Raw genomic sequence first — 108,119 nt, forward strand, 5'->3', positions numbered from 1 at the left:
AGGACCGAATTCATTCGGGAAGGCTATATGTCAGGCGTTACATAAGTTGCGGATGTACAAACCCCTTCGCGAACAAGTTCGCTCCTACCGTCCATGCGCCAAGCTCGGTAGGACCGAATTCATTCGGGAAGGCTATATGTCAGGCGTTACATAAGTTGCGGATGTACAAACCCCTTCGCGAACAAGTTCGCTCCTACCGTCCATGCGCGAACCTCGGTAGGACCGAATTCATCGGGAAGGCTGTCTGTCAGGCGATACATAAGCTGCGGATATACCGCCCCCTCGCGAACAAGTTCGCTCCTACCAGTGCAACTGCCCATTGATATCGTGCACGCCTGCAACATCATTCCCTCCAGCCACAAAAAAGCCCCCCTTGCGAACAAGGAGGGCTTTCTCAGTACCAGCGATTACTCACCGCGGTAGATACAACCACTGGTGCACGTTTCGTGAATACGTATAGCAGACAGCTCCGGCAACAGCGGCTTGAGCTCAGCAAAGATCCATTTGGCGAGGTTCTCGCTGGTTGGGTTTTCAAGCCCGGGTATGTCATTCAAATAGTGGTGGTCGAGGCGTTCATAAAGCGGCTTGAAGATCGCCTTGATTTCAGAGAAATCGCGGATCCAGCCGATGTGCGGATCGACTTCACCTTCCAGATGGATAGCGATGCGGAAGGAGTGCCCATGCAGCCGTCCGCATTTATGACCTTCGGGCACGTGAGGCAGGAAGTGGGCCGACTCGAACGTAAACTCTTTAAAAATTTCCAAAATGTTCAACTCTAAAAATGGCGATCGTCGCAGCGACGCATGCAGGCCAAGAGTTTATCAGCATTGGTTTGGGCTTTGCGCTAAAACGCGGTAGTTCATCCGCACTGATGGCACCTAGCCAGATAGATTCAGGTTGAATTAAGTTGGGACGTTTATTCTAAATGCATAGGAATAAACATTCTCGATGGAGCCTGATAGTGAAAACCCTGACTGCGCTTTTGGCTTCTGCCCTTCTGGTATTTACCAGCGGTGCAGTCAGCGCTCGCGACATTTCCCCTGACGAAGCTGCTACATTGCGCGCCGCTGGCAGCATTAAAAGCGCGGAGCAGCTTAACGCAGTAGCGTTGGCCAGGCACCCTGGCGCGACCATCAATGACACCGAGCTTGATGAAAAATACGGCAAGCATGTTTATGAGGTTGAGCTTACCGACCCTCGAGGTATCCACTGGGACGTAGATATCGATGCCGCGACCGGGAAGGTGCTCAAAAATCATCAGGACCGATAATGAAGTTACCTAAGCGTCGTGGCACTCTTGTTTGCCTTGTGCTGGTCTGCATCTCTGTGCAAGCGAGGGACCTGGATCAGGATGAAGCGCTGAGCTTGCGTCAGAAGGGCACTATTCTTCCGCTTGAGCAGTTGATGGATTTGGCCATGGCCCGTCATCCGGGCGCCAAGTTATTAGAGGCGGAACTTGAAGAGAAGCATGGCGTGTACGTTTATGAGTTTGAGATTCTGACCTCGGAAGGGGTCGTCCGCGAGCTGAAATATGACGCTCGGGACAGTCGACTATTGAAGGATGAGGAAGACTGATGCGCCTGTTACTGGTAGAAGACCATGTCCCGCTGGCTGATGAGCTGCTTTCTGGTCTGGGCAGACAGGGCTATGCCGTTGACTGGCTTGCGGACGGGCGTGATGCGGTGCACCAAGGCGTAACCGAGCCCTATGATTTGATTATTCTCGACCTTGGCTTGCCAGGGCTTCCAGGTCTGGAAGTGCTCGAACAATGGCGTACCGCAGGTCTGGCAACGCCGGTTCTGGTACTCACGGCGCGAGGCTCCTGGTCTGAACGTATAGAAGGGCTGAAGGCCGGTGCTGACGATTACCTGACCAAGCCTTTTCATCCCGAAGAGCTGCAGCTGCGTATTCAGGCGTTGTTGCGCCGCTCCAAAGGACTGGCCAATCAGCCTCGTCTTGAATCCGCTGGTTTGCACCTGGACGAAGGGCGTCAATGCGTTAATCAAGGCGGAGTAGACATTCAGCTGACCTCCGCTGAATTCAGATTGCTGCGTTACTTCATGCTGCACCCCGAGCAGATCCTTTCAAAAAGCCATTTGGCTGAGCACCTTTATGACGGTGAAAACGAGCGTGATTCCAACGTCATTGAAGTGCATGTGAATCACCTCAGACGCAAGCTGGGTAAAGCCGTGGTCGAAACCCGGCGCGGTCAGGGCTATCGTTTTGGCGGGGAGCCTGCTGCTTGAAGTCTATTCAACGTCGCTTGAGCATCGGGCTCATCAGCGTGATGGTTCTAGTGTGCGTTGTGTTGGCTCAAACCAGCTTGTGGCTGTTTGAGTTAGGTTTGCAGCGTTATCTGGAAGCCGGATTGCGCAACGAAAGCGAAAGCCTGCTGGTTGCCTTGGTGCGCGGCCAGAATGGCGTGCAACTGGATGAGCATCGACTGTCGCCTGCCTATCAGCGGCCTTATTCCGGGCACTATTTTCGAATTGATTTTCCGGAGGGCCACTGGCGCTCCAGATCGTTATGGGATCTGGAAATTCCCGATCCAGGTTCGAGTGGGTTACATGCGAGCTACGAGTTAGGTCAGACAGGCCAGTCCTTGCTACTGCACAAGGCCGATTACCGGAAATTCGGTCAGGACCTGTCAATTACCGTTGCCCAGGACTACACACCGGTCAGGGCGAGCTTTCTTCGGGTACAACAAATTGGCCTCGGGCTGGGACTTGCCGCTCTCCTGCTGATTCTGGCTCTGCAGCGGGTAACGGTGCGTCGTGCCTTGCGTCCACTGGATCGGGCCCGTGAACAGCTTGTTCAGCTCCAGCAAGGCAAGCGTTCCCAACTGGATGAAGAGGTACCCGTAGAACTCGAACCTCTTGTGTCGCAAATCAACCATTTGCTGGAGCATACCGAAGACAGCCTGAGACGCTCGCGCAACGCGCTCGGCAACCTGGGTCATGCATTGAAAACGCCACTGGCAGTCCTGTTCAGCGCCATTGCCAGCCCCAAATTCGATGCCCATCCCGCCCTGCGTAATATTCTGCGTGAGCAACTGGAACAGATTCAGCAACGCCTGGCGCGTGAGCTGAATCGTGCGCGGCTATCCGGCGATGCGTTGCCCGGTGCGCATTTTGATTGTGATGCCGAATTGAGCGGACTGTTCGCCACCTTGCGCATGATCCATGGCGAGCACTTAAACCTTGAGATGCACGTCAAGCCAGGTCTGTCTCTACCTTGGGATCGTGAGGATATTCTGGAACTGCTGGGCAACTTGCTGGACAACGCCTGCAAATGGGCGGACAGCGAAGTATTGCTGACGATTAGTAGGGAGGAAGCGAGCTTCAGTATTGTGATCGAAGACGACGGTCCCGGTATCCCTGAAGCCATGCGCGAGGAAGTCTTCAGCCGTGGTGCGCGTCTGGATGAGCAAATCACCGGTCATGGACTGGGCCTCGGTATCGTGCGCGATATCGTTCAGGTGTGGGGCGGCCATCTGCAACTTGAAGCCAGCCACTCAGGTGGGCTTCGAGTACGGATTGACCTGCCTGATCGTTCAGCGATCGATTGACTTGCTCAGTAAGCCATTAGGCACGTCATTAACCTGGCAACTATCGCTCAATATTCCTGCGTTCAATACGGGCTTTACTTACGAGCACTTCAGAAGCCTCTCAACTTTTCAGCCAGATTGCCGATACAGGCCCAAGATCAAAATTTAAAAACAACAAATTGATGCTTGGGGTCCTATGCGCATTAGCCTGAAAGCCAAAGTACTTTCACTGGCGATCCTGCCAGTGCTGATATTCGCGTTGATCATCAGCGTGACGACGATTGTAATGCTGCGCGAGCAGGCAAAGCAGGAAGTCAGCCAAACCCGCGAACGGCTGCTGAATGAAGCCAAGGCTACGCTGCAAAATTATGTCGCCATCGGTATGACAGCTATCAAACCGATCTACGACGCCGCGTCGGCTGGCGATGAGACCGCAAGGGCACAGGCTATAAAACTGCTTTCCGGCATTTCCTATGGCAAGGACGGCTACTTCTTCGGCTACGATTCGCAATCAATACGCTTGTTCAAGGCAAACAGTCCTGATGGCGTAGGGAAGAGCTTCAAAGAAGCACGCGACCCCAACGGCGTCTATGTCAACAATGAACTGGTGGCTGTAGCCAAAGCGGGTACGCACTATCTGCTGTACTCCTCACCGCTGCCTGGCAAAACCGAGCTGCTGCCCAAGCTGGGCTACACCGAATATTTGCCAAAATGGGACATGGCGATCGGTTCATCCGTCAATCTTGATGGTATCGACGCTCAGGTTGCATTGGTCGAGCGGGACGTTGAAGCACGTCTGCAGGAAATGCTGCTGAGCATCGTCGGGGTTGCCTTACTTGTTCTTGTCATTATCAGCATTGTCGGTGTCGTGCTCGCAGGCACCCTGCTGCGCCCACTGCGCCTGATGAAAAACAACCTCGATGACATCGCCGCAGGCGAGGGGGACCTGACTCGCCGTTTGGCAGTTACCAGTCAGGATGAGTTGGGTGACCTGGCCAGTTCCTTTAACCGTTTTGTCGACAAGATCCATAGTCTTGTCAGTCAGATATCCGGCATGACCGGACAATTGACCGGTCTGGTAGGCGAAGTGTCGAGCCAGGCACAGCGCTCAGAGCAAGCCATGGAGCGTCAGCGCCAAGAGACTGATCAGGTTGCCACCGCAATCAACGAGATGTCCGCTGCGGCTCAGGAAGTGGCGAAGAGTGCCCAGGGTGCCTCGGTTGCTGCACAGAAGACCGACGAAGAGGGGCAGTCGGCCAAACGCGTCGTCGATGGCAGCATCAAATTGATTCACGCGCTGGTTGAAGATATTCGAAACAGTGGCTCGTCTCTGGATAGCCTCCAGAAAGATGTGTCTTCGATTGTGAGCGTACTCGGGGTGATTCGCTCTATCGCTGAGCAGACCAACCTGCTGGCCCTCAACGCCGCTATCGAAGCAGCGCGTGCGGGGGAGGCGGGTCGCGGTTTCGCGGTGGTGGCCGATGAGGTGCGTGCGCTGGCCAGTCGTACCCAGCAGAGCACTCAGGAAATCCAGGGCATGATCGATCGCTTGCAGAAAGGCACGCAGACGGCTGTTGACGCCATGCGTCGCTCCAGCGAAGCCGGTGATGGTACCTCCGTGCAGGCCAATCAGGCGGGGTCTTCGCTGGATGCCATTGGCGAGCTGATCACTACCATCAACACCATGAACGCGCAAATCGCCAGCGCCGCTGAAGAGCAAACGGCAGTTGCCGAGGAAATCAACCGCAGCGTGCATCAGATTGCTTCTGCCGTTGACACCGTGGCAGACGAAACCCGGCAAAGCGCGCAGACCTCCCGCAGCCTGAATGACCTTGGTCAGCGACTTGGTGCATTGGTTGGGCAGTTTCGCGTTTAACCCGCGTGAGATGCGTACCTTTCCACGTTTGACCTGTAGGAGCTCACCGAGGTTACGAGGCCAGCGATGGCGGAGTGTCAGGCACGCCGCTATCGCTGCCTCGCGTTGCTCGTGAGCTCCTACAGAGACCGCACTCGCGCATGACAGCGCGATGTTAGCGACACTGTGCGATCTCCTGCAAACCCTGCGGCCAGAAGCATTCTCTGCTGTAATACCCTTTCCAGAGCCTTCATCTGCCCGACCGCAGAATGATCGCACTCGTCCGTCGATTGGCTGACTAAGGATCAGGTCAAGCGAGTTGCTTGCCTACTGACATGGAAAGGACATGAACGAAACCACGCTGCAATACAAAACCCTGATCATGCTGTTGGTGCTGGTGACCATCGCGTTCATATGGATTCTGTTGCCGTTCTACGGCGCGGTTTTCTGGGCGGTGATCCTCGGCATCATCTTCGCCCCGGTCCAGCGTCGCTTGCTGCTGCGCTTTGGCTGGACACGTAATCTGACGTCGCTCTGTACCCTGGTAATCTGTCTGGTCATCGCGATTTTGCCGGTTATCGTGATCAGTGCCTTGCTGGTTCAGGAAGGTGCCACGCTTTACAAGAACGTCGAAAGCGGACAGCTCGATATCGCCAGCTATCTGGCCGAGTTCAAAGGCTTGTTGCCGCATTACGTTCAGGGCTGGCTGGATCGACTGGGCATGGGCGATCTCGATGGTCTGCGCGACAAGATCGCCAAAGGCGCGATGCAGGGCAGTCAGTACCTGGCAACGCAGGCATTCAGCTTTGGTCAGGGCACCTTCGACTTCGTCGTGGGCTTTTTCATCATGTTGTACCTGCTGTTTTTCTTCCTGCGCGACGGCCAGGAACTGGTGCGCAAGATGCGTATCGCAGTGCCTCTGGCTGAACCCCAGAAACGTCGCCTGCAACTGAAGTTCACTCGCGTCGTACGCGCCACGGTCAAGGGCAACATTGTGGTCGCGATTACCCAGGGTGCACTCGGAGGCTTTATCTTCTGGTGTCTCGACATTCCCAGCGCTCTGCTCTGGGCGGTCATCATGGCGTTTCTGTCGCTGCTGCCAGCCGTGGGCGCAGGGATCGTCTGGGCGCCAGTGGCAGTTTATTTCCTGTTAAGCGGCATGATCTGGCAGGGCGTAGTACTCGCGCTGTTCGGCGTGTTCGTGATCGGACTGGTCGACAACGTGCTGCGACCTATTCTGGTCGGCAAAGATACCAAGATGCCCGATTACCTGATTCTGATCTCTACCCTGGGCGGGATGTCTGTGTTCGGCCTCAACGGTTTCGTGATCGGGCCGATGGTCGCAGCGTTATTCATGTCCACCTGGGGCTTGTTTGTCAGCGCCAAGAAGACGGTACGTTTGCCTGGGTAAACTTCCAGGCGAAAAAAAACCTGCTCAATCGAGCAGGTTTTTTTATGCGTCCCGTTATGCCTGATCCTTGAGAGATCAGCCCATCAGACCCGCATGCTTGACCAGTTCCAGCAGCGGCTGCGGATAGACACCCAGTACGAAGGTCAGAATGGCGATCGCCAGCAGCATCACGCCACCGGTACGTTGCGCCCAGTTGAAGGCCGCATCGTGGCGTGGCAGCTTGGAGTCCACCAGATACAGCGTGACCATCACGCGCAGGTAGTAGAAGATGCCGATAGCGCTACCGATGATCAGCGCACCGAGCAACCACCACAGCTTCGACTCAACGCCTGTTGCGATGATGTAGAACTTGCCGATGAAGCCAGCCGTCAGCGGGATGCCCGCCAGGGACAGCATCATCAGGGTCATTACCGCTGTCAGGTATGGACGACGCCAGAACAGACCGCGGTATTCGAACATCGCATCGGTATCACGGCCGCTGTACGGCGACGACATCATGGTGATCACACCGAAGCTGCCCAGGCTGGTCAGTACATAAGTGACCAGATACACGCCGATAGCCTCAACCGCCATGCCTTTGCTCGCCACCAGGGCAATCATCAGATAGCCGAAGTGGGCGATGGACGAGTAACCCAGCAAACGCTTCAAGTTGTTCTGCATCAGTGCCAGCAGGTTGCCGACGATGATCGACGCCACGGCGATGACCGCCAGTACGTCATGCAGTACACCGCTGTTGGCCGCGGGGGAGATCTGGAACAGACGCACCAGCACTGCGAACACAGCAACCTTGCTGGCAGTGGCCAGGAAAGCCGCTACCGGGGCAGGCGCGCCCTCGTAGACGTCCGGAGTCCACAGGTGGAAAGGCACCAGCGACAGCTTGAACGCCAGACCTACCAGCATCATGCCCAGACCCAGGCTGGCGATCGGGCTTGGCAGACCGCTTGCAGCCAGCGCCTTACCAATGCCTTCAAAGCCCAGCGTGCCAGCTTCGGCATACAGCAGCGCCATGCCGAACAGCAGGAACGCCGAACCGGCTGCCGAGAGAACCATGTATTTGATACCGGCTTCCAGCGAGCGCTTGTTGAAGAATGCATAAGCGACCAGACCGTAGACCGGCACCGACAACAGCTCCAGACCGATAAACAGGCCTGCCAGGTGTTGCGCGCTGACCAGTACCAGACCGCCAGCAGCGGCGAGCAGGATCAGCAGGTAAAGCTCTTCACGATTTCCAGGATAGCCAGCTTTGCCATCGCCGAGATAGGCGTGAGCCATGGTCACACAGGCCAGAGTCGAGGCGAGGATCAGCGCCATGTACAGGCAGGCGAAGCTGTCGATCTGCAGCAGGGGCGTCACTACCAGCGGAGCGACTTTCAATGCCGGGTAGATCGAGAGCAGGGCAAGGTTAAGCCCCCCCACGCTGAGCAGGAAGGTTTGCGAGTGATTGCGGCGCCATGCGATCGCCAGCATCACCACAACAATGGTAAGGCTGGTAATCAGCAGTGGGGCAAGCGCAATAAAGTGTTGAGTCGTCAGGTCCATAGCGCTCTTACCGGGCCGAAGCGAGTTGAGTGAAGGCAGTGCCGAGCCATTGCTGCACGCCGTGCATGGTCGCTGCAGACGTATCGAGGAATGGCTGCGGGTAAACCCCGACCAGTACCAGCAATACGGCCAGACCGAGCACCATGATCATTTCCCGCCCGTCCATGCCCTTGAGAGGCTCGTCGGATTTCGCCGGGCCGAAGTAGGCGCGGTGGATCATGATCAGCGAGTAGACAGAGCCAAACACCAGACCGGACGTGGCAATTGCGGTGATCCATGGCGCACTGACAAAGCTGCCCAGCAGGATCAGGAACTCACCCACAAAGTTACCGGTACCCGGCAGACCCAGAGAGGCCGCCGCGAAGAACAGGCTGATCGCTGGCAGGTAGGCGATGCGCGACCACAAACCACCCATTTCACGCATGTCACGCGTATGCAGCCGCTCGTACAGCTGACCGCTGAGGATAAACAGTGCGGCAGCCGACAGACCGTGAGCAAGCATCTGAATCACAACGCCTTGCAGCGCTTGCTGGCTGCCGGAATAGATCCCGATCAGCACGAAGCCCATGTGCGAGACGCTGGAGAACGCGATCAAACGCTTGATGTCGGTCTGTGCGAATGCCAGGAAAGCGCCGTAGAAAATGCCGATCAGGCCCAGAATCATCGCGATAGGCGCGAACTCTGCAGACGCGTTCGGGAACAGCGGCAGTGCAAAACGCAGCAGGCCATAAGCTGCAGTTTTCAACAGGATACCGGCCAGGTCGACCGAACCCGCTGTTGGTGCCTGGGCGTGAGCATCCGGCAGCCAGGAGTGGAAGGGCACCACTGGCAGCTTCACCGCGAAGGCAATGAAGAAGCCCAGCATCAGGATGTATTCGGTGCCCGGTGCCAGTTGGGTCTTCAGCAGTGTGGCGTAATCGAACGTGATTACTCCGGTCTGGTTGAAGTTGACCAGGACCAGACCGAGGATCGCCACCAACATGATCAGGCCGCTGGCCTGAGTGAAGATGAAGAACTTGGTCGCGGCGTAGATTCGTGTCTTCTTGCCGTCCGCCGAGCTGTGACCCCAGAGCGCGATGAGGAAATACATCGGCACCAGCATCATTTCCCAGAAGAAGAAGAACATGAACAGGTCGATGGCCAGGAACACGCCAATCACGCCACCGAGGATCCACATCAGGTTGAGGTGGAAGAAACCAACGTTACGCTGGATCTCTTTCCACGAACACAACACCGACAGCACACCGAGCAGGCCGGTCAGCAGGATCATCAGCAACGAAAGACCATCAAGGGCCAAGTGGACGCTGATGCCGAAGCGAGCGATCCACAAGTGCTTGAATTCGATAGCCCAGGTTGGGTCGACGCCGGGCGCTGGTGCGTAACTGTAGTTGCCAGTACTCCACAACCAGAGGCCCAGGGCCAGTTCGAGGGACATGGTCAGCAGCGCGATCCAGCGCGGCAGGGTAGGGCCGAAGCGCTCACCTTGCCAGCACAGCAGGCCACCGATAAAGGGGATCAGGATTAGCCAAGGCAGAATCATGACGGGCTCAATTCCTTTCGCAAATTCGCAAGGTTCATGTCAGACCGCAACCACGACGACGGCGCCGAGTACCAGTACGGCACCTACAGCGATCGAAGCGGCATACCAGCGCAGTTGACCGGTTTCGGTACGGGTCATGCTGCCATGACCTGCCTTGACCAGACGTGGGATCAAACCAATGGTGTGGTCCAGTGGGTCGCTACGCAGCAACTGGCAGATAGCCAGATACGGCTTGACGAACAGCTTGTCGTACACCCAATCGAAGCCCCATGCCGCGAACCACCAGGCCGACAGGAAACGGCCCGGTGCGCTGTTGGCGATGGAAGTGACCAAGCGGCGCTTGCCCAGGAACAGCAACGCTGCGAGCAGGATACCGGCGAGAGCGATAGCACCCGAGGCGATTTCCAGGCTGTGCTTGGCATCGCCACCGGCATGGCCGACGCTTTGCGGCAGCACACCCGCCAACGGTGGGGTGATCAGCGCGCCGATGAAAGTCGACAGCACGATCAGCACACTCAATGGCAACCAGTGGGCAATACCGTGACCTGCGTGCGCTTCCGTTTTCGCTTCACCGTGGAAGGTGATGAAGATCAGGCGGAAGGTGTACAGGGAAGTCATGAATGCGCCGACCAGACCTGCATACAGCAGACCGTTGTTGCCGCTGGCGAAAGCCTCCCAGAGAATTTCGTCTTTGGAGTAGAAACCCGCCGTCAGCAATGGCAAGGCCGCAAGGGCCGAGCCGCCGACGATGAAGCTGGCGTAGGCCAGAGGCAGTTTCTTCCACAGGCCGCCCATCTTGAAGATGTTCTGCTCGTGGTGGCAGGCAACGATCACCGCACCGGAGGCGAGGAACAGCAGCGCCTTGAAGAAGGCGTGAGTCATCAGGTGGAAGATCGCGCCTTCCCAGGCACCGACGCCCAGCGCCAGGAACATGTAGCCGATCTGGCTCATGGTCGAGTAGGCGAGGATACGTTTGATGTCGGTCTGTACCAGTGCTGCGAAACCTGCCAGAACCAGTGTCACGCCGCCGACGATACCTACCAGATGCAGAATGTCCGGAGCCAGAGCAAACAGACCGTGAGTCCGGGCGATCAGGTAAACACCTGCGGTCACCATGGTTGCGGCATGGATCAGTGCCGAAACCGGCGTCGGGCCAGCCATTGCGTCTGCCAGCCAGGTTTGCAGCGGCAGTTGCGCGGATTTACCGACAGCACCACCGAGCAGCAGCAGAGTGGCCAGCACGATCCAGAAGTCGCCTACCTTGAAGTGCTCAGGCGCACGCACCAGCAATTCCTGGATATTCAGCGTACCCAGTTGTTGGAACAGGATGAACAGGCCGATGGCCATGAACACGTCGCCGATACGGGTCACGATGAAGGCTTTGAGTGCCGCGTTACCGTTGTTGCGGTTGCTGTAGTAGAAACCGATCAACAAGTAACTGCACAGGCCTACACCTTCCCAACCGAAGTACAGGAACAACAGGTTATCGCCGAGCACCAGGAACAGCATGCTGGCGATAAACAGGTTGGTGTACGCGAAGAAACGCGAGTAACCGGCTTCGCCACGCATGTACCAGGAAGCGAACAGATGGATCAGGAAGCCGACGCCAACCACGACACCCAGCATCGTCACGGACAGGCCGTCCAGATACAGGGCGAAGTTGGGCTCGAAACCGTCCACGGCCATCCAGCGCCACAACACCTGGGTGTAGTGACCGCCTTCAGGCGGCGCAACGTTGAATTGCCAGATGACCCAGGCGGTGACAATGGCTGACAGGCCTATAGAGCCGACGCCAATCAGTGCCGCGAGGTTTTCCGAGATACGCCCACGAGAGAACGACAGCAGCAGAAAACCGATCAGGGGAAATACGAAAGTCAGAAAGAGTAGGTTCATCCGCGCATCTCGCTGGCAGCGTCGATATCGAGAGTGTGGAAGCGGCGATACAGCTGCATCAGGATCGCCAGGCCAATGCTGGCCTCGGCCGCCGCGAGGGTGATCACCAGGATGAACATGACCTGTCCATCCGGCTGAGCCCAGCGGCTACCGGCAACGACGAACGCCAGAGCCGATGCGTTCATCATGATCTCCAGGCTCATCAACACAAAAAGAATGTTACGGCGCACTATCAGACCGACCAGGCCGAGAACGAACAGGACCCCGGCAACCGCCAGACCGTGCTCCAGAGGGATAGCATTCATTGGCTTGGCTCCTTCGCTTCGTTGCGGCCCAAATGGAATGCCGTTACTGCAGCAGCCAGCAGAAGCATCGAGGCCAGTTCGACGATCAGCAGGTAGGGCCCGAACAGGCTGATGCCGACTGCCTTGGCGTCGACGGTGGTGTGACCGATAGCGGCGCCTGTCTGGTTGGCGAACAGCACGTACAGCAACTCAGCCAGCAGCAGCGCGCCCAGAATCACCGGACCGACCCAGATACCGGGTGTGAGCCAGGTGCGTTCCTGCTGAACCGAGGCAGGGCCCAGGTTGAGCATCATCACCACAAAAACGAACAGGACCATGATCGCGCCCGCATAAGCGATGACTTCCAGAACCCCGGCGAACGGAGCGCCAAGGCTGAAAAAAGTCATCGCCACGGCGATCAGCGAAATGATCAGGTAGAGCAGGGCATGCACCGGGTTCGTGTTGGTGATCACCCGCAGGGTGGACACTACAGCGATGCCGGATGCGAAATAGAAAGCGAATTCCATCTTTACTTCCTTAAGGCAGCAAGCTCTTGACGTTGATCGGTTCGGCTTCGTTCTGTGCAGAGCCCTTGGGCTTGCCAGCGACGGCCATACCGGCGACGCGATAGAAGTTGTAGTCAGGGTTCTTGCCGGGGCCGGAGATCAGCAGATCTTCTTTCTCGTAAACCAGATCCTGACGCTTGAACTCGGCCATTTCGAAATCCGGTGTCAGCTGGATCGCCGTGGTCGGGCAGGCTTCTTCGCACAGGCCGCAGAAAATGCAACGCGAGAAGTTGATGCGGAAGAACTCTGGGTACCAACGGCCGTCATCGGTTTCGGCTTTCTGCAGCGAGATGCAACCAACCGGGCAGGCCACGGCGCACAGGTTGCAGGCTACGCAGCGTTCTTCACCATCAGGGTCGCGGGTCAGTACGATACGACCGCGATAGCGCGGCGGCAGGTACACCGCTTCTTCCGGGTATTGCAGGGTGTCGCGTTTGCGGAAGCCGTGACCGAATACCATCACCAGGCTTCGCAACTGGGTACCAGTACCCTTAACGATGTCGCCAATATATTTGAACATGGGTCAAATCCTCACTGAACCGAGCCGGCTGGTGTGTTCAACAGCACAACCGCAGCAGTCACCAGCAAATTGATCAGGGTCAGCGGCAGACAGAATTTCCAGCTGAAATCCATGACCTGGTCATAGCGTGGGCGCGGAATGGATGCACGCAGCAGGATGAACAGCATGATGAAAAATGCAGTCTTGATGGCGAACCAGAAGAACGACAGCGAAGGCAGGATATCGAACGGACCGTGCCAGCCACCGAAGAACAATGTCACCAGCAGCGCCGAGATCAGAATGATGCCGATGTATTCGCCAACGAAGAACATGCCCCACTTCATGCCTGCATATTCAATGTGGTAACCGTCAGCCAGTTCCTGTTCTGCTTCCGGCTGGTCGAACGGGTGACGGTGAGTCACGGCGACGCCGGCAATGAAGAACGTACAGAAGCCAAAGAACTGCGGAATGATGAACCACAGGTTTTGCGCCTGATACTCCACGATGTCGCGCATGTTGAACGAGCCAACCTGCACCACGATGCCCATCAGAGCCAGGCCCATGAACACTTCATAGGACACGGTTTGTGCCGAGGCACGCAGTGCGCCGAGCAAGGCGAACTTGTTGTTACTCGACCAACCGGCAAACAGAACGGCGTAAACCGACAGCCCGGCCATGGCGAAGAAGAACAGCAGACCGATGTTCAGGTCCGCCACGCCCCAGCTTGGGGTGATCGGGATAATCGAGAACGCGATCAGCAAGGCGCTCATGGCAACTACCGGGGCCAGGGTGAAGATCACCTTGTCGGCAAACGGCGGGGTCCAGTCTTCCTTGAAGAACATTTTCAGCATGTCGGCAGCAATCTGGAACATGCCGAACGGGCCGACGCGGTTCGGACCGTAACGGTCCTGCCACCAGCCCAGCAGACGACGTTCCACAAAGCTCAGCAGTGCGCCGCAGACCACAACGGCCAGCAGCACAACGATGGCCTTGACGACCGCAATGATCGCGTCGATCACATCAGGGGTGAACCAACTCATTGCGCTGCCTCCTGCAGACCGTCAACGGACTTGCCGAAAATCGCCGGCGGAATACCGGCCAGACCGGCAGGCAATGCCACGAGACCCGCGCCCAGCTCTTCGTTGATTCGCAGCGGCAGACGCAGGGTCTGACCGGCAACGTTCAAGGAAAGCAGCGCACCTTCGTTGACGCCCAGGCGATCAGCTTCCGACTTGGCCAGAGCCACATACGGAGCAGGAATACGTTCTTGAACCGGAGCGGCTTTCGACGAGTTTTCTTCGCTGCCGAACAGGTGATAGAACGGCACCACTTGCCAGGTACCTTGAGCCGGGGAGAAGGCGCGAGGTGCGCTGGTGAACCAGCCCAGGTTATCGCCCTGGGTTTCGATCAGGCGGGTACCCGGATCACCGGCACGCAAGTGACCGCCGACTTCGTCCTGGAACTTGTTCCAGGCTTGTGGCGAGTTCCAGCCCGGTGACCAGGCAAATGGTACTTGCTGACGTGGTTCAACCGAACCCGAGTAACCTTCCATGGAGAAGGAGAACGCGGTGTCGTTGTCTTGCGAAGTACGCGGTTCGTGCACGCTGATGTTGGCGCGCATAGCCGTACGGCCGCTATAACGCAGCGGTTCGCGAGCCAGTTTCAGGCCTTTGATACGGAACGCAGCCGATGGCGCAGCGTTGACGATGGCGGCCAGTTGCGGATTGCTTGCAGCGCAGGCAGCCGTCACGTGGTCCAGCAACGTCCAGTCCACCGGTTTGTTCAGCAGGGTGGCGCGCAGGGCGTGCAGCCAGCGCCAGCCTTCGTGAACCAGAATGCTGGCGTCCAGATAAGTCGGGTCGAACACCTGGAAGAAGCGCTGAGCACGGCCTTCCTGACTGACCAACGTACCGTCGCCTTCAGCAAAGCTGGCAGCAGGCAGCACCAGATGAGCACGATCACCGGTCGGGGTTTTCTGATGATCAGCCACGATCACGACTTTCGCCGCGCTCAGGGCTGCATCGACCTTGGCAGCATCGGTGCGGGTGTACAGATCGTTTTCCAGCACGACAATGGCATCGGCCTTGCCGTCGATTACTGCTTGCAGCGCGGCATCGACAGAGTCGCCACCCAGCAGGGCCAGGCCGAGGCTATTGGCTTCCGGCACGATCAGGCTGATTGAGCCTGCCTTGTCGCGCAGCTTCAGCGCTTTGGCAATGTTGGCCGCGGCTTCGATCAGCGCTTTGGAACCCAGCGAAGTACCGGCGATGATCAATGGGCGCTTGGCGGCCAGCAGGGCGTCGGCAATGCGCTGTGCCAATTCCAGAGCTTCAGGCTCAAGGCCTTCAACGGCTGGCGCACTGGCATCCAGCGCGTGAGCGACGGCGAAACCGATACGCGCCAGATCGTCCGGTGCTGCGTGGACGCATTCTTCGGCAACATCATCCAGTTTGGTTTCGGCCAGGCTGGCGATGAACAGTGGGTTCAGCTCATGCTGACCGATGTTCTTCACTGCCGCGTCGAGCCATGGCTGGACTTTCATCGCCGCGGCCATGTCCTCGGCTTTGCCTTTCACCGCTTGGCGCAGACCCAGAGCCAGACGAGCAGCGGTCTGGGTCAGGTCTTCACCAAGGACGAAAATAGCGTCGTGGTCTTCGATGTCACGCAGGGTAGGGATCGGCAGCGGGCTGTCTTTCAACACCTGAGCGACCAGACGAATACGCTCAAGCTCTGAGGCTTCGATACCTGAATAGAAGTGCTCGGCACCTACCAGCTCGCGCAGGGCGTAGTTGCTTTCCAGGCTGGCACGCGGCGAACCGATACCGACGATGTTGCGACCGCGCAGCAGATCAGCAGCGTTATCCAGTGCCTGATCCAGGCTCAGTTTGCTGCCATCGGCCAGATGCGGCTGACGTGGACGGTCTTCGCGGTTGGTGTAGCCATAACCGAAACGGCCACGGTCGCACAGGAAATACTGGTTCACCGAACCGTTGTAGCGGTTCTCGATGCGACGGATTTCACCGTAGCGCTCGCCCGGGCTGATGTTGCAACCGCTGGAGCAGCCATGGCAGATGCTTGGCGAGAACTGCATGTCCCACTTACGGTTGTAGCGCTCGGAGTGAGTCTTGTCGGTGAACACACCGGTCGGGCAGACCTCGGTGAGGTTGCCGGAGAACTCGCTTTCCAGAACGCCGTCTTCAACGCGACCGAAATACACGTTGTCGTGAGCGCCGAATACACCGAGGTCAGTGCCGCCTGCGTAATCTTTGTAGAAACGCACGCAACGGTAGCAGGCGATGCAGCGGTTCATCTCGTGAGCGATGAACGGGCCGAGTTCCTGGTTCTGGTGGGTGCGTTTAGTGAAGCGATAACGGCGCTCGTTGTGGCCAGTCATCACGGTCATGTCTTGCAGGTGGCAGTGACCGCCTTCCTCACAGACCGGGCAGTCGTGGGGGTGGTTGGTCATCAGCCATTCGACGACACTGGCCCGGAAGGCCTTGGATTCGTCATCTTCGATGGAAATCCAGGTGTTATCGGTGGCTGGAGTCATGCAGGACATGACGATACGACCACGGGTGTCGTTCTCGTCCGTGTACTGCTTGACCGCACATTGGCGACAGGCGCCAACGCTGCCAAGGGCGGGATGCCAGCAGAAATACGGGATGTCGAGGCCTAGCGACAGACATGCCTGTAACAGGTTGTCTGCCCCATCGACTTCGAGCGCTTTGCCGTCTACGTGGATAGTGGCCATGGTTCAAAGGTCTTCGTTGGCCCGGTGTCAGCGGGCGTGGCTAATGGAATCTTGTTATTCGCACGACTCTAAACAGCCTTCACGGCGTCATCGTGCGATGAACCGGGGGATGTCCCCCGGCCTTGCAAACGGTTACGCGCCGACGATGATCGGTCTTGCCAGAGGGGGAACGGCTGCGCTGGTGGGCGCGATACCGGCCTCGAACTCCGGGCGGAAATATTTGATCGCACTGCCCAGCGGCTCCACGGCACCCGGTGCGTGAGCGCAGAAGGTCTTGCCCGGGCCAAGGAAGCCAACGAGTCCCAGCAGGGTTTCGATATCACCCGCCTGGCCGACACCTTTTTCCAGGGCGCGCAGAATCTTCACGCTCCATGGCAAACCGTCACGGCAAGGGGTGCAGAAACCGCAGGATTCCTGAGCGAAGAACTCTTCCATGTTGCGCAGCAGCGAGACCATGTTGACCTTGTCGTCAACGGCCATGGCCAGACCGGTACCCATCCGGGTGCCGACCTTGGCGATGCCACCGGCATACATTTGCGCTTCCAGGTGTTCTGGCAGCAGGAAGCCAGTACCGGCGCCGCCTGGCTGCCAGCACTTGAGCTTGTAACCGTCGCGCATGCCGCCTGCGTAGTCTTCGAACAACTCACGGGCCTGCACGCCGAAAGGCAGTTCCCACAGGCCAGGGTTTTTCACCTTGCCGGAGAACCCCATCAGCTTGGTGCCGTGGTCTTCGCTGCCTTCGCGGGCGATGGACTTGTACCAGTCATTACCGTTGCCAACGATGGCCGGTACGTTGCACAGCGTTTCGACGTTGTTCACGCACGTCGGCTTGCCCCACACGCCAACGGCGGCAGGGAAGGGCGGCTTGGAGCGCGGGTTGGCGCGACGGCCTTCCAGGGAGTTGATCAGTGCGGTTTCTTCACCGCAGATGTAACGCCCGGCGCCGGTGTGCACAAACAGCTCGAAATCAAAGCCGGTGCCCAGAATGTTCTTGCCCAGCAGACCGGCTGCTTTGGCTTCTGCCACGGCACGATTGAGGTGCTTGGCCGCAGTGACGTATTCGCCGCGCAGGAAGATATAGCCGCGATAGGCTTTCAGGGCGCGAGCACTGATCAGCATGCCTTCCACCAACAGATGCGGCAGCTGTTCCATCAACATCCGGTCTTTCCAGGTGTTGGGCTCCATTTCATCCGCGTTGCACAGCAGGTAGCGGATGTTCATGGATTCGTCTTTGGGCATCAGGCCCCACTTAACGCCAGTGGGGAAGCCCGCGCCGCCGCGACCTTTAAGGCCGGAGTCTTTGACGGACTGGACAATATCGTCAGGCGATTGCTGGGTGAGCGCCTTGCGCGCCGCCGCATAACCGTCTTTGGCCTGATATTCGTCGAGCCAGACCGGCTCGCCATCGTCACGCAGACGCCAGGTCAGCGGATGGGTTTCTGCCGTGCGCGCAATGCGGTTGGCAGGGCCGAAGGAAGTGATGGTCATGGGTAACCCTCCAGCATCTTGGCCACGGTGCCGGGTTGCACGTCGCCAAAGGTGTCATCGTCGACCATCACGGCCGGGGCTTTGTCGCAGTTGCCCAGGCAGCAGACCGGCAGCAGGGTGAAGCGGCCGTCGGCCGTGGTCTGGCCCGGGGCGATGCCCAGCGAGCTCTGGATTTCTTCGACCACTGATTCATGGCCGGCAATAAAGCAGACCATGCTGTTGCAGACACGGATGATGTGTCGGCCAACCGGCTGGCGGAAGATCTGGCTGTAGAACGTCGCCACACCTTCAACGTCGCTGGCAGGGATGCCAATAAGTTCGCCGATGGCGTAGATCGCGCCGTCCGGCACCCAGCCGCGTTCCTTCTGAACGATCTTCAGGGCTTCGATGGACGCCGCGCGCGGGTCCTCGTAGTGATGCAGCTCGTGCTCGATGGCCGAGCGCTCGGTTTCGCTCAGGGCGAAACGGTCTGTCTGGATAAGCGTGCTGTTCATGCTCATGCTTAGCGGTCCACGTCGGCCATAACGAAATCGATACTACCCAGGTACGCGATCAAGTCCGCGACCATGCTGCCTTTGATCACCGAAGGGATCTGTTGCAGATGCGGGAAACTTGGGGTGCGGATCCGGGTACGGTAGCTCATGGTGCCGCCGTCGCTCGTCAGGTAGTAACTGTTGATGCCCTTGGTCGCTTCAATCATCTGGAAGGATTCGTTGGCTGGCATGACCGGGCCCCACGAAACTTGCAGGAAGTGCGTGATCAAGGTCTCGATGTGCTGCAGCGTGCGCTCTTTCGGCGGCGGCGTGGTCAGCGGGTGATCCGCCTTGTACGGGCCTTCCGGCATGTTGCGCATGCACTGGTCGATGATCTTGATGCTCTGGCGCATTTCTTCGACGCGAACCATGCAGCGGTCGTAGGCATCACCATTGGCCGCCAGCGGCACTTCAAACTCGAAGTTCTCGTAGCCGGAGTAAGGACGCGCTTTACGCAGGTCGAAATCGCAACCGGTGGAACGCAGGCCTGCACCGGTGACACCCCATTCGAGGGCCTCTTTGGTGTTATAGGCAGCGACACCAATGGTCCGGCCTTTGAGGATGCTGTTTTGCAGAGCCGCTTTGGTGTATTCGTCGAGACGCTTCGGCAGCCAGTCAACGAAATCCTTGACCAGTTTTTCCCAACCGCGTGGCAGGTCGTGGGCAACGCCACCGATGCGATACCAGGCCGGGTGCAGACGGAAACCGGTGATGGCTTCGATCACCGTGTAGGCTTTCTGCCGGTCGGTGAAGGTGAAGAACACCGGAGTCATGGCGCCCACGTCCTGAATGTAAGTACCCAGGAACAGCAAGTGGCTGGTGATCCGGAAGAACTCGGCCATCATGATTCGGATGGTGTCGACTTTCTCAGGCACCTTGATGCCAGCCAGTTTCTCGACTGAGAGCACGTACGGCAGGTTGTTCATCACGCCGCCCAGATAATCGATCCGGTCGGTGTACGGAATGAAGCTGTGCCACGACTGACGCTCGGCCATTTTCTCGGCACCACGGTGGTGGTAGCCAATGTCCGGAACGCAATCGACGATTTCTTCACCGTCCAGCTGCAGGATGATACGGAACGCACCGTGAGCCGAAGGGTGGTTCGGGCCCAGGTTGAGGAACATGTAGTCCTCGTTCGTGCCGGAGCGCTTCATGCCCCAGTCTTCCGGATTGAAGCGCGCGGCTTCTTCTTCAAGCTGCTGCTTGGCCAGCGTCAGGCTGAACGGATCGAATTCGGTGGCGCGCGCCGGGAAGTCCTTGCGCAGCGGGTGACCTTCCCAGGTCGGCGGCATCATGATGCGGCTCAGGTGCGGGTGACCTGGGAAGTCGATACCGAACATGTCCCAGACTTCACGCTCGTACCAGTTGGCGTTGGGCCAGATGCGGGTTACGGTCGGCAGGCTTAGATCACTTTCGGACAGCGCTACCTTGATCATCACGTCGCTGTTACGTTCGATCGACAGCAAGTGGTAGAACACGCTGAAGTCAGCACCCGGCAAGCCATGGCGCTTGGTACGCAGACGCTCGTCCACGCCATGCAGGTCGTACAGCATGACGTAAGGTTTGGGCAGCTGACGCAGGAAGGTCAGCACCTCGATCAGGCGCGCACGCTCGACCCACAGCACAGGCATGCCAGTGCGGGTCGATTGGGCGGTGAACGCCTCGGCGCCAAAACGGTTGTTCAATTCTACGACGACGTCTTGGTCGTCTGCCTTGTAAGGCGGGATGTACAGAGCACTGCCTGTAGTCATGGTTTTTTATCGCTTTCGGTCAACGTAAAGAATGAAGCCAGCTATTCGTTCTTTAAAAGGAACAGTTCTGGATCAGACTTCGTCGGGGCTGCGCAGATTGGTGACTGCAATTCGCTGTTCGCGGCGCTGTTCCTTTTGCGACGGCATCTCGGCGCGATATACGCCTTGGTCACCGACGACCCAGGAAAGAGGGCGACGCTCCTGGCCGATGGATTCCTGCAACAGCATCAAGCCTTGCAGAAATGCTTCGGGGCGGGGCGGGCAGCCGGGCACATAGACATCCACAGGAAGGAACTTGTCCACGCCCTGAACCACGGAATAAATGTCGTACATACCACCGGAGTTGGCGCACGAACCCATGGAAATAACCCATTTAGGTTCGAGCATTTGCTCGTAGAGACGCTGAATGATCGGCGCCATCTTGATGAAGCAAGTACCGGCAATAACCATGAAATCCGCCTGACGCGGCGATGCCCGGATAACCTCGGCGCCGAAGCGGGCGATGTCGTGGGGCGCCGTGAAGGCGGTTGTCATTTCCACATAGCAGCACGACAAGCCGAAGTTGTACGGCCACAGGGAGTTTTTACGCCCCCAGTTGACCGCGCCACTCAGCACGTCTTCCAGCTTGCCCATGTAGATGTTTTTGTGGACTTGATCTTCTAGCGGGTCGGAAACAGTTTCCCGTTTGCCGATTGGATACTCGTCATTTGGAGCATCCGGGTCGATCCTGGTGAGATTGTATTGCATCGCCAAAGCCTCATTGTTTTAGCTTCGCTTGCCGATTACGGCGACCTTCAGGAGCCCAATCCAGCGCTCCAACCCGCCATAGGTAGACAAGACCTGCCAACAGAATTGCTATGAAAACGAGTGCTTCGACGAATCCGGTCCAGCCGCTTTCGCGGACGGACACAGACCAGGCAAAGAGATATAGGGCTTCAATGTCGAAGATCACGAAGAGCATCGCGACCAGATAGAATTTTGCCGAAAGGCGGAGGCGGGCGCTGCCGGTGGGCAGCATGCCGGATTCAAACGGTTCGTTTTTGCTGCGGCCCCAGGCTTTGCTACCCAAGAGGCTGGAAACACCGAGCATGAAGGCGCACAGGCCGACTACACCCAAAAGGAAAATGGCGAAGCCCCAGTTGTGGGCAATCAAACCTGTCGATTCGGACATGCTGGCATTCCTTGACAGAGATCAATGGTCTCTGAGCTTGAAAATAGTATATGCAGCGACGATATGTCGCAGCGAAATCAATTTCGATGATTTTATGTGCAAAAACAGGGCAAGTAAATTTTCTATATCAAATTAATTTGTGCAATTAATCACTTACAGCCCTGAGTTGAGGGTTTGGAGCAGGCGGGGCGGGGGTTGGCGGGGTTTAAGCTAATTATGTTTCGTTCTAAAAAGTTACGGAAGAAGGACTGTTTTCTAAATGATAATAAGTATCATTTGTTGTTGGGCGAGGTTAATAGCTTTAAATGTGAGGTAGTTGCTGCTTTAGGCGGTTTTCTGATAATTCTCTATTGACCTTATCGTCGGAATGCCGCCCAGACCAAGCACCGCTCCCACAGGGGATCAAGTTTTTCCTGTGGGAGCGGTGCTTGCCCGCGATAAGGGCGCCGCACATTTCAATCAGTGAAACTGCTCTTCCTCTGTCGAACCCGTCAGTGCCGTTACCGAAGACACGCCCCCCTGAATCACGGTAGTCACGTCATCGAAATAGCCGGTGCCCACTTCCTGCTGGTGCGCAACAAAGGTGTAACCCTTGGCGGCATCGGCGAATTCCTGCTCCTGCAGTTTCACGTAGGCGGTCATGTCGTTGCGGGCGTAGTCGTGCGCCAGGTTGAACATGCTGTGCCACATGTTGTGAATACCCGCCAAGGTAATGAACTGGTGCTTGTAACCCATAGCCGAAAGCTCGCGCTGGAATTTGGCAATGGTCGCGTCGTCCAGATTCTTCTTCCAGTTGAAGGACGGTGAGCAGTTGTAGGAGAGCAACTGATCCGGGTACTCCTTCTTGATCGCCTCGGCAAAACGACGGGCTTCGTCCAGATCCGGCTTGGCGGTTTCACACCAGATCAGATCGGCATAAGGCGCGTAGGCCAGGCCACGAGCGATGGCCTGATCCAGCCCGGCGCGTACCTTGTAGAAGCCTTCGTGCGTTCGGGTGCCGGTTACGAAAGGTTTGTCATACGGATCGCAGTCAGACGTCAGCAGGTCAGCAGCGTTTGCGTCGGTACGCGCCAGAATAATCGTCGGTACACCGGCAACGTCCGCCGCCAGGCGAGCGGCCACCAATTTTTGTACGGCTTCCTGGGTGGGTACCAGAACCTTGCCGCCCATGTGGCCGCATTTCTTGACCGATGCCAGTTGGTCTTCGAAGTGCACGCCCGCGGCACCCGCTTCGATCATGCTCTTCATCAGTTCGTAAGCGTTGAGTACGCCGCCAAACCCGGCTTCGGCATCCGCTACGATGGGCGCGAAGTAATCGATGTATCCTTCATCGCCCGGACCTTTCCCTGCTTTCCACTGAATCTGGTCGGCACGGCGGAAGGAGTTATTGATGCGCTTGACTACGGTCGGCACCGAGTCCACTGGGTACAGCGATTGATCGGGGTACATCGATTCGGCCGAATTATTGTCGGCGGCTACCTGCCAACCAGACAGATAAATCGCCTGAATACCGGCCTTGACCTGTTGTACCGCCTGACCGCCAGTAAGAGCGCCCATGCAGTTAACGAAGTCCTTGTCAGGACGGAAGGAAGGCTTGGCACCTTGGGTGACCAGATTCCAGAGCTTCTCTGCGCCATTCCTGGCGAACGTGTGTTCAGGTTGAACCGAGCCACGCAGGCGGACGACGTCAGCGGCGGAATACGTACGGGTCACATTTTTCCAGCGCGGATTTTCAGCCCAGTCTTTCTCGAGAGCTGCTATTTGTTGTTCGCGTGTCAGTGCCATGAGCGAAACCCCTTTCACATAGGTTTTGTTGGAATGTCCTGCTCCGCCAAAACGCCCCGGATATCGAAGGCACATGGATGGCTGCTCGCTGATCAGATGTCTGACTATGAGCCTGATTTGCGCGGTGGCGGCGGGAAGAGGTCGTTCGAGGCGGGAAAGGCGAGTTCAGGGCGTAGCTGTGGCGTGCAGTCGGACATCTGGGACGCCCGATTTCGTCACTCAGCAGCTTTGTCGATGGACCGTAATACGCTTCCGTCCCTCAGGACAACTTCGTTCCAGTCGCAACCTCGTCAAACTGCCTTGTGGGCGATACAGACACGAATCGGCTCGTAGGATTTGAGCGCGACCCGAAGGCTCTCTTCAGGGCCTCTGATTAGCGGGAGCGAGGCAATCATGCCTCGCCATTTTTGACCCGTCAAACGTTTTGTAGTGCTTTTTTGTTATCACTACATATTTGCTCCGGTGCGACTGGTCAGTCAGTAAAAGGCCCTGTAGTGCCCGATTTTGCGGGAGCCTTCTCACTCAAGGGTTTGCACCATGACGCGCAATGTCATGTCCTCTCGACCCTGGGTTGAATACTGCTGCGTATTGCCTTGGCGGTCAGCAACTGACTGATCGCTCACGCCCGCCAGAGTGATCCATTCACCGAGGCGGCCGCTGACCTGGCTGTCGGTACTTTGCACCTTGAAGGTGTCGGACCGTTCCTGGCTGACGCGATCCCGATTGGTGCTGATGTTCAGGTGCACGATGTCGCCGGTCACGCTGGCTGTAACGTAGAAGCCCTGAGTCACGTTGCGATATTCGGTGTTGCTCTGGGCATAGCCGTAATTGTCGGTCCGTGACGTTGTAACGGGCACGCTCTGACCCACCTGAATCAACGCTGGCGTGCCTTCGCTGGCTTGCACCTGTTGCACGCCACCCTCGCGGCTGGCAGTGCCATAGTTGATGACGCGGTTCTGATTGATGCCATTGCTGCTACGTGAAGCGCTATCGCTGGTGTCGACGCTGATCAGCAAGCGTTTGGCGGCGACATCAAGTTGTGAGAGCAACGCGCGCAGTTCTTCGATTTTGCGCGGCTCGGCATTGACGATCAGCTGGTTGTTATAAGCGCTGACCGTACCGTCCGGGCCGAGGAAGGATTTGGCCACTGGCAGCAGGTCATCGCTGGTCCGGTAGTTGAGGGGAACCACTTCGGTAGCGGCCATGACACCGACACTACATATCAGCAGCAGCGAGGTAAGCAGGGGGCGCAGGAACATAAATCCAATCTCCTGGAACGTCTAAAAGACCTGAGTTTGCCAGTTTGTCGGCCTGTGGACGCGCAAGTTGAATCTTCAAACGCAAAACGCCCTGCCGACCTTTACCAGCATAGACAGCTGGCGCAGGCGGGCAGGGCGTCAATTCAGGTCTTTCAGCCTGAGTGGCGGGTCATATTCACGTGAGGCAGTCCTGCCTCAAGAAACTCTTCACTGACGACGGTAAAGCCGAAGCGTTCGTAAAACTCCACGGCTTGTACCTGACCACTGAGTTTTTGTTGCCTCAGATCACGTCGCTCGGCTTCGTTGATGACGGCGCTGAGCAGCGCTTCACCGACGTTCATGCCGCGCCAGTCCTTGAGCACTGACAGCCGACCTATTTCACCGTCCGGCAACAGGCGGGCTGTGCCAATGGCAAAGTCACCCTCCAGTGCCAGAAAGTGAATAGCGTCGATGTCTTCAGCATCCCATTCCAGCTCCGGCGGCACCGACTGCTCAGCAACAAACACAGCATCGCGTACACGGCGGATGTCAGCGTTGTCTTTGTGCCAGTCGGCAACACGCACGTTGGTTCTATTCATCGGCAAACCCCAGGCTTCCTTGTTTTACCAGCTCACAGAGCAGGTTGCGTCCTTCTTCATCGGCCAACCATTGGCCGAGGTTGTCACTGTGCAGGGCATCGGCAGCGCAGATCATTTTCAGCAGTTCCCGCAGGCTGCCCGGCAGCAGACGGCTTTGACCACTGGCGAACAGTAGCAGGTCGTCATCAACTTCGGACCACGCCAGACGTGCGCTTGGGTTGCGAATGAGAACTGCGCCCTGTTCGAGACTGCTCAGCAGGTCTTCTTCTTCCAGCTCCGGACCTGTTACCAGTTCCGGGTAGCGTGGTTCTGTCATGAACTGGCCGAACCAGGTCAGCAGCAGGCGCTCGTCGCCCATGTGTTCAGCCAGCAAGGCTTTCAGGCGGTCGAGCGCGTCGTGCTGGATCTGATGAGGATCGTTGGCCGGTTGGGCATCTGCATCCGTGTAGCGCTCTTCATCAGGCGTGAACTGGCTGAGGAAGTCGGTGAAGTGGGTCAGCACTTCGGCAGCGCTCGGGGCGCGGAAGCCGACCGAGTACGTCAGGCAGTCATCAACGGCGACGCCGCAGTGGGCGAGGCGCGGCGGCAGGTAAAGCATGTCGCCCGGTTCCAGCGTCCACTCTTCAGTCATCTGGAAGTCAGACAGGATTCGCAGGTCGGCGTGTTGCAGCAGCGGGCTATCGGAGTCGCACATCTGGCCGATCTGCCAGTGACGCTTGCCGTGGCCCTGTAGCAGGAACACGTCGTAGTTGTCGAAATGCGGGCCGACACCGCCACCCGGTGCGGCGAAGCTGACCATGACGTCATCGATGCGCCAGCTTGGCAGGAAGCGGAAGTTTTCCAGCAGTTCGCTGACTTCCGGCACGAACTGGTCAACCGCCTGAACCAGCAGCGTCCAGTCTTTTTCCGGCAGCTTGCTGAACTCGTCTTCCGCGAACGGGCCGCGACGCAGCTCCCATGGGCGCTCGCCGTTCTCGATGACCAGTCGCGATTCGACCTCTTCTTCCAGGGCCAGGCCAGCCAGCTCGTCAGGATCGATCGGGCTCTGAAAGCCCGGCAGGGCCTGACGGATCAGGAGTGGCTTTTTCTGCCAGTAGTCACGCAGGAAAACGCGCGCGCTGATGCCGCCCAGAAGTTGAAGAGGAATATCAGGATTCATGTGTAACCTATTGAAAGTTTGTCTTTTCGGGACTGCAATAAAAACGCCCGGCACTGCCGGGCGTGTGCACTGATGTGATGCGGGTCAGATGCGCTTGGCTTGGGCTACCGCATTACCGATGTAATTGGCCGGAGTGAGTTTATTCAACTCGGCCTTGGCCTCGGCAGGCATGTCCAGCGTATCGATGAACGTCTGCAGGGCTTCAGGGCTGATGCCCTTGCCGCGTGTCAGTTCTTTCAGCTTCTCATACGGGTTTTCGATGTTGTAGCGACGCATGACGGTCTGAATCGGCTCAGCCAGGACTTCCCAGCAAGCGTCCAGATCAGCGGCGATTTTCTGCTCGTTGAGCTCCAGCTTGCTGATGCCCTTGAGGGTGGCTTCGTAAGCGATAACGCTGTGGGCGAAGCCGACGCCCAGGTTGCGCAGCACGGTGGAGTCGGTCAGGTCGCGCTGCCAGCGGGAGATAGGCAGCTTGCTCGCCAGGTGCTGGAACAGTGCGTTGGCGATACCCAGGTTGCCTTCGGAGTTTTCGAAGTCGATCGGGTTGACCTTGTGCGGCATGGTCGACGAACCGATTTCGCCAGCAATCGTGCGCTGTTTGAAGTAACCCAGAGAGATGTAGCCCCAGATATCGCGGTCAAAGTCGATCAGGATGGTGTTGAAGCGCGCAATGGCGTCGAACAGCTCGGCAATGTAGTCGTGCGGTTCGATCTGCGTGGTGTAAGGGTTGAAGCCCAGACCCAGCTCGTCTTCGATGAAGGCGCGTGCGTTGGCTTCCCAGTCGATGGACGGGTAAGCCGAGATGTGTGCGTTGTAGTTGCCGACTGCACCGTTGATCTTGCCCAGCAGCGGTACCGCAGCGATCTGGGCGATCTGACGCTCCAGACGGTACACAACGTTGGCCAGTTCTTTACCCAGAGTGGTCGGGGAGGCTGGTTGACCGTGGGTGCGCGACAGCATTGGAACGTCAGCGAAGCGGATGGCCAACTCGCGGATTGAGTCAGCGATCTTGCGCATCAGGGGCAGCATCACGTTGTCGCGGCCTTCGCGCAGCATCAGGGCGTGGGACAGGTTGTTGATGTCCTCGCTGGTGCAGGCGAAGTGAATGAACTCACTCACCTTGTCCAGTTCAGGCAGCTTGGCAGCCTGTTCCTTGAGCAGGTATTCCACGGCCTTGACGTCGTGGTTGGTGGTGCGCTCGATTTCTTTCACGCGCTCTGCGTGGGTGATCGAGAAGTCTTCCGCCAAGGTGTTGAGGATGGCGTTGGCTTCAGCTGAAAACGCTGGGACTTCAGTGATTTCAGGGTGTGCGGCCAGACGCTGGAGCCAGCGCACTTCAACCATGACGCGAAAACGGATCAGACCGTACTCGCTGAAAATTGGGCGCAAGGCCTCGGTTTTACCGGCGTAGCGGCCGTCAACAGGGGAAACCGCAGTGAGCGAAGAAAGCTGCATAGGGTGCTCTCGGACAGTCAGGCAACGAAAAGGGGCGCGTATCATACATGAAAACCAGGCTGGATCGGGTCGGCCTGACCAGCGTATGTCACGCGATGTTTGTCAGCAGTTTCTGCAAATGCGTGGCGAATCAGCCATGCATCAATGGGTACAGTTCTTTCAATAACTTGCGACGGCTTACGACCAGTTGCCAGCGATGGCCGCCATTTTGTCGCCACAGGCGAGCAGAGCGAATACCTGCCAACAGCAGGGCGCGGATTTTCGAGGCATTGCTCGGCTGTTGCAGGTTGCGCATGTCGCCATGCACCTGAATGCGCTGGCGCAGGGTACTCAGGGTGTCCTGATACAAAGCGCCACAGGCCGCGATAACGTTTTCGTGGGCGATGCCGAAGTGTTCAACCTGAGACTGGATTTGCGGCAGGCGGTTGCCTACGGTTTGCAGCATGTCGTCGCGCTTGGCCAGTTGTCTTTCCAGGCCCAGCATCGACAGGGCGTAACGCAGAGGTTCGCGCTGCAGCGTCGACGGATCGCGTTCCAGTGCGCTGGCGAGGGCGCGGTAGCCTTCGCGCAGGTTCAGGTCGTCGCCACCGTAAACGTCCAGCGTGTCTTTGGGATCCTGCACCAGCAGGCTGCCGAGCATGCAGCCCAGAACTGCTTCGCTGCTCTGACCGGTCTTTGCTATGCGGTCTACCAGTACGGCGGCCTGAAATACGCCAGCCAGTGCGACCAATTGCTCCTGAATCGGGGTCATCAACGCTTGTCCTTGCTGTGCCAGGCTTCGGCGATTTCAATCACGCCGCCGCCCAAGCAGATTTCGCCGTCATAAAACACCACGGACTGGCCCGGTGTAACGGCGCGTTGCGGTTCGTCGAAGGTGGCGCGATAGCCGTCGGCGGTCTGCTCCAGCGTGCAAAGCTGATCGCTTTGGCGGTAGCGCACTTTAGCAGTCAGGCGACGCGGCGTGCTCAGGGCGATCGGGTTGACCCAGTAGATCTGCGAAGCCACGAGGGCCCGGGAGAACAGCCAGGGGTGATCGTTGCCCTGACCCACGATCAGCTCGTTGTTCTCAAGGTCCTTGACCAGCACGTACCACGGGTCATCGCTGGCGTCTTTCAGACCGCCAATGCCCAGGCCCTGGCGCTGGCCGATGGTGTGGTACATCAAGCCGCTGTGGCGACCGATTACTTCACCCTCGGTGGTCTTGATCTCGCCGGGTTGAGCGGGCAGGTACTGGCGAAGGAAATCTGTGAAACGACGTTCGCCAATGAAGCAGATGCCGGTTGAGTCTTTCTTTTTTGCCGTCGCCAGACCGTGTTTCTCAGCGATGGCACGTACTTCTGGCTTTTCCAGTTCGCCGACAGGGAACAGGGTCCGGGCGATCTGGTCGCCACCGACGGCATGCAGGAAGTAGCTCTGGTCTTTGTTCGGGTCCAGACCCTTGAGCAATTCGGTGCGGCCATCGATATCCCGGCGGCGCACGTAGTGGCCGGTGGCAATCAGGTCAGCGCCAAGCATCAGGGCGTAATCGAGGAACGCCTTGAACTTGATTTCGCGGTTACACAGAATGTCCGGGTTCGGCGTGCGACCGGCCTTGTATTCGGCCAGGAAGTGCTCGAACACGTTGTCCCAGTATTCAGCAGCGAAGTTGGCGGTATGCAGTTTGATGCCGATCTTGTCGCACACGGCCTGGGCGTCGGCCAGGTCTTCACGGGCGGTGCAGTATTCCGTTCCATCGTCTTCTTCCCAGTTCTTCATGAACAGGCCTTCCACCTGATAGCCCTGCTCCATGAGCAGAACGGCAGAAACCGAAGAGTCTACGCCGCCGGACATGCCGACGATGACGCGCTTCTGTGCAGTATCGGAAAGGGTCGAATCAGGCATAGGAATTCAATGGGTAGCTTCGAAAAGGACGCGATTCTAACAGGCCCGGCGGCGGGAGTCTCACGCCTTGTCGCGTAGCAGGTCGAGACTGAAGTGTTCGCCGTTCAGGTAATCGTCCACACAACGCAGCACCAGCTCGCTGCGCCAGCGCTCCTGTTGGGCCACCAGTTCATCCCGGGTCAGCCACAGCGGGCCGATGATGCCGTCGTCCAGTTGATACTCTGGATTGTGGCGCAGCGGTTTAGCGGCAAAGCAGATGCGCTGATAGGTCACACCGTTGCTCGGCGCGGTATACAGATAAATGCCGATGACGCTGGTCAGTTCGACGTCCCAGCCGGTTTCTTCGAGGGTTTCGCGTACCGCGGCGCGCTGCAGGGATTCGTCTGGATCAAGATGCCCGGCAGGCTGGTTGAGTACTGCCTTGCCGCCCTTGAGTTCTTCTACAAAAAGGAATTTGCCTTGATCTTCGACGATCGTGGCGACGGTGACGTGGGCTTGCCAGTTCATGGGGTGGTTGCTCCTCGGGTGGTGGAGTTGTAATGCTTTCCTGTAGGAGTGAGCTTGCTCGCGATAGCGTTCTGTCAGGCAATGAATGCTTTGAATGACAGAACGCTATCGCGAGCAAGCTCACTCCTACAGAAAATCGGGTGTCGCGCAAACACAAACCCCGGCACAAGGCCGGGGTTTGTGTGCAGCAAAAACCTTAGTTCAGCGAAGCAATCGCTGCGTTCAGGGTTGCGCTTGGGCGCATGACTTTGCTGGTCAGCTCAGGGTTCGGGTAGTAGTAACCGCCGATTTCCGCTGGCTTGCCTTGTACAGCGTTCAGTTCGGCAACGATTTTTTCTTCGTTGTCGGCCAGGGTTTTCGCCACTGGGCTGAACTGTGCCTTGAGGGCTGCGTCATCATTCTGGGCAGCCAGGGCTTGAGCCCAGAACAGCGCCAGGTAGAAGTGGCTGCCGCGGTTGTCGATGTTGCCGACTTTGCGCGAAGGCGACTTGTTGCGGTCCAGGAACTCACCGGTTGCCTGATCCAGAGTCTTCGACAGAACCAGGGCTTTCGGGTTGTTGTAGGTATTGCCCAGGTGCTCCAGGGAAGCGGCCAGAGCCAGGAACTCACCCAGGGAATCCCAACGCAGGAAGTTTTCTTCAACCAGTTGCTGAACGTGCTTCGGAGCCGAACCACCCGCGCCGGTTTCGAACAGACCACCGCCGTTCATCAGCGGCACGATGGACAGCATCTTGGCGCTTGTGCCCAGTTCCATGATCGGGAACAGGTCAGTCAGGTAGTCGCGCAGTACGTTACCGGTGACCGAAATGGTGTCCTTGCCAGCGCGTGTGCGCTCCAGGGTGAACGCCATGGCTTCTACCGGCGACATCACACGGATATCCAGACCTGCAGTGTCGTGATCGGCCAGATACTTCTGGACTTTCTTGATCATCTCGGCGTCGTGAGCACGAGCCGGGTCCAGCCAGAACACGGCAGGGGTGTCGCTGGCGCGAGCGCGGTTGACGGCCAGTTTGACCCAGTCCTGGATCGGCGCGTCCTTGACCTGGCACATGCGCCAGATATCGCCTTCTTCGACGTTCTGTTCCATCAGCACCTTACCGCTGCTGTCCGATACACGGACAACGCCAGCACTGGCGATCTGGAAGGTCTTGTCGTGGGAGCCGTACTCTTCAGCTTTTTGCGCCATCAGGCCAACGTTTGGCACGCTGCCCATGGTGGTCGGATCGAAAGCGCCGTTTTTCTTGCAGTCGTCGATCACGGCCTGGTAGATGGTTGCGTAGCAACGATCCGGGATCACGGCCTTGGTGTCCTGCAGTTCGCCAGCAGCGTTCCACATTTTGCCCGAGTCACGGATCATGGCCGGCATCGATGCGTCGACGATCACGTCGCTTGGCACGTGCAGGTTGGTGATGCCTTTGTCCGAGTTGACCATTGCCAGTGGGGCGCGTGAGGCGTACACGGCCTGGATGTCAGCCTTGATTTCAGCCTGTTTGTCGGCAGGCAGGGCGCTGATACGGTCGTACAGATCGCCGATACCGTTGTTCAGGTTGAAGCCGGCCTGCTTGAGTGCATCGGCGTGCTTGGTCAGCGCGTCCTTGTAGTACTCGGCGACGATCTGGCCGAACATGATCGGGTCGGAGACCTTCATCATGGTGGCTTTCAAGTGAACCGACAGCAGCACGCCTTTTGCCTTGGCATCTTCGATAGCCGATGCGATGAAGCTGCGCAGGGCTTTGGTGCTCATGACCGAAGAATCGATGATCTCGCCTTCTTTCACGGCGGTCTTTTCTTTCAGAACGGTGGCTGTGCCGTCTTGAGCGATCAATTCGATTTTGACGTTATCGGCAGCGCCGATCAGAACGGCCTTTTCACTGCCGTAGAAGTCGCCATTGCTCATGTGGGCAATGTGGGATTTCGAGTCTGCAGCCCAGGCGCCCATTTTATGTGGGTGCTTGCGAGCGTAGTTCTTGACCGACAACGGTGCGCGGCGGTCCGAGTTGCCTTCACGCAGAACCGGGTTCACGGCGCTGCCTTTGGTCTTGTCGTAGCGTGCACGGACGTCTTTTTCCGCGTCTGTGCTCGGCGACTCAGGGTAGTCAGGGATCTTGAAGCCCAGGTCTTGCAGTTCTTTGATGGTCGCCTTGAGTTGAGGGACCGAGGCGCTGATGTTTGGCAGCTTGATGATGTTGGCTTCTGGTGTGGTAGCCAGCTTGCCCAGCTCGGCGAGGTGGTCGCCGATTTGCTGATCAGCGCTCAGGGATTCAGGGAAGCTGGAAAGAATGCGGCCCGCCAGAGAGATGTCTCGCGTTTCAACGTCGATATCAGAGGAGGCAGTGAAGGCTTCGATGATAGGAAGAAGCGAGTAGGTGGCGAGTGCTGGAGCTTCGTCGGTAAAGGTGTAGATGATCTTCGAACGGTTGGACATTTCGTATGAACTCTCTGTTTTGCTGAGCATGCACAAAATCTCGATGCGCGCAGGGTATGCACTTTGCTCGCAGTCTCTTTTTCTTGAGCCTGAGTCGAGGTTTATTCGCGATGATGATGGTAGGTGCATCAGTCGAGCGTCAAGCGGTCGGACGGCAGTTGCTGCCCAACGCATACAAGGGCGCAAAGTCTCTTTCCAGACTGGTTTGCCCCTATGACCCGTTAGTCACGGCGGGAGTATATCAAACCCTTGGCGCTAAGCATTAATGCTAAGCGCTTGAGGTAGCATAAGGTATTGGCCGTTGGTCGAGGTAGGCGGGAAGCGCGGGCTCGCGGTACACGCGCAGAGCATCTGTAAACAGGCGTTACAAACGAAATCGGCCGGTTCAGATAACTGAACCGGCCGATTTTTCAGGATTGGCGTATCTGGCAGGTTTTCGGATCAGGCGGTGACCTTCTCCTGCACTCCTGCCCGGGTGGTGACAGGGCTGGGCGACCCTGCTGGCTCATTTGTGACTGCTGCCTTGATCTCTGTAGCATGCATTCCCTTGGGGCCCTGGATGATTTCAAAGTTGACGGGCTGACCTGCCTTGAGGGTCTTGTAACCGTCCATTTTGATAGCAGAATAGTGGGCGAACAGGTCTTCGGTCTTCCCGTCCTCCACGATAAAGCCATAGCCTTTCGCATTATTGAACCATTTGACCTTACCGCTATACATAGTCATATCCTTCTGCAAAGGACTCCGTTGGGAGTATCATCAACCTCATCCGCCGGACCGAAAAAAATTTTGGTTGACTGCGCGGACCCTTTTTACCCAATGTGGGTTCTATTGTTTGTAACACTGATTAGCCGATAGTCAAGGTCACGCGGCGGTCCATTTGAAAACCGGTCAGACTGCGACTCATTATTCAATCCGCCCTTTACGAACTTTTCTTTCATGCATGCAATCAGCAAGATTCGACTAATATCAAATCAGGACAGTCCGGATTCCCATGAGGATGACGCGGCTGGCATCGCGGTTCAGGATGCCAAGCCGACATTACAGGCGCCGCCGATGTACAAGGTGGTTTTATTTAATGATGATTACACCCCGATGGATTTCGTTGTCGAAGTGCTCGAGGTGTTCTTCAACCTGAATCGTGAGCTGGCAACCAAGGTCATGCTGGCCGTCCATACAGAGGGACGGGCAGTATGTGGATTGTTTACCCGCGACATCGCCGAGACCAAGGCAATGCAGGTCAACCAATACGCCAGGGAAAGCCAGCATCCGCTACTCTGTGAGATCGAGAAGGACGGTTAATCGCCGACCACTTGGGTATGAGGTGAAGCTATGTTAAACCGTGAGCTCGAAGTCACCCTCAATCTGGCCTTCAAGGAGGCTCGTTCGAAACGTCATGAATTCATGACTGTCGAGCACCTTCTGCTGGCTTTATTGGACAATGAGGCTGCCGCCACTGTTCTGCGTGCCTGCGGCGCAAACCTCGATAAGCTCAAGCATGATTTGCAGGAGTTCATCGACTCCACCACGCCGCTGATTCCCGTCCATGACGAGGATCGCGAGACCCAGCCAACCCTGGGCTTCCAACGCGTCCTGCAACGTGCTGTATTCCATGTACAGAGCTCGGGCAAGCGTGAAGTCACCGGCGCAAACGTGCTGGTTGCAATTTTCAGTGAGCAGGAAAGCCAGGCAGTGTTTCTGCTCAAGCAGCAGAGCGTGGCTCGCATAGATGTCGTCAACTATATTGCCCACGGCATATCCAAAGTGCCTGGGCAGGGCGATCACTCTGAAGGTGAGCAAGATATGCAGGACGACGAGGGTGGTGAGTCTTCTGCTTCAGGTAATCCGCTGGATGCGTATGCCAGCAACCTTAACGAATTAGCGCGTCAGGGGCGTATTGACCCTCTGGTCGGCCGTGAGCAGGAAGTCGAGCGAGTCGCGCAGATTCTGGCGCGTCGGCGCAAGAACAACCCGCTTCTGGTAGGCGAGGCTGGTGTCGGCAAAACCGCTATTGCTGAAGGTCTGGCCAAGCGCATTGTGGACAATCAGGTGCCTGATCTACTGGCCAATAGTGTGGTGTATTCCCTTGATCTGGGAGCACTGCTGGCGGGCACCAAATATCGCGGTGATTTCGAGAAGCGCTTCAAGGCGTTGCTCGGCGAGCTGAAAAAGCGTCCTCACGCGATCCTGTTTATCGATGAAATTCACACGATCATTGGCGCAGGTGCTGCGTCCGGTGGTGTGATGGATGCGTCTAACCTGCTCAAGCCGCTGCTTTCGTCAGGTGATATTCGCTGCATCGGCTCGACGACCTTTCAGGAATTCCGTGGCATCTTCGAAAAAGATCGCGCTTTGGCCCGGCGTTTCCAGAAGGTCGACGTCTCGGAGCCGTCGGTTGAAGACACCATCGGCATCCTGAGAGGCCTCAAAGGGCGTTTCGAGTCGCATCACGACATCGAGTACAGCGATGAAGCCTTGCGTGCCGCTGCTGAACTGGCATCGCGCTATATCAATGACCGTCACATGCCTGATAAAGCGATCGATGTGATCGACGAGGCGGGGGCTTACCAGCGCTTGCAGCCGGTCGAGAAGCGCGTGAAACGCATCGAAGTGGCGCAGGTTGAAGACATAGTCGCGAAAATCGCACGAATTCCGCCTAAACACGTCAACAGCTCCGACAAGGAGTTGCTGAGGAATCTTGAGCGAGACCTGAAGCTGACCGTATTTGGTCAGGATGCGGCGATCGATTCGCTGTCCACCGCGATCAAGTTGTCTCGTGCTGGCCTGAAGTCACCTGACAAACCAGTGGGTTCGTTCCTGTTCGCCGGTCCTACCGGTGTCGGCAAGACCGAAGCCGCTCGTCAGTTGGCCAAGGCGCTTGGTATCGAGCTGGTGCGTTTCGACATGTCCGAGTACATGGAGCGGCACACTGTTTCTCGCTTGATAGGTGCTCCGCCAGGTTATGTTGGTTTTGATCAGGGCGGTCTTCTGACCGAAGCGATCACCAAGCAGCCGCATTGCGTGCTGCTGCTCGATGAAATCGAGAAGGCGCATCCGGAAGTTTTCAACCTGCTCTTGCAGGTGATGGACCACGGGACGCTGACCGATAACAACGGGCGCAAAGCGGACTTCCGTAATGTGATCGTGATCATGACCACCAACGCTGGTGCTGAATCGGCGGCCCGGGCTTCGATTGGCTTCACTCATCAGGACCATTCGTCTGATGCGATGGAAGTCATCAAGAAGAGCTTCACGCCTGAGTTCCGCAACCGTCTGGACACCATCATTCAATTTGGTCGCCTCAGTCATGAGGTCATCAAAAGCGTGGTGGACAAGTTCCTCACCGAGCTTCAGGCGCAGCTGGAAGACAAGCGTGTGCTGCTTGAGGTGACCGAGGCGGCGAGAAGCTATCTGGCACAAGGTGGTTACGATGCCGCAATGGGTGCCCGTCCAATGGCGCGTTTGATTCAAGACAAGATCAAGCGTCCGTTGGCCGAGGAGATCCTGTTTGGCGAGCTGGCCGACCATGGCGGTGTGGTACACATCGACTTCAGGGACGGCGAGATCACCTTCGACTACGAAACCACAGCAGAAATGGCCTAGGTCTTACCGGCCCACCAAAGCCCCGCATCTCGAAAGAGGTGCGGGGTTTTTTGTTGTGTACAGATTGACGGTGTTGTTGGCGCTGCGCTGTGTTGCAGCCAACACAGAACTGTAGGAGCTGCCGAAGGCTGCGATTGCGAGGTTTCAGAATGAACGCTTCGCAGTTTTCGGCAGCTCCTACAGGATGACGAGTTTTTCCATAAAAACCGGGCACACAAAAACGCCCGGCAGAAGCCGGGCGTTTTTGTTAAGACTTGCTTATCGAGCGCGGTAAGTAATGCGCCCTTTGCTCAAGTCGTAGGGCGTCAGTTCAACACGCACCTTGTCACCGGTAAGAATACGGATGTAATTCTTGCGCATCTTGCCGGAGATATGCGCGGTTACGACGTGCCCGTTTTCCAACTCCACACGAAACATGGTGTTGGGCAGGGTGTCGACGACAGTGCCTTCCATTTCGAAGCTGTCTTCTTTCGACATGCAGTAAAGCCCTCGGTATCTAATGAGTGGCCCGGTGCAAGTGGCGCCAGGCAAAAGCGGCGTGCATTGTGCCCGAAAAATGCCGGTTAAGCCAAGGTCTTCAATAAAGAGTGATCCATCTTTGGTTTGTCAGCAGCTCGATGGGTCGATATTGGGTCTTGTAATTCATCTTTTGGCAGTTCTTTATCCAGTAGCCCAGGTACACCGCATGCAGCTGCTGGCGTGCAGCTTCGGCGATTTGCCACAAAATGGCGTAGCGCCCCAGACTGCGGCGTTCTTCAGTGGGTTCGTAGAAGGTATAAACCGCAGAAAGGCCGTTGGGCAGTACGTCGGTAACAGCGACTGCCAGCAGGCGATTATCCAGGCGAAATTCATAGAATCTGCAGAACGGCAGGTCGCGTACTAAAAAAGTCGAAAATTGATCGCGGCTAGGTGGAAACATGTCGCCGTCAGCATGGCGCTGTTCGATGTAGCGTTGGTAGAGGTCGAAATATTCTTCAGTAAAACGCGGTTTAGTGCAGCGCACTTCAATGTCGGCGTTGCGTTTGAAAATACGCTTTTGTTGCCGGTCAGGCGAAAAAAGATCGACCGGGATGCGCGCAGGCACGCAAGCACTGCAGTTTTGACAATGGGGTCGATAAAGATGGTCGCCGCTACGGCGAAAGCCCATGTCCGAAAGATCGGCGTAAACTTCCACGTCCATCGGCTGGCTGGGGTCCAGAAACAGCGTGGTGGCTTGCTCTTCCGGCAAATAGCTGCACGAGTGGGGTTGAGTGGCATAAAACTTCAGCCGCGCCAGCTCTGTCATGATTGCCCCCGCCGCAAAAAATAAATCGTTATCAAGAGTGTATGTCAGCCTGCTGAACTCGCCTAGGCAGCCAGTCGGCGTTATTAGGCTGATCCAGATGCCGAGTCAGGAAATCGGAAAACGCTTTGCGTGAAATGGGCCTGGCACCGAAGCTTTGTAGGTGCCTGGTATGCATCTGGCAGTCAATCAGCACGAATCCCCAGGCTTTCAAGCGCTCCACCAGTGTGGCAAAGCCAACCTTGGAGGCATTGTCAGCCCGACTGAACATCGACTCGCCAAAAAATAGCTGCCCCATCGCCAGTCCATAAAGCCCGCCAACCAGCACGTCGTTTTCCCACACTTCTACACTGTGGGCGTAGCCGCGTTGGTGCAATTCCAGATAAGCGGCCTGTATTGAGCCGGTAATCCAGGTGCCGTCAGCGTAGGCACGTGGCCCGGCGCACGCCCGTATCACCTCCGCGAAATTCTGATCGAAGGTCACGCGATAGCGCTCCTGACGTATCAGTTTGGCAAGGCTGCGTGAAACATGGAGTTCATCAGGGAAGATCACGGTTCTTGGATCGGGTGACCACCAGAGAATGGGCTGCCCATCCTGAAACCAGGGAAAGCAGCCATGACGATAAGCCTGCACCAGTCGGTCGGCAGACAGATCGCCCCCTGCTGCGAGCAGGCCATCGGGTTCACGCAAGGCTTTTTCCAGCGGCGGAAAAATCAGGTTGTCACGTTTTAGCCAGGTCAGCATAGGGCAGCACTTTACGGAAGGGGAGGGCGGGGGAACCAGCGCGATTGCAACTCCATACGGCAGTCGTGGTCATAATCGGTCGTCTGTCGCACGCAAGCGTCTTGCGCGTGCTCCTTGATACGTGAAGCCGTATGGACAATTGATCGTTCGGTTAAAAAATACGGCATAAGTCTTTGTCACAAAAGAGAATGCATGCTCAAATTCAACGTTTGCGGCGGGGCTTGAAGATGGGCCATGTCCACGCCAGACTAATGTTTGGCGAGCAACGGGCGTTTGACCATCAGCCAAGGCTGGCTTCGTCCGACAGCACAATCCGAAACTACCCGGCCAGAACGCCGTTTACAAGGCAGGATGCTACCGTGGCATCAGGCGTACAAATCCGTACAATGCGCGCTTTGCAAGCTGCCGTTCAAGCTGTATGGCATGGCAAATTGTTTTGCAGATTCAGTCGTTGGTAGTCAATCACCAGATGTTCGCGCTCTAGCGCAGGAATAAAAGCGTTTTGAAGAAATCCACCGCAGTACCCAGCCCCGTTCCGCTCTGGCGGCAGCAATTGCACTACCGGCTCAAGGAAGGTGCATTGATCGCCTTTGGCGCGCTGTGCCTGTATTTGATGATGGCGTTGCTGACCTATGACCAGAACGACCCGGGCTGGAGTCATACCAGCAGCTCGGTGGAGGTTCAGAACGCGGCCGGCCGTGCTGGCGCCTTCTGTGCCGATATCCTGTTCATGGTGCTGGGCTACTTTGCCTACATTTTCCCGCTGTTGCTGGCCGTCAAGGCCTGGCAGGTGTTCCGTCATCGCCATGAGCCGTGGCAGTGGAGCGGCTGGCTTTTTTCGTGGCGGCTTATCGGTCTGGTGTTTCTGGTGCTTGCTGGTGCTGCGCTGGCGCATATTCACTTCCATTTTGCGGCAGGTTTCCCGGGCTCGGCAGGTGGTGTGCTGGGCGAGATTCTCGGTGACATGGCCAAGAAGGCCCTGAATATTCAGGGCAGTACGCTGTTATTCATCGCCTTGTTCCTGTTTGGCCTTACCGTGTTTACCGATCTTTCGTGGTTCAAGGTCATGGATGTGACCGGCAAGATCACCCTTGATCTGTTCGAACTGTTTTACGATGCGGTCAACAACTGGTGGGCGGCGCGTAATGAGCGCAAGCAGATGGTTGCACAACTGCGTGAAGTGGATGACCGCGTCAACGAAGTGGTTGCGCCCGCTACGTCCGATCGTCGTGAGCAGGCGAAGGCCAAAGAACGTCTGATCGAGCGCGAGAAGGCCTTGAGCACGCATATGGCCGCTCGTGAAACCCATATTCCGGCCGTCATTGCGCCTGCTCCTGCCAAGGCACCAGAGCCAAGCAAGCGTGTACTGAAGGAAAAACAGGCACCGTTGTTTGTTGATAGCGCCGTAGAAGGCACCTTGCCTCCGATCTCGATCCTTGATCCGGCGGAAAAGAAGCAGCTCAATTATTCTCCTGAGTCTCTCGCCGCCGTTGGCCACTTGCTGGAAATCAAGCTCAAGGAGTTTGGCGTCGAAGTGTCGGTGGATTCCATTCATCCGGGTCCGGTGATTACCCGGTACGAGATCCAGCCAGCAGCAGGCGTCAAGGTCAGCCGTATTGCCAACCTCGCCAAAGACCTCGCGCGTTCCCTGGCTGTGACCAGCGTTCGTGTGGTTGAAGTCATTCCAGGCAAGACCACAGTCGGTATCGAGATTCCCAACGAAGACCGGCAGATCGTGCGTTTCTCCGAGGTCCTTTCGACCCCTGAGTACGACAACGCCAAGTCGCCGGTCACGCTGGCACTGGGTCATGACATCGGCGGTAAGCCGGTCATCACCGACCTGGCGAAGATGCCTCACTTGCTGGTGGCCGGTACGACCGGTTCCGGTAAGTCGGTGGGTGTAAACGCCATGATCCTGTCGATTCTGTTCAAGTCTGGCCCGGAAGACGCCAAGCTGATCATGATCGACCCGAAAATGCTTGAGCTGTCGATCTACGAAGGCATTCCGCACCTGCTTTGCCCGGTCGTCACAGACATGAAAGACGCCGCCAATGCCTTGCGCTGGAGCGTTGCCGAAATGGAGCGGCGCTACAAGCTGATGGCGAAGATGGGCGTGCGTAACCTGTCCGGCTTCAACCAGAAGGTCAAGGAAGCTCAGGACGCAGGCACGCCGCTGGCGGATCCGCTCTACAAGCGCGAAAGTATTCATGATGAAGCGCCGCTGCTGACCAAGCTGCCGACTATCGTTGTGGTGGTGGACGAGTTCGCCGACATGATGATGATCGTCGGCAAGAAGGTCGAAGAGCTGATTGCGCGTATTGCCCAGAAGGCTCGTGCGGCGGGTATCCACCTGATTCTCGCGACCCAGCGTCCATCGGTTGACGTGATTACCGGTCTGATCAAGGCCAACATCCCGACGCGTATGGCGTTTCAGGTGTCGAGCAAGATCGACTCGCGAACCATCATCGACCAGGGCGGTGCCGAGCAATTGCTGGGTCACGGTGACATGCTGTACATGCCTCCAGGCACCAGCTTGCCGATTCGTGTTCACGGTGCATTTGTTTCCGATGAGGAAGTACACCGCGTGGTTGAGGCCTGGAAGCTGCGTGGCACGCCGGATTACAACGACGATATTCTGGCCGGTGTCGAGGAGGCTGGTAGCGGGTTCGACGGCGGCAGTGGCGAGGGCGGCGAAGACAGCGAAAGCGATGCGCTCTATGACGAGGCGGTCAAGTTCGTGCTGGAAAGCCGCCGGGCTTCGATTTCCGCGGTACAGCGCAAGCTGAAGATTGGCTACAACCGTGCTGCCCGGATGATCGAGGCCATGGAAATGGCTGGCGTCGTGACCTCCATGAATACCAATGGCTCGCGTGAAGTAATTGCGCCGGCCCCGATGCGCGACTGATCGCGCACTTCCATAAATGCCTCGCCAGCGATCAATAGCTGGCGAGACTCCACCGAACTCAATGAGGACTCCCATGCGTCTTTTCCGCATGTTGTTGGTAACTGCACTGACTTTCTCCGCGATTCCGGCGCACGCCGACAGCAAAGACGTCGCTCGTCTGACTCAGTTGCTGGAGACGTCCAAAACCCTGACTGCGCGTTTTTCCCAGTTGACCCTGGACGGCGGCGGCACCCAGTTGCAGGAAACTTCGGGTGAAATGGCCCTGCAGCGTCCTGGCCTGTTCAACTGGCACACCGATGCTCCGCAAGAGCAATTGATGGTTTCTGACGGCAAGAAGGTTTCCCTGTGGGACCCGGACCTGGAGCAGGTCACCATCAAGACCCTCGACCAGCGACTGACTCAGACGCCGGCACTGTTGTTGTCCGGTGATGTGTCGAAGATCAGCGAAAGTTTTGATATCACCGCCAAGGAAGCAGGCGGCGTGATCGATTTCACGCTCAAGCCTAAAACCAAGGACACCCTGTTCGACAGCCTGCGTCTGTCGTTCCGTAACGGCATGATCAATGACATGCAGCTAATTGACAGCGTCGGCCAACGCACCAATATCCTGTTCACCGGCGTGAAAGCCAATGAGGCGATCCCGGCGAGCAAATTCCAGTTCCAGATTCCGAAAGGCGCTGACGTCATTCAGGAATAAGAGGTTTTAACGGTTGTCCATGGACCTGTTTCGAAGTGAACCGATTGCACAACCATTGGCTGCGCGTTTGCGTGCGACCAATCTGGATGAGTACGTCGGTCAGGAGCATTTGCTGGCTCACGGCAAGCCTTTGCGCGAGGCGCTTGAGCAGGGTGCTCTGCATTCGATGATTTTCTGGGGGCCGCCCGGTGTGGGTAAAACCACGCTGGCCCGGCTCCTGGCGAAAGTCTCGGATGCGCACTTTGAGACTGTTTCTGCGGTACTGGCCGGGGTCAAAGAGATTCGCCAGGCGGTAGAAGTTGCCAAGCAGCAGGCCGGGCAATACGGCCGTCGCACTATCTTGTTTGTCGATGAAGTACACCGCTTCAACAAGTCCCAGCAGGATGCCTTTCTGCCTTATGTCGAAGACGGCACGCTGATCTTTATTGGCGCGACCACCGAAAACCCTTCGTTTGAACTCAACAACGCGCTGCTGTCCCGGGCCCGGGTGTATGTCCTCAAGAGCCTTGATGAAGCCGCGCTGCGCAAGCTGGTCAATCGCGCGCTGACCGAAGAGCGCGGGCTGGGCAAGCATCAGTTGAGTCTGAGCGATGAAGGTTTTGCCATGCTCATGGCCGCTGCCGACGGTGACGGTCGGCGCATGCTGAATCTGCTGGAAAACGCGTCGGACCTTGCTGAAGATGGCTCGGAAATCAGCCTGGAGCTACTTCAAAGCCTGATGGGCGACAGCCGTCGGCGTTTTGACAAAGGTGGCGAAGCGTTCTACGACCAGATTTCCGCCCTTCATAAATCCATTCGCGGTTCCAACCCGGATGCGGCGTTGTATTGGTTTGCGCGCATGATCGATGGTGGCTGCGACCCTCTGTATCTGGCGCGACGCGTGGTCCGTATGGCCAGTGAAGACATCGGCAATGCCGATCCCCGTGCGTTGCCGTTATGCATGTCGGCGTGGGATGTTCAGGAGCGACTGGGCAGTCCGGAAGGTGAGCTGGCCGTTGCTCAGGCGATTGTTTATCTGGCTTGCGCGCCTAAAAGCAACGCGGTGTACATGGGATTCAAGGCTGCAATGCGCGAAGCCACTGAACACGGCTCGCTGGAAGTGCCGCTTCATTTGCGCAACGCGCCGACCAAGCTCATGAAGCAGCTGGGTTATGGTGAAGAGTACCGGTATGCCCATGACGAGCCGGATGCTTACGCCGCGGGTGAGGATTACTTCCCTGACGACCTCGAACCGCGTCAGTATTACCAGCCGGTGCCCCGTGGTCTTGAGCTGAAAATCGGCGAAAAGCTCAAGCATCTGGCTGCTCTCGATGCTTCCAGCCCTCGTCAGCGGAGAAAGTAGTGCTCAAAACCATTCTTGCGGTGTCGATTGCCGGTATCGCTGGTACATTATTGCGCTTCGCTGCTGGCACGTGGGTTAGCGCGAATTGGCCGAAGCATTTTTACGCGGCAACCCTGGCAGTGAACATCGTCGGTTGCCTGATTATCGGTGTGCTTTATGGCCTGTTCCTGTTGCGCCCGGAAGTACCGATAGAGATTCGCGCCGGCCTTATCGTCGGCTTTGTTGGCGGTCTTACGACCTTTTCATCCTTTTCACTGGATACGCTGCGCCTGCTTGAAAGCGGGCAAATGCCGTTGGCCCTTGGCTATGCCGGTATCAGCGTGTTCGGCGGGCTGCTCGCGACATGGGTTGGCCTGTCCCTTACCAGACTTTGATAAACGAGAGAACGATATGCTCGATTCCAAACTGTTACGTACCCAACTTCAGGACGTAGCGGATCGCCTGGCTTCCCGTGGCTTTACACTGGACGTTGCCCGCATCGAAGCGCTGGAAGCCCAGCGCAAGACCGTTCAGACCCGCACTGAACAGCTTCAGGCCGAGCGTAATTCCCGTTCCAAATCCATCGGTCAGGCCAAGCAACGCGGTGAAGACATCGCACCGCTGATGGCCGACATCGACCGCATGGCCGAAGAGCTCAACACCGGCAAGAAAGAGCTGGATGGTATTCAGGCCGAGCTGGACGCCATGCTCCTGAGCATGCCGAACCTGCCTCACGAGTCGGTACCGGTGGGCGCTGACGAAGACGAAAACGTTGAAGTCCGCACCTGGGGCACGCCAGCCTCGTTTGACTTTCAGGTTCAGGATCACGTTGCGCTGGGCGAGAAATACGGCTGGCTGGATTTTGAAACGGCCGCCAAATTGTCCGGTGCACGTTTCGCTTTGCTGCGTGGCCCGATTGCCCGCCTGCATCGTGCGCTGGCGCAGTTCATGATCAACCTGCACATCAACGAACATGGCTACGAAGAGGCCTACACGCCTTATCTGGTTCAGGCACCTGCCTTGCAGGGCACCGGTCAACTGCCGAAGTTCGAAGAAGACCTGTTCAAGATTTCCCGTGAAGGCGAGGCGGATCTGTACCTGATTCCTACCGCAGAAGTTTCGCTGACCAACATCGTGGCCGGCGAAATCCTCGACGCCAAACAGATGCCTTTGAAGTTCGTGGCTCACACGCCTTGCTTCCGCAGCGAAGCGGGCGCATCGGGTCGTGATACCCGCGGCATGATCCGTCAGCACCAGTTCGACAAGGTCGAGATGGTGCAGATCGTCGAGCCTGAAAAATCCATGGAAGCCCTGGAAGGCCTGACTGCAAACGCTGAGCGCGTTCTGCAGTTGCTGGAGCTGCCTTATCGCGTGCTGGCGCTGTGCACCGGCGACATGGGTTTCAGCGCTGTGAAAACCTACGACCTGGAAGTTTGGATTCCTAGCCAGGATAAATTCCGCGAGATTTCGTCGTGCTCCAACTGCGGTGACTTCCAGGCGCGTCGCATGCAGGCTCGCTGGCGCAACCCGGAAACCGGCAAACCAGAACTGGTTCATACCCTGAACGGTTCGGGTCTGGCAGTTGGCCGTACTCTGGTTGCTGTGCTGGAAAACTACCAGCAGGCTGACGGTTCGATCCGTGTGCCGGACGTGCTCAAACCTTACATGGGCGGCCTTGAGGTCATCGGCTAGATGGAATTTCTGCCGCTGTTCCATAACCTGCGTGGCAGCCAAGTGCTGGTCGTGGGCGGTGGCGAGATTGCATTGCGCAAATCCCGCCTCATTGCCGAGGCCGGTGCTGTCATTCGAGTAGTCGCGCCAGAGATCGAGCCACAACTGCGTGAGCTGGTTGAGAAAAGTGGCGGGCATCTGATTCTGCGTGGCTACAACGTCAGTGATCTGGACGGTTGTGTGCTGATCATTGCTGCCACCGATGACGAGCCTCTCAACGCTCAGGTGTCTCAGGATGCCAAGCGGCGTTGTGTACCGGTCAACGTGGTGGATGCGCCTGCTCTGTGCAGCGTGATCTTCCCTGCCATCGTGGATCGCTCGCCTCTGGTCATCGCGGTTTCCAGCGGCGGCGACGCTCCGGTGCTGGCGCGTTTGATTCGTGCCAAGCTGGAAACCTGGATTCCGTCGACTTATGGCCAGCTTGCTGGGCTGGCGGCGCGTTTCCGTAGTCAGGTGAAGAATCTGTTTCCGGACGTCACTCAGCGTCGCGCCTTCTGGGAAGAGGTTTTCCAGGGCCCGATTGCTGACCGGCAACTGGCCGGGCAGGGCGCTGAAGCCGAGCGTCTGCTGATCGCCAAGATTGCAGGCGATGCGCCGCATGCTCCCGGTGAAGTTTATCTGGTAGGTGCAGGTCCGGGTGATCCTGACTTGCTGACCTTCCGTGCGCTACGGCTCATGCAGCAGGCCGATGTGGTGCTGTATGACCGCCTTGTGGCCCCGGCAATTCTGGATTTGTGCCGACGCGATGCCGAGCGTGTCTATGTGGGCAAGCGCCGCGCGGAGCACGCAGTGCCGCAAGACGAGATCAACAAGCAACTGGTTGATCTGGCCAAGCAGGGCAAGCGCGTTCTGCGGTTGAAGGGCGGTGATCCGTTCATCTTCGGCCGTGGCGGTGAAGAGATCGAAGAACTGGCCGCTCACGGCATTCCCTTTCAGGTCGTACCAGGTATCACGGCAGCCAGCGGTTGCGCGGCGTATGCCGGTATTCCGCTGACTCACCGTGACCATGCGCAATCAGTACGTTTCATCACCGGGCACTTGAAAAACGGTACCAGTGATTTGCCGTGGAGCGATCTGGTAGCGCCTGCACAGACCCTGGTGTTTTACATGGGCCTGATCGGTCTGCCGATCATCTGCGAGCAACTGATTAAGCACGGTCGATCCGCTGATACGCCGGCAGCTTTAATTCAGCAGGGCACCACCTCCAGTCAGCGGGTTTTTACAGGCACCTTGGCCGATTTGCCACGAATGGTGGCGGAGCATGAAGTCCATGCGCCGACATTGGTGATCGTGGGTGAAGTGGTCAAGCTGCGCGAGAAACTCGCCTGGTTTGAAGGTGCTCAGGCTACGGTCTAATGCATCTGAGCACGGCGCTAACTGGTAGGAGCGAACTTGTTCGCGAGGCGTGAGGCCTGATTCACCGCGCAAACCCCTCGCCAACAAGTTGCCTCCTACCTGTCATAGCGTTGAGACAGTGCCAAGGTCACACGCCTGTCTTGTTCCAGATCCCACGTCCCGTCAGTCGCTCACGATCATGTGCTCTGCCCAGATCCTGCTGCGGGCCTTTAGGCACAACAGCTGTCGGATTGATGGTGCCGTGGCTTTCGTAGTAGTGATGCTTGATATGCGTGAAGTCCACCGTTTCGGTGATGCCCGGCCACTGATACAACTCCAGCATCCAGTTGCTAAGGTTCGGATAGTCCGAAATCCGTCGCAGGTTGCACTTGAAGTGCCCGTGATACACCGGATCGAAGCGCACGATGGTGGTAAACAAGCGCACGTCTGCTTCAGTCAGGTATTCACCCGCCAGATAGCGCTTCTCGCCCAGCAGCTTTTCTAACGCGTCGAGTTCGGCGAAGACATCATCGAATGCCTCTTCATAAGCACCTTGAGAGGTGGCAAAGCCCGCACGGTACACGCCGTTGTTCACTGCTGGATAAATACGGTCGTTCAGCTCATTGATTGGCGACTGCAGAGCGTCTGGATACAGGTCCAGACGATTACCGGTCAGGTCGTCAAAGGCACTGTTGAACATGCGGATGATTTCCGCTGACTCGTTGCTGACAATGCGCTGCAGTTTTTTGTCCCACAGCAGCGGGACAGTGACCCGGCCGGTGTAGTCGGCGGTGTCAGCCAGGTAGCGCTGATAGAGGAATTCATGATTGTCGAGTGCATCGCCGGTCGAGCCTTTTTCGGAATCGAAGGTCCAGCCGTGTTCACGCATCAGCCAACTGACCACCGAAACGTCGATCAGGCTTTCCAGCCCTTTCAGCTTGCGATAAATCAGCGTGCGGTGGGCCCAAGGGCAGGCCAGGGATACGTACAAATGATAGCGCCCGGCTTCGGCCTTGAAACCGCCTTCACCTGACGGTCCTGGTTGACCGTCTTTAGTGATCCAGTTGCGGCGTTGCGCCTGCTCACGCTGAAACGCGCCATCTTTGCTGCTTTCGTACCACTGGTCTTGCCAGCGTCCTTCGACGAGAAGGCCCATATCAAACTCCAAAATGATGTGCTTAAAGCGTTGGAGGAGAGTCTAGGCCGATTCGTTCGAACAAATAACGCAAAGGATCGGGAGTAATGATCGGTTAAATTGATGTATTCCGGTTTTTCCAGAACACTTCAGCCTGTGCAAATGCCTCCGGGCGAGGCAATCCCAAGCCACGCAGGGCCAGCGCCATCGTCGAAATCAGTGCCAGTTGCGGATAGCTGTCTTCGATTTCGCCCTTCCATAGAGCGACAAGCTGCTGCGGATCGAGAGTTGCCGGCTTTACATGTCTGCGGTCTGAAAGCGCAGGCCATTCTTCATCCCATGGCTGACCGTCGGTGGTGCCATAGAGATGGCTGATAGTGTCGGGATTGATTTCCACCTCGCCGCCATCGCCCTTGATGACGATGGTGTGATTGCCGAGCAAGCCGCTGGCATCACGATGAACGCTTTGGTAGCCCGGGTGGAAAATGCTTTGCAGGCCGCACCGTGCGTTGAGCGGATTGAGGATGCGCGCAAGAGAGTGAATCGGCGAACGCAATCCGAGGGTGTTACGCAGATCGATCATGCGTTGTAATTGCGGAGCCCAGTCGCCCAGCGGAAAGAACGCCAGATTATGCTGTTGCAGCGCCTCGTCCACCGCATGCCAGTTGCGGCACAGCGGAATGCCCAGCAGACCCAGCAACTGTTCGGTGTACAAGCGCCCGGCAGTGTGCGCGCCGCCACCATGCATGAAGACCCGCACCCCATTCTCAGCCAGGCATTTGGCCGCCAGCAGGTACCAGGGTAAATGGCGCTTCTTGCCCGCATATGTGGGCCAGTCAATGTCGACCTGAAGTGGCGGGGCGTTCAACCGTTCGCGCAATGCCTCAGTGAAGCCTGCCAATTCCTCCGGGCTTTCTTCCTTATGCCGCAGCAGCATCAGAAAAGCACCTAACTGGCTTTCTTCGACCTTTTCGTCAATGAGCATGCCCATGGCTTCCCGTGCTTCTTCGCGGGTCAGATTGCGGGCTCCACGTTTGCCTTTGCCCAGAATTCGGACGAATTGGGCGAACGGATGTTCGGCGGGTGTTTCAAGGACGAGCGGGGCGTAGTCGTTCATATGCAATTAGTCGGCTTTGGCAGGCCCGCCAGTTTGGCGGCGAGTTTGGCGGGAGTGCCGTTGAACAGGCGGTTAAGGTGCATGCTGTTACCTTTTTCCGGACCGAGCTTCAGGGCGGTGTACTTGATCAACGGCCGGGTCGCGGGTGACAGCTGGAATTCGCTATAGAAATCTCGCAGCAAAAGCAGCACTTCGACATGCTCGGGGCTCAGTTCAATACCTTCCCGGCCGGATAGCGCATTGGCAATATCCATCGACCAGTCATCAAGGTTTTGCAGAAACCCGTCTTTATCCAGCGCAATGATTCGCCCCGACACGTTCAACTCGTTCATAGCCACGTGTTGACCTTATCGAAGCGAATCGAGAGTTCGACGAAGCCTGGGTAGTCGACGACTCGCACCCAGGCTGGCGCCGCCATGCTCCGCGCCTGAATATCCTCTTCAAGCACAAATACCTGGTTAGCGCTTAGCGCCTGCAGCGCCTCAAGCGGCGCTGTTGAGTCCGCTAACGCGTAAGTGGCGTCGCCGCACAGCAGCACGCCGTCAGCCGCGCCGAGCAGACGCAGGCAACTGGTCAGGCGGCTGTCGGTGAAGGGCGAATGAGATAAAACGTGCAAAGTCGACATCAGATTGTGATCACGTGATCGTAGCGGTCAATGAGTGCGGCGATTTCTACAGATTGCGGCAATTGAAGAATGTCCTCATCCACCGCTTCCTGCAGGATGCCGCGCTCGGCAAGGCTCGTGCCGCAGGCGTAGATATCTTCCACGCCAAACATCGAAAGCGCCTTGAGGTTGGCGGTCAGGTCTTTCTGTTGCAGGGCCTTGGCGTTCTGCTCCGGCAATAACTGAAAGACGCCATCGTCCAGAAACAACAGGCCCACGGGCAAATCATAAGCGCCACCGGCCAATACGATATCCAGCACCTCGCGTGCGCCCGGTCCGGACCAAGGTGCCTGGCGGCTGATGATCAACATTGATTTAGCCACTTCAAGGCCCTCCGAAACAGATCACTCGATCAGCGGTTTGCGCCGCGTCGTGTAACTGGCCCAACCCGGATAATTCCCACGGGGCGAGCAGATTGGCCGCGGGCCGCTGATAGCGCTGCGCCTCTTCGGCATTGAGCACGCCACGGCGCAAGGCGGCCGCGATGCACACCACACCGTCAAGTTGATGCTGGGTGATGAACTCGCGCCATTGCGAGGGCAGGTCCTGTTCGTCCTGAGGCGTGACGACATTGGCCGAAGCACTGTGAACGCCGTCCTGATAGAAGAACAACCGCACAATCTCATGCCCCCCGGCCAGCGCCGCCTGCGCAAACAGCAGGGCGCGGCGCGAGGAGGGCGCATGGGCTGCGCTGAACAGATTGATCGCGAACTTCATGACAGGCTCTGAGCAGAAAACTTGACCAATGATAAAGAATTCACGGGCACTAGACAGCAAAAAGCCCGCTAGGCGGGCTTTTTGTTGAAGCAGGGCGACTCATTAGTCGTCGCGGCTCATGATACCGAAGATCTGCAACAGGCTGACAAACAGGTTGTAGATCGATACATACAGGCTGATGGTCGCCATGATGTAGTTACGCTCGCCACCGTGAATGATCGCGCTGGTCTGGAACAGAATGCAGACCGACGAGAACAGCACGAAGCCAGCGCTGATCGCCAACTGCAGGCCGCTGATCTGGAAGAACATGCTCGCCAGCACCGCTGCCAGCAGAACAAAGAAGCCAGCGGTGATGAAGCCACCGAGGAAGCTCATGTCCTTGCGGGTAATCAGCACGTAAGCCGACAGACCACCGAACACCAATGCCGTCATGGCGAATGCCGAGCTGACCACTTCAGCGCCGCCCTGCATACCCAGGTAGCGGTTGAGGATCGGGCCCAGCAGGAAACCCATGAAACCGGTCAACGCGAACGCCGACACCAAGCCCCACGCCGAATCGCGCAGTTTATTGGTGAGGAAGAACAGACCGTAGAAACCGATCAGCACCACGAAAATGTTTGGGTAGCCAACGCGCATCTGCTGCGCGACAAAAGCCATGACACCGCTGAAAGCGAGGGTCAGAGCCAGAAGGCCGTATGTGTTGCGCAGGACGCGGCTAACCTCTAGCTGATCGGCCTGCACGCCGTTATTAACTGCGTAATCCTGTTCGCGCATGGCGAAGCTCCTGGTGGTTGAAATGTGAAGTTGCAAAGATCATAACAGACGACTTGAAATCAGCCACCCAGAGAGTTTGACAGCGTGTTTCATTCCGGTATTATGGCGCCCGCAATGCAAACGGAAGTATGGCCGAGTGGTTTAAGGCAGCAGTCTTGAAAACTGCAGACTGTAACAGGTCCTAGAGTTCTTATCTTAGGCACATCCTGGCTGCACGCTACACACCTCCGCATTGAAGCACCCGGGAAATTGGCAGAGTGGTTGAATGCACCGGTCTTGAAAACCGGCGTACGTTAATAGCGTACCCAGGGTTCGAATCCCTGGTTTCCCGCCAAACTCAGTAAAATCAGGGCTTAGAGCGATCTAGGCCCTTTTTTTATGCCTGCTTTCCGCAAAGCCCTAGCCTGTCGTCAGTGCCCCCAAAACCCACAATCCCGAGCATGCATCCAACCAGTTGCACGTTACTGCCTTCTGTTGCGCGCCTGAAAGACAAGATGTCTCCAGCTGCACGCTTGCGAAGGCCCCGGTTTCGTTGCCGTTCATAGCTGTTGAGCATCCGATTAAAGCCCATTCCTACTTCTTTACGCACCAACATCCAGCTCTGCGGTTGTGGCATGCAGCAAATGAGTGCAGCTCAAAAGGGGAAATCATCGATGGTGAGTGAAGGGCCGCGATTGATAATTCAGAGGTAAATCCTCTATATTGTGTTTTTTGGTATGCTGAAGTCCTACATGTTGTGTTTCGCGATCTGGATCCATGATAATGGTGGCCACGGTCAGGGCCTCGAACCTAACAATCAGACCCGGCGTATATCAAGCGTGCAGCGAATCATAGGTGGCCAAGGAAATGTGCTGTGACCACACCATGCGAGAGAGGGCAACCTGCTCATCGCGGATCGTGGTAGCGCAATGGCCACAACGTTGTAACCCATCGTAGGGCGAAAGGAATTCTATGCAGGTAATCAATTTCCACTCGGAGCAACCGGCATCCCAGGACGTGTTCCCCGGGGGCAGTCACGACAAGGTCGCGAGCGCTATTTCGCGGCACATCCTCAGCGAGACTCCGTCCAGGGTCATAGGCCTTGACGGTGAGTTTGGCTCCGGGAAGAGCTCGATCTTGAATATGTTGGATGCGAAATTGACGGCGGCAGATCCTCATTACCGGATCTGGTTCTTTGACTGCGAGCAGAATTACCAAGGCTCTACCAAAAGTAACTTCATCGAGCTGTTCACCGATGAGGCGCTTAAAGGGCTTCCTGCGGCCGGGAAAGAGGCCAGAACCCTGAAGCAGTCCCGAGACCGAGCGCTTGGCCGGTTGTTCGAGTACAGCAAAAATACAACGAGCCGCGTGAGTGCTTGGGCCATGGCGCTCGTCGCTAGCCTGTTTTTTTCCGCGACCTCATTTCGCGAGATTTTCGCGCTGACCCGAACCTCGCAGGATGTCAGCTCTGCGTTTCTCACAATCCACACCGTATCGCTTCTAAGTCCGGTGCTGGTGTTATTGCTGGCGAAAATTTGGCATTGGAAAGTAAAGATAGGTGGAGAGCGATGGAGCCTGCTCAGCCTTTTCAAGGGGTCTACTCACGACCACATCAATGAAAAAATCGAGGTCAGCAAAGAGGTGTCGCCGCTGGATCTGAAGCAGACGCTGATTGAGCAACTGCGAGTGTTAGCGGATAAGCATTTCGTCGTCATCTTGGACAACCTAGACCGGCTGCCGAAAGAGAGCTTGCGATCGGTCTGGAGTGACCTTGAGATCTTTATCGCCGTGGCCGGGAAGGCAGAAAATCTGACAGTAATCGTGCCATTTTGCTCTACCAAGGTCGCAACTTACCTTAAAGCTGAGGGTGACCGTAGGTATGACGCCAAGGATTTCATAGCGAAAAAATTCCCGGTCGTTTTCAGGGCACCGCCGGTAATCACCTCTGGTTGGAAGGACGGTTTCCGTCAACTATGGAATCACACGTTCCCCGCCACTGACGGAATCGCCGTTAACCCAAGCACTATCGAGCAATGTGCGCAGCTCCTGCAGCGCCATAGCCCTATGGCCAGCAGTCTCGTGACGCCAAGGCTGCAGAAAAAGTTCATCAACGACATTGCGACCACGGCCCTTGTCGTAGGCGAAGAGATCAGCTTGCTCGCGATCGCTGCACATCTGCTGCTGTGCAAGTACGCAGAGTATTCGCTCGTTGAGATTCTGCGCACAGATGGGTTCTCGACAGATTATGCGAAGGAGGTGGGCGAGGTAGAAGCCGGGCTAGTCACGGATACTAAGGGGCTGCTGACATCGGTCATCGGTATCACGATGGAGACTGGCTGGCAGATTCAGTTTCTCCAGATCCACTACCTCACAACGGGCGATATCGCCATCGCTGAGCTGCTTGATACCCCGCTAATGGAGGCCTTTGCAGACAACGATCCGGACGCCCTGGTGAGGCTCACTTCGCTTTTCGGCTTCTCCGATGCGGTGAAACGGTTACTTGCACAGCGTCCGGTATTGGCATCGCTACTTCCGACCATCGCAGCAGCGCATCAAGCACACTCTGGGGAATGGCCTGCTTCGTTGCTAGGGCTTTTGAATGTGGGGCAGCTGGATCTTTTCGGAGAGTCCAAATCGGGCTCCAAAGAATTTTATGAGGCCTTCCAGCACTGTCGTGGGTTGGGGTTGGACGGGAAGTTGCTCGAAGCTCACGGCGCTAATTTGAGAGCAAAGCTGCTGAAATGCCTCAATGCCAGCTATGACAAAGAAACCCTCGAACAGGCTCGGGCGCTTCTCCAGGAATACGATTTGTACTTGCACGCTCAGGACAATGTAGTTGGAGGAATGGTTTTGAAGCGGGCAGAACACTTGATGCATCTGCTGCCGGATATGGAAGGTCTACTGGTCATCAGTCGGCACGATTTTACCCTCGAAGATGCTGCCCTGCCCAGCGCCAATCTTCAGCTCGCCTCATGTTCGGAACACCTCCTTTCACCATCACCTTTGCCGGCAGACTCGGTAGTGCCTGCGCTCGAATGGGTTTATGCAGGACGCAAAGTTCGCAATGGAATCGTCGGTGGGATTGGGCCCGTGGATGTCACAACCCTGGCGGCGTTTACTGGTGCGGCCGGTGAGGAGGAGGGCGCCGTGGTGGGCTTGGCATTGGCTACAACAATTGATCGGACAGTATTGAACGCTCTCTCGACGTTGCTCGCCAATAACGCAAGCCCTTTGATCAAGGCTGTGGCGGCCGTCACTTATATTCGCCAAGCCGACGCGGAGTCGTTGTCCCTGCTCGAAGACCTTGATGGGGTGTTGGAGTCCGAAATATTCAGATCGCTCGGAAATGCTCTACTTTCGAGCAAGCTTCTGTTTGCCCTATTAACCTCTGAGGAGGTGGGTAGCTCCATCGCGGGATACCTTGCATACCTTGTTGAGGGCAAGAAGATTGGTGCGCTGCAATGTGATTGGGTAGCCAAGAATTTCAGCGCGCTGACCGAGGCATTGGAACCGTACAGCCTGACGGAAGACGAGATCCTGGAGTGGCTGTTGCCGTGGGATATCCATATAGAAGAGCACTGCCGTGACATTCTGACAGCCGATGCTCTGCTGATTGATCGCGTCATGGAACCGTTGGTAGAGGCGCTGCCGAAGGTACGAGATTCTGTGATCAAGTCCCTCACTGGCGGGGAAATGACTCAAGGGAGCTGGGTTCAGATCATTTCAGGCGGCGCGAAGCAGCACCTAGCTGTCATACGCGCGATTATCCGCGAAAACCTTTCGATCGCTAGCACATCGGCCGTTAGTGATGCCCTTATCGAAGTACTCACCGTCATCGCAAATGGAGAAACGACTGCGCCGTGGGGTAATGCACAGTTTGCGATCATAGAGGCTCTCTTGGAGGCCCTGGACGCGCAGCAGAGGGGCGTGGTTGGGATTCGCCTGCGCAGTCTTATGTTCGCATCATCGGTGGAGCCTGATGACTTTGCAGTGCTGTTGGCCAAGTATGGTCATTTGATCCCCGATATCCAGCCCTCTAATCCGCAGGAGGTCGGAAGGATCATCCTGTTCCTGGATAACCTGAATCGTCATACCAGCAGCGACCAACCCTTGGCCTCATTTTTTGATGCACGGGCTGAGCAGATAGCTGCCTACAAATACTCTCCTGAAATGAAGAAGATGATGGGAACGGCCGTCTCGAAGTTGTCTGATACTACCCCAGCTTTGTACCGTCATTTTGCCCAGGCAAAAGGTTTCGTCCGGCTTCTACAGTCGCTCAAGCGGGGAGCGCCTGATACCGAGATGAAGTGATCAGATCGAGGGCGCGCGAAATGGCTGAAGATTTGGCAAATTGAGCAACGGGGACTGTCCTCTCAATCAGCCGTCGCTTGAGTTAAATCATCGAAGCGTACTTCAGCGCTGGGCCTTCGGTCTCAATGGTTTCCAGCGCCCTCGATTAACGAAGCGTCTTGGGTGCCAGTCAATAGGAGCTTGTAGTGATGATAGATATTGTGGCGGACAAGGCTGTTGAGAATCCGCTGGCGTTCATTGGGATCATTGTCGCGGCGGTATCACTGCTGGTTGCCATTGGCTCGCTCATACTCACCTGGCGACTGTGGAGTAAAACGAACCGACCCATCCTGACTGCTTGGATTGCGAGTGCAGCCCCAGGCTACGAGGGTACAGCGTTGAATATCGTGTTGGAAAACTCTGGGAATCGTCCTGCTAAAGACATCAGGCTGGTTGCTACCGAAAAGTACGTTTTAGCAGCTCTGAACCATCTGGACGAAACTGAGATTCCGGGGGATGCGCGGCATTGTTTTTTTAGTAGTAAACAGATATCGGTGATGGCTAACGGCAAGCGGATGACAAACGCTTTTGGATACCTTGGTGATAAATCAGGAGCCTGGAAGAGCGGAGCTGTTATTCCGTTGGCCATTGAGTACAAGGGACTACAGAACGAACGTTATAGAGCCAAGATGAGCCTGATCCTGGTCGACGACAATGGGTTTGCCCAGAGCTCATGGGGCACGTCCACCGACCTGTAGCCTGTTAAGTAACCTTCATCCATGAACGTCCCACGCTTGTTCAATCTAGTCCAGCGAGAAGAAGATATTGCAATTGGGCGCCAACCCTCTGTGGCAGCGCACGCCTCAGCTTTCGGCGTAGCTCTATTCATGTGGGTGAGTTTCCATTGGTATGAATAGGTACTTATATGGATAAGTCGTCGCGACTCAGCGGAATTTTTACTAGAAAAGGTAGCTCCCATACATGAATCAGCCCATCACTAATGTCGCTACAGTATCTATAGCACTTATTGCGGTGATTTTTTCAGCGAGCCAGCTGTACCTTCAGCGCGTCCAAAATCACGTGTCGGTCGAGCCGAGGCTCAACGCCTATTACACCAATGAAGCCAAACTTGATAATGAGGGTATCCATGTAATTAACAATGGTCTGGGGCCTGCCTTTGTAGAAAGCCTCGATGTAATGGTGGATGGTAAAAAAATTGAAGGCGCTAGAAAATTTTCTGAAGCTGGCAGATTGTTGGGACTCAATACAGATTGTTTATCAACGGGCGAGCCTCGCCCTAACGATAGCTTTAAAACCGGTGAGGAAATATTACTGCTTGGCGTCCCGAAAGCCGGGGATGCACTCAAGTGTGCCAAAACGAGGTTGGATCTATTTTTCATGAAACCAGGCGTTTTGGATTTCATTATCACGGTCAAGTCGATCTACGGTGACAGATTCACTTATCAACTTTCGAAAAACGTTCAAGTGGGCCTGTAAGCGTTAGTGGGGATGATTCGTGCGGGCGCCTATGGTTTGCGCCAAGGCGCCGGCATGCACGGCACGGAATGTTCGACACTGGGAGTGTGAAATCTTGAAAACGCACGAAGAACTGCTATAAGCCAAGCTGGAAGCACTAGTCTGCCGTTTCAGGGTGGTTATTGAACAGGTGGTAGCCGTCAAGGGCGTTCCCTCGCACATCCAAGACTTCCAACGCGGATGCTGCGGAATCGTCTCGGAGCTTATGGGTAATTACTTGAACACGCTAGGCATTGGGGATTTTCCCTATGTCTGGTCGACGAAGGACGGTGTTTCACAAGCCTGGTTTGAGCTTGATGGACTGATCATCGACATCACCGGTGACCAATTTCTTGGTCGTCGACGCGTCTACGTTGCCAAGCCCGACGCTTGGTATTACGAGTGGGAGGCACACACAAACAAGGTCTGCAATCCATGAGCCTGATGCGTTCGGCTACGGCAATGAGCTGAGTTTTCTCGACCAGGTCATAGAAAAGCTCAACAATCCTGAAGCGCCATCTTGGTCTAACGCCGTCCCTCGGACATTATGAGTTGAGTTCTCCTCCTTCTAAACGGTGACCGTATAAGCGAAATGCCTGAAGCTTTCATCGAGGATAAACGACCGTTTATGTCTGCACGCACGCAAACCTTTATGCACTGTGAGGAAGATTACTCTCAGGACTTCTGAGCCCTATAGGTTGGTATTGAGATGGCTAAACAGTCTTTAGCTGCCATCCAACTCAGTCTGCCTCTACACACGGCTACTTTGGAAGCAACGGAATGATGCAGGCAGCCGCCCCGGCCGCAATCAGTAACCGTTCCAAGAGCTTAATCCCCCCGTTGTACTTGCGAGTGCGAACGTCCCTGTAGATAAGCCACAGGCGCCATGCGTACTCGCTGAATGTCTGTTGGTGATGGGCGCTTGTGATGGACAAGTATTTGAAGAATTTAGAGAAGAGTTTCCTGATTTCCTTATCGGTGATCTTGGCTGGGCTCTTGTACATCCCCAGAACGATATTATCTTCGTTCATTTTCAGGTTGTCAGAGCCGTAAGGGGCCATGAATACCGTGACCAGGCCAGACGGTGCTTGGTTAAACCATAGCGCAGCGCCACTTTCAAACAGTGGTTTCGCTTTCCCCTTCCTTTCCTCAGCCTTAGTCTCGACGCCCCATAGCCCGAGCTGCCTTGTACCGCAGGAGAGCTGTAATTGACCCAGAATCTGATCCCCTTGGAATTTGCGGAGAGCCTCGGGAACCACCGGGTGAAGGTATAGCGAGCCGTAGTGGCCGGCCAGAGGTAAATGCTCGACCTCAGCAAAGACGGCGCGCACGCGATCGACCATCGCAGGCCATAGTTTTCTCCGCTCGACGGATGCTTGATCGTAAGCGGATGGCGAACACACCTACCGAACTCCAGTATTTAGGGCGATGGTGTCCGCGTATTTTAAGCGGACGCGATCACCCTTATCGCCAGGATTTCCATGCGCCAACGCAGCTCTTACCCCAAACCATTTAAAGCCCAGGTCGTCCAGGAATGCTTGCAACCTGGAGCGACGATTTCCAGCGTAGCCATCCATCACGGCATCAACGCCAACGTGATCCGCAAGTGGCTACCGATTTACCGGGATCAATCACCCGCAACTCTGCCGGCCTTCATCCCCGTACAAGCTGCACCCAAGCGCGCAACAGAAGAGACGGTGATCATCTCACTGGTTCTGGGCGATAAATCCGTCACCGTAAAATGGCCAGCCTCAGATCCGGACGGCTGCGCGTGTTTTATCCGTGGCCTGGCCCAATGATTCGTATCGACTCCATCTGGCTCGCCACCCAGCCCATGGACATGCGGGCCGGCACTGACACTGCACTGGCCCGGGTGGTTGCCGTGTTCGGTGCGGCGAAGCCGCACTGCGCCTACCTCTTTGCCAACCGCCGGGCCAACCGCATAAAGGTGCTGGTGCATGACGGCGTTGGTATTTGGCTAGCGGCGCGACGTTTGAATCAGGGCAAGTTTCATTGGCCGGGCATCCATCTTGGCGCGGAGGTCGAACTCGACCCCGAACAACTCCAGGCGCTGGTACTTGGATTGCCTTGGCAGCGAGTAGGTGCAGGCGGCGCAATTACATTGCTCTAATACCTGGCTTATAGCTGTGACCGGAGGACTGCTTTGGTAAAATCCACGGCATGACTTCTTTGCCCGATCTCGATCAAATGCCCCCTGAACAACTGCGCGCGCTGGCTGCGCAGCTGATGTCCAAGGTCGACACCATGGGCAGAAAGATCCATCGTGATGAGACGATCATCGAGCAGCTCACCCACGAAATCGCCATTCTCAAGCGACACAAGTTTGCTAAGCGCAGCGAGCAGATCAGCCCGGCGCAAGGCAGCTTGCTCGATGACCTGCTTAATACCGACCTCGAAGCCATCGAGGCCGACTTAAAAGCACTTCATCCCGCACCCGCGCAGATAGAACCACGCCAGCAACCCAAGCGTGCGCCGTTGCCGCCGCAGTTCCCGCGCACTGTGATCCATCACGAGCCGGACAACACTCAGTGCGCTTGCGGCTGTCAGCTTCAGCGCATCGGTGAAGACGTCAGCGAGAAGCTGGACTACACGCCGGGCGTGTTCACCGTCGAACAGCACGTTCGTGGGAAATGGGCCTGCCGGCAGTGCGAAACACTGACCCAGGCCCCGGTGCCGCCGCAGGTGATCGACAAGGGCATCCCCACTGCCGGCCTGCTGGCGCAAGTGATGGTGGCCAAATTCGCCGACCACCTGCCGCTCTATCGACAGGAAAAGATCTTCGGCCGTGCCGGCCTTGCCATCCCGCGCTCGGATGAAACACCGGTACAAATGCTGGCTCCAGGAGAGAAGAAAACCCACCGCGCTTACGTCTGGGCCTATAGCAGCACGCCATTCTCGGCACTCAAGGCCGTGGTCTACGACTTCAGCCCCAGCCGTGCCGGCGAACATGCGCGTAACTTCCTGGGCACGTGGAGCGGCAAGCTGGTCTGTGACGACTTTGCCGGCTACAAGGCAAGCTTCGAGCTGGGCATCACCGAAATCGGCTGCATGGCCCACGCGCGCCGCAAGTTCTTCGACCTGCACGTCGCGAATAAAAGCCAGTTGGCTGAGCAGGCGCTTCACTCGATTGGCGGGCTGTACGAAGTCGAGCGACACGCTAAGGAAATGAGCGACGAAGACCGTTGGCGATTACGCCAGGAAACGGCGGTGCCCATCGCTGAAAAACTGCATGAGTGGATGCTGGCCCAACGCGAACTTGTGCCCGAGGGCTCTGCTACGGCCAAGGCCCTGGATTACAGCCTTAAACGCTGGGTAGCGCTGACGCGCTACCTGGACGATGGTGCTGTGCCCATCGACAACAACCAGATCGAGAACTTGATCCGGCCGTGGGCGCTTGGGCGGTCGAACTGGTTGTTTGCTGGGTCGCTGCGCAGCGGCAAACGGGCGGCGGCGATCATGAGCCTGATCCAGTCGGCACGTATGAACGGGCATGACCCGTATGCTTATCTCAAGGATGTGCTGACGCAGCTGCCGACGCAGCGGGCCAGCGAGATCGAGCGACTGCTACCACATAGCTGGGCGCCTGCTTAGCTACAGGTAAAGCTTTGCTGGTTTCAGCCGAAACATTCCGAACGGAGAAAAAACTGGCTACGGCAGGCTACTACTGAACCATCCTGGGCTCTATCAGACGTCGACTTCATAGAACGTTCGCCTTGGATAGCTTTAAACAACATCTTCAAGCCCTGAGGCCTGCCATGCTTAGAAATGCTCCTTTGAGTACAAAGCTACTGCTTATTTTGATGTTTCCCCTGTTGGGCTTTCTGGTCTTCGCCGGGATTTTTGTAGCTGACAAACGAGAGACACTGAGCGAGATGAACCGAGCGGTCACCGCTACCGGCACCGCGCAGAAACTCAGTGACGTAGTAACCACTATCCAGCGTGAGCGCGGCGCAAGCGGCGTGTTTCTGGGCAGCGGTGGTAAGACGATGCAGGACAAGTTGAAAGTCTTACGCCAAGAAACCGACCGTGCGGTGAGCGCGATGCATGCGCAATCGACCGAGGGTCTTATCGCGCCTGACAAGATGCTGCGCGCAATTGATGGTTTGGCCGGACTGCGTCAGCAGGTGGACACGCTCGCAATCAATAACGGCGAGTCCGGCACCCGATTCACCGATCTTATCAAAAATTTGATCGGCTTCTCTTACTCACTGGAAACCAGCATTGAGGATCCGGAAATCCTGCGTGGGCTGAGTTCACTCAATCAGTTCGTAGACATGAAAGAGCGCTCTGGTCGAGAGCGTGTACTGCTTGGCCTGGCATTCAACCAAAACCGTTTTGATGCGCCGCTGTTGTCACGTTTCAGCCGCAACATGGGCGAGTTCTCCGGCTATTTCGAGGCCTTTCAACGCTGGGCTCCTGCCGTGTTCAAAAATAAGCTGGATGCGGTTCTACAACAGCCCGCATCCGTCGATGTAGCTCGCCTGCAAAAACTCGGATTTGATACGCCTCTAGGCGATCCGCTTAATATCAAACCCGAAGACTGGTTCAACCTTTCCACCAGCCGTATCGACATGATGGCTCAGGTCGAGGCTGAACTGGGCCAGACGGTCGTGAGCCTAGCCAATGTCGCGCGTACCGATGCCCAGCGCAGTCTGTATGTCGCAATAGCCACCGTCATTCTGATGTTGATTGCGGTGCTGTGGCTCGCTTCGGTGATTATTCGCAATATCAAAATCGCTGTGGTCGACGTGAACCGCACCCTTATTTCGCTATCCACGCGTGACCTAACTGCCAGAACCAGTTACACCGGCAGAGACGAGTTTGGCGAGATCTCGCGTAACCTGGATAACATGGCAATACAGATCGGTGAAGTGATCCGTGAGATCGGGAGTGCCACGGCGCAGGTCGCGACCGCCGCCGAGCAGTCTTCGGCTGTGGCCCTGCAAACTAGCAATAACGTCGTCCAGCAGCGTCAAGGCACCGATCAGGTGGTCACTGCCATCAGCGAGATGAGCGCCACGGTCAAAGACGTGGCGCGCAGCACTACCGACGCCGCAGAGATGTCGCAGCGCGTTAATGCCAGCACTATGCAGGGCAAGGCTGAAATCGAGAACACCATCAGCTTGATCAAAGGGCTTGAGGTTCAGGCCGAACAAACATCCCGAATCATTGAGGAGCTCAAGGGTGAAAGCTATTCCATCTCCTCGGTTTTGGATGTGATTCGTGGTGTAGCAGAGCAAACCAATCTGCTAGCTTTGAACGCTGCCATTGAGGCTGCCCGTGCCGGTGAGCAGGGTCGTGGATTTGCCGTGGTCGCCGATGAGGTGCGGAATCTGGCCAAAAAGACTCAGGATTCCACCGTCAGTATCCAGAAGATGATCGCCAATCTGCAATCCGGCTCCGACCGTGCCGCCACTTCCATGCAGGAAACTCTAGGGAAGGCTCAAGAAGGCGCGAGCAACGTAGTGCGCGCAGGGGAGTTGCTAGAAGAAATAGCCGAGGGCATCGCGACCATCAGCGACAGCAACATACAGGTCGCCTCGGCGGCAGAACAACAGAGTCAGGTTGCCGAGGAGATCCACCGCAACGTAAACGACATCAACACTCTGGTTATCCAGGTCAGCGCCGGTGCTGAACAAACCGCCGTCACCAGCCGCGAGTTAGCCCGCTTGGCCGAGCAACAGCAGGGGCTGGTGGGACGGTTCAAGGTGAACTGAGTTACAAGTTTTTTTACCGGATGCTCAAATGCCCGAGAGAATGACTTTCGGGTATTTGAGGATTGGTAGGTGAGAGGGTGACGCGCCTATAAGGGCTACTTTGCTCAACGCGATAAACGAGGCTTTTCATGACGCCGGATGAGGTCAGGCCATGGATTATCAGCCGTCCTACGGCTTTCTGAAGGACTGCTTATACCGTTCTGAGTCATACAAGGTGACTTTGGCAGACGCTTACGCTTGATCGTCTTTCATCAAACGCACAGCGTGCTTCTTGAACGCCTTCATAACCCCTCCAAATCAGCAGGCGAGCATGCTGAGCGAAAGGGTTTTTGGCAATACCTATAGCTTTTAGAGTGAGGCCCGTAAGCGCTTGCGAATAATCAGAGAGGCCTGCTCGAACCGTTAAATAAAACGGCAGGAGTAGTAGAAAGTAATGTCATTGGAGCGGGTTGCCATTACCCTCGGTCATTAGGTTTCGCTGCAAAAGTGATGGCGACCTAAAACTCGTACTTCTCTTTACGTTGAATGAAAGCGGCTCGGCCACCCTCAAGTATCTTCGCTACCTGGTCTCGGATCGCGGGGACATCAATCGACCCTTGAGCTTCCAAGGTCAGAGATCCCCGCTTTTCTTCTGCAGTGAAAACCCCGATCCATTCGGCATCACCGAAGACAGGGATGTTCGCGTTGTGGGTAGCGAACAAGAACTGCCTGGAAGTCTTCGCATCCCTCAATTCAGCGACGATCCTCTCCGCAATGAATGCGTTGTCCAGGTTGTCTTCGGGCTGATCCATGAGCAGCGGGTCTGGATTGTCGAGCAACAACATATGAAGGATCGCCGTGCATTGCTGTCCCGTGGATAGCTTGCTCAACGGCCTGAATGCCGGCTCGGCGTCGCCATGAGCGACGTTCAGGGAAATATCGACTCTGTGGGCCAATTCCAGTGCTTCGAGCTCCATGATTTGAGATGGCTGCAGTTTGGCAAGAGCATCGGCCACAATCTGCGGTGTGCCCCAGTCGAGGTAGATGACGCCAGCGCCTTCTCTAATGGATTTAACCAACGACATGGGTGTGATCGATTCAGCTGCGCCAATCCAGCCAAGGCGCTTTTCGCCGATGTTGTCGAGCTTGCAGCCCAGTAGGAATTGCACGATAGGGGATCTGTCCGCATCAGGAACGATCTCAATTTTGAGCTTGCCCTGAAGTCGCTTGCTCATTTTCTTCGCGGCCTTCACCAATGCGCCAATGCGCTCAGCCCGCAGATCAGAGAGCTCAGCCAACACATTTCGACGCTCCTGTTCGTGCTGCTCAAGCTGCGTTTGGTGGGTTGGTAGCTTGGACTTCAGTGGCTTGATGCGCTCAATGTCCTCTTGCACCCGCTGGTATGCCGCACCGATGGCTTGGCCTGTTTTGCCGGCGGCGTCGGGGAGGGCACGTAGCTCTTTCTCAAGCTCCGCGTCATGCTGTTTGATCTGCTGCTCCCAGGCGTCATGCTGAGTATTGAACACCTGCACCGCTGCGTCCACGAGCGTCTGCATCGCCTTAAGGTGAACTGCGCAGTCCGCTGTGAGCTTTTCCAACGTACCCCTCATGGCGATCAGAGCATCGATGTCGGGCACGCCCTCAAGCATCTCGTCACTGATAAACGAAAGGTCAGAGAAGTGCTCGCTGAACGTCGGTACTGCGGTTTGAACGCTGCCAATCGCCTCTTTGGCGCTCTTGGCTAACTCACGTTCGCGGGCGAGCAAAGAGTTCTTGGCCAGCTTTTCTTTTACGCCCAGATCATCGAACCCGCTCAACTGTTCTTCCAGGTTGGGTAGGCGATTGACCTGTGTGTTCAGATCGTCGATGTCCCCGAGTGTTTCAGAAATGCTCTGCTGATTTGCCTTCAACCGACGCTGGGCGTCAGCTCGCTTGAAATTGTAATCACCTTCCTCTGGCAGGAATCGTTCGAGTAGTTGTATGCGGCTGGATTCGTCTTGGGCGAGTTCATAGATCTCGTTTTGACCATAGATGTCGATCCCTGGCATCACATCGCTAGGCGTCATGGTCGAAACAGCTCCGTGCTCGTCTCGAACCACTGGAGGCTCGCCGTAGCGGCGGCTGATGCTGTACCTCCGGCCGTTCTGTGAAGACGAAACCAATGTCAGTTCTACGCGGCCACCTTCCAGACCTAGGTTTTCCTTCATGATATCGCTGTGCAGCTTCTGCGCCTGTTTTCCTTTGGGCTTGCAATCGAGAGCGAAGCGCACACATTCGATAAGGGTTGATTTGCCCGTGCCCCGGCCTCCAATGACCGTGTTTAGATGGTCAGAGAAACTGACATGCACTCCGTCAAGGTAGCCGCCGGCCACGCTCATGCTGATCAACCGGCCGATTGGGCTTTTTGCCTCAGTGGAGTTCAGGCGTATGCGTGACTCGGGATCGAGAAATGCGACCCTGAAAGCCGCAAAGGTCGGGCGAGTCATCTTGATGAGGCACGTTGCGTTGGGCTTCTCAAGGTCTTCAGGCTTGGCGACATCTTTTGCGTTGATGACTGCGATGGGCTTGTCTCTTCGATACGCGTCATCTCTGCCCAGAAGCACACGACGGTAGAAGTCGCTCTCTTCACCGGCCAGATCTTCAACGGAGAAGGGGATCTGGGCCGCCCTGAGCGTAGGATGCTTCCAGACGTGGCTCAGGCGGTTTTTTAACAGCCCACTGTCGTGTGTGCAGTGGGCGGCGTAGATAAATCCCCCCATCTGCTCGATCTTGTCGATCAGTTTGATAGAGCTTAACTGCGACGGTAGAATACGCTCTTGAGGATCCAGCAGCTCAAGGTTTCCCAGGTAGCGCTCAAGTGACTGCACCGAGGTGTCTTCAGGAAACAGGCAGACGAAGTGAGTCTTGTCACTCGCGGCAATTTCAAAGCCTGGAAACACCACGATCCCGTGCGGGGTCAATGCCTGACGCAATGCATCCACCGCCGCGACACTTCCATGGTCTGCGATCCCGACTACCTTGATGTCGAGTTCCTGGCACTTCTGGAGGAGCGCTTGGTTGTAGTTGGCTTCGTCCAGCTGGTGATCGGTGCCTCGATACGCACCATGGTATGAAAACGGATTGACCTGAAGGGCGCAGCGCCAGAACTGGGCGTAGGTGAAACGATCGTCCATGATGGTTCCTTATGTAGCAGGCCGAGTGGGCAAAGGGGATGAGGCGTTATTACTAATGCTGACTCTACAGGTGGAAATTGAGCTGGAGTAGATCTTTCTGGGGCGATGATCAGTCAGCTCAAGCATCTCTTTGTCGAGCGTGCCTGTTCATAGTCTGGCGGCTTATCTCAAGACGTTTGGCGGCCTCTGCTCGTGTCAGCCCTATGCCATTGGGTATCCAGCAGGGGTATCTGCTCAACAGCCAGGTTTTATCAACTATGGCTTGCTCATGGAAGGGCAGAGAGTAATTGCGTCGAGCAGATTACTCACTTATCTCGACTTAAGCTCCAATCTGGCATGTAAGCCCGGAGTCAGCGCCGCAAACAGCGTGGTATGCGGCCAAGATTACAGGGTAGTGCTGCTCGCGGGTAGGCGAGCAATTAAGCTGCAAACCACCTCATGGCTTGATCATCGCAAACGACCATGACTTCAGTGCCAATGCCGCTGAACCGTCGACCTCGGAACCCCCAGATCCCTCGCTACCTCCACCTGGGTTAATCCCTGAGACTTCCGTTCCTGAACATGAGCTCGTATAACAGCTGCGCGCGCGGAGGTAGGGTGAGGGCTATCAGTACTCTGCGCGGATGCCGGCGCCACGGTGTCGATAAGTCCGAGACTCTCCAAGTCGTCAATTGCCTGCACAAGCACTGCTCTTGGCGTAATGCCCTGATCAGAGGCCGAAGCGGCAGCCAGCAGTGCGGAAGGTGACAGTCCGAGCGCCAGGGCTAGGTCTCCAGCTACCTTAACTGTTGGAGATGTTTTGCCTGCTTCGAGTTGACTGACGTGGGACGCAGCCACAGTTGTGCTGACATCTTTCTGGGTCAGTCCCTTGGTCACCCGAATCCACCTCAGCGCTGCGGCGAAGCCATCCTGAATTGACATTCAGCTATTCCAAAAGCTGACGGTATGCCGCGATTGCCCATGATCGAACAAATCTATATATTGATCTAATCGGGCGTTTAGCCATCATAATCATGGGCCTGTTGCAGCCCTTGAAAGTGGAGCGGTCTTCGGTGAAAGGCTTTCAGCGCGTCCTCATCAGTGACGTGAAAGGCCTGGAACGTCACCCATCAAATTCATTGCTTGAGCAAATAGGCATTAAGGAGAAGGCCAGATGTCGGATCTCAAAAAAATCACAGTCACCGTCAAAAACTATGAACTTCAAGGATCTGAAAAATCCGGTTTCCTCTATAGGAAAGTCAGGTTGTTGGATGAGTCTGGCAAAATTTTTTACTATAAAAACTTGGTTATCCCCAAATACCTGGATCGCAAAGGCGCGCTCGCCAGTGATGTGCTTCGAACGTGGTACATCAAACACATCAGCAAATCTGCTGTTGTGATTGTTGCTTTTGAAACCAAAAGCGGAGTGATTGAATACGATCTTGATGAGGTTCGCGACCTTGCCAGGTCGGGCTTATTCATGGGCATCGTTTACGGCATCGGGTGCATACCGGCAGGGATAATTGCTGCGACTGCGACTTTTGGGATAGGTCTGGTGATTATTCCGTTTGGTCTCTATGCGGCTTACCGAAATATTTTCAAAATTCCGGCGAGTCTTAGCCGCAGACGCCTGCTGCAAGACTTTTCACTTCAAGGAATTCGAGTGGGTGAGGGCTGGGCGCGATAGGGTAAGTCGCCTGACTGTCGTTCATCTGAGGGCCGTAGCCGGAACGACACCGCCACCTTTACGCTTTGATGGTCGAGACCGCACTGACCGTCATGCTGTCTCCCGGTACAAGCTGGCGAAACAGCTTCAGAGCCATAGTTGCACCAGCCTGCACCGAGAAATACTTGCAGGCTGGCTGTTTAAGCAAAATCTAGCTCACGAAGGTTTCCAACGATCTACCTCGCAGCTCGGCCCTGTAGCGGTGGGGATTGAGATCAACTCTATCAACGAGCCCCATGGCGCTCGGACATAATGCATAGAATTGCCTGTTCCTTTTTCGATACCAAAAAGTGCGTTCGGCCCGCGAAGCGGAGTGCCTCCTGCAGCCGAGACACGATGGAGCACCTGGGCAAGATCATCACAGTAAACGGCGAAGTGCTGAAGCCCCATAGAGCCTATTCCCTCGACGCCCGGTGCCGCACCTTCGATCTCAAACAGCTCGATATTGGCACCGTCACCGAGACGAATCATGCGAGTCGCCACGATTCTTTGCTCTTCTTTCAGCGCTACCGTTGCGGCAAGTTCTTCGGGGGGGCGACGCGGTTGGCCATCGACCACTGTGTCGTAGACGACAGCTGCATCGAAGGCCGCGTGAAAGAACCGGGTTGCTGCCTCAATGTCTGGAACCGTGATGCCTATATGATCTATGCCACGTACATTGCTAGACATTGCGCATTCCGCCCTATGGTCGATCCAGGAAGGAGTTGATCAAAGGGTTCAACGCTGGAGCGCACTCCTCTGGAACCCAATGGCCGCAATCTGGCAACACGTGCGATTCAACATTAGTGGCGTAGCGGCGGATGTTCTCAGGCTGCTGAGCACCGAACCCGCCGTTACCCCCACCGCCAACCGCGAGTACAGGCATTGTTAACTTAGTAGCCACCAGCTTCTCGTTCTGCTTAATCGATTGGGGAAGCGCACGATAATATTCAAATGCGTGGTGGAAAGTCTGGGGCTTAGAGTATGACCGCACATAACCGTCTAACAGTTCATCAGTGAACACCGCTTGGTTGCTGGCATGGTGACGAATGAAATGCGTCAGGAACTGCCGCTCGTTTCCTTTGACCATTGCGTCGGCCAACTGACCCGAGGCTGCGAAGAAACTGTGGTGCCATCCAGGTGCCTCTCCGGTAGCGACAAAGGCTGGCAGCGAATAGAGCGTGTCGTCAGGAATGGTCGCTTCGATGAACGCAGCCTTCACGATGTCCCCTGGATGGCGGGCAACCATTGGATAGCTGTTCCAGATACCAATATCGTGTGCAACAAGATAGAAGGGCTTGTCCGCACTGATCCGCTTGGCAAGCTTGTGCAGATACTCCGAAACATCCACTCCGGTGTAAGTCGTTTTCGGCGGCGCTGACAGGCCAAGACCTGGCAGGTCGACTGCTACGACCGTATAGCGTTCTGCGAGTTGCGGCATGAGGCTATTCCACTCATACCATGTCTGGCCGAAGCCGTGGACAAGCAGCACAAGGGGGCCTTTGCCGCCACGTACGAAATGCAACTTCACACCGTCAACAGTCTCATAGGCGCTGGTAAAACCTTCGGGTATCGGAAACTCTGCCTGTTGGGCGCTGACAGCTGGGGGCGGTGCAGGATTGATTTGTGCTGCGTTGGCCTGAGTTACACCCATAGCGAGCGCAGCAACGGCTAGTGCAATTGCGTGGAGCTTCATGTTTTTCACCTAGTGGGACGATAAATGATTGGGCGATCAGCGATCTTGTTGAGCGCGACTACCGGGAGGAAAGGCATAGCGACGTGCTGCCAGTGCTATTACAAAAGCGAGCAGTGCGAGAATGGCGACAGTGGGCGGCAACATGGACGTACCACCTTGCGTAAGGAGCGCCCCGCCAACAGCTCCGCCTGCCGCGATTGCCAGGTTCCACGCAGTGGTTACCATGGCCTGGGCCAAGTCGACGCCATCGCCGGCGGCATCAGCTGACGCTGTCTGCATCATGGCGCCCGCGCCGCCGAAACCCAGGCCCCAGACGATGGCGCCCAGATAGACCGCGATGCTCTGCTCTCCAGCAATACTCAAGAGCACAGCGGTTAATGCGAACGAACCGATTGATGCAAGCACCATCAGGCGGAGCATCCGGTCGACCCAACGCCCGACTACCCATATGCCAACAAGCGAGCTTATTCCGAACGCCAGCAGCACTAGATCGACCCGCGATTGCGAGGCAGTCGAGAACGGCGCGATGTAGGTATAGAGAATGTTGTGGGCAGTCATCCAGGCCAGAATGACAAGAAGGATCGGCAGGATGCCCTTGGTTCTGATGACGCCTATGAGCGAGGGGCGGTTGTCGCCTGTTCGGCCAGGAGCATCTGGAACTTTCACCATGATCCAACCGATCAACGTGACAGCAAGTGCCGATAGAATGAGGAACGATCCACGCCACCCTACCAAGCTCCCCAGGAACGTCCCCAGCGGTACGCCCAACGATAGCGCCAGGGGCACACCTACCATCGCGACCGCCATTGCCGCCCCAGTCTGTTCGGGACGTACGATGCTACGTGCGTATCCCGCAAGTATTCCCCACGCCAACCCTGCCGCACATCCTGCTATGAATCGTGCGATCAGTACGACACCGATTGACTCAGCCATCGCGGTCAACGTGTTGCCGATAACAAAGCAGATGATCGTTGCCAGCAAGACAGGTCTGCGGCGCAAGCCTTGGGTCAGGCTCGTGAGTGGGATTGCCGCCAACAGCGATCCAAGTGCGTATACAGCGACAAGCTGCCCTGCAATAGCTTTAGAGATTTGAAGGCCAGAGGCGATGCTGGGCAACAAACCGGCGGGTAGTGTCTCAGTGACGATGCATAGAAAGCCTGCGGCGGCTAGGCCAGCCAGTGCCGCGATAGGTAGTCCGGAGCTCCTGGCAGGAGCCTCATTGGACAGGCTTTGTGATGGGGAGGGCTGCATGATTTTCCTCGCAATTGGCGTACTGGCTGCCGTGCAGAGCGCTGCTGGTAGCATGGATATTTACGTTAACAACCACTATAGTATTCATAAATCCCAAAGTAAACGGATTATGTAATGTCCATTAACGTAAATAAACGAACCCGTGGGCGACCGCGCCAATTCGTCCTTGAGGACGCCATCCAGGTCGGACAGCATCTGTTCCACGAGCATGGCTATGAGAACGTCAGCGTCGCATCGCTGACCGAAGCGATTGGCATTACTCCGCCGAGCTTCTATACGGCCTTCGGCAGCAAGGGTGCGTTTTTCAACGATGCTTTGAGGCATTACTCCGCGACTGTTGTGCCGCTCGACAGTTTTTTGATCCCGGAAAAAGCACCGCAGACTGCATTGAGGGACATGCTTAGGGCTGCGGCACATGCCTACGCAGTTCATCCGAATCGCCGAGGTTGTTTTATCTTGGAGCATGCGAAGGCCGGAGCCACTGAGTCGGGAATAGCTGCAAAGCAAATCGCAGACGAGAACCGTGCAAAAGTGATGGCGTTTCTCGAAGCATCTGGGATTCCCGCTGCTAGCCACGTCGTAGACTATGTATCCGTGGCCATGCTTGGCATGTCGGCTGCGGCGAAGGAGGGTTGGGATGAAGAAAGGCTGCTCGCAGTTGTGGAGACCGCGGCGGTAGGCCTCGACCAAATAATAGGCAGCGGCAAGGATACACTTTAAGAATCGTCCTGAGACTTCAACGCCCGAGGCTTTAACTCCTCAAATCATGACGGCGGACTCGCTGCCGTCGTCCGGCTATTGCCTGGTTTATCTCTACACCCGCACGCCTTCCTTGCCCCCAACGTATTAGTCTTGCGCGTTTAAACCGATTGCCACGTAGGCGGCAGCAACTGATCGATTTCATTCGCCCGCTACGTCGGCAGGCGTGTGAGACATCTTTAAGGTGTATGGATCATGTCCGTTGATGCGTGCCGACGGGATCGCTGCCGCTCTTTTGCCACTGCGCAGAGACCCGGCAAATAACGAAAGAGGTGGTCGCCATATGCATTGCCTTAGCGACCTGTTTTGTAGTCTCCAGCGTTGCGCTGTTTTTACCCGATTCGAGCTGGCTGATCCGTCCTAGCGTCACACCACCGGATACGTCCTGCTGGAGGAGTGGACGGTGCGCTCTTACGAATTTCATCGCGGTAGCAAACGCCAAACGTAATGACATCATCAGTAGTCCCGCACAAAGGGAATGATATGCCGCGTTTGCCAATGCTCACTCAAATCTATATATTTAATAATGTGGGCATTCAAGGCTGAGCAGTCATCGGCCCCGCCCTAAACGGGGGATCAGTGCGCCTGCTTCGAAGGTGGCACGGCTGCAATAGTAGAGCTAGTAAAACATCAATTATTGGTTAACCCGTACTTAAGCGCGTCGACTGCTCCGGGCACATAATATTCCCGCTCACGGCCAGCTAGTAGGCGCAGTACAAGATTTGGAACCGCTGATGAAGCTTCGTATCTACTCAGACCTGCACATTGAATTTCAGCATTTTGTCCCTCCTGCTCTTGATCCGTGCGTCGATTTGGTGATCTTGGCCGGGGACATTGACAAAAAAAGCCGGGGCATCAAATGGGCCAATGAGACGTTCACCTGTCCGACCTTCTACATCAGCGGCAACCATGAATTTTATGACGGCCACATCGACCGAACTCTTCAGAAAATGAGAGATGCTGCCGCGCCTCATGTGCATGTGCTCGACAATCAGTCCCTCGTAATTGGCAACATTAGGATACTGGGGAGCACGGCGTGGACTGATTTCACCTCTACCGGAGACCAAGTGGCAGCAAGCCGGATGGCCTGGGAACGCATGAACGACTTCAACTACATTCGCATCGACGCTGGATACCGGCGCCTTAGACCGACTGATCTAATAAGCCGAAACCAGATCGCTAAAGCTTGGTTGACCCAAGAGCTTGCGAAGCCTTTTGAGGGCAAAACGATTGTCGTCACCCACCATTCGCCGTCTTCGGCAGTCGTGGGAAGCAAGCATGAGGGGCACCTCAATGCCGCCTACACCAATGACTGGCCGCAATTGATGCAGCAAGCGGATCTGTGGGTCTTTGGCCACACACACGAATATGTCGACGTAGAGCTGGGTGGTTGCCGAATTGTTTCAAATCCGCGCGGTTACCCCGGTGAGTCAACGGGGTTTGATCCTTTCTTCGAAATTGAAATCTGAGGAGTGCGTGTGCTTTGAAATCAAACGTTATCTCTTTCGCTGGGGGCGCACTTCCTCGTTCTGAAACGATGAAAAAAGAAAGGCTGCCGAGCGAGGTTATGCAGGCGATGAGTCACGACTGGGGTGTTCTTGTAGACGCCTATCTGGTCAACGCAGCTCGTGTCGGGGATCGCTTCGCGGCGACAGTGTTCTGTGATCAGTCTGGAATGGTTTCAGATGGTATGACGGTGGCAACACAACCAGTTCACCAGATCGCCACCCGAGGCGCTTTCAAGCTCCTGCAAACCTTGGATCGTGCGGATCACTACGTCCTGGTAACTGAGCATGCCGAGGGAGGCGCTACTTGATGGTTGACCAACCGATTCAGCTAGGCGGTATCGCGGCGTTGAACGACGCCTCCAGCACTATTTACTGTGATCTACAAATGTCTGTTGCCCAGGCGCGAGAGCTCCTAGCCTTGGTTCGAGGGCTAAGTGGTTCAGCGCGTCATCCCTGTCTCGAAAGCGTGTTCCGTGATATCGAGGAAGAGCTTGGTCGCTCGGTGAGTAGCTCATCTGAAAACGTTCGTTAACCAGCGCGCGCCGAGCGTGCACGCTTCCAGTCCTTTAGCCATCGCGATATTTGGAATAGGGCGGATGACAACGGGGCTAACGTTCCGATATGTGTGGTCGCAATTGCCCGGGGATCACCTAAGGATTATTCATGAAGGACTTTGATGTACGGCAAATGATCGGGCCGAGCGTTGTGATGTCGGGATGTGAAATGGAGCTTGAGGATGCGATTCAAGTCACGCGAGAGCAGTTTCCAGACAGCAGTTTTTGCATCGTCGGCGAGTGGGTATGGCTCGACCTGGAAGCGCCTGACCTCGTCATCGAAGCGCTGGCCGCCGAGGGGAAAAAGCCGACAATGTTGCTAGTTTTTAACGTGCTGTTCGACAGTTCATCTACTTCTAGATCGCATTGGTTTCGGTCGACACCGTTGATTGATTTTACGGACGACATGTTTTTTCAAACTGAGTCCAAGCTGTACGTTTTGCTCGGGCATGGGCGCCGGAAGTCCATGTCTCTTTCAGCCGTCGTGCGGTCATTTTGAGAGAGAAAGGGAGTAGGAATGGAAGCGACCTCACCAAGTGCAGCAGGCACAATGATCGGCGGGGTGGTGCTGGACGCATTCGGAACAATTGTGCGGATCAACCGCCGGTTGAATCCGTATCGCGAGCTGATACGAGAGGGGCGCCGGCAAGGCTGTGATCTCACGTTGGGCGGCACTCATTTCCTGATGACTGCGAACCTGTCGTTCGTCGAAATGGCGTCGCAGCTGGGCATCTCTCTCTCGCCATCGAAGCGTCAAGAACTAACCCGAGCACTGGAACTGGAACTCGCGTCTATTGAGCCATTTCCCGATGCGTTAGAGGCCATGGCGCGGTTGCAAGGCGCAGGCGTGAAACTGGGTATTTGCTCGAATTTGGCCAGCCCGTACGGCCCTGTCATCAAAGAGTTCTTCCCAAATTTGGATGGGTACGCATTCAGTTATGAGGTGGGAGCCATCAAGCCAGATCCAGTCATATATCAATCAATTTGTAGCCAAATGGACGTGGAGCCGGGACACCACTTCGGGGGCGGGCGGGGACGCGTATTGATGCTTGGTGACTCTAAGAGATGCGACCAGGATGGGCCGAGGTTGGTCGGGATGATGGGGCTTCACTTAGATCGTAACGGTCAGGGCGCAATCAATGACCTCACAAGATTTGCTAATCTGGTCATCGACCATAACCGGAAAAGCAGTCCTCATAAGTGATTGGTGAAGACGATGTGGAGCAAGACAACACACCGAGGCTGCTCACGTCGGAAGAGTTTGCCGCAATGATGCGACAGATGGATCAGGCCCAAGAGTGGATGATAGATCAGCTCAAATGCCGCCTGATCGCTCACCCATCACGCTGCCCAGCTTACAGAGCCGTTGATAGCTGCACCTGCGAGCGTGAAGGCTTGAAGCTGAAAAAGAGCAAACTCAGCGGGAAACAGCTCAAAATAGCCAAGCAATCCCCGTAGTTCGGAGTAGTAGAGGTGGAATTTACCTTCACTCTAAAGTATCAGTTACAAGCTAGCGACACCGATGCCCTCGTTGTGCGACTGGCAGAGGAGGGGGGGACGATGCACTGGTGGGCGTTGGCCAACCTGGGCGCCTTAATCTTGAATTCGCGAGAGGTGCGCGGAGAAGCCGGGGCGTATATACCTAATGAACCCGGTGCACGATAAAATTCCACCGCTCGGTGGATTTGGCTATGGGTCGCCAACAGGTCAATCTCTACGGTGTCAGGTAAAAACAGGTCGTAATTATCGTCAGACAACGCGTTCCATTTGGTAGTCTCAGGTTAGATCCGGGAGACTTTCAATGAATCGACGCGTTTGCTTGGCCGCTCTATTGGCACTGACTGTATCAACTGCCTTTGGCGCTCCTACCTTCGACCACCTCTATGCATTCGGTGACAGCTACTCTGACAATGGCGCGGGTCAGAACTTCACTCGAACACTGTCCATGCAGAAGGTCAAAGATGCGCAAGAGCTGCCTGGCTCTTTGTATTGGGAGGGGCGGTGGAGCAATGGTCCCACTGCCGTCGAGAGTCTGGCCCATACCTTGAACGTGCCCTTGACTGACTACGCGATTGGCGGAGCCAAAAGCGGTAACGGAAACTACTACGCCTGGATGGAGCCGTTTCGTAATACCGGAGTTTTCGGGCAAATCAACGATCACCTGAAAGCAACCCCTACACACAAAGCTGATCCGAATGCGCTCTATTTCATTTTCGTTTCAGCTAACGACTTTTTCGAATGGGCCGACTTTTCGCACCCCGAGTCGATTGATGTGCTCAGCCAGAAAAGCGTGGCTAACATACAGAACGCTACCGAGACATTGGTTACAGCAGGCGCGAAGCACGTAATGGTTGTGGGAAGTACGGATTTGAGTCATGTGCCGGCTGTGGTGCAAGGTAATCAAGTCAACCATGCAGCACGATATCAAAGAGTACTCGAGCAGAAGCTGCCAGCCGTGTTGGCAAAAACAGCGAAAGCCAGAAACGTTAATATCATCTATTTTGATCACCTGGCCTTCAGCAACAAGCTTCGCGCAGCACCCGATGTTGCAGGTTTCAAGGATCTGGACACCCCTTGCCAGCCGACGTATCCGGACGTCAAGCCTGTGTGTGAAAGTCCAGATACCCATTACTATTGGGATGAATGGCACCCGACCCGCAAAGTCCATACCCTGGCGGCCGAGGCGATGTTTGAAACGCTAAAAGCTAGTCGTTGATGTCGCCATGCTTTAGCAACTGCCGAATAAATATATCGAAATTTGGTACGGTGCCCATGGCACTTTCCCACTCCATCGGGACGAACATGACTGAGCATACTGGGAAGGGTGGTCCTGAGCGTGTATCGAACCCGATCATATCCGGGCCACCGTTGTCTCCAAATCCAATAAATCCCGGCAACCACTTTGCGACCTCGTAATCACGATTGTTCTCGATCGCCTTCAACGCTGACCAAATACGGACGTAGCGTGGATATCCCGACATATCTGCTTCGCCGCCGTCGCTCAGACGGAGCAACTCTAAATACTCACACGGCAGAGGGGCGGGAGTTGCGGCGATCAGAGCTTCGATGGAAGATTCCGCAGCTGGCGGATCGCATTCGAACTGATAGTCGCCGCTTAATAGCAACGTTCGTAAATCCATTCGATACTCCTTCTAAATTGGCGGTGGCTGAGTAAGCTCATTCAGAACCCTGACCGCGTGACCCTATTAATAAGCATTTAGCGAAGTACCTGGCTGTTCTGCGAATGCTCGCGTAACGCTTCCGCGATGGCATTGAATACAACCTGGCAGCGAGCGCTGTTACGGAGGTCTTCATGCATCGCGACCCACGTGTCCATCTGCACCGAAAAGGCTGACGCAAGCACCCGCATCAACGTTGAGTCGCGGGATGCAATTGTCGATTGGCACACGCCAATGCCGAAACCGGCTCGCATGACTGCCAATTGCGCAAGTTCACTGTCGGCACGAAATGCCAGGCCCGCGCGCGCAAATATCGGGAACTGTTTCAGGAATCCTCGAATAAAGGCGTTCTCTCGGTCGAAGCCAATGAGCGTATGGCTACTCAGCTCTTCGAGTGAACAGGGACTACCGTGGATAGCCAGATAACTGCGATGAGCATATAGCCCGACCTCTATTCCACCGACATGCCTTGCGATTAGCGCATTCTGAGTGGGCCTGTGCATCCGAACCGCGATGTCTGCGTCCCGACGCAGCAGGTCATCAACCTGGTTAGAGAGCATCATCTCAACAACCAACTCAGGGTGCTGGTTACGCAATGCCGACAAAACCGGCGGCAAGACTTCAACGCCGATCACTTCGCTGACTGTCAGACGCACCGTCCCACGGACATCGGTGTTGCCTTCACTTGCCTTGCGCAACAAAGCCGCCGACATTGCTGCCAGGCTGTGGGCGTAAGGCGCGATTTCATAAGCGGCACTGGTGGGACTGAATCCATCTGATGAACGAGTAAAAAGCTTCAGGCCAAGAGCAGATTCCAGGCCGTCAATGTGACGGCCCGCTGTGGGTTGACTGATGCCCAGGTTACGCCCTGCAGCCGACAATGAGCCGGTCTCGAGTACGGCAAGAAAGGTCCGATACCATTCCCAGCTTGGCTCGTGCTGAATCACAGGGCTATCCATTTTTGTATGGTTGGTATGCGATCTTATACGATTACGTTTTACAGATGTATCGTACAAAATTGAATGCTCAATCCCTGGAGAGCTTTCATGTCCCATTTAGCGCCATCGGCATCGCACACTGTTCTGTGGCAACGTGTAGAAGGGGGGCTCCTGTTTGCCACTTGCATACTGCTTTTTTGGCGCACTGGGCATGACTTCTCATGGTGGGAGTTGCTGGCAATTTTTTTCACGCCCGACTTGAGTATTCTGGGCTATGCGTTGGGCCCCAGAGTGGGGGCTTATTGCTATAACTCCCTTCATTTGTATGCGACTGGTGCTGCTTTGCTCGCGGCCGGTTTGATAGGGTCGATTCCTGATCTCGCCGCGGTAGGTGCTTTATGGCTCGCACATTCGGGCTTCGACAGAATGCTTGGCTACGGCCTGAAGCTGCCACAAGGTTTCACTTTCACCCACCTGGGTGTAATCGGCCGTTGAGAGTAAAGACCGTGCTTAAAGGACTTACTCTACTGCCGATTACCTACGGTGCTACAGCCGCCTGCACGGCTTGATAAAGAACGCTCAACGCCAGCGCATCTCTAGCCTTCAGCCGTCTTGTCTTCATCAATGTGGATGCCTAAATCATGACGGCCGGGTGCAATATGCGGCTTGAGGGTCAACGCTGGAATTTCATATTCACCGGCGTTCTGGCGACGAAATGGCAAAGGCTGATCAACGAACAGATTGTCCAGCCGGGCAGCATAGGCCGTGCATAGCTGTTCGAACCGAGCGGCGTCCATTTTGCCGGTTTTATAGATCGCGAAGGGCGGCATGACAGTGAACCCGGGATAGAAAAGCACCCCATGCTGGATAGGGAAGAGCAGATCATCCAGTGCACCGTTGACCCCTCGACCACTGTAGTGGGATTCCCACCCGCCCATGGTGACCACCAGCATCGCCCGCTTTCCAGCCATGCTGCCTTCGCCATAACGATCGCCCCAGTGGCTTTCGCTGTGTTCGCCGACACCGTAGGCAAACCCGTAGGCGTAGACGCGTTCGACCCAGCCTTTAAGGATCGCGGGCATCGAGAACCACCACAACGGGAATTGAAAGATCACAGCGTCCGCCCACAGCAGTTTGGCCTGCTCTTTCTCAATATCTAGCGGTTGGGTGCCCGCGGCGAATACGCGCTGCGATTCTATTGCCGGGTTGAAAGGTCTTTCGTCGTCATAGCCCGGGGCATCGTCCGTATCAAGAGGCGCTTTCCAACTCATCGCATACAGATCCGAGACCTTGACCTCGTGACCTGCGGTTTCCAGGTGAGTGATCGCGAAATCCCTGAGCGACCCATTGAGGGAACGAGGTTCAGGATGGGCGTAGATCAGCAGTAGCTTCATGAGGAACTCCGAATGGATGGTGGCCTCACAGTACTGACGAACCCGGTATGATAGAAATGAATTTCCGAAACATATGGTATTTACATGCACAATACCTTGCGTCGTCTGGATCTTAATTTGCTGGTCACGCTGGATGCGCTGTTGTCTGAACAAAACGTCACACGCGCAGCGCGATTGCTCAATCTCGCTCAACCGACCGTCAGCCTGCAACTGGGTCGACTGCGGGAAATCCTGGATGACCCATTGCTGCTGCCCGGTCCCCGAGGGATGTCGCCTACCGAGCGTGCCCGTGAATTGCGCGGGCCACTGCGTGAAGCGCTGATAGCTTTGGAAGGCGCGCTGAATCCTGGTGCCACTTTTGAGCCAGCACTTTCTAGTCAGACGTGGAAGGTCGCTGCCAGTGATTACACCGCGACTGCTTTAGTCTGGCCGTCGTTGGCACTGCTCAGGCGCCTGGCCCCTAATACACGCCTGGCACTGTTGAACAAACATCCCGCCACCCTTGCCAATGATATGGAGAACGGCCAGATCGATCTGGCGCTGCACACTCGCGATGACGCACCGCCAAAGCTGCGTCAGCGTTTTTTGTTTCACGAACGCTATGTGCTGGCAGGACGGCGCGATCATCCTGCTTTGGCAACCAGGCTATCGCTCAAAGCATTCTGCGGGCTCGAACATGCCGTTATGTCACCCAATGGCGCCGGGTTCGTCGGGAGTACTGACCAGGCACTGGCCGCTAAAGGTCTGGAACGACGAGTTGTCTTGTCAGTGTCCACTTTCAACTCGCTCGTCTCTGCATTGATGCACAGCGACCTGGTTGCAGTGGTGCCTGAAAGGCTGGTCCGAGATGACCCGTCACTTCACGTCCAGGCGCCGCCACTCGCCATTCCGGGCTTTGAAATGCTCATGTTGTGGCCCGAACGACTGCACCGGGATCCTGCTCATATATGGCTACGCGACCTCATTGCCTCGACGTTGCAGACAGCCTCTGACTCAGTTGATTAATCAAATGATGGTAAGGGTATGGCTTCAAGCGAGGCAGTCAATCAGGGCATCACGCTCACGGCGGCTTCACTGCAGCGATCTTGCCTGCTGCAATCGACACATCTTCACGTTCTTATTCACTAAACAGGGAATTACCCAATGAAAGCTTTTCAGATAGGTGCTCAGAATGGTCTGGACTCGCTGACCGCGACTACCCGCCCGGAATTGTCGGCCGGGGCAGGCGAGGTTGTCATCGCTCCCCGCCTTGTGAGCCTCATCAGTCGAGACGTCCAGATTCTGCGGGGTGTTTACGGCCCTATGCAGGCGCCTCATCGTATCCCGGTGTCCGAGGGCGTGGGAGAAGTCATTGCAGTCGGCGAAGGCGTTGAAGATTTCAAACCAGGTGACCGAGTCATCTGCGGTCATTTTCCCAACTGGCTGGACGGGGCGTTTCGCGCTGACGTTTTCAGCCATGATGTCGGTGTCAGCCACGACGGCTGGCTTGCTGAACAAGTTGTACTTCCGGGCGCAGCACTGATCCGTGTCCCGGAAGCGCTGATGGATAAAGACGTCGCCGCACTCGCGTCCGCCGGGCTGACCGCATGGAATGCATTGGTCGAGGTATTCAAGGTCAAGCCGGGCGAACTGGTTCTTTGCCTGGGCACGGGCGGAGTGGCGTTGGCAGCATTGAAAATCGCCAAGGTCCTGGGCGCGCGCGTGGCGATGACCTCTTCAAGCGATGAGAAGTTGGAGTTTGTTCGCCAACTCGGAGCGGACATCACCATCAATTACCGCACTCATACTGACTGGGCAGCACAATTGATGCAGCTTACCGGGAACGCAGGTGCCGACATTATCATCGAGACGGGCGGTCAGGACACGTTGGGCCAATCCATCGCGGCAGCGGCAGTGAACGGGCGTATTGCTGTGATCGGTGTAAGCCCTGGACAGCAGTCGCCAATACCTGACTATGTCTCGCTTATCCTGAAAAACGTGACAATCCGGGGCATCGCTAACGGCAACCGGAAAATGTTCGAAGAGCTCCTGCGCGCCATTGAAGTGAACGGCATTCAAACCGTAGTCGCCAAGACGTTCAAGTTCGACGAAGCGCCTGAGGCGTATGCCTATTTTGCGGCTGCAAAGCATATCGGCAAGGTTCTGATCGAGTTTGATAAGCGCTGAGACGATAAGCTTCGTGATCCCTGCGTAAGAAAGACTGCTTAAAAGGCGAGGGCGTCCACTTGAATAGGTGGACACTTTCGCTTTTGGCTCCGGTGCCAGTAAGATGAGTGCCGCCCCGGTGTCCCTGATACCACGCTGTCTCGCGGCAATCACAGGGCCTGTAGGAGCTGCCGAAGGCTGCGATCGCGGTGTATCGGGAGAAATGCATCGCAGCCTTCGGCAGCTCTTACAGACAATGCATTTCAATCCAGCAGTTTGCATGTATGGGGGTATCGCCGAAAGTTAAAGGCTCAATTCGCCTCAGGCTTGAATAACCGCGAAATATCTATTTTTTCAGCCATCGCTTGATACCCGGCTCTATTAGGATGCAATTTGTCGCCGGTCCCGCCCACTGTGCTGTCCGCCACATATTCCTTTTTCATGCCGCCCGTCTCGGGGTCGAGCGTCGCTGCATCGAAGTCCGCGACAGCATCAAACAGGCCCGATGTGCGGATGAAATCATTCAGCTCTTGCCGCTTGGCGTTCTGCTCCGCGTGACCGTGTGCCGCGCTGGTACTGCCGAGGGCTGTAGTGAGCGTGCCCCCAATAACTCTGACATCTGGAAGCTGCGACTTGATTCGGCCCACAACCTCCTTCATTCCTGCCTTCACAGCTTCGGCGGAGGCATTGCCATTTTTGCTGAAGTCATTGATGCCCTCCATCCAGATAACGCTGGTAACGCCGGACACACCTATCACGTCTCTTTCGACGCGCATTTGCGCAGAGGGGCCGCCTGAGAAGGGCGTCTGCGCAGAGTAGCTGGCCGGGCCAATAACCTGATTGCCGCCAATACCCGCATTGACAACCGATACCTTGTCGCCATGAACAGCGTGAAGTTTTCTCGAAAGGACGTCTGACCACCGGTCATCGCCGTTCAGCGTTGTCCCTGTGCCGTCAGTGATGGAGTCTCCAAATGCAACAACGACCTTGGTATCGGCTGGCGCCATCATGTCAACGGCATCCAGGAAGTAGGTAGAAGTCGTACTGAACGGGAAAGCTGTTTCGCTTTCGGATTGGCCGACAGAACCTGCTCCCGGCTCGCTGACATAAGAGGTATTGAGCGCTTTGGCGTGCCATGTCATCGGCCCGCTCTGGCCCTTGATATGAAAACTCACTGCAAGCCTGCGCCCATTGAGTAGTGGGACGTCATCAGGCTTCACAAATGGCAATGCGATGGGGTCACTCCAGGCCGATGATCCGGCGGGAATATCAACGCTCGGCTTCCCTGCAAAAGAAACCGGCTGATTAGTGCCCTTCAATACGGCTGAACTGCCTTGCTGTAGTCCGGCGTAAACGCCATCAAAGGTGACGGGGCGAGTGCCCAGCACGTTGGACAGACGTATCCGCATGTGTGTCCCCCAAATGTCCGGTCGCACCATCAAGCGGAATGTCTGATCCTGCGCACCTTGCTCAGGTACGGGGAAGGCGAGACTCAGGTCCGGCTGCGCAGAGGGATTGCCCGTCGGATAAGGCCCTTGAACTGCACCCAGCCACGCAGCGACCCACTTGTCATTCGTCTCGGCCTGGGCCGCTGCCGGAAGAAATACAGAGATCAGAACCATTGAAATACACGCCAGCTTTTTTCTCATGGTGACTCCCTCATTTTTTGTCGGTCTTTTAGTATCGGGGGGGCGGGTACAGGTGCATCTACCCAGTTCGAATGCTGAAGCGCTTGCAATCGATTTATATTCAACAGGAGTGACGGGAGACGCAGGTATTGAGTTGCTTGCGGCGACCCCATTGACCTGCGTATCTATAGAACATTCTTCTTACTGGCATATCTGATCAGTGCTATGACAGCGAGTGCCAGACTTGCATACAAACAAAATTCACTGATCTGTGAGGCTGTATCAAGCATTGATCGATTGTCCGCGTTGCCTCCGCCCCCACTGATGCCGCTGGCGCTTCCGCCCAAATAAATAGCGCCCGACGCCAGACACAAGACCATGAATGAAAGCGACATTTTAAATAACGTACCCGCGGTGAGTACACTTGAAATGCCGCCTTTGGTATCCGCGTTGACGACCCGGAACATCACGACAGCCAGATAAGCCAAACCAGCCAGAGCGACTGCGAAAAAAACAAAAGTGACCATATGCTTACCCACTTCCAGATTGTAGTTCCGTTTATCATCGCAGAGGGATCGCCAGACTGAAAGCTCGAGTGACGAGTTCTCGGGATCGCATTCGGTATTCCTGGCGAGTCACTGGACCGGGATGTTATTCATAAACGCCATCGTCTTGTGCTTTTCCAATGAAAGCATCCATCAGATCACCCTGGATTTCTTTGCCATCGCAAGAAAGTAGAAAATCTCCCTCCAGGTTGTCGGGGAAGTGTACGCCGTCCAATGTTCCTAAAATGACGCAGGCACTATCGGATATCACGACTTTAAAAAAGTTTATGACGTCAGACCTTTGAGCATCATCCAGTGAAGCCAGAGCATTTCTCGCCCTTGCATAGATGTCCGTGCCGTTATCCGGCGCGCGGTTCAAAGCCACTTGGTATTGGTTAAAGTTGTATTTGAAAAGGTCGTCATAGATCGCCTGAACAAAATCCTGGTCTGAAGACATAAGTACTCCGCTGGTACATTGCTGAATGCATGGGTTGTCAGGTTGAGTGAGCGGTGACGCTTTGTATCAGGTCTTGCACTTTCACAGTTTATAGCCGTATAGGCTCTTTTATAGCATTGTGTTTTTCTGATGTCAGGGTGAAACAGAGTTCTATGGTATTGCCCGCCCTGGCGAAGCCCATGCTGTAGTGGCCTGGGGCGAAGTCTAACGTTTCTCCTTGGATAACGTCAGAACCATCAGGTTCAAGATCTCCTCCAGACGTGTCCTCTCCAGCCCCGATAAAAACTTTGCCCGACGGGAAGTGCAGGTTCAATGTGTCTGCTGCATTTTCAATGCTGTCCATTATTTTAATGGTGTAGCCACCGTCATCGCCTAAACCAAGAAAAGCGATATTACCTTTGTTGATCTCAAGAATCTCATCTTCCACAATGCTCCACCAGTCAGGAGCATCTGAGACCCTATGCTTGATAGCGCCAAGATCAAATATTGAAAGGGTTGCGGTATCTGTAAAAATGGAAAACTCTTTTGGCATATGGGTACACTTCAATTAAAAGCTGCATTCAACCAGAATTGAAAGTCCTAAAGGGTTTTCAGTGGCTCTCAGAGGCTCTTAGTTTATCCAGCTCTCGCTTGAGATAACTAACATCTGAGTGATCAAGTCCACGGTCTATTTTTTGCCACCATTTAGGGATGACGCTTTTAAAGAGCTCGACGCCTTCTTCAGTGACGTCGGATTTACGAACTAAAAAATCCATTTTAAGGTCGCCATTTTCTGTAAAAGGAGGCGTGCTTATTACCCCCTCATCATGCAAAAACTTTAAAAGGGCAGTCGACATCTGGATTGTATTTTCTTTGTATTGCAGGTTCTTGTTTCTGCTGTATAAAAGGGGCACGCTAAACAGTGTGAAGTCTATCATTGTCTTATCCTCAGGTCAGGATTGGCTGTTTTGCTGTCGCTCAAATTCTTCATCTGCGGCGGCTAGAATACTATTGACCAGGTCTGCCGTCACCTCGCATTTTTCCAGATTTCTGTTGTCTGCATACCTTTCCCCGTAGGGAATCTCATAGAATTTTGCCGAGATTTTCTCTTCGGAAATAATTTTCAATACACTGCGGACGAATGTTGAAGTCTCTTGGATGTCACCGTCAAAGAGCTCGATTTCCAGGATAGGATTGCCACCCGTGCAAAGGCTTTTAACCTTCTGTAATGGTAGCATCAAGAATTTATGAAGTTTGATGAGCGTGGCGGGCCTGATAGTGGGTTCGTCAATAACGATAGCTAAAATAGACATTTTGTCTCCCGGTTGATCTTGTCTGGAGATTAATAATCTTCGGACGCTTCCCGTTCCAGCAGATAGGAAAAAAAGCTGGCATAGTTTTCCCAGCAGTCGGGAGGTGTTGAAAGTTCGCCTGTGCCCAAATGCTCAGTGTCATTGGCATCGCACCATATCACCGCTGGAGATTTGGAGACATTCATGACGATGAGGCTTTCAGCAGGCTCGGCCAACACAATGTATTCCATGCTCAGATTGATCGACTTCCTGAGGCGCAACGTCTCGGTGACAATGTTCAATGGATTAGTCGCGCTAAACATCGCGTGATGACTGATACCCCCCAAAAAACCACCTGTATAAAAGGTTGCGATTTCTTTAAAGTCGTCAGGCAAACGCACGCTCAGGGAATTTTCTACCCCTCTTATATCCTCGGCAGTGGAGGTGTCGGCTTCATAGAAGCTCAGATATCTTTCTTTCAGGTCGTTAATGCTTATTCTCCTTATCTTTCTTAAACAGGGTCTCACTGGCAGTTAGCTCAATATCCGTAACTCGCGCCAAGGTTGGATAGCTTTGGCGGGGCTGGCTAGTAAGGGATTAAACCACTTGCTCAGGCGCTCAAGCCAGTGCCTCCGGCGGCGAGAGCGGTTTTGACTCGAAAGTACGATAAACCATGGTCCACGAAAACCCTTCTGAATTAAAAAATCAACACCGGTTGGTGAACGATATCGTTTAGCCATGTTCCAACCGCCGACAGATATTGCTCAGGCAATGTTCAGGTCCATTTGAAACTCTCATGAGCGCCACGTGTGTGGCAGGTTGCCTGGGCAGCTTTGCTCTTCAAACTCCATACAGGGAAGCAGAATTATGCAGCAATCCTCTCAGTCTCCAGAAACTGGCGAATTGATCGCTACCTTTCGCCACGGCAAAGGGTTTTTGGTGTTTAGCCTGGTTTTCGGTGTCGTATTGCTGGGGTTGGCTGCATTCGTGTTGTATCTGGGTACGATACTGCCGCCTGGCAACAATGGTCCGGTAACCACCGTCAGCCGTGGCATGACACTCAACTTTTCAAGCCCGCAGATGTTGATCAATTTAACGAGCGCTGGGTTGGCTATTTTCGGGCTTTGCACGTTTGCCATTTACGTATGGCATAAAAAACTGCGTGAGCCGGTTTACGAAGTGTTTGAGCACGGCATCGCTCGTTTGATCAAGGGCGAGCGGGAGTACACTGCGTTTGCCGATATCGAGGACCTCTACCTCTTTGGTTCCGGCCAGACCGTGATGACCGGCATGATCACCAACGTCGCCTACCGTCGTAATGCAAGCGAGCCTTTTCATCGGGTCATTGAAACCTTGAAAGGCTTTCATGACTTTGAACAGTTGGTGCGTGAGTTGCACGTACGGGCTCGTTTTCCTGAAGTGATGGACACGCTCGAGTCGGGGCGTGCGGTGACCTTCAACTACATAAGCTCCGGGCAAGTCTGGAGCAAGCGTGTGTCTGGCAACTTCCTGAACATCAAGACCTCGCCGATTACCGTCACCAGAGATTTTCTTGAAGTACAGGGAAGCAAGGTACCCATGTCAACCTTGCGCACGATTGACCTGAGCAATTGGACCGAGAAAGTCGTTATCAAAGACGAGAATGGAAAAGTCGTGCTGTCGACGATATGCACCGGCATTCTGAGTCATGACTTGTTCCTCAATACGCTGCACGTGCTGCTTGGCGCTGAAACCGGAAACCGCGACCAGGTAGAGCCCGTTCTGGCTTGATCGGTATCGGTATCGGTATCGGAAGCGGTGGCAATGGCCACTGCTTCCGTTTACAGGTTGAGCGTGCATACCCTGGCCTGAATCAGATTGTTTTAAGATCGTCACCTGATGACGACGGAGGAAGTGTTGATGGACATGGGCCCGGAAAACCTGAGGAAGAGCCTTTATGGTGTCTTCGGCCTGACAGCAATGTTCAGCGCATTCATGTTTGCAGGTACCGGGTATTTCTGGGTTTTGGGTGGGGTTTTGTTGGTGCTGCTGGCACGTACCATCTACTTGATACATATAAGTGAGAGTTTTGTCGCTGTGTTCACCCATTATCACGTGGGCTTTGTTGTGTCGTTTTCCATCATTATTTCAGGTTGTTTGTATTTGGTGGCACGGAGCGATTATGAACAATCCTTCATTGACTCTATCTCTTTAGCGCTGGTGCCTGTGCTGCTTTTTACGGTTGAGGTATTGTTTTTCTACTTTACCCGCCCTCCAAAGGGCAAAGCCGGTTACGAGGTCAGGGGCAATAAAGTGGTGGTGATAGACCAACCGTTCAGCCACTTTGCGGGGAACCTTCTGGCATCGATAGTGCTGGTGTCGGGTATTGCAATGATGATGGCGTGGCAGCTCAGCGAGATGGCATTTGTGGTTTACGTGCTAACACTGTTGACCCTTTATTTAATCTATATCCGCCGACACTGGTTTCGGGTATTGAAAACTATCAGGGTCAAGGAGAAGCGCGCCTCGGAATTGACCTTTGAAAACATCGATGAAATCAGGGAGGCTCGCCGTCGCTGGTGGATGAGCAGGCTGCTGAATTGGCTGATTTCGCTGAGCAAGACCTCAAAACGTTGAGCCCGAATCAGATGTTTCAATGCCATTAGCCTGGGAGGGTGGAGGAAGTGCTTATGGATGCAGAAGGCATGAAGACGGGCCTTTATAGTATATGGGGCCTGACAGCGCTGTTCAGTTCGATATTTTTTGTCGGCTCCGGGTATTTCTGGGTTGTGGGTATTGCTCTGCTGGTACTGCTGTTACGTACCCTGTATTTGATCTATATAAACGAGAGTTATGTTGCTTTTCTCTCGCACTTTCAGAAGTGCTCGCTTGCATCGTTTACCATAATGATTTCAGGCTGTTTGTATATGGTGGGGCGGGGCGACTATGAACAATCTTTCATTGACTCCATCTCTTTGGCCATGGTGCCTGTCTTGCTCTTTGCAGTCGAAGTCGGGTTTTTCTACTTTACCCGCTCTCCAAACGGCAGGGCCGGTTACGAGGTCAGAGATAATAGAGTGCTGGTGGAACGTGGACAGTACAGCCAGTTCGTAGGGAACGTGCTCGCATCTATAGCGCTGGTGTCGGCTTTTGGGATTAAGATAGTGTGGCAGGTCAGCGATGGTTTCGTTGCAGTTTACGTGCTGACACTGAGTGTCTTTTATTTACTCTACATCTCCCGAAACTCGATTCGTATGTTGAAGGCTATTAAAGCCAAGGAGAAGCGTGCTTCGGAGTTGACCTTTGAAAACATCGATGAAATTCGGGAGGCTCGCCGTCGCTGGTGGATGAGCAGGCTGCTGAATTGGCTGATTTCGCTGAGCAAGGCCTCACGACGTTGAGCCTGAATTACATGTTTCAATACCGTTAATCTGAGAACGGTGGAGAAAGTTGTCATGGATCCAGAAGAAATGAAGAAGGGCCTTTCTAGTATATGGGCCCTGACAGCGCTGTTCAGTTCGATATTTTTTTTCAGCTCCGAGTATTTCTGGGTTGTGGGCATTGCTTTGCTGGTGCTGCTGTTACGTACCCTGTATCTGATTTATATAAATGAGAGTTATGTTGCGTTTCTCTCGCATTTTCAGAAGTGGTCTCTTGCTTCGTTTACCCTCATGATTGCAGGCGGTTTTTATATGGTGGGTCGGAGCGACTATGAACAGTCTTTCGTCGATTCTATCTCTTTGGCCATGGTGCCTGTCTTGCTTTTCGCAGTCGAAGTCGGTTTTTTCTATTTTACCCGTTCTCCAAACCGCAGGGCCGGTTACGAGGTCAGAGATAATAGAGTACTGGTGGCAGGAGGGCAGTACAGCCAGTTCGCGGGGAACCTTCTGGCGTCTATAGTGGCTGTATCGGCACTTGCGATGAAGATGGCGTGGCATGTCAGCGATGGGGTAGTTGGAATTTACGTGCTAACACTGAGTGTCTTCTATCTAATCTACGTCAGCCGAAACTCGATTCGTATGTTGAAGGCTATTAAAGCCAAGGAGAAGCGTGCTTCGGAGTTGACCTTTGAAAACATCGATCAAATTCGGGAGGCTCGCCGCCGTTGGTGGACCAGCAGGCTGCTGAATTGGCTGATTTCGCTGAGCAAGCCCTCAGGCCGCTGATGGCTCATCACGTCAATTCCACACTTCTCTGGCCGCGTCTCATCGTTAATCGAAAGGAAAAGAGTCATGCCGACTACACCTCAAGCCTTTACCGAATGCCTCACCACTATCGAGCAACTGCTGCCCCCCGATAGCCTTGCGACACTTCTACCTCCAGCAAGCGAGACTTCAATCCAGCAGATAGAACAATTGCTGGGTGCGCCTTTGCCAATGGGCCTACGTCAGTTGTTGTTCTGGCATGACGGCCAGGAGTGGAATGCGGAGCTGCGCGAAAGTGACAACCGACGCTTGCTCGCCGCCAGTGAAATAATGGATGCATTGAAATTTTTTCTCGACCCGGAGGAAGAGTTCTGTGAGCCATGGGAGCGGTATTGGGTACCGTTCCTGACCAATGACTCGGGGGACTATGTCGTTGTGGATGCGTCGCCTTCAGGTACTGGAGAGCTCATCCATTATTGGCACGATTGGGACGACCGGAGTGTTGCATACCAGTCCTTGAATGAATGGGCTGAGGGTCTTAAGGAAGAGCTCAGTCAGTAACCGGCCTGGAAAGAGCGCTTTGAATCCCATGCCGCTCCCATCAAAAAAATAACTAACTGGATTTAAATGCTTTTCTGTAGGTGGTCGTGCGCGCTCTTCAAACGAAAGAATGAGTTTATCTGTAGGAGGTCGCACAGTGTCCCTGACACCGCACTGTCGCGCAGCAAACACAGGATGTGTAGGAGCGCGCTTGCCCGCGATCGCGTCAGCACAGGCGATATACTTATCGACTGACAGACAAAATCGCGGGCAAGCGCGCTCCTACAGGTCTGTGTTTGCTTCGCGACAGCGTGGTGTCAGAGAAACCTGAGTTGATCCCGATGATCTCAGCCCGTGAATTCACTGACGTAAAGCTGTTCATAGCGCGCCATGGTGTCTGTGAGCTGCTGCCTGAGGTAGTCATTCACATGTCCGAGCGCTGCCAGAATCTGTTCGGACTCGACGAGATATGAAGCGCGTTTGGCTTTTGCCCATGTGGCGGGTGCCGACTGCAGGTTGGTGATTCTGTCGCACAGTTTTATCGAAGCAGCTTCACGAGAATGGCTGGCGATACCCTGGAAGTAGCGCTCTTCGGAGAACGGCACAATCAGGTTTTTACTCAAGCTCGCGACAGTCGAAGAGACTGCTGCACCAAAGGTGTCTGTGAGCGCTTCCTGCGTAGTGGGGGTGTCCTCCAGCACGTCATGTAGCAACGCAGCGGGTAAGGCAATTGCCAGATCGCCGACCGAGGACTCCCGGGCGGCAAAAATCAGTTCATTGGCAACCATCGCCACGTGGGTTGTATAGGGCAGGTCCGAGCCTGTCATTTTCTGCCCAAAGTGGGCGTGAGAGGCGTATAGCCAGGCTTTGTTATAAAGGCGTTGCAGGTCATCACCAGGCATGCGGCTGTCTCCAGAGCAGGTGGTTAATTGCGGGGAAAGCTTTCAGGTGGCGTCCCATTGGGTAACTGGATTTTCAGGCCCCGGGCGATCTGCATGCTGATGTAGCAGGCAGTTCCCAAAGCATTGGCCAGCTCCGGGTCGTCGGTCAGCTATACGGTTTTGCGTAGCACTCGTCATCACGCCGATGACGAAAATTCATCCCCGGCCTTTCTGGTTTTCCGATGGCTGACCGGGGGATACTGTACTACACCGTATCGCGGGTTGAGGCTGAGTGGGAGGCAAAGGAGTATTTACATGACAACAGAAAAACTCGGGAAACCGAGAAGGCCAAGAAAGGCAAAGCCATGCCCAGGCGACAACGCACGCAGGGTTCTGAAAAAGATGGATTTCTGGGTAGGTTGCGCCTATCTGGTGACCCCTTTTCTATTGGTGCTCCTCGGCGGGAAGGATATGATCTTTAATGTGATATTGATCTATCCAGTCATCAGTGTGGTTTTTTTTGTTGTCCGTCATCGCTATCTGAAAAAACTGCCCAGTGAAGAGCTCCGACACATTGTTCCGTGGAGTTATATTTACACAGGGCGCGGCATATCCATGGTGATTCTGATCCTGACTTTTTTTTCACTCGCTATGGCACTGTTCAATGAAGCCTGCAAGTTATGGCCTTGGCTATGAAAAAATAGTTGTCTGTTACCTTCGCTCCACGTCATGACACGCTGGACAATCTTTTCAATATTATCCCGCTGCTAACTCATCAATTATCGGATTTGCTGGCGGGCCGAACATCGCAGGTATCTCAGATACTGACCTGATGCCAAAAATCTTAAAGTGCAGGATCTGTACTGACGTGGGATTTCATAGATGAAACTTCTGGATCGTTTGAAAGCGTACTTCGACCACAAGCAAAGCACCGTTGAACCCCAGCAAAGCCCCGTCAAGCCCAAGGTTGCTTCGAATTCCCCGACCCGCAACGAAGGTGAGCCGCTGTCGCGTGTCGCCCAAAACCTCAGTTGGCTGCCGGTCTATGAGGAGCCAAAACCACGGTCACTCACTCCGCCCGCCTGCCCGCCGATTTCGCTGGATGACACCACCCTGATCAGTCGCTACGAAGCCTGGATCGCCCAGGCTGAACAAGCTGAACCCCATGATTTGAGTTGGGAGTTTCGTGAGGCAGGTCGCCAATTGGCGGGGAAGTTGTTTTCGAGTGTTCTCGATCTCTCCAGCATGAAGGGGCGAGAGGGCTCGGAGGATATTTACTGGCTGCTGCAAAGTGCGGCGATCGTTTCGCTGTTTGCAGAGGGGCCACAATCGGAGGCTTTTCTCCGCTACAGCAAAGATGTTCATTCCTACGGTAAAAATCCCTATACCTCCGGTCAGGTCCAGGCGTTTGAGCTATACGTAGCGTCATATCTTCACAAAGTTGAAGTGCACAACGCCTCCTCGGAGCGTGCCGCCCCAGCGCCGCGCGCGCCCAGCGAGCCCGTGCCTCAGGCCGCCGACATGGACGAACTGCTGGCCTGGCGACCCAGGCTCTATCCCCGCGGAGTGGCGATAAAAACCCATGTGCTTGAGGATCGTTGGCCCGCGTACTTCGATGTCGTCAAGGACTTCTACCGGGTGCTGGACAAAGAATGCTGGACCGATATCGAATACATGAAGCACGGTGCCGCAATCATGCTCAAGGACGAAGCCTACATCGCTCGGGCGAGCCTGGGAGATATCCAGACGATGCTGACGCTGTGCATCAGGGGAGAGCGTTTCTGTGATGGGCACCATGGCGCGGTAATCCGGGATGGTTACGTGCTGAATGTACTGAACAGGTTGGCGGTGTTGCGGGAGGGGGTTTGAGTGGCGGCTCGTAACGATACCGTTTTGCTCCAGGAGCTTGATCCAGGCAATCCGGTTCGCTCAAAGCGCCAGCATTTTCCTCAGTGCTGCTTCTACATCACGTTCGCACTGCCGGGTGATCGCTCCAGGGTATTGATCGAACATATGCGGGACACCCGGGTAGACATGCATTTCCGTCTGGACGCCGGATCGCGAAAGCGCAAGCGCAAAGGCCACGTCCTCCTCCAGGAATAAGTCCAGAGACCCCACGCTTATGAAACTTGGGGGCAGTCCTTGCAGATCTGACGCGAGAGAGGGGGAAAACAGATGCGCTTGATCGTTATCAAGCGTGTATGAGCCTTGCATGCAATCCCAGCAGAACCGGTTTGCTTCCCGTGACCAGCTCAGTGTCCCGGTTGTTGGATTATCCGACGTCGCTGCCGAAGAGCCGGTTCGGTGGTCGAGCATCGGGTAGATCATCATCAGGCCTGCAGCTTGATATTGACCTCTATCACGCATTAGCAAGGCTAAAGCTGCGGCGAGTCCACCCCCGGCGCTATGGCCCATGATGACGAGTCTGCTTTCGCTCACCCCTAAGGATGATGCCTCGCTGAACAGCCATTTTAGCGCGGTATAGCAATCCTCAAGCGGGGCGGGAAATGAGTGCTCGGGAGCAAGCCGGTAGTCAGGTGCTACCACCACTGTTTTCAACGTGTTCGCAAGGTTGGCCAGATAGTCGTCCGCCATCTCCGGACGGCCCAGGACAAATCCGCCTCCATGGATATACAGGATTGCCGGGAGTATTTTTTCATTCACCACGGTGGCGTCGGGGCGGTAGATGCATAAACGAATGCGTAAACCCTCTGTGTCAGTCGCCCAACGTTGGTCGCAACGAGCAGTGGACGTTGGTTTGTATCCACTAGAGACGCGGTTTCTGATGGCGGGAAGGGAGTCCAGCGTCCATTCACTGGAGGGCTCATCCAGGAAGAACTCATACGAGGGGTCCAGCAGTCTGGCGGTGTCCACTGTTCAGCTCCTTTTCAAGTCGGGGACGCAGCGCGCCCCCGGGATGAAGCGTTTACAGCCAGCCTTTGATTTGTGTGCAAACAGCGTGTGTGGAAATGCCGTATCGGTCGTGAAGCGTCGGAAGCGCGCCCGCGTCGAGGAAGGCGTCGGGCAGCGCAATTTGCCTGAACGTGGGGGTTACGCCGTTGCGCAGCAGCACCGTTGCTACCGCTTCTCCCAAACCACCGATGATTGAGTGGTTTTCTGCTGTTACCACAAGTCTGCCGGGCTTTCTCGCCTCGGCAAGAATGGTTTGCTCATCCAGAGGTTTTATAGTCGGAACGTGCAGAACTGCAACGTCAACGCCGTCAGCCTGGAGCTCTTTGGCGGCTTCAAGAGCGCGCATGGTCATCAGTCCAGTCGAAATGATCAGAACGTCGTTACCTGTGCGCAACGTCTTGGCCTTGCCGATTTCGAACTTATATCCGTATTCGTCCAGGACCAGCGGCACGTTACCGCGCAGTAGTCTCATGTAGACCGGCCCTTGGTGGGCTGCAATGGCCGGGACTGCCTGCTCGATCTCAAGAGCATCGCAGGGGTCGACGATCATCAGATTGGGCATCGCGCGAAAAATCGCCAAGTCATCTGTTGCCTGGTGGCTAGGGCCGTAACCCGTTGTCAGGCCTGGCAGGCCGCAGACGATTTTGACATTGAGATTTTCTTCCGCGATGGCCATGCAGATGAAGTCATAAGCACGGCGTGAGGCGAATACCGCATAGGTTGTGGCGAAGGGAACGAAGCCTTCACGGGCCATGCCGGCTGCGGCGCTCATCAGCAGTTGTTCTGCCATGCCCATCTGGTAGAAGCGATCCGGGTGCGCCTTGGCGAAGATATGCAGATCGGTGTATTTGGACAGGTCGGCGGAGAGACCGACGATATCCGGACGCTGGTCGGCAAGTGCCGCCAAGGCATGCCCGAAGGGTGCAGATCGGGTTGCCTGACCTTCGGAGGCGATCGATGCAATCATCGCTGAGGTCGTGAGTTTCTTCTTCGCGACTGCCGGAGTCTGGGCAGCATTGTTATTGGCAATACTCATGCTGTTTTACCTTCTTCAAGGTTATTCAGGGCGACGTCCCATTCATGCTCATCCACACGGATAAAATGGGTCTTCTCGCGGGTTTCCAGAAACGAAACCCCTTTACCCATTTTCGTGTCGCAAATGATGACTCTGGGTTGCGCGGCAGTATGGGCTCGCGCCGCGTCGAAGGCTTTGACCAATGCATCCAGATCATTGCCGTCCACACGCTGCGTGAACCAGCCGAACGCCTGCCAGCGATCAACAATGGGTTCGAAGGCAAGGATTTCGCTGGAGTGACCGTCAGCCTGCTGGTTGTTGACGTCGACGATGGCAATAAGGTTATCGAGCTTCCAGTGGGAGGCAGACATCACTGCCTCCCACGTTGAGCCTTCATTCAGCTCGCCATCGGACAGCAGGTTGTAAACAAACGATGCTGATTGTTTGCGCTTCAATCCAAGGCAGGCACCTACCGCGATACCCAGGCCTTGACCCAGTGAACCGCCAGTGATTTCCATGCCGGGGGTGTAAGTTGCCATGCCGGACATCGGCAATCGGCTGTCATCCGAGCCATAGGTTTCAAGTTCGTCCAGCGGGATGATTTCAGCTTCAATGAGGGCTGCGTACAACGCGATCGCATAGTGACCGATGGACAGATAAAAGCGATCACGCTGCTCCCATTCAGGATCGTGAGGCTTGTAGTTCATCGCGTGAAAGTAGGACACGGCCAGCAGATCAGCAGCACCCAATGCCTGGCCGACGTAGCCCTGGCCCTGGACTTGCCCCATGCGCAGAGCATGGCGGCGGATGTTATGAGCTCGCTGCACCAGCGTTGTGGCCGGTGCGAGTGATGGATTAGCAGTCATGGTAATACTCCGTTGACTCAACGATTGACCAGAGCGGCCGGGATGCGCAGCACCAGACAGGCACCGATGCACAGCACGCCGGTGATGAGGTACATGCCAATGGCGCTTGAGCCGGTTGTCGTGGTGATCCAGCCGATCAGGTAGGGCGAGCAGAAGCCTGCGAGGTTGGCGAAGCTGTTGATGCCAGCGATGCCTGCCGCAGCCGACACACCGCCCAGCAATGTGGTGGGTAACATCCAGAAAAGTGAGGACGCGGACAGAACGCCGGCCGCTGCGAGGCATAGGCTCAGCACCGAAAAAACCAGGTTTCCACCCATCAATGCTGCAAGGGTAAGGCCTAGCGCACCCGCAATCATGGGGCCGACGAGGTGCCAGCGGCGCTCACGGTGTTTATCCCCGCTGCGGCCCATCAAAAGCATCACCACGATGGCGCACATGTAGGGCAGGCTGGTGACCAGGCCGATGTGTAGCGGGTCAGCAACGCCCGCATTTCTGATGAGGGTCGGTAGCCAGAAAGTAATCGCGTACTGCCCCATGACGACACAGAAGTAGATGCACGCCAGCAACCAGAGCCTGCGATCGTGCAGAAACTCCTTAACAGAGCCGTGGGTGACTTTGCGGCTGTTGTCCTCCTCAAGCTCCTTGTTGATGAGCGCCTTCTCATCATCGGTCAGCCATGTGGCCTGATGTACACCGTCCTTCAGATACCCGAGTACGAACAGGCCTACGATGACGGTGGGGATCGCCTCGATGACAAACATCCACTGCCAGCCAGCCCAGCCATGAAAGCCGGCGAACTTTGCCATGATCAAACCTGACAGAGGCCCGCCGATCATTCCCGAAAGCGGAATGGCGATGAACCACAGCACAGTCATTTTTGCGCGGCGGTACGAGGGGAACCAATAAGTGAGGTAGAGCAGAAGTCCTGGGGCCAGACCCGCCTCTGCAATACCCAGCAAAAAGCGCAACGTGTAGAACTGCCAGGCCGTTTCGACGAAAGCGAACAGGGCGGAGATAATCCCCCACGAGATCATGATGCGCGCGATCCAGCGACGTGCACCCACTCTATGAAGGATCAGGTTGCTGGGCACTTCGCAGAGGAAGTAACCAATAAAAAACATACCCGCACCGAGTCCGTAGACGGCCTCGCTGAACGCCAGGTCATTCATCATCTGAAGCTTTGCAAAGCCTACGTTGACACGATCCAGATAAGCGCACAGGTAGCACAGCATCAGGAAGGGCATCAGTCGCCAGGCGGTTTTGCGATAAGCGTTGGAACGCGCGGTCGAAGCCGCTTCGAGCGTCATGGTGGTGATCATGATTGTCTGATCTCTTGTTGTTATAGACCGCCCGGCGCAAAGCAGGGCGTATCGTCGATCGAGAACATGGTGGGCCGCTACCGACTCAGTGAATCAGCATGCCGCCGTTGACATCCAGCGTGATACCCGTGAGGTAGGACGACAGGTCGCTGGCCAGAAACAGCGCTGCGTTGGCAACGTCCTGAGCTGCGCCAAGACGACCCAGCGGGATGCCATCAATGATGGCGTGACGGCGTTCGTCCTGCATCAGTCCGCCCGTGATATCGGTATGAATGAGTCCGGGCGCGATCGAGTTGATGCGGATCTGGTCTGGCCCGAACTCACGGGCCATCGCTTTGCCCAGTCCGAGTACACCGGCCTTGGCGGCGCTGTAGTGCGGACCACCAAAGATTCCGCCTCCGCGCTGCGCCGAAACGGATGACATGCAGACAATGCTGCCCGAAGACTGAGCGCGCATGGTCGGGATGACCGCTTGAGACATCAGGAGCGTGCCACGCAGGCTGACGTCGAGCACCTTGTCGTAATCGGAGGGGCGTATATCGAGTGTCTTGATGGGCTGCGTGATACCTGCGTTATTAACGAGCACGTCGATTCGACCAAAGCGTTCCAGAACCTTGGCCACTGCCTGCTTAACCTGATGTTCGTCAGCTACGTTTGCGGCCAGGCCCAGGTGGCCGTCACCGAGCGCATCGGCTGCATCACGTGCTGCCGACTCATCAAGGTCCAGAATGACGACCTGTGCGCCATGTTTAGCGAAGGTGATGGCCGTTGCGCGACCAATGCCGCGTTCTGATGCTGCGCCGGTGATGATTGCGACTTTGCCTTGAAGAAGCATGAGGGGTACCTCTGATTGTTTTTATGGTTCGATCTTTTGATCGATGATTCAGAGTGTTCCTGGCAGGTGTGCCGAGCAATAACGTAAAAGTCACTGCTAGGTGAATAAAATTCACCTCTCGTCATCCGAAATAACTAATGGTTGAATGCTGCTTCTCCACGACCACTAAAAACAATAGGCGAAACGTTGATGCGCCAGATCGCCCCACCTTTATCTCATCTGCCACCGCTGAGAGCGATTCAAGCCTTCGAGCAGACCGCGCGCTTTGGCAATCTCGCCCGGGCGGCGGAAGTGCTGGATCTCACGCCTTCAGCGGTTAGCCACCAGTTGGCAAAACTGGAGGTCATGATTGGACGACAGCTGTTCGTTCGGGCCGCACGGGGTGTGACGCTGACTCCCGTGGGCGAGCAGTATCTGAAAGATATCTCAGGGTTGCTGCAGAGCCTGGAAGTCGCGACCGAGCGCGCGGCAAGTGACGTCAGCCTGGATTGCCTGCGACTGCATTCGTCGCCCAGCTTTGGTCTGCTCTGGCTGATGCCACGTCTGGAAGCGTTCCGAATGAGCAATCCCGACATACAAATAAATTTGTCCTGCTCCTATGAGTCGCTGCATTTCAGTCAGGACAAGATTGACGTTGATATTCGCCACGGTCTGCCAAACTGGCCCAGTTACGAAGTTCGCACGGTACGCAACGAGAGTTTCATGGTGCTGGCCTCGCCCAAGCTGCTCGCGCGCTGCCCTGTCAGCAAAGCAGTTGATCTTCTTGCCGAGGATCTGATCCTTTCTGAAGCAACGTTGCTTCGCTGGCCAGAGTGGTTCGCGCAGCACGGTTTGGCACGCCCGGAGAAGCCTTATGCGCTCAGTTTTGATCGCTCTTACATGACCCTTGAAGCGGCGAGCCACGGCTTGGGTTTTGCTTTGGAAAGCGCGCTTCTGGCCCAAAAGTACATCGCCAACGGTACGTTGGTTGAGGTTGCGCCTGAAGCGTTGAGTTCACCGGTAGCCGCCCATCATCTGGTTTTTCCAAAGGCTCACTCCAGCTTTCCTCGGGTCAGGCGCTTCCTAGAGTGGATGGAGAAAGAACTCGGACACAGTTTCGTATTTTGATTCCATCAATCAGCAGCCCAATGCCTGAATATTTCGACGCGGTAGCTGCATGAACTACACGAGGCAAGCCATTGAAATGAGCTTGGCCGATATGTCACGTTGCAGCAGCCGGGATTAAGTCCTGCTCAATCGCATCCTCGACGACGGATCGTAGAGCAGGCATATCATCCGGTACACTGCCCTCAACTATCTCGCCATCGCCCCCACTTAATTAACCAAGAGCCCCCCAATGCCCTACGAGCTGGAAAATCGTTTAGTCATCGGTGTCGCCTCCAGCGCGGTATTTGATCTGCTGGACTCGGACGCGGTGTTTCGCAGCCAGGGGGAGGAGGAGTACCGGAAGTTTCAGGAGAAAAACCTGAACAATCCGTTACCCAAAGGGATCGCTTATCCTTTCATCAAACGTTTGCTGTCGCTAAATGACTTGTGTGAAGACCCGTCCGATCCACTGGTCGAAGTGGTGCTGTTATCCCGAAATGACCCGGACACAGGGTTGCGGGTGATGAAGACCATTGAGCATTACGGCCTGGGCATGACCCGCGCCATTTTCATGCAGGGTCGGTCGCCGTACGAATACATTCCGGCCTTGAACATTGCGTTGTTTCTGTCGGGCAACAAGGCTGACGTCGAGGCTGCGATCAAGGCCGGGCATCCGGCTGGGCAGGTGCTGGATTCGCAGTTTGATGACGATGAAGATGACAAGACGCTGCGCATCGCCTTCGACTTTGACGGGGTGCTGGCGGGGGATGAAGCCGAGACCGTCATGCAATCGTCCGGTCTGGTGGAATTCCATGCCCATGAAGTGAAAAACGCCATGGAGCCGCACAACCCAGGCCCTCTGAAAGAGTTCATGGTCCGGATGGCGAGGATCCAGTCTGTTGAGGAGGAGCACAAAAAGCTCAACCCTGACTATGAAAACCGGATCAGGGTTTCCATCGTTACCGCCCGAAGCGCCCCATCACATGAGCGCGCGCTGAATACCCTGAAGAGCTGGGGCGTGATGGTCAACGACGCGTTCTTTCTGGGCGGAATAGAGAAGGGCAAAGTGCTCGCCGTTTTGAAGCCACATATATTCTTCGATGACCAATCCGGGCACCTTAAGTCCGCGAGTGCCGTGGCACCTTCGGTTCATATTCCGTTCGGGATTACCAATCGCAAGCCGGTTGAGTTGCCTGTAGATGGTGCCGTCACAGACCACACCGTTTGAGCGTCGAATGACGGGTTTATGACGGCTGCACTCGCTCCAACAGCACCCCGTTTATTCAGTGATTTATATTTTGTTTGATAGGAGGTCGCGCTGGAAACATTACCCGCAGGACCGGCTTTAGCCGGGAGTGCATTATTTCTGGAAAAGGATACTCGGCGAATGTACTGGCCTTCTCCAGGCTAAAGCCAGTCCTGCAGGCCCACCATTTATCCGGCAGGTTATGTTTTTCAGGCGAGTTCTGCCTCTTTGATGTTGGCAATTGGACCCAGAATGGCGGCGTCAAACTCATCCAGCGCAATGCCTTTTTGAAGTTTCTCAGGCAGATCAGGATTGGCCAGCGCCGCTTTACCGATAGCAATCATGTCGACGCCTTCTTCCAGGGCTCGTGCAATTCTGGCTGGGTCATGCAGACCTCCATTAGTGATAATGGCTATCCCGGGTGCGAATCGCTTTGCCAGTCGGCTCAGGCTGTGTCCGCCATTATCGAATGCGGGGGCCAAAGCATCATGCTCAGTCACATGGATAAAATCGACGCCTGAGTCGGCGATCGTCCCGAAGATGGTTTCAGCGTCAGCCTCACGGCCTTCCCATTTGTGCAGGAAGTTGTTGACCTTGCCTTGCGATATCCGCACCCCGATCGGAGTGTTGTCTCCCACTTTTAGCCTCACGGCTTTAAGAATTTCAACCGTTAGCCTCAGGCGGTTTTTAAGATCGCCGCCCCACTTGTCCCCGCGCACGTTGGTGTAATCGGTCAGAAACTGGTCCAGAAGATAGCCATTCGCGCCGTGGATCTCCAAGCCATCAAATCCTGCTACTGAAATTGCCCGATGTGCCGCCTGCGTAAAGCCTGCAATTACGTCGCCGATATGCCCATCAGTCATTGCCAGTGGGTGTTTGTATGGTCCGTTCCCATAGTAAAACGCCATTTCTTCGCCGTTGGGCTGGATGGCGGACGGGGCAATGTTTTCGGGCTTGAACCGGTTGGCTTGCGACAAGGCTCCTGCATGCATGAGTTGTGCAAAGACCGGTGTTGAATGTGTGTGAGCCGCTGTTATAAGCGCCTGCCACGACTGCGCCTGAATGTCGTCGCTCATGCCGGGTTGTGAGCGATAGCCCTGAGAGTAGCGTTGGTCTGTATAGAGGCCTTCAGTAATCAAAAGCCCGAAGCCGCCCCGGGCGAAGCGTTCGTAATACTGCACCATCGCTTTGGTCACAGTGCCGTCTTCACTTGCACTGACACGGGTCATCGGCGCCAATGCAAAGCGGTTCCTGATGAATGTGCCGTTTATATCGAATGATGAGAAAGCATGGTTGTGGTGATCGGTCATCGAGTTATCCTGAATCTGATAGCTGAAAGTAGACGACTGCCAGCGAATGTTGATAGATAGCACTAAGGATAGCGATGACACTTCAGCGGGAGTACTGTCTGGAGCTGATAAGCCTGTTTAACGATAAGTGATATAGCCATGCAACTAACTGATATTGCTGTCCTTGCAACCATTGCGTCTTGCGGAAGCTTATCCGGCGCTGCTAGGCAGCTGGGCACGAGTCCGATGTCTGTCTCCCGTCGTCTCGCGGCACTGGAGCATGACTTGGGTGTTCGGCTCCTGCATCGCACCACGCGCTCCGTTGCACTGACACCTGAGGGCGAAGCATTTCTTCCCTACGCCCAGACCATGCTGGAGGCAGAGGAAGCTGCACGGGCGATGCTAGCGCCCACTTCAAGTGGTGCCAGCGGAACGCTACGAATGACTGCGCCGTCAGTGTTTGGTCAGGCTGTGATAATGCCGCTGATTCCGGCGTTTCTTGACAGAAATCCTGCGTCGCGAGTCGACCTGGCCTTTTCTGACAGTCTAATGGACGTGGTGGGTCAAGGCCTGGATTTGGCGATCCGAATCGCCCCCATGCGGGATTCCGGATTAATCGCCAGGCGCCTTGCAGACAACCCACGATTGCTCTGCGCATCGCCTGATTACCTGGCTCGCTACGGTGTGCCAAAAGTAATGAAGGATCTTGTCGGCCATTCATGTCTTGTATTGCACGCGATGCCGCAGTGGCCCTTCGTCGTTGATGGTCAGGTGCGACTACTTAGCGTGCATGGGAGTGTTTCGGCAAGCTCAGTAGATTCAACTCGAGCGGCATGCCTGCAAGGTCTCGGGCTGGCCATGCTGACCTACTGGGATGTACGTCAGCAGTTGGAAGAGGGCTCCCTTTCACGCGTCGACCTTCTGGACGCCGACATGGAATCGTTATCGGTCTGGGCTGCGATCCCCTCAAGGCATTTCACACCGCTACGAGTGACTGCCTTCCTGGAAATTCTTGAGAGTGCTCTGGCCCCGTCCGCTTGAGGCGCTAATAACTTTGATATACCAACGTATATTTTAACGTCCTTAGTTTCTGTCGATCCGATAACCGTCAGTCCTTATGCTTTACCCCAGTAGAGCAAACCTGATGACTGGATCGAGGTGCTCCATGCGTTTGCTTCACCTGACAAGGTGGATGCCAGACGTTTGAGCCGCACGACAGAGGCTATTTTATGCGTTTTTCCCTGCCTGCAACCCTGAGAAGCCCGATAAACAAACCGGCACAACCGCACTCTGCATCCTTGCTCGCTGAGGGCGCGCTGATTGCCGCGATCGCTTTGCTGGCGCTGTTTGTTTTTTACAGTGCCGGACAAATGAATCAGCCACTCAGCGTCCTTGATTCTGCGCCTGTGTCACTCGATCTGGCGCACTTGCCCTCGTATACCTTGCGTACCACCTTGCGCATGTTTGCCGCGTTGTTTGTGTCTTTTGTGTTTTCGATTGTTATCGCCACACTGGCCGCTAAAAGCCGCAGGGCCGCGATGGTTATCTTACCGGCGCTGGATATTCTTCAGTCGGTGCCGGTGCTGGGTTTCCTGACGTTTACGGTTGTGTTCTTCATGAGCATTTTTCCGGGCCGCCAGTGGGGGCTGGAGTGCGCGGCGGTGTTTGCCATTTTTACCAGTCAGGTCTGGAACATGACCTTCGGTTTTTACCAATCCCTGAGGACCGTACCTAACGACCTTTACGATGTCAGTCGGCAGTTTTCGTTCTCGCCGTGGCAGCGGTTCATCAAGGTCGAGTTGCCGTTCGGGATGCCGGGGCTGGTGTGGAACATGATGATGTCCATGTCAGGCGGCTGGTTTTTCGTCGTGGCCTCCGAGTCCATCACGGTCGGGGACAGCACTGTCAATTTGCCGGGTATCGGTTCATGGCTGGCGCTCGCGATTCAGCAGAAGGATATCGCCGCAATCAGTTGGGCGGTGCTGGCCATGGTCGGTGTGATCGTTCTGTATGACGTGTTGTTTTTCCGGCCGATCGTGGCGTGGGCGGACAAGTTTCGATTTGAACAGACCGCTTCACATAAACGTCCGCGATCACGGGTCTACGACCTGTTCAGGTCCACACGACTTGTGCCGCTTTTGTTTGCATCCCTGCGCATTGTGAGTGACTGGATTCCAGCAGTGCGGATGCCCCGACTGGCGCGAATTGGCTTCACGATCAACGCCCGGTGGCACCGTTACCTCGATCTCGCGTGGATAGCGTTGGTCGTGAGTGCGTGCATGACCGGCATCTATCAGTTGGCGTGCTTTATCGGCAGCACTCTGGGCGTGGAGGAGGTGGTCAATGTGTTTGGTCTGGGGCTCGCCACCCTGGCGCGCGTGGCGGTGCTAATCGTCCTGGCCAGTCTTGTTTGGGTGCCCGTCGGTGTCTGGATCGGTCTGAATCCGCGCTGGGCAGAACGTTTGCAACCCGTCGCGCAATTACTGGCTGCGTTCCCGGCAAACATTCTGTTCCCGTTTGCCGTGGTCACGATTGTCGCCCTGAAGCTGAACCCGGATGTATGGCTGTCGCCGCTGATGATCCTGGGTACCCAGTGGTACATCCTTTTTAACGTGATCGCCGGTGCCAGTGCCTTGCCAACTGACTTGCTCGAAGCGTCACGGGTGTTCCGTGTGCGGGGTTGGCAATGGTGGCGCAAAGTCGTGCTGCCGGGTGTTTTTCCCTATTACGTGACCGGCGCTTTGACCGCTGCCGGTGGCTCCTGGAACGCCAGCATCGTCGCCGAGGCGGTGTCGTGGGGCAGCGATCATCTGTATGCGTCGGGGCTGGGTTCTTTCATTGCTCAGGCAACGACGGCGGGGGATTTCCAGCGGGTGGCGCTGGGTATCGTTGTGATGTCCGTGTTTGTGGTCGGTTTCAACAGCCTGCTGTGGCGTCCGCTGTACCGTTTTGCCGAACGTCGGCTTCGAATTGATTGAGGGTATTCCAATGGAAGTAATCGACAAACGTTGTCTGGTGGACGTGCAGGGACTTGGTCATGTTTACGGCACGGCCGGGGGCACCAAGCGCGTGGTGCTGGATGATGTCGCCATGCGTCTCAACGACGGCGAGGTCATCGGGCTGCTGGGGCGGTCGGGGTCCGGGAAATCCACACTGTTGCGCTCCATCGCCGGGCTGGTGTCGCCCACCACCGGTGTGGTGGCGTTCCCGGCAAATACGCCGGGTGTTTCGACCTCGGTGCGGATGGTGTTCCAGAGTTTTGCCTTGTTCCCTTGGCTGACCGTCCTTCAGAACGTTGAAATCGGCCTGGAGGCATTGAGCGTGGCAGGGCCAGAGCGGCGTAGGCGGGCCTTGGCGGCCATCGATATGATCGGCCTCGACGGGTTCGAAAGTGCCTACCCCAAAGAGCTGTCCGGGGGCATGCGCCAGCGTGTCGGTCTGGCCCGCGCGTTGGTGGTCAACCCCGATATTCTGCTGATGGATGAGCCGTTTTCCGCTCTGGACGTGCTGACCGCGGAAACACTGCGCACGGATTTGCTCGACCTCTGGAGCGAGGGCCGGATGCCGATCAAGTCGATCCTGATGGTCACCCATAACATTGAAGAAGCGGTCTTGATGTGTGATCGCATCCTGATTCTTTCCTCCAATCCGGGGCGGATCATGTGCGAGGTAAAGGTTGATCTCGCCCAGCCGCGCAATCGTACAGATCCTGCTTTTCAGGCGCTGGTCGAAAGCATTTATGTGCACATGGCGGGCGGCACTACCGTGCATGCGCAACGCGAGAGCCTGTTTGCAGGCAACGGCATCGGCATGGTCTTGCCGCTGACTTCCACCAACGCGTTGGCGGGTCTGATCGAGGCGGTGGACAATGCTCCCTATGGCGGGCAGGCCGATCTGCGTGAACTGGCCACGGCATTGCGCTCCACGTCGGGTGATCTTTTTTCGCTGGCAGAAGTGCTGCAACTGATGCGATTTGCCGAAATGCGCGAAGGCGATATCACGCTGCTGCCTGCGGGTCGACGTTACGCCCAGTCGGACGTGGACGAGCGCAAACAATTGTTTGCCCAGCACCTGCTCAGGTATGTGCCGCTGGTCAGCCATATCCGTCGGGTGCTGGATGATCGTCCGGGGCGCACGGCACCGGCCAGACGCTTTCGTGATGAGCTGGAAGATTTCATGTCCGAAAGCGATGCGGCCGTTACGCTGGACTGCGTGACCCAGTGGGGACGCTATGCCGAGCTTTTCGCCTATGACGAGGGGGCTGATCAGTTCAGTCTGGACAACCCGTCCTGAGTGGGTTGAAGTTTTCAGTGAACAGGCGACGGTGGCCGCTATACACTCTGCGTCTGCAATCCTGATGGGGTAATGCGCGATGGTGATCCAGTGAGACGGACTCGATTAACGCTTCGTTTGGTCCTGTTGTTCGCGTTGGCGTTGGGGATTGCTGCAATTGATACGGTCACCGATCTTGAAATTGCGGTCGGGGTCTTTCAAGTCATCGTGGTGCTGATCGCCGCCAGGTTTCTGCCCGCGCGGGCGGTGGCGGGGGTGTCCCTCGTCTGTATGGTACTGACGATTCTGAGTTACCGGTTCACGCGCTTTGGTGATACGGAGTCGGGACTGGTTAATGTGCTGATCAGCCTCGCGGCCATTGCCTGCACGACCTGGCTGGCATTGCGTCTGTCGGCGGCTATTCGCGCCGTACACGAGACCCGCGCGCACCTGGAACATGTCGCCCGGGTCAATGTACTGGGCGAGCTTGCCGCCTCTATTGCCCATGAGTTGAACCAGCCACTGGCGGCCACAGCCACCAGCGGTAGCGCCTGTCTGCGCTGGATCGCTGCGGATCCTCCCAACCTGCCGAAAGCCCGGCAGGCGGTGGAGCGCATCATCGAAGACACACATCGCGCCAGTGAAATCATCGCCCGGCTGCGCAGCCTGGCGAAGCATCAGGCGCCAACCAAGCAGTGGTTGAACGTCGAAGATACCGTCAAAGGGGCTCTGCGGTTGATCGCCGGTGAGTTGGCTGAGCAGGAGATCGCGCTGCACGTGCAAGTCGAAGAAGGCTTGCCTCCCGTGTTGGCTGACGAGGTGCAGATTCAGCAAGTCATCCTCAATCTGGCCATGAATGCGGTTGATGCGATGCGTCAGGTAAGTCCTGAGCGGCGAACGCTGGAATGCAATGTGGTGCTTGAATCGCCCCAGCAACTGCGCTTCTCGATTACCGATCAAGGCAACGGCCTGTTGCCGCGCGATTGTGAGCGGGTGTTCGACGCCTTCTACACGACCCGACCAGAAGGCATGGGAATGGGGTTGCCCATCAGCCGTTCCATTATCGAAGCCCATGATGGCCGGATCTGGGCCTCGACCGGTTCACCGTTTGGCGCTACTTTTCACTTCACGCTGCCCGTTATTGCCCGAGAACCCGATGCCCGAGATTACCGTTGAAAGCGCTGCCGACATGGTTTACATCGTCGATGACGACCGCTCGGTGCGTGAATCCCTGGAGGACCTCATGGGGTCGGTCGGTCTGGCGTGCATGACGTTCGGTTCCGCTCGCGAATTCATGGACGCTACATTGCCCGATGTGCCCGCTTGTCTTGTGCTGGATGTGCGTATGCCCGGTATGAGCGGGCTGGATTTCCAGCGAGAAATGGCGCGACTTTGTATTTCACTGCCTGTGATTTTTATCACCGGGCACGGCGATATCCCTATGTCGGTAAAAGCCATGAAGGCGGGCGCCATCGAATTTCTGACCAAGCCGTTCCGTGAGCAGGATCTGCTCGACGCCATCAGCCAGGGTTTGAGTCAGGACAAGCAAACCCGTGAAGCGGCGGCCCGGACTGATCAGTTGAAGCAGTGCCACGCCAATCTGACTGACGGCGAGCGAGAGGTCATGGAACTGGTGGTTCAGGGGCTGCTCAACAAGCAAGTGGCTGCACGGCTGGGCGTAAGCGAAATAACCGTAAAGGTTCGGCGCGGCGCGTTGATGCGGAAAATGGGTGCGGATTCCCTGGCGACGCTGGTCAAGATGTCGGAGCGTTTGAATCTCGAAAGTTGATTGATCAGGTATTGCTTCGTTGCTCCTCGAATTAAATATCCAGATCAACCCAGACCGCCGCATGGTCAGAACCCGCATTCTCTTTGCGGGTCAGTTCGGGGTACGTTTCCCAGCGTACAGGCCTGGAGCCTGGCCACATGCCCTTGCGGAAAACCCCGCCAGCGCTGACTTTTTTGAACAGTTCCGGAGACAGCAGCAGGTAATCGATTTTGTTGGAGGCGTTGCACGAGCCGTACGTTCCGGGATAGCCGCCGTCGTTGAAATGCTCATGGGTAAATGCGTCCTTCAGGGTCGAGTCCTGGAGCAGCGGTTTCAACGCGTCGCTGTCTGGCGTGTCATTGAAGTCGCCCACCACGGCGACATACTGTTCGCCTTGCTCGATGAGCGAGTTGTAGATTTCCTTCACTCTGTTAGCCTGGGCAAGCCGTCTTTTCGCGGAGTCGGTGAGGCTGCCGTAACCTTTGCTTTTCAGGTGATTGACGAGCAACACAAGTCGCGCGCCGGAAGGCATGTACAGGTAAAACTCCGGGCAATCCCTGGAAAAAATCAGCTGGCCTCCGTCATCGCTATCGTCAACGTGACTGCGCATGAGGCCGATGGGGAATCCTGGCTTGGTCGTGACGCCGACATCAATGCCGCGCTCGTCGTTGCCGTCGATCAACATGACATGGCTGAACACATCGCCGCCTAGCCCGCTGATGATTTCGGTATTGAAGTCACGAAGGGCTGGCCTGCTTTCCGCTTCTATCACTGCCAGTACGTCTGCCTGCAGATCAATCATCACTCTGGCGGTATTTCGCATGGCTTCTTCGTCAACCGGGGCCTGAATCAGTTCAAGCGATCCGGTCCAGTCCGCACGGCCATTGGCGACAATTGTCATCTCACTGTTACGGGGCCGTTTGACCAGATTGCCGCGGTTTTGCCGAAGCATCACGAATGGGCCGCGGTCTGATCGGCTGAGCCCAAGTTCGGCCAGCAATTTCACCATGGCTGTCTTGTCGGCGACGGAGTAGGTTTCCTGTCCCAGCAGCGCATTGAGTTTTGCGAAGCTCTCCAGCGTTGGCTTGCCTTCCGCCCACCCATCGAGACTCATCGCCTTGGCGCGATTGAACAGGTTTTCGACGTTGTAGGAGGCGAGTCTCATGGGGCATACCTCAAAAATGGGGGCGAATACGCTAGCTTCAGCGTTGCACAGGCCAGTGACATTGAGATGAATGTGTTACCGCAGCCGCTTATCAAACGATAGGCCTGTAGGAGTCGCCCTGTTCTGGTCAAGTTTTTCCGGACACCGATTACGGTGATCAAGCCGCCTGCTGCTCCATAGCTATTGGCGACAAGTAGTTGTTGTAGCTGTGGAGTCT

Annotated in this window: 106 protein-coding genes, 1 tRNA gene and 1 pseudogene; 49 read left to right on the forward strand and 59 right to left on the reverse strand. The window is 55.8% G+C overall.

The window, feature by feature from the left end; translation table 11 throughout:
- Nucleotides 1-407: 407 nt before the first annotated feature.
- Entirely contained in the window at nt 408-764 is a 357-nt protein-coding gene (gene queD, locus KDX30_RS11055) for a 6-carboxytetrahydropterin synthase QueD (protein ID WP_080238016.1), read from the reverse strand.
- Between the two features lie 197 nt (nt 765-961).
- Between queD and KDX30_RS11060 the strand changes: the two genes are divergently transcribed.
- The 7 genes and pseudogenes from KDX30_RS11060 to KDX30_RS11085 all read left to right on the forward strand — a co-directional run bounded on the left by KDX30_RS11060 (nt 962) and on the right by KDX30_RS11085 (nt 6,813).
- Nucleotides 962-1,270 (forward strand): PepSY domain-containing protein, encoded by a 309-nt coding sequence (locus tag KDX30_RS11060; RefSeq protein ID WP_027899382.1) that lies wholly within the window; start codon nt 962-964, stop codon nt 1,268-1,270.
- Complete coding sequence (locus KDX30_RS11065) at nt 1,270-1,575, forward strand: PepSY domain-containing protein (RefSeq protein ID WP_099271228.1); 306 nt, start codon at nt 1,270-1,272, stop codon at nt 1,573-1,575. The genes KDX30_RS11060 and KDX30_RS11065 overlap by 1 nt, the downstream gene beginning before the upstream one ends.
- Nucleotides 1,575-2,246 carry a response regulator transcription factor gene (locus KDX30_RS11070; RefSeq protein WP_122394837.1) on the forward strand — a complete coding sequence of 224 codons (672 nt, stop codon included), beginning with the start codon at nt 1,575-1,577 and terminating at the stop codon, nt 2,244-2,246. The genes KDX30_RS11065 and KDX30_RS11070 overlap by 1 nt, the downstream gene beginning before the upstream one ends.
- A complete protein-coding gene (locus tag KDX30_RS11075) occupies nt 2,243-3,568 on the forward strand; it encodes a sensor histidine kinase (protein ID WP_099271227.1) in 1,326 nt (441 codons plus the stop codon). Before KDX30_RS11070 ends, KDX30_RS11075 begins: the two co-directional genes overlap by 4 nt.
- Before the next feature lie 265 nt (nt 3,569-3,833).
- Nucleotides 3,834-4,565, forward strand: a pseudogene (locus tag KDX30_RS29730) (cache domain-containing protein); the annotation flags it as partial.
- Nucleotides 4,566-4,667: 102 nt separating this feature from the next.
- Entirely contained in the window at nt 4,668-5,423 is a 756-nt protein-coding gene (locus KDX30_RS29735) for a methyl-accepting chemotaxis protein (RefSeq protein WP_406643835.1), read from the forward strand.
- Nucleotides 5,424-5,748: 325 nt separating this feature from the next.
- Nucleotides 5,749-6,813, forward strand: a complete 1,065-nt coding sequence (locus KDX30_RS11085; RefSeq protein ID WP_027899386.1) for an AI-2E family transporter — start codon at nt 5,749-5,751, stop codon at nt 6,811-6,813.
- Nucleotides 6,814-6,888: 75 nt separating this feature from the next.
- On the opposite strand, the gene nuoN is transcribed toward KDX30_RS11085, so the two are convergent.
- From nuoN to cspD, 23 genes are all read right to left on the reverse strand, one after another.
- Nucleotides 6,889-8,352, reverse strand: coding sequence for an NADH-quinone oxidoreductase subunit NuoN (gene nuoN / locus KDX30_RS11090; protein WP_231675750.1), 1,464 nt, complete (start codon nt 8,350-8,352; stop codon nt 6,889-6,891).
- Nucleotides 8,353-8,359: 7 nt separating this feature from the next.
- A complete protein-coding gene (gene nuoM, locus KDX30_RS11095; protein WP_099271223.1) occupies nt 8,360-9,892 on the reverse strand; it encodes an NADH-quinone oxidoreductase subunit M in 1,533 nt (510 codons plus the stop codon).
- A 39-nt stretch (nt 9,893-9,931) separates the two neighbouring features.
- Complete coding sequence (gene nuoL / locus KDX30_RS11100) at nt 9,932-11,785, reverse strand: NADH-quinone oxidoreductase subunit L (protein WP_099271222.1); 1,854 nt, start codon at nt 11,783-11,785, stop codon at nt 9,932-9,934.
- The gene (nuoK, locus tag KDX30_RS11105; RefSeq protein WP_027899390.1) at nt 11,782-12,090 is read right to left on the reverse strand and encodes an NADH-quinone oxidoreductase subunit NuoK; all 309 of its coding nucleotides are present in this window, start codon (nt 12,088-12,090) and stop codon (nt 11,782-11,784) included. Before nuoK ends, nuoL begins: the two co-directional genes overlap by 4 nt.
- Complete coding sequence (nuoJ, locus tag KDX30_RS11110) at nt 12,087-12,596, reverse strand: NADH-quinone oxidoreductase subunit J (RefSeq protein WP_231675751.1); 510 nt, start codon at nt 12,594-12,596, stop codon at nt 12,087-12,089. The genes nuoK and nuoJ overlap by 4 nt, the downstream gene beginning before the upstream one ends.
- A gap of 10 nt (nt 12,597-12,606) precedes the next feature.
- A complete protein-coding gene (nuoI, locus tag KDX30_RS11115) occupies nt 12,607-13,155 on the reverse strand; it encodes an NADH-quinone oxidoreductase subunit NuoI (RefSeq protein ID WP_017123831.1) in 549 nt (182 codons plus the stop codon).
- Nucleotides 13,156-13,166: 11 nt separating this feature from the next.
- Nucleotides 13,167-14,174, reverse strand: a complete 1,008-nt coding sequence (gene nuoH / locus KDX30_RS11120) for an NADH-quinone oxidoreductase subunit NuoH (RefSeq protein WP_095097525.1) — start codon at nt 14,172-14,174, stop codon at nt 13,167-13,169.
- Nucleotides 14,171-16,885: an NADH-quinone oxidoreductase subunit NuoG gene (gene nuoG / locus KDX30_RS11125; RefSeq protein WP_231675752.1), complete on the reverse strand. Its 2,715-nt coding sequence runs from the start codon at nt 16,883-16,885 to the stop codon at nt 14,171-14,173. Before nuoG ends, nuoH begins: the two co-directional genes overlap by 4 nt.
- Before the next feature lie 132 nt (nt 16,886-17,017).
- Nucleotides 17,018-18,373, reverse strand: a complete 1,356-nt coding sequence (gene nuoF / locus KDX30_RS11130; RefSeq protein WP_122709149.1) for an NADH-quinone oxidoreductase subunit NuoF — start codon at nt 18,371-18,373, stop codon at nt 17,018-17,020.
- Nucleotides 18,370-18,867: an NADH-quinone oxidoreductase subunit NuoE gene (gene nuoE, locus KDX30_RS11135; protein WP_032627860.1), complete on the reverse strand. Its 498-nt coding sequence runs from the start codon at nt 18,865-18,867 to the stop codon at nt 18,370-18,372. The genes nuoF and nuoE overlap by 4 nt, the downstream gene beginning before the upstream one ends.
- Nucleotides 18,868-18,875: 8 nt before the next feature.
- Nucleotides 18,876-20,657, reverse strand: a complete 1,782-nt coding sequence (gene nuoC / locus KDX30_RS11140; RefSeq protein WP_027899396.1) for an NADH-quinone oxidoreductase subunit C/D — start codon at nt 20,655-20,657, stop codon at nt 18,876-18,878.
- A 72-nt stretch (nt 20,658-20,729) separates the two neighbouring features.
- Entirely contained in the window at nt 20,730-21,404 is a 675-nt protein-coding gene (locus KDX30_RS11145) for a NuoB/complex I 20 kDa subunit family protein (RefSeq protein ID WP_027899397.1), read from the reverse strand.
- A gap of 10 nt (nt 21,405-21,414) precedes the next feature.
- A complete protein-coding gene (locus tag KDX30_RS11150; protein WP_027899398.1) occupies nt 21,415-21,828 on the reverse strand; it encodes an NADH-quinone oxidoreductase subunit A in 414 nt (137 codons plus the stop codon).
- Nucleotides 21,829-22,287: 459 nt separating this feature from the next.
- Nucleotides 22,288-23,613: an isocitrate lyase gene (aceA, locus tag KDX30_RS11155; protein ID WP_027899399.1), complete on the reverse strand. Its 1,326-nt coding sequence runs from the start codon at nt 23,611-23,613 to the stop codon at nt 22,288-22,290.
- A gap of 518 nt (nt 23,614-24,131) precedes the next feature.
- Nucleotides 24,132-24,872 carry a secretin N-terminal domain-containing protein gene (locus tag KDX30_RS11160; protein WP_027899400.1) on the reverse strand — a complete coding sequence of 247 codons (741 nt, stop codon included), beginning with the start codon at nt 24,870-24,872 and terminating at the stop codon, nt 24,132-24,134.
- 152 nt (nt 24,873-25,024) lie between these two features.
- Nucleotides 25,025-25,450 carry a GNAT family N-acetyltransferase gene (locus KDX30_RS11165; RefSeq protein WP_027899401.1) on the reverse strand — a complete coding sequence of 142 codons (426 nt, stop codon included), beginning with the start codon at nt 25,448-25,450 and terminating at the stop codon, nt 25,025-25,027.
- Nucleotides 25,443-26,609, reverse strand: coding sequence for a ribosomal protein uL16 3-hydroxylase (locus tag KDX30_RS11170; RefSeq protein ID WP_231675753.1), 1,167 nt, complete (start codon nt 26,607-26,609; stop codon nt 25,443-25,445). The genes KDX30_RS11165 and KDX30_RS11170 overlap by 8 nt, the downstream gene beginning before the upstream one ends.
- An 84-nt stretch (nt 26,610-26,693) precedes the next feature.
- Entirely contained in the window at nt 26,694-28,064 is a 1,371-nt protein-coding gene (gene purB / locus KDX30_RS11175) for an adenylosuccinate lyase (RefSeq protein WP_027899403.1), read from the reverse strand.
- A 130-nt stretch (nt 28,065-28,194) separates the two neighbouring features.
- Nucleotides 28,195-28,815, reverse strand: coding sequence for a high frequency lysogenization protein HflD (hflD, locus tag KDX30_RS11180; RefSeq protein WP_027899404.1), 621 nt, complete (start codon nt 28,813-28,815; stop codon nt 28,195-28,197).
- On the reverse strand, nt 28,815-29,945 hold the full coding sequence (gene mnmA / locus KDX30_RS11185) for a tRNA 2-thiouridine(34) synthase MnmA (RefSeq protein ID WP_231666832.1): 1,131 nt from the start codon (nt 29,943-29,945) through the stop codon (nt 28,815-28,817). The genes hflD and mnmA overlap by 1 nt, the downstream gene beginning before the upstream one ends.
- Nucleotides 29,946-30,005: 60 nt before the next feature.
- The gene (locus tag KDX30_RS11190) at nt 30,006-30,452 is read right to left on the reverse strand and encodes an NUDIX hydrolase (protein ID WP_099271216.1); all 447 of its coding nucleotides are present in this window, start codon (nt 30,450-30,452) and stop codon (nt 30,006-30,008) included.
- A gap of 196 nt (nt 30,453-30,648) precedes the next feature.
- A complete protein-coding gene (locus KDX30_RS11195) occupies nt 30,649-32,877 on the reverse strand; it encodes an NADP-dependent isocitrate dehydrogenase (RefSeq protein ID WP_122709156.1) in 2,229 nt (742 codons plus the stop codon).
- A gap of 441 nt (nt 32,878-33,318) precedes the next feature.
- Complete coding sequence (cspD, locus tag KDX30_RS11200) at nt 33,319-33,600, reverse strand: cold shock domain-containing protein CspD (RefSeq protein ID WP_027899408.1); 282 nt, start codon at nt 33,598-33,600, stop codon at nt 33,319-33,321.
- Between the two features lie 213 nt (nt 33,601-33,813).
- On the opposite strand from cspD, the gene clpS reads away from it, so the two are divergent.
- A complete protein-coding gene (clpS, locus tag KDX30_RS11205; RefSeq protein WP_027899409.1) occupies nt 33,814-34,176 on the forward strand; it encodes an ATP-dependent Clp protease adapter ClpS in 363 nt (120 codons plus the stop codon).
- A 30-nt stretch (nt 34,177-34,206) separates the two neighbouring features.
- On the forward strand, nt 34,207-36,477 hold the full coding sequence (clpA, locus tag KDX30_RS11210; RefSeq protein WP_027899410.1) for an ATP-dependent Clp protease ATP-binding subunit ClpA: 2,271 nt from the start codon (nt 34,207-34,209) through the stop codon (nt 36,475-36,477).
- A 258-nt stretch (nt 36,478-36,735) separates the two neighbouring features.
- Here the strand turns inward: clpA and infA are convergent, their stop codons facing one another.
- The 3 genes from infA to aat form a co-directional block, all read right to left on the reverse strand.
- Complete coding sequence (infA, locus tag KDX30_RS11215; RefSeq protein ID WP_002553999.1) at nt 36,736-36,954, reverse strand: translation initiation factor IF-1; 219 nt, start codon at nt 36,952-36,954, stop codon at nt 36,736-36,738.
- A gap of 100 nt (nt 36,955-37,054) precedes the next feature.
- A complete protein-coding gene (locus KDX30_RS11220) occupies nt 37,055-37,762 on the reverse strand; it encodes an arginyltransferase (protein ID WP_027899223.1) in 708 nt (235 codons plus the stop codon).
- 31 nt (nt 37,763-37,793) lie between these two features.
- Nucleotides 37,794-38,504, reverse strand: coding sequence for a leucyl/phenylalanyl-tRNA--protein transferase (gene aat, locus KDX30_RS11225; protein WP_231675754.1), 711 nt, complete (start codon nt 38,502-38,504; stop codon nt 37,794-37,796).
- Nucleotides 38,505-39,006: 502 nt separating this feature from the next.
- Between aat and ftsK the strand changes: the two genes are divergently transcribed.
- The 6 genes from ftsK (at nt 39,007) to cysG (ending at nt 46,514) form a co-directional block, all read left to right on the forward strand.
- A complete protein-coding gene (ftsK, locus tag KDX30_RS11230) occupies nt 39,007-41,409 on the forward strand; it encodes a DNA translocase FtsK (protein ID WP_027899221.1) in 2,403 nt (800 codons plus the stop codon).
- 73 nt (nt 41,410-41,482) lie between these two features.
- Nucleotides 41,483-42,106: an outer membrane lipoprotein chaperone LolA gene (gene lolA, locus KDX30_RS11235; RefSeq protein ID WP_027899220.1), complete on the forward strand. Its 624-nt coding sequence runs from the start codon at nt 41,483-41,485 to the stop codon at nt 42,104-42,106.
- A gap of 19 nt (nt 42,107-42,125) precedes the next feature.
- A complete protein-coding gene (locus KDX30_RS11240; RefSeq protein ID WP_122394824.1) occupies nt 42,126-43,448 on the forward strand; it encodes a replication-associated recombination protein A in 1,323 nt (440 codons plus the stop codon).
- On the forward strand, nt 43,448-43,822 hold the full coding sequence (gene crcB, locus KDX30_RS11245; RefSeq protein WP_027899218.1) for a fluoride efflux transporter CrcB: 375 nt from the start codon (nt 43,448-43,450) through the stop codon (nt 43,820-43,822). The genes KDX30_RS11240 and crcB overlap by 1 nt, the downstream gene beginning before the upstream one ends.
- Nucleotides 43,823-43,838: 16 nt before the next feature.
- The gene (gene serS, locus KDX30_RS11250) at nt 43,839-45,119 is read left to right on the forward strand and encodes a serine--tRNA ligase (protein WP_099271212.1); all 1,281 of its coding nucleotides are present in this window, start codon (nt 43,839-43,841) and stop codon (nt 45,117-45,119) included.
- Entirely contained in the window at nt 45,120-46,514 is a 1,395-nt protein-coding gene (gene cysG, locus KDX30_RS11255; protein WP_099271211.1) for a siroheme synthase CysG, read from the forward strand.
- Nucleotides 46,515-46,641: 127 nt separating this feature from the next.
- Here the strand turns inward: cysG and KDX30_RS11260 are convergent, their stop codons facing one another.
- From KDX30_RS11260 to KDX30_RS11290, 7 genes are all read right to left on the reverse strand, one after another.
- Nucleotides 46,642-47,649, reverse strand: a complete 1,008-nt coding sequence (locus KDX30_RS11260) for a glutathione S-transferase family protein (protein WP_231675755.1) — start codon at nt 47,647-47,649, stop codon at nt 46,642-46,644.
- A 94-nt stretch (nt 47,650-47,743) separates the two neighbouring features.
- Complete coding sequence (locus tag KDX30_RS11265; RefSeq protein WP_099271209.1) at nt 47,744-48,745, reverse strand: glycosyl transferase family protein; 1,002 nt, start codon at nt 48,743-48,745, stop codon at nt 47,744-47,746.
- Nucleotides 48,742-49,077, reverse strand: coding sequence for a TusE/DsrC/DsvC family sulfur relay protein (locus KDX30_RS11270; protein WP_231675756.1), 336 nt, complete (start codon nt 49,075-49,077; stop codon nt 48,742-48,744). Before KDX30_RS11270 ends, KDX30_RS11265 begins: the two co-directional genes overlap by 4 nt.
- Complete coding sequence (tusB, locus tag KDX30_RS11275; protein WP_027899212.1) at nt 49,074-49,370, reverse strand: sulfurtransferase complex subunit TusB; 297 nt, start codon at nt 49,368-49,370, stop codon at nt 49,074-49,076. Before tusB ends, KDX30_RS11270 begins: the two co-directional genes overlap by 4 nt.
- Entirely contained in the window at nt 49,370-49,732 is a 363-nt protein-coding gene (gene tusC, locus KDX30_RS11280; RefSeq protein ID WP_231675757.1) for a sulfurtransferase complex subunit TusC, read from the reverse strand. The genes tusB and tusC overlap by 1 nt, the downstream gene beginning before the upstream one ends.
- A gap of 1 nt (nt 49,733) precedes the next feature.
- Nucleotides 49,734-50,126 carry a sulfurtransferase complex subunit TusD gene (gene tusD, locus KDX30_RS11285; protein ID WP_027899210.1) on the reverse strand — a complete coding sequence of 131 codons (393 nt, stop codon included), beginning with the start codon at nt 50,124-50,126 and terminating at the stop codon, nt 49,734-49,736.
- Nucleotides 50,127-50,228: 102 nt separating this feature from the next.
- Nucleotides 50,229-50,900, reverse strand: coding sequence for a Bax inhibitor-1/YccA family protein (locus KDX30_RS11290; protein ID WP_027899209.1), 672 nt, complete (start codon nt 50,898-50,900; stop codon nt 50,229-50,231).
- Nucleotides 50,901-51,143: 243 nt separating this feature from the next.
- On the opposite strand from KDX30_RS11290, the gene KDX30_RS11295 reads away from it, so the two are divergent.
- The 5 genes from KDX30_RS11295 (at nt 51,144) to KDX30_RS11315 (ending at nt 57,123) form a co-directional block, all read left to right on the forward strand.
- Nucleotides 51,144-51,234: transfer RNA gene (locus KDX30_RS11295), tRNA-Ser, on the forward strand.
- Between the two features lie 617 nt (nt 51,235-51,851).
- Entirely contained in the window at nt 51,852-55,190 is a 3,339-nt protein-coding gene (locus tag KDX30_RS11300; protein ID WP_231675758.1) for a P-loop NTPase fold protein, read from the forward strand.
- 188 nt (nt 55,191-55,378) lie between these two features.
- Nucleotides 55,379-55,927: a hypothetical protein gene (locus KDX30_RS11305; RefSeq protein WP_231675759.1), complete on the forward strand. Its 549-nt coding sequence runs from the start codon at nt 55,379-55,381 to the stop codon at nt 55,925-55,927.
- A gap of 223 nt (nt 55,928-56,150) precedes the next feature.
- On the forward strand, nt 56,151-56,666 hold the full coding sequence (locus KDX30_RS11310) for a hypothetical protein (protein ID WP_231675760.1): 516 nt from the start codon (nt 56,151-56,153) through the stop codon (nt 56,664-56,666).
- A 244-nt stretch (nt 56,667-56,910) separates the two neighbouring features.
- Entirely contained in the window at nt 56,911-57,123 is a 213-nt protein-coding gene (locus KDX30_RS11315) for a hypothetical protein (RefSeq protein ID WP_231675761.1), read from the forward strand.
- 322 nt (nt 57,124-57,445) lie between these two features.
- On the opposite strand, the gene KDX30_RS11320 is transcribed toward KDX30_RS11315, so the two are convergent.
- The gene (locus KDX30_RS11320) at nt 57,446-58,087 is read right to left on the reverse strand and encodes a hypothetical protein (protein ID WP_231675762.1); all 642 of its coding nucleotides are present in this window, start codon (nt 58,085-58,087) and stop codon (nt 57,446-57,448) included.
- 78 nt (nt 58,088-58,165) lie between these two features.
- Here KDX30_RS11320 and tnpA point away from each other — a divergent pair, with 78 nt between their 5' ends.
- From tnpA to KDX30_RS11340, 4 genes are all read left to right on the forward strand, one after another.
- On the forward strand, nt 58,166-58,483 hold the full coding sequence (tnpA, locus tag KDX30_RS11325) for an IS66-like element accessory protein TnpA (protein ID WP_015885959.1): 318 nt from the start codon (nt 58,166-58,168) through the stop codon (nt 58,481-58,483).
- Entirely contained in the window at nt 58,456-58,815 is a 360-nt protein-coding gene (tnpB, locus tag KDX30_RS11330; RefSeq protein WP_183141635.1) for an IS66 family insertion sequence element accessory protein TnpB, read from the forward strand. Before tnpA ends, tnpB begins: the two co-directional genes overlap by 28 nt.
- A 50-nt stretch (nt 58,816-58,865) precedes the next feature.
- Nucleotides 58,866-60,296 carry an IS66 family transposase gene (gene tnpC / locus KDX30_RS11335; protein WP_231675763.1) on the forward strand — a complete coding sequence of 477 codons (1,431 nt, stop codon included), beginning with the start codon at nt 58,866-58,868 and terminating at the stop codon, nt 60,294-60,296.
- Nucleotides 60,297-60,505: 209 nt separating this feature from the next.
- Nucleotides 60,506-62,422 (forward strand): methyl-accepting chemotaxis protein, encoded by a 1,917-nt coding sequence (locus tag KDX30_RS11340; protein ID WP_183141636.1) that lies wholly within the window; start codon nt 60,506-60,508, stop codon nt 62,420-62,422.
- 497 nt (nt 62,423-62,919) lie between these two features.
- Here the strand turns inward: KDX30_RS11340 and KDX30_RS11345 are convergent, their stop codons facing one another.
- Entirely contained in the window at nt 62,920-65,574 is a 2,655-nt protein-coding gene (locus KDX30_RS11345; protein ID WP_231675764.1) for a TrlF family AAA-like ATPase, read from the reverse strand.
- A 468-nt stretch (nt 65,575-66,042) separates the two neighbouring features.
- A complete protein-coding gene (locus tag KDX30_RS11350; protein WP_231675765.1) occupies nt 66,043-66,495 on the reverse strand; it encodes a helix-turn-helix transcriptional regulator in 453 nt (150 codons plus the stop codon).
- 232 nt (nt 66,496-66,727) lie between these two features.
- On the opposite strand from KDX30_RS11350, the gene KDX30_RS11355 reads away from it, so the two are divergent.
- A complete protein-coding gene (locus KDX30_RS11355; protein WP_231675766.1) occupies nt 66,728-67,240 on the forward strand; it encodes a hypothetical protein in 513 nt (170 codons plus the stop codon).
- Nucleotides 67,241-67,435: 195 nt separating this feature from the next.
- Here the strand turns inward: KDX30_RS11355 and KDX30_RS11360 are convergent, their stop codons facing one another.
- Genes KDX30_RS11360 through KDX30_RS11370 form a run of 3 tightly spaced genes read right to left on the reverse strand, consistent with a single transcriptional unit; the run spans nt 67,436 to nt 70,205 of the window.
- Entirely contained in the window at nt 67,436-67,948 is a 513-nt protein-coding gene (locus tag KDX30_RS11360) for a VOC family protein (protein ID WP_231675767.1), read from the reverse strand.
- 13 nt (nt 67,949-67,961) lie between these two features.
- Nucleotides 67,962-68,954 carry an alpha/beta fold hydrolase gene (locus KDX30_RS11365; RefSeq protein WP_231675768.1) on the reverse strand — a complete coding sequence of 331 codons (993 nt, stop codon included), beginning with the start codon at nt 68,952-68,954 and terminating at the stop codon, nt 67,962-67,964.
- Between the two features lie 36 nt (nt 68,955-68,990).
- Nucleotides 68,991-70,205, reverse strand: coding sequence for an MFS transporter (locus tag KDX30_RS11370; protein ID WP_231675769.1), 1,215 nt, complete (start codon nt 70,203-70,205; stop codon nt 68,991-68,993).
- 114 nt (nt 70,206-70,319) lie between these two features.
- On the opposite strand from KDX30_RS11370, the gene KDX30_RS11375 reads away from it, so the two are divergent.
- Entirely contained in the window at nt 70,320-70,925 is a 606-nt protein-coding gene (locus tag KDX30_RS11375) for a TetR/AcrR family transcriptional regulator (RefSeq protein WP_231675770.1), read from the forward strand.
- 232 nt (nt 70,926-71,157) lie between these two features.
- On the opposite strand, the gene KDX30_RS11380 is transcribed toward KDX30_RS11375, so the two are convergent.
- Nucleotides 71,158-71,421, reverse strand: coding sequence for a helix-turn-helix domain-containing protein (locus tag KDX30_RS11380; protein ID WP_231675771.1), 264 nt, complete (start codon nt 71,419-71,421; stop codon nt 71,158-71,160).
- Nucleotides 71,422-71,698: 277 nt separating this feature from the next.
- Here KDX30_RS11380 and KDX30_RS11385 point away from each other — a divergent pair, with 277 nt between their 5' ends.
- From KDX30_RS11385 to KDX30_RS11410, 6 genes are all read left to right on the forward strand, one after another.
- Complete coding sequence (locus KDX30_RS11385) at nt 71,699-72,433, forward strand: metallophosphoesterase (protein ID WP_231675772.1); 735 nt, start codon at nt 71,699-71,701, stop codon at nt 72,431-72,433.
- Nucleotides 72,434-72,447: 14 nt separating this feature from the next.
- A complete protein-coding gene (locus tag KDX30_RS11390) occupies nt 72,448-72,780 on the forward strand; it encodes a hypothetical protein (protein WP_231675773.1) in 333 nt (110 codons plus the stop codon).
- A 355-nt stretch (nt 72,781-73,135) separates the two neighbouring features.
- A complete protein-coding gene (locus KDX30_RS11395) occupies nt 73,136-73,525 on the forward strand; it encodes a DUF6957 family protein (protein ID WP_231675774.1) in 390 nt (129 codons plus the stop codon).
- A gap of 18 nt (nt 73,526-73,543) precedes the next feature.
- Nucleotides 73,544-74,230, forward strand: coding sequence for an HAD family hydrolase (locus tag KDX30_RS11400; protein WP_406643833.1), 687 nt, complete (start codon nt 73,544-73,546; stop codon nt 74,228-74,230).
- On the forward strand, nt 74,227-74,484 hold the full coding sequence (locus tag KDX30_RS11405; protein ID WP_231675775.1) for a hypothetical protein: 258 nt from the start codon (nt 74,227-74,229) through the stop codon (nt 74,482-74,484). Before KDX30_RS11400 ends, KDX30_RS11405 begins: the two co-directional genes overlap by 4 nt.
- 343 nt (nt 74,485-74,827) lie before the next feature.
- Nucleotides 74,828-75,742 carry an SGNH/GDSL hydrolase family protein gene (locus KDX30_RS11410; protein ID WP_231675776.1) on the forward strand — a complete coding sequence of 305 codons (915 nt, stop codon included), beginning with the start codon at nt 74,828-74,830 and terminating at the stop codon, nt 75,740-75,742.
- Here KDX30_RS11410 and KDX30_RS11415 read toward each other — a convergent pair.
- Both KDX30_RS11415 and KDX30_RS11420 read right to left on the reverse strand, forming a co-directional pair.
- Complete coding sequence (locus KDX30_RS11415) at nt 75,732-76,166, reverse strand: SMI1/KNR4 family protein (protein WP_231675777.1); 435 nt, start codon at nt 76,164-76,166, stop codon at nt 75,732-75,734. The two genes, KDX30_RS11410 and KDX30_RS11415, sit on opposite strands and share 11 nt — an antisense overlap.
- 77 nt (nt 76,167-76,243) lie before the next feature.
- Nucleotides 76,244-77,260 carry a LysR family transcriptional regulator gene (locus KDX30_RS11420; protein ID WP_319946084.1) on the reverse strand — a complete coding sequence of 339 codons (1,017 nt, stop codon included), beginning with the start codon at nt 77,258-77,260 and terminating at the stop codon, nt 76,244-76,246.
- Here KDX30_RS11420 and KDX30_RS11425 point away from each other — a divergent pair.
- Nucleotides 77,252-77,638 carry a DUF4260 domain-containing protein gene (locus KDX30_RS11425; protein WP_122709131.1) on the forward strand — a complete coding sequence of 129 codons (387 nt, stop codon included), beginning with the start codon at nt 77,252-77,254 and terminating at the stop codon, nt 77,636-77,638. The two genes, KDX30_RS11420 and KDX30_RS11425, sit on opposite strands and share 9 nt — an antisense overlap.
- A gap of 101 nt (nt 77,639-77,739) precedes the next feature.
- Here the strand turns inward: KDX30_RS11425 and KDX30_RS11430 are convergent, their stop codons facing one another.
- A complete protein-coding gene (locus KDX30_RS11430) occupies nt 77,740-78,537 on the reverse strand; it encodes an NAD(P)H-dependent oxidoreductase (protein WP_231675778.1) in 798 nt (265 codons plus the stop codon).
- Between the two features lie 84 nt (nt 78,538-78,621).
- On the opposite strand from KDX30_RS11430, the gene KDX30_RS11435 reads away from it, so the two are divergent.
- A complete protein-coding gene (locus tag KDX30_RS11435) occupies nt 78,622-79,542 on the forward strand; it encodes a LysR family transcriptional regulator (RefSeq protein ID WP_231675779.1) in 921 nt (306 codons plus the stop codon).
- 138 nt (nt 79,543-79,680) lie between these two features.
- Nucleotides 79,681-80,703 (forward strand): zinc-dependent alcohol dehydrogenase family protein, encoded by a 1,023-nt coding sequence (locus KDX30_RS11440; protein ID WP_231675780.1) that lies wholly within the window; start codon nt 79,681-79,683, stop codon nt 80,701-80,703.
- A gap of 290 nt (nt 80,704-80,993) precedes the next feature.
- Here the strand turns inward: KDX30_RS11440 and KDX30_RS11445 are convergent, their stop codons facing one another.
- The 7 genes from KDX30_RS11445 to KDX30_RS11475 form a co-directional block, all read right to left on the reverse strand.
- A complete protein-coding gene (locus tag KDX30_RS11445) occupies nt 80,994-82,331 on the reverse strand; it encodes a GDSL-type esterase/lipase family protein (protein ID WP_231675781.1) in 1,338 nt (445 codons plus the stop codon).
- Nucleotides 82,332-82,495: 164 nt separating this feature from the next.
- Nucleotides 82,496-82,837 carry a hypothetical protein gene (locus KDX30_RS11450; protein ID WP_122394807.1) on the reverse strand — a complete coding sequence of 114 codons (342 nt, stop codon included), beginning with the start codon at nt 82,835-82,837 and terminating at the stop codon, nt 82,496-82,498.
- 124 nt (nt 82,838-82,961) lie between these two features.
- Nucleotides 82,962-83,312, reverse strand: coding sequence for a hypothetical protein (locus KDX30_RS11455; RefSeq protein ID WP_231675782.1), 351 nt, complete (start codon nt 83,310-83,312; stop codon nt 82,962-82,964).
- 88 nt (nt 83,313-83,400) lie between these two features.
- The gene (locus tag KDX30_RS11460) at nt 83,401-83,844 is read right to left on the reverse strand and encodes a DUF6386 family protein (protein ID WP_231675783.1); all 444 of its coding nucleotides are present in this window, start codon (nt 83,842-83,844) and stop codon (nt 83,401-83,403) included.
- Nucleotides 83,845-83,902: 58 nt separating this feature from the next.
- A complete protein-coding gene (locus tag KDX30_RS11465; protein WP_231675784.1) occupies nt 83,903-84,229 on the reverse strand; it encodes a hypothetical protein in 327 nt (108 codons plus the stop codon).
- A gap of 15 nt (nt 84,230-84,244) precedes the next feature.
- Complete coding sequence (locus KDX30_RS11470; RefSeq protein ID WP_231675785.1) at nt 84,245-84,604, reverse strand: hypothetical protein; 360 nt, start codon at nt 84,602-84,604, stop codon at nt 84,245-84,247.
- A 29-nt stretch (nt 84,605-84,633) separates the two neighbouring features.
- Nucleotides 84,634-85,110 (reverse strand): SMI1/KNR4 family protein, encoded by a 477-nt coding sequence (locus KDX30_RS11475; RefSeq protein ID WP_231675786.1) that lies wholly within the window; start codon nt 85,108-85,110, stop codon nt 84,634-84,636.
- 340 nt (nt 85,111-85,450) lie between these two features.
- Between KDX30_RS11475 and KDX30_RS11480 the strand changes: the two genes are divergently transcribed.
- The 5 genes from KDX30_RS11480 (at nt 85,451) to KDX30_RS11500 (ending at nt 89,268) form a co-directional block, all read left to right on the forward strand.
- On the forward strand, nt 85,451-86,353 hold the full coding sequence (locus KDX30_RS11480; RefSeq protein ID WP_099271110.1) for a hypothetical protein: 903 nt from the start codon (nt 85,451-85,453) through the stop codon (nt 86,351-86,353).
- Nucleotides 86,354-86,482: 129 nt separating this feature from the next.
- Nucleotides 86,483-87,199, forward strand: coding sequence for a hypothetical protein (locus KDX30_RS11485; protein WP_231675787.1), 717 nt, complete (start codon nt 86,483-86,485; stop codon nt 87,197-87,199).
- A gap of 53 nt (nt 87,200-87,252) precedes the next feature.
- Nucleotides 87,253-87,963 (forward strand): hypothetical protein, encoded by a 711-nt coding sequence (locus KDX30_RS11490; RefSeq protein ID WP_231675788.1) that lies wholly within the window; start codon nt 87,253-87,255, stop codon nt 87,961-87,963.
- Between the two features lie 54 nt (nt 87,964-88,017).
- A complete protein-coding gene (locus KDX30_RS11495; RefSeq protein WP_231675789.1) occupies nt 88,018-88,728 on the forward strand; it encodes a hypothetical protein in 711 nt (236 codons plus the stop codon).
- 66 nt (nt 88,729-88,794) lie between these two features.
- Nucleotides 88,795-89,268 carry an SMI1/KNR4 family protein gene (locus tag KDX30_RS11500; RefSeq protein ID WP_231675790.1) on the forward strand — a complete coding sequence of 158 codons (474 nt, stop codon included), beginning with the start codon at nt 88,795-88,797 and terminating at the stop codon, nt 89,266-89,268.
- 326 nt (nt 89,269-89,594) lie between these two features.
- Here the strand turns inward: KDX30_RS11500 and KDX30_RS11505 are convergent, their stop codons facing one another.
- Complete coding sequence (locus tag KDX30_RS11505) at nt 89,595-90,149, reverse strand: HD domain-containing protein (RefSeq protein WP_231675791.1); 555 nt, start codon at nt 90,147-90,149, stop codon at nt 89,595-89,597.
- Nucleotides 90,150-90,443: 294 nt separating this feature from the next.
- Here KDX30_RS11505 and KDX30_RS11510 point away from each other — a divergent pair, with 294 nt between their 5' ends.
- Complete coding sequence (locus KDX30_RS11510; RefSeq protein WP_231672985.1) at nt 90,444-90,824, forward strand: hypothetical protein; 381 nt, start codon at nt 90,444-90,446, stop codon at nt 90,822-90,824.
- 186 nt (nt 90,825-91,010) lie between these two features.
- On the forward strand, nt 91,011-91,997 hold the full coding sequence (locus KDX30_RS11515; protein ID WP_231675792.1) for a DUF6508 domain-containing protein: 987 nt from the start codon (nt 91,011-91,013) through the stop codon (nt 91,995-91,997).
- A gap of 60 nt (nt 91,998-92,057) precedes the next feature.
- On the opposite strand, the gene KDX30_RS11520 is transcribed toward KDX30_RS11515, so the two are convergent.
- The 5 genes from KDX30_RS11520 to KDX30_RS11540 form a co-directional block, all read right to left on the reverse strand.
- Complete coding sequence (locus tag KDX30_RS11520) at nt 92,058-93,002, reverse strand: alpha/beta hydrolase (RefSeq protein ID WP_231675793.1); 945 nt, start codon at nt 93,000-93,002, stop codon at nt 92,058-92,060.
- A gap of 52 nt (nt 93,003-93,054) precedes the next feature.
- Nucleotides 93,055-94,077, reverse strand: coding sequence for a transketolase family protein (locus KDX30_RS11525; protein ID WP_122709123.1), 1,023 nt, complete (start codon nt 94,075-94,077; stop codon nt 93,055-93,057).
- Nucleotides 94,074-94,922, reverse strand: a complete 849-nt coding sequence (locus KDX30_RS11530; protein ID WP_122709122.1) for a transketolase — start codon at nt 94,920-94,922, stop codon at nt 94,074-94,076. Before KDX30_RS11530 ends, KDX30_RS11525 begins: the two co-directional genes overlap by 4 nt.
- Nucleotides 94,923-94,939: 17 nt before the next feature.
- On the reverse strand, nt 94,940-96,241 hold the full coding sequence (locus KDX30_RS11535) for an MFS transporter (RefSeq protein ID WP_099271100.1): 1,302 nt from the start codon (nt 96,239-96,241) through the stop codon (nt 94,940-94,942).
- 85 nt (nt 96,242-96,326) lie between these two features.
- Nucleotides 96,327-97,076, reverse strand: a complete 750-nt coding sequence (locus KDX30_RS11540) for an SDR family NAD(P)-dependent oxidoreductase (protein WP_231675794.1) — start codon at nt 97,074-97,076, stop codon at nt 96,327-96,329.
- 189 nt (nt 97,077-97,265) lie between these two features.
- On the opposite strand from KDX30_RS11540, the gene KDX30_RS11545 reads away from it, so the two are divergent.
- Both KDX30_RS11545 and KDX30_RS11550 read left to right on the forward strand, forming a co-directional pair.
- Entirely contained in the window at nt 97,266-98,183 is a 918-nt protein-coding gene (locus tag KDX30_RS11545) for a LysR substrate-binding domain-containing protein (RefSeq protein ID WP_099271098.1), read from the forward strand.
- Between the two features lie 229 nt (nt 98,184-98,412).
- Complete coding sequence (locus KDX30_RS11550; RefSeq protein WP_231675795.1) at nt 98,413-99,390, forward strand: 5'-nucleotidase; 978 nt, start codon at nt 98,413-98,415, stop codon at nt 99,388-99,390.
- A gap of 227 nt (nt 99,391-99,617) precedes the next feature.
- Here KDX30_RS11550 and KDX30_RS11555 read toward each other — a convergent pair whose 3' ends face one another.
- Nucleotides 99,618-100,718, reverse strand: a complete 1,101-nt coding sequence (locus KDX30_RS11555; RefSeq protein ID WP_231675796.1) for an NADH:flavin oxidoreductase — start codon at nt 100,716-100,718, stop codon at nt 99,618-99,620.
- A gap of 138 nt (nt 100,719-100,856) precedes the next feature.
- Between KDX30_RS11555 and KDX30_RS11560 the strand changes: the two genes are divergently transcribed.
- The 5 genes from KDX30_RS11560 (at nt 100,857) to KDX30_RS11580 (ending at nt 106,758) form a co-directional block, all read left to right on the forward strand.
- Nucleotides 100,857-101,738, forward strand: coding sequence for a LysR family transcriptional regulator (locus KDX30_RS11560; RefSeq protein ID WP_231675797.1), 882 nt, complete (start codon nt 100,857-100,859; stop codon nt 101,736-101,738).
- A gap of 188 nt (nt 101,739-101,926) precedes the next feature.
- Nucleotides 101,927-103,675: an ABC transporter permease gene (locus tag KDX30_RS11565; RefSeq protein WP_231675798.1), complete on the forward strand. Its 1,749-nt coding sequence runs from the start codon at nt 101,927-101,929 to the stop codon at nt 103,673-103,675.
- A 10-nt stretch (nt 103,676-103,685) separates the two neighbouring features.
- Nucleotides 103,686-104,990 (forward strand): ABC transporter ATP-binding protein, encoded by a 1,305-nt coding sequence (locus KDX30_RS11570; RefSeq protein WP_231675799.1) that lies wholly within the window; start codon nt 103,686-103,688, stop codon nt 104,988-104,990.
- A gap of 72 nt (nt 104,991-105,062) precedes the next feature.
- A complete protein-coding gene (locus tag KDX30_RS11575; protein WP_231675800.1) occupies nt 105,063-106,145 on the forward strand; it encodes a sensor histidine kinase in 1,083 nt (360 codons plus the stop codon).
- On the forward strand, nt 106,126-106,758 hold the full coding sequence (locus KDX30_RS11580; protein ID WP_231675801.1) for a response regulator transcription factor: 633 nt from the start codon (nt 106,126-106,128) through the stop codon (nt 106,756-106,758). Before KDX30_RS11575 ends, KDX30_RS11580 begins: the two co-directional genes overlap by 20 nt.
- Before the next feature lie 31 nt (nt 106,759-106,789).
- Here KDX30_RS11580 and KDX30_RS11585 read toward each other — a convergent pair whose 3' ends face one another.
- Nucleotides 106,790-107,902 carry an endonuclease/exonuclease/phosphatase family protein gene (locus KDX30_RS11585; protein WP_231675802.1) on the reverse strand — a complete coding sequence of 371 codons (1,113 nt, stop codon included), beginning with the start codon at nt 107,900-107,902 and terminating at the stop codon, nt 106,790-106,792.
- Between the last annotated feature and the right edge of the window lie 217 nt (nt 107,903-108,119).

Origin of the sequence: Pseudomonas quasicaspiana (genome assembly GCF_021147825.1) — a bacterium.
In the GTDB taxonomy this organism is placed as follows: domain Bacteria; phylum Pseudomonadota; class Gammaproteobacteria; order Pseudomonadales; family Pseudomonadaceae; genus Aquipseudomonas; species Aquipseudomonas quasicaspiana.

Coding starts and splice junctions, on each gene's coding strand:
- nuoM (WP_099271223.1), bottom strand. CDS start 9,892: ATGATTCTGCCTTGGCTAATCCTGATCCCCTTTATCGGTGGCCTGCTG.
- aceA (WP_027899399.1), bottom strand. CDS start 23,613: ATGGCACTGACACGCGAACAACAAATAGCAGCTCTCGAGAAAGACTGG.
- nuoJ (WP_231675751.1), bottom strand. CDS start 12,596: ATGGAATTCGCTTTCTATTTCGCATCCGGCATCGCTGTAGTGTCCACC.
- KDX30_RS11340 (WP_183141636.1), top strand. CDS start 60,506: ATGTTTCCCCTGTTGGGCTTTCTGGTCTTCGCCGGGATTTTTGTAGCT.
- KDX30_RS11480 (WP_099271110.1), top strand. CDS start 85,451: ATGCAGCAATCCTCTCAGTCTCCAGAAACTGGCGAATTGATCGCTACC.
- KDX30_RS11455 (WP_231675782.1), bottom strand. CDS start 83,312: ATGTCTTCAGACCAGGATTTTGTTCAGGCGATCTATGACGACCTTTTC.
- clpA (WP_027899410.1), top strand. CDS start 34,207: ATGTTAAACCGTGAGCTCGAAGTCACCCTCAATCTGGCCTTCAAGGAG.
- KDX30_RS11575 (WP_231675800.1), top strand. CDS start 105,063: ATGCGCGATGGTGATCCAGTGAGACGGACTCGATTAACGCTTCGTTTG.
- KDX30_RS11305 (WP_231675759.1), top strand. CDS start 55,379: ATGATAGATATTGTGGCGGACAAGGCTGTTGAGAATCCGCTGGCGTTC.
- KDX30_RS11505 (WP_231675791.1), bottom strand. CDS start 90,149: ATGCCTGGTGATGACCTGCAACGCCTTTATAACAAAGCCTGGCTATAC.
- KDX30_RS11495 (WP_231675789.1), top strand. CDS start 88,018: ATGGATCCAGAAGAAATGAAGAAGGGCCTTTCTAGTATATGGGCCCTG.
- KDX30_RS11190 (WP_099271216.1), bottom strand. CDS start 30,452: ATGAACTGGCAAGCCCACGTCACCGTCGCCACGATCGTCGAAGATCAA.
- mnmA (WP_231666832.1), bottom strand. CDS start 29,945: ATGCCTGATTCGACCCTTTCCGATACTGCACAGAAGCGCGTCATCGTC.
- nuoL (WP_099271222.1), bottom strand. CDS start 11,785: ATGAACCTACTCTTTCTGACTTTCGTATTTCCCCTGATCGGTTTTCTG.
- KDX30_RS11400 (WP_406643833.1), top strand. CDS start 73,544: ATGGAAGCGACCTCACCAAGTGCAGCAGGCACAATGATCGGCGGGGTG.
- tnpC (WP_231675763.1), top strand. CDS start 58,866: ATGACTTCTTTGCCCGATCTCGATCAAATGCCCCCTGAACAACTGCGC.
- KDX30_RS11350 (WP_231675765.1), bottom strand. CDS start 66,495: ATGTCAATTCAGGATGGCTTCGCCGCAGCGCTGAGGTGGATTCGGGTG.
- KDX30_RS11370 (WP_231675769.1), bottom strand. CDS start 70,205: ATGCAGCCCTCCCCATCACAAAGCCTGTCCAATGAGGCTCCTGCCAGG.
- KDX30_RS11490 (WP_231675788.1), top strand. CDS start 87,253: ATGGATGCAGAAGGCATGAAGACGGGCCTTTATAGTATATGGGGCCTG.
- KDX30_RS11365 (WP_231675768.1), bottom strand. CDS start 68,954: ATGAAGCTCCACGCAATTGCACTAGCCGTTGCTGCGCTCGCTATGGGT.
- KDX30_RS11500 (WP_231675790.1), top strand. CDS start 88,795: ATGCCGACTACACCTCAAGCCTTTACCGAATGCCTCACCACTATCGAG.
- KDX30_RS11065 (WP_099271228.1), top strand. CDS start 1,270: ATGAAGTTACCTAAGCGTCGTGGCACTCTTGTTTGCCTTGTGCTGGTC.
- KDX30_RS11550 (WP_231675795.1), top strand. CDS start 98,413: ATGCCCTACGAGCTGGAAAATCGTTTAGTCATCGGTGTCGCCTCCAGC.
- tusB (WP_027899212.1), bottom strand. CDS start 49,370: ATGTCGACTTTGCACGTTTTATCTCATTCGCCCTTCACCGACAGCCGC.
- tnpA (WP_015885959.1), top strand. CDS start 58,166: ATGCGCCAACGCAGCTCTTACCCCAAACCATTTAAAGCCCAGGTCGTC.
- nuoC (WP_027899396.1), bottom strand. CDS start 20,657: ATGACTACAGGCAGTGCTCTGTACATCCCGCCTTACAAGGCAGACGAC.
- KDX30_RS11450 (WP_122394807.1), bottom strand. CDS start 82,837: ATGGTCACTTTTGTTTTTTTCGCAGTCGCTCTGGCTGGTTTGGCTTAT.
- KDX30_RS11085 (WP_027899386.1), top strand. CDS start 5,749: ATGAACGAAACCACGCTGCAATACAAAACCCTGATCATGCTGTTGGTG.
- KDX30_RS11540 (WP_231675794.1), bottom strand. CDS start 97,076: ATGCTTCTTCAAGGCAAAGTCGCAATCATCACCGGCGCAGCATCAGAA.
- nuoI (WP_017123831.1), bottom strand. CDS start 13,155: ATGTTCAAATATATTGGCGACATCGTTAAGGGTACTGGTACCCAGTTG.
- KDX30_RS11435 (WP_231675779.1), top strand. CDS start 78,622: ATGCACAATACCTTGCGTCGTCTGGATCTTAATTTGCTGGTCACGCTG.
- KDX30_RS11585 (WP_231675802.1), bottom strand. CDS start 107,902: ATGAGACTCGCCTCCTACAACGTCGAAAACCTGTTCAATCGCGCCAAG.
- KDX30_RS11445 (WP_231675781.1), bottom strand. CDS start 82,331: ATGAGAAAAAAGCTGGCGTGTATTTCAATGGTTCTGATCTCTGTATTT.
- clpS (WP_027899409.1), top strand. CDS start 33,814: ATGCATGCAATCAGCAAGATTCGACTAATATCAAATCAGGACAGTCCG.
- KDX30_RS11425 (WP_122709131.1), top strand. CDS start 77,252: ATGTCCCATTTAGCGCCATCGGCATCGCACACTGTTCTGTGGCAACGT.
- KDX30_RS11160 (WP_027899400.1), bottom strand. CDS start 24,872: ATGTTCCTGCGCCCCCTGCTTACCTCGCTGCTGCTGATATGTAGTGTC.
- hflD (WP_027899404.1), bottom strand. CDS start 28,815: ATGACCCCGATTCAGGAGCAATTGGTCGCACTGGCTGGCGTATTTCAG.
- KDX30_RS11165 (WP_027899401.1), bottom strand. CDS start 25,450: ATGAATAGAACCAACGTGCGTGTTGCCGACTGGCACAAAGACAACGCT.
- KDX30_RS11525 (WP_122709123.1), bottom strand. CDS start 94,077: ATGAGTATTGCCAATAACAATGCTGCCCAGACTCCGGCAGTCGCGAAG.
- KDX30_RS11310 (WP_231675760.1), top strand. CDS start 56,151: ATGAATCAGCCCATCACTAATGTCGCTACAGTATCTATAGCACTTATT.
- KDX30_RS11355 (WP_231675766.1), top strand. CDS start 66,728: ATGTCGGATCTCAAAAAAATCACAGTCACCGTCAAAAACTATGAACTT.
- KDX30_RS11545 (WP_099271098.1), top strand. CDS start 97,266: ATGCGCCAGATCGCCCCACCTTTATCTCATCTGCCACCGCTGAGAGCG.
- KDX30_RS11070 (WP_122394837.1), top strand. CDS start 1,575: ATGCGCCTGTTACTGGTAGAAGACCATGTCCCGCTGGCTGATGAGCTG.
- KDX30_RS11440 (WP_231675780.1), top strand. CDS start 79,681: ATGAAAGCTTTTCAGATAGGTGCTCAGAATGGTCTGGACTCGCTGACC.
- KDX30_RS11260 (WP_231675755.1), bottom strand. CDS start 47,649: ATGGGCCTTCTCGTCGAAGGACGCTGGCAAGACCAGTGGTACGAAAGC.
- KDX30_RS11570 (WP_231675799.1), top strand. CDS start 103,686: ATGGAAGTAATCGACAAACGTTGTCTGGTGGACGTGCAGGGACTTGGT.
- KDX30_RS11535 (WP_099271100.1), bottom strand. CDS start 96,241: ATGATCACCACCATGACGCTCGAAGCGGCTTCGACCGCGCGTTCCAAC.
- KDX30_RS11265 (WP_099271209.1), bottom strand. CDS start 48,745: ATGAACGACTACGCCCCGCTCGTCCTTGAAACACCCGCCGAACATCCG.
- nuoH (WP_095097525.1), bottom strand. CDS start 14,174: ATGAGTTGGTTCACCCCTGATGTGATCGACGCGATCATTGCGGTCGTC.
- KDX30_RS11300 (WP_231675758.1), top strand. CDS start 51,852: ATGCAGGTAATCAATTTCCACTCGGAGCAACCGGCATCCCAGGACGTG.
- KDX30_RS11170 (WP_231675753.1), bottom strand. CDS start 26,609: ATGAATCCTGATATTCCTCTTCAACTTCTGGGCGGCATCAGCGCGCGC.
- KDX30_RS11430 (WP_231675778.1), bottom strand. CDS start 78,537: ATGAAGCTACTGCTGATCTACGCCCATCCTGAACCTCGTTCCCTCAAT.
- aat (WP_231675754.1), bottom strand. CDS start 38,504: ATGCTGACCTGGCTAAAACGTGACAACCTGATTTTTCCGCCGCTGGAA.
- KDX30_RS11380 (WP_231675771.1), bottom strand. CDS start 71,421: ATGATGTCATTACGTTTGGCGTTTGCTACCGCGATGAAATTCGTAAGA.
- KDX30_RS11565 (WP_231675798.1), top strand. CDS start 101,927: ATGCGTTTTTCCCTGCCTGCAACCCTGAGAAGCCCGATAAACAAACCG.
- KDX30_RS11360 (WP_231675767.1), bottom strand. CDS start 67,948: ATGTCTAGCAATGTACGTGGCATAGATCATATAGGCATCACGGTTCCA.
- nuoE (WP_032627860.1), bottom strand. CDS start 18,867: ATGAACAGCACGCTTATCCAGACAGACCGTTTCGCCCTGAGCGAAACC.
- KDX30_RS11395 (WP_231675774.1), top strand. CDS start 73,136: ATGAAGGACTTTGATGTACGGCAAATGATCGGGCCGAGCGTTGTGATG.
- KDX30_RS11375 (WP_231675770.1), top strand. CDS start 70,320: ATGTCCATTAACGTAAATAAACGAACCCGTGGGCGACCGCGCCAATTC.
- nuoG (WP_231675752.1), bottom strand. CDS start 16,885: ATGGCCACTATCCACGTAGACGGCAAAGCGCTCGAAGTCGATGGGGCA.
- KDX30_RS11385 (WP_231675772.1), top strand. CDS start 71,699: ATGAAGCTTCGTATCTACTCAGACCTGCACATTGAATTTCAGCATTTT.
- KDX30_RS11315 (WP_231675761.1), top strand. CDS start 56,911: ATGGGTAATTACTTGAACACGCTAGGCATTGGGGATTTTCCCTATGTC.
- nuoK (WP_027899390.1), bottom strand. CDS start 12,090: ATGAATGCTATCCCTCTGGAGCACGGTCTGGCGGTTGCCGGGGTCCTG.
- KDX30_RS11420 (WP_319946084.1), bottom strand. CDS start 77,260: ATGGGACATGAAAGCTCTCCAGGGATTGAGCATTCAATTTTGTACGAT.
- KDX30_RS11150 (WP_027899398.1), bottom strand. CDS start 21,828: ATGTCCGAATCGACAGGTTTGATTGCCCACAACTGGGGCTTCGCCATT.
- KDX30_RS11415 (WP_231675777.1), bottom strand. CDS start 76,166: ATGGATTTACGAACGTTGCTATTAAGCGGCGACTATCAGTTCGAATGC.
- KDX30_RS11145 (WP_027899397.1), bottom strand. CDS start 21,404: ATGCAATACAATCTCACCAGGATCGACCCGGATGCTCCAAATGACGAG.
- KDX30_RS11460 (WP_231675783.1), bottom strand. CDS start 83,844: ATGCCAAAAGAGTTTTCCATTTTTACAGATACCGCAACCCTTTCAATA.
- KDX30_RS11410 (WP_231675776.1), top strand. CDS start 74,828: ATGAATCGACGCGTTTGCTTGGCCGCTCTATTGGCACTGACTGTATCA.
- lolA (WP_027899220.1), top strand. CDS start 41,483: ATGCGTCTTTTCCGCATGTTGTTGGTAACTGCACTGACTTTCTCCGCG.
- purB (WP_027899403.1), bottom strand. CDS start 28,064: ATGCAGCTTTCTTCGCTCACTGCGGTTTCCCCTGTTGACGGCCGCTAC.
- serS (WP_099271212.1), top strand. CDS start 43,839: ATGCTCGATTCCAAACTGTTACGTACCCAACTTCAGGACGTAGCGGAT.
- cspD (WP_027899408.1), bottom strand. CDS start 33,600: ATGACTATGTATAGCGGTAAGGTCAAATGGTTCAATAATGCGAAAGGC.
- KDX30_RS11470 (WP_231675785.1), bottom strand. CDS start 84,604: ATGTCTATTTTAGCTATCGTTATTGACGAACCCACTATCAGGCCCGCC.
- nuoN (WP_231675750.1), bottom strand. CDS start 8,352: ATGGACCTGACGACTCAACACTTTATTGCGCTTGCCCCACTGCTGATT.
- nuoF (WP_122709149.1), bottom strand. CDS start 18,373: ATGACCATCACTTCCTTCGGCCCTGCCAACCGCATTGCGCGCACGGCA.
- KDX30_RS11580 (WP_231675801.1), top strand. CDS start 106,126: ATGCCCGAGATTACCGTTGAAAGCGCTGCCGACATGGTTTACATCGTC.
- KDX30_RS11290 (WP_027899209.1), bottom strand. CDS start 50,900: ATGCGCGAACAGGATTACGCAGTTAATAACGGCGTGCAGGCCGATCAG.
- KDX30_RS11345 (WP_231675764.1), bottom strand. CDS start 65,574: ATGGACGATCGTTTCACCTACGCCCAGTTCTGGCGCTGCGCCCTTCAG.
- KDX30_RS11220 (WP_027899223.1), bottom strand. CDS start 37,762: ATGACAGAGCTGGCGCGGCTGAAGTTTTATGCCACTCAACCCCACTCG.
- tusD (WP_027899210.1), bottom strand. CDS start 50,126: ATGAAGTTCGCGATCAATCTGTTCAGCGCAGCCCATGCGCCCTCCTCG.
- KDX30_RS11195 (WP_122709156.1), bottom strand. CDS start 32,877: ATGTCCAACCGTTCGAAGATCATCTACACCTTTACCGACGAAGCTCCA.
- KDX30_RS11510 (WP_231672985.1), top strand. CDS start 90,444: ATGACAACAGAAAAACTCGGGAAACCGAGAAGGCCAAGAAAGGCAAAG.
- KDX30_RS11270 (WP_231675756.1), bottom strand. CDS start 49,077: ATGAACGAGTTGAACGTGTCGGGGCGAATCATTGCGCTGGATAAAGAC.
- KDX30_RS11240 (WP_122394824.1), top strand. CDS start 42,126: ATGGACCTGTTTCGAAGTGAACCGATTGCACAACCATTGGCTGCGCGT.
- KDX30_RS11555 (WP_231675796.1), bottom strand. CDS start 100,718: ATGACCGATCACCACAACCATGCTTTCTCATCATTCGATATAAACGGC.
- KDX30_RS11465 (WP_231675784.1), bottom strand. CDS start 84,229: ATGATAGACTTCACACTGTTTAGCGTGCCCCTTTTATACAGCAGAAAC.
- cysG (WP_099271211.1), top strand. CDS start 45,120: ATGGAATTTCTGCCGCTGTTCCATAACCTGCGTGGCAGCCAAGTGCTG.
- KDX30_RS11485 (WP_231675787.1), top strand. CDS start 86,483: ATGGACATGGGCCCGGAAAACCTGAGGAAGAGCCTTTATGGTGTCTTC.
- KDX30_RS29735 (WP_406643835.1), top strand. CDS start 4,668: ATGGAGCGTCAGCGCCAAGAGACTGATCAGGTTGCCACCGCAATCAAC.
- infA (WP_002553999.1), bottom strand. CDS start 36,954: ATGTCGAAAGAAGACAGCTTCGAAATGGAAGGCACTGTCGTCGACACC.
- KDX30_RS11560 (WP_231675797.1), top strand. CDS start 100,857: ATGCAACTAACTGATATTGCTGTCCTTGCAACCATTGCGTCTTGCGGA.
- KDX30_RS11515 (WP_231675792.1), top strand. CDS start 91,011: ATGAAACTTCTGGATCGTTTGAAAGCGTACTTCGACCACAAGCAAAGC.
- KDX30_RS11530 (WP_122709122.1), bottom strand. CDS start 94,922: ATGACTGCTAATCCATCACTCGCACCGGCCACAACGCTGGTGCAGCGA.